The 115,343-nt window shown below is 57.4% G+C and carries 110 protein-coding genes, 3 tRNA genes and 1 pseudogene (2 of these 114 cut by a window edge); 58 read left to right on the top strand and 56 right to left on the bottom strand.

What is annotated here, in order from left to right; all coding sequences use genetic code 11:
- The 15 genes from Q8N00_12630 to Q8N00_12560 all read left to right on the top strand — a co-directional run.
- Positions 1 to 383: the 3' portion of an OmpA family protein gene (locus tag Q8N00_12630; protein ID MDP2383638.1), read on the top strand. The gene continues 256 nt to the left of window position 1, outside the view; only the last 383 of its 639 coding nucleotides appear in the window; the start codon falls outside the window, past its left edge; the stop codon is at positions 381 to 383.
- Between the two features lie 69 nt (positions 384 to 452).
- Positions 453 to 794: a hypothetical protein gene (locus Q8N00_12625; GenBank protein MDP2383637.1), complete on the top strand. Its 342-nt coding sequence runs from the start codon at positions 453 to 455 to the stop codon at positions 792 to 794.
- A 137-nt stretch (positions 795 to 931) separates the two neighbouring features.
- On the top strand, positions 932 to 1,261 hold the full coding sequence (locus tag Q8N00_12620) for a YajD family HNH nuclease (GenBank protein ID MDP2383636.1): 330 nt from the start codon (positions 932 to 934) through the stop codon (positions 1,259 to 1,261).
- Positions 1,262 to 1,806: 545 nt separating this feature from the next.
- Positions 1,807 to 3,006, top strand: a complete 1,200-nt coding sequence (locus Q8N00_12615; protein ID MDP2383635.1) for an MFS transporter — start codon at positions 1,807 to 1,809, stop codon at positions 3,004 to 3,006.
- A gap of 218 nt (positions 3,007 to 3,224) precedes the next feature.
- A complete protein-coding gene (locus Q8N00_12610; protein MDP2383634.1) occupies positions 3,225 to 3,530 on the top strand; it encodes a hypothetical protein in 306 nt (101 codons plus the stop codon).
- 558 nt (positions 3,531 to 4,088) lie between these two features.
- A complete protein-coding gene (locus Q8N00_12605) occupies positions 4,089 to 4,730 on the top strand; it encodes a class II aldolase/adducin family protein (GenBank protein MDP2383633.1) in 642 nt (213 codons plus the stop codon).
- A 649-nt stretch (positions 4,731 to 5,379) separates the two neighbouring features.
- Positions 5,380 to 5,877 (top strand): hypothetical protein, encoded by a 498-nt coding sequence (locus Q8N00_12600; GenBank protein ID MDP2383632.1) that lies wholly within the window; start codon positions 5,380 to 5,382, stop codon positions 5,875 to 5,877.
- Positions 5,878 to 6,374: 497 nt separating this feature from the next.
- Complete coding sequence (locus Q8N00_12595) at positions 6,375 to 7,598, top strand: hypothetical protein (GenBank protein MDP2383631.1); 1,224 nt, start codon at positions 6,375 to 6,377, stop codon at positions 7,596 to 7,598.
- Positions 7,599 to 7,810: 212 nt separating this feature from the next.
- Positions 7,811 to 8,902, top strand: a complete 1,092-nt coding sequence (gene ychF / locus Q8N00_12590) for a redox-regulated ATPase YchF (protein ID MDP2383630.1) — start codon at positions 7,811 to 7,813, stop codon at positions 8,900 to 8,902.
- A 10-nt stretch (positions 8,903 to 8,912) separates the two neighbouring features.
- Positions 8,913 to 9,146 (top strand): VF530 family protein, encoded by a 234-nt coding sequence (locus Q8N00_12585; protein ID MDP2383629.1) that lies wholly within the window; start codon positions 8,913 to 8,915, stop codon positions 9,144 to 9,146.
- A 59-nt stretch (positions 9,147 to 9,205) separates the two neighbouring features.
- A complete protein-coding gene (locus Q8N00_12580; GenBank protein MDP2383628.1) occupies positions 9,206 to 9,766 on the top strand; it encodes a YaeQ family protein in 561 nt (186 codons plus the stop codon).
- A 13-nt stretch (positions 9,767 to 9,779) separates the two neighbouring features.
- On the top strand, positions 9,780 to 10,175 hold the full coding sequence (locus tag Q8N00_12575; protein ID MDP2383627.1) for a translation initiation factor: 396 nt from the start codon (positions 9,780 to 9,782) through the stop codon (positions 10,173 to 10,175).
- Between the two features lie 122 nt (positions 10,176 to 10,297).
- A complete protein-coding gene (locus Q8N00_12570) occupies positions 10,298 to 10,474 on the top strand; it encodes a hypothetical protein (GenBank protein MDP2383626.1) in 177 nt (58 codons plus the stop codon).
- Positions 10,475 to 11,032: 558 nt separating this feature from the next.
- Complete coding sequence (locus Q8N00_12565) at positions 11,033 to 11,287, top strand: prevent-host-death family protein (protein ID MDP2383625.1); 255 nt, start codon at positions 11,033 to 11,035, stop codon at positions 11,285 to 11,287.
- 9 nt (positions 11,288 to 11,296) lie between these two features.
- A complete protein-coding gene (locus Q8N00_12560) occupies positions 11,297 to 11,557 on the top strand; it encodes a type II toxin-antitoxin system RelE/ParE family toxin (protein MDP2383624.1) in 261 nt (86 codons plus the stop codon).
- Positions 11,558 to 11,642: 85 nt separating this feature from the next.
- On the opposite strand, the gene Q8N00_12555 is transcribed toward Q8N00_12560, so the two are convergent.
- From Q8N00_12555 to Q8N00_12545, 3 genes are all read right to left on the bottom strand, one after another.
- On the bottom strand, positions 11,643 to 12,827 hold the full coding sequence (locus Q8N00_12555) for a methyltransferase domain-containing protein (GenBank protein ID MDP2383623.1): 1,185 nt from the start codon (positions 12,825 to 12,827) through the stop codon (positions 11,643 to 11,645).
- A gap of 138 nt (positions 12,828 to 12,965) precedes the next feature.
- Positions 12,966 to 14,330 (bottom strand): glutamate-5-semialdehyde dehydrogenase, encoded by a 1,365-nt coding sequence (locus Q8N00_12550; protein ID MDP2383622.1) that lies wholly within the window; start codon positions 14,328 to 14,330, stop codon positions 12,966 to 12,968.
- A 97-nt stretch (positions 14,331 to 14,427) separates the two neighbouring features.
- Complete coding sequence (locus Q8N00_12545) at positions 14,428 to 15,717, bottom strand: MFS transporter (protein MDP2383621.1); 1,290 nt, start codon at positions 15,715 to 15,717, stop codon at positions 14,428 to 14,430.
- A gap of 98 nt (positions 15,718 to 15,815) precedes the next feature.
- Between Q8N00_12545 and Q8N00_12540 the strand changes: the two genes are divergently transcribed.
- The 5 genes from Q8N00_12540 to zwf all read left to right on the top strand — a co-directional run bounded on the left by Q8N00_12540 (position 15,816) and on the right by zwf (position 20,516).
- Positions 15,816 to 16,847 (top strand): GntG family PLP-dependent aldolase, encoded by a 1,032-nt coding sequence (locus tag Q8N00_12540; GenBank protein MDP2383620.1) that lies wholly within the window; start codon positions 15,816 to 15,818, stop codon positions 16,845 to 16,847.
- A gap of 62 nt (positions 16,848 to 16,909) precedes the next feature.
- A complete protein-coding gene (locus tag Q8N00_12535; GenBank protein MDP2383619.1) occupies positions 16,910 to 17,137 on the top strand; it encodes a hypothetical protein in 228 nt (75 codons plus the stop codon).
- 2 nt (positions 17,138 to 17,139) lie between these two features.
- Positions 17,140 to 17,925 (top strand): hypothetical protein, encoded by a 786-nt coding sequence (locus tag Q8N00_12530; protein ID MDP2383618.1) that lies wholly within the window; start codon positions 17,140 to 17,142, stop codon positions 17,923 to 17,925.
- 144 nt (positions 17,926 to 18,069) lie between these two features.
- A complete protein-coding gene (gene gnd / locus Q8N00_12525) occupies positions 18,070 to 18,963 on the top strand; it encodes a decarboxylating 6-phosphogluconate dehydrogenase (protein ID MDP2383617.1) in 894 nt (297 codons plus the stop codon).
- An 11-nt stretch (positions 18,964 to 18,974) separates the two neighbouring features.
- On the top strand, positions 18,975 to 20,516 hold the full coding sequence (gene zwf, locus Q8N00_12520) for a glucose-6-phosphate dehydrogenase (GenBank protein ID MDP2383616.1): 1,542 nt from the start codon (positions 18,975 to 18,977) through the stop codon (positions 20,514 to 20,516).
- On the opposite strand, the gene Q8N00_12515 is transcribed toward zwf, so the two are convergent.
- Entirely contained in the window at positions 20,511 to 20,837 is a 327-nt protein-coding gene (locus Q8N00_12515; GenBank protein MDP2383615.1) for a thioredoxin domain-containing protein, read from the bottom strand. The genes zwf and Q8N00_12515 overlap by 6 nt on opposite strands.
- 15 nt (positions 20,838 to 20,852) lie before the next feature.
- Positions 20,853 to 21,488, bottom strand: coding sequence for a GDSL-type esterase/lipase family protein (locus Q8N00_12510; protein MDP2383614.1), 636 nt, complete (start codon positions 21,486 to 21,488; stop codon positions 20,853 to 20,855).
- A gap of 160 nt (positions 21,489 to 21,648) precedes the next feature.
- Here Q8N00_12510 and Q8N00_12505 point away from each other — a divergent pair, with 160 nt between their 5' ends.
- The 3 genes from Q8N00_12505 to Q8N00_12495 all read left to right on the top strand — a co-directional run bounded on the left by Q8N00_12505 (position 21,649) and on the right by Q8N00_12495 (position 25,897).
- Complete coding sequence (locus Q8N00_12505) at positions 21,649 to 23,469, top strand: HEAT repeat domain-containing protein (GenBank protein MDP2383613.1); 1,821 nt, start codon at positions 21,649 to 21,651, stop codon at positions 23,467 to 23,469.
- Positions 23,470 to 23,485: 16 nt separating this feature from the next.
- On the top strand, positions 23,486 to 25,084 hold the full coding sequence (locus Q8N00_12500) for an HD domain-containing protein (GenBank protein MDP2383612.1): 1,599 nt from the start codon (positions 23,486 to 23,488) through the stop codon (positions 25,082 to 25,084).
- 249 nt (positions 25,085 to 25,333) lie between these two features.
- Entirely contained in the window at positions 25,334 to 25,897 is a 564-nt protein-coding gene (locus tag Q8N00_12495; GenBank protein MDP2383611.1) for an OmpH family outer membrane protein, read from the top strand.
- A gap of 68 nt (positions 25,898 to 25,965) precedes the next feature.
- Here the strand turns inward: Q8N00_12495 and Q8N00_12490 are convergent, their stop codons facing one another.
- Both Q8N00_12490 and Q8N00_12485 read right to left on the bottom strand, forming a co-directional pair.
- The gene (locus tag Q8N00_12490) at positions 25,966 to 26,334 is read right to left on the bottom strand and encodes a rhodanese-like domain-containing protein (protein ID MDP2383610.1); all 369 of its coding nucleotides are present in this window, start codon (positions 26,332 to 26,334) and stop codon (positions 25,966 to 25,968) included.
- A gap of 23 nt (positions 26,335 to 26,357) precedes the next feature.
- A complete protein-coding gene (locus tag Q8N00_12485) occupies positions 26,358 to 27,371 on the bottom strand; it encodes a PA0069 family radical SAM protein (GenBank protein MDP2383609.1) in 1,014 nt (337 codons plus the stop codon).
- A gap of 134 nt (positions 27,372 to 27,505) precedes the next feature.
- On the opposite strand from Q8N00_12485, the gene serS reads away from it, so the two are divergent.
- The 6 genes from serS (at position 27,506) to Q8N00_12455 (ending at position 30,362) form a co-directional block, all read left to right on the top strand.
- Positions 27,506 to 28,792 carry a serine--tRNA ligase gene (gene serS, locus Q8N00_12480; GenBank protein ID MDP2383608.1) on the top strand — a complete coding sequence of 429 codons (1,287 nt, stop codon included), beginning with the start codon at positions 27,506 to 27,508 and terminating at the stop codon, positions 28,790 to 28,792.
- A gap of 63 nt (positions 28,793 to 28,855) precedes the next feature.
- Positions 28,856 to 28,945, top strand: a tRNA-Ser gene (locus Q8N00_12475).
- A 405-nt stretch (positions 28,946 to 29,350) separates the two neighbouring features.
- Positions 29,351 to 29,551 carry a hypothetical protein gene (locus Q8N00_12470; protein MDP2383607.1) on the top strand — a complete coding sequence of 67 codons (201 nt, stop codon included), beginning with the start codon at positions 29,351 to 29,353 and terminating at the stop codon, positions 29,549 to 29,551.
- A gap of 38 nt (positions 29,552 to 29,589) precedes the next feature.
- On the top strand, positions 29,590 to 29,931 hold the full coding sequence (locus Q8N00_12465; GenBank protein MDP2383606.1) for a hypothetical protein: 342 nt from the start codon (positions 29,590 to 29,592) through the stop codon (positions 29,929 to 29,931).
- A 160-nt stretch (positions 29,932 to 30,091) separates the two neighbouring features.
- Positions 30,092 to 30,184: transfer RNA gene (locus Q8N00_12460), tRNA-Ser, on the top strand.
- 102 nt (positions 30,185 to 30,286) lie between these two features.
- Positions 30,287 to 30,362 (top strand) — tRNA-Phe (locus tag Q8N00_12455).
- A 69-nt stretch (positions 30,363 to 30,431) separates the two neighbouring features.
- Here Q8N00_12455 and Q8N00_12450 read toward each other — a convergent pair.
- On the bottom strand, positions 30,432 to 31,238 hold the full coding sequence (locus Q8N00_12450) for an RNA methyltransferase (GenBank protein ID MDP2383605.1): 807 nt from the start codon (positions 31,236 to 31,238) through the stop codon (positions 30,432 to 30,434).
- A 29-nt stretch (positions 31,239 to 31,267) separates the two neighbouring features.
- Positions 31,268 to 31,609, bottom strand: a complete 342-nt coding sequence (locus Q8N00_12445) for a hypothetical protein (GenBank protein ID MDP2383604.1) — start codon at positions 31,607 to 31,609, stop codon at positions 31,268 to 31,270.
- Positions 31,610 to 31,782: 173 nt separating this feature from the next.
- Here Q8N00_12445 and Q8N00_12440 point away from each other — a divergent pair, with 173 nt between their 5' ends.
- Entirely contained in the window at positions 31,783 to 32,244 is a 462-nt protein-coding gene (locus tag Q8N00_12440) for a helix-turn-helix transcriptional regulator (protein MDP2383603.1), read from the top strand.
- Positions 32,245 to 32,310: 66 nt separating this feature from the next.
- Here the strand turns inward: Q8N00_12440 and Q8N00_12435 are convergent, their stop codons facing one another.
- Positions 32,311 to 33,555: a class I SAM-dependent rRNA methyltransferase gene (locus Q8N00_12435; GenBank protein ID MDP2383602.1), complete on the bottom strand. Its 1,245-nt coding sequence runs from the start codon at positions 33,553 to 33,555 to the stop codon at positions 32,311 to 32,313.
- 91 nt (positions 33,556 to 33,646) lie between these two features.
- Here Q8N00_12435 and Q8N00_12430 point away from each other — a divergent pair, with 91 nt between their 5' ends.
- Complete coding sequence (locus tag Q8N00_12430; GenBank protein MDP2383601.1) at positions 33,647 to 35,302, top strand: thiamine pyrophosphate-binding protein; 1,656 nt, start codon at positions 33,647 to 33,649, stop codon at positions 35,300 to 35,302.
- Between the two features lie 300 nt (positions 35,303 to 35,602).
- On the opposite strand, the gene Q8N00_12425 is transcribed toward Q8N00_12430, so the two are convergent.
- From Q8N00_12425 to Q8N00_12385, 9 genes are all read right to left on the bottom strand, one after another.
- Positions 35,603 to 35,797, bottom strand: coding sequence for a hypothetical protein (locus tag Q8N00_12425; GenBank protein ID MDP2383600.1), 195 nt, complete (start codon positions 35,795 to 35,797; stop codon positions 35,603 to 35,605).
- Between the two features lie 337 nt (positions 35,798 to 36,134).
- Positions 36,135 to 37,229, bottom strand: coding sequence for an ABC transporter ATP-binding protein (locus Q8N00_12420; GenBank protein MDP2383599.1), 1,095 nt, complete (start codon positions 37,227 to 37,229; stop codon positions 36,135 to 36,137).
- Positions 37,214 to 37,888, bottom strand: a complete 675-nt coding sequence (gene modB / locus Q8N00_12415; GenBank protein ID MDP2383598.1) for a molybdate ABC transporter permease subunit — start codon at positions 37,886 to 37,888, stop codon at positions 37,214 to 37,216. Before modB ends, Q8N00_12420 begins: the two co-directional genes overlap by 16 nt.
- A gap of 13 nt (positions 37,889 to 37,901) precedes the next feature.
- The gene (locus tag Q8N00_12410) at positions 37,902 to 38,231 is read right to left on the bottom strand and encodes a hypothetical protein (GenBank protein ID MDP2383597.1); all 330 of its coding nucleotides are present in this window, start codon (positions 38,229 to 38,231) and stop codon (positions 37,902 to 37,904) included.
- A complete protein-coding gene (modA, locus tag Q8N00_12405) occupies positions 38,209 to 39,006 on the bottom strand; it encodes a molybdate ABC transporter substrate-binding protein (GenBank protein ID MDP2383596.1) in 798 nt (265 codons plus the stop codon). The genes Q8N00_12410 and modA (Q8N00_12405) overlap by 23 nt, the downstream gene beginning before the upstream one ends.
- A gap of 36 nt (positions 39,007 to 39,042) precedes the next feature.
- The gene (locus tag Q8N00_12400) at positions 39,043 to 40,716 is read right to left on the bottom strand and encodes a hypothetical protein (GenBank protein MDP2383595.1); all 1,674 of its coding nucleotides are present in this window, start codon (positions 40,714 to 40,716) and stop codon (positions 39,043 to 39,045) included.
- Positions 40,717 to 40,868: 152 nt separating this feature from the next.
- On the bottom strand, positions 40,869 to 41,519 hold the full coding sequence (locus Q8N00_12395) for a hypothetical protein (GenBank protein MDP2383594.1): 651 nt from the start codon (positions 41,517 to 41,519) through the stop codon (positions 40,869 to 40,871).
- 49 nt (positions 41,520 to 41,568) lie between these two features.
- On the bottom strand, positions 41,569 to 42,411 hold the full coding sequence (gene modA, locus Q8N00_12390; GenBank protein ID MDP2383593.1) for a molybdate ABC transporter substrate-binding protein: 843 nt from the start codon (positions 42,409 to 42,411) through the stop codon (positions 41,569 to 41,571).
- Positions 42,408 to 43,583, bottom strand: coding sequence for a substrate-binding domain-containing protein (locus Q8N00_12385; protein ID MDP2383592.1), 1,176 nt, complete (start codon positions 43,581 to 43,583; stop codon positions 42,408 to 42,410). Before Q8N00_12385 ends, modA (Q8N00_12390) begins: the two co-directional genes overlap by 4 nt.
- Positions 43,584 to 43,802: 219 nt before the next feature.
- Here Q8N00_12385 and Q8N00_12380 point away from each other — a divergent pair, with 219 nt between their 5' ends.
- The 3 genes from Q8N00_12380 to Q8N00_12370 all read left to right on the top strand — a co-directional run bounded on the left by Q8N00_12380 (position 43,803) and on the right by Q8N00_12370 (position 47,894).
- Positions 43,803 to 44,852: a hypothetical protein gene (locus Q8N00_12380; protein MDP2383591.1), complete on the top strand. Its 1,050-nt coding sequence runs from the start codon at positions 43,803 to 43,805 to the stop codon at positions 44,850 to 44,852.
- Positions 44,853 to 44,918: 66 nt separating this feature from the next.
- Positions 44,919 to 46,532 carry an ATP-binding protein gene (locus Q8N00_12375; GenBank protein MDP2383590.1) on the top strand — a complete coding sequence of 538 codons (1,614 nt, stop codon included), beginning with the start codon at positions 44,919 to 44,921 and terminating at the stop codon, positions 46,530 to 46,532.
- 18 nt (positions 46,533 to 46,550) lie between these two features.
- Positions 46,551 to 47,894, top strand: coding sequence for a sigma-54 dependent transcriptional regulator (locus Q8N00_12370; protein ID MDP2383589.1), 1,344 nt, complete (start codon positions 46,551 to 46,553; stop codon positions 47,892 to 47,894).
- Positions 47,895 to 48,279: 385 nt separating this feature from the next.
- Here Q8N00_12370 and Q8N00_12365 read toward each other — a convergent pair whose 3' ends face one another.
- From Q8N00_12365 to Q8N00_12330, 8 genes are all read right to left on the bottom strand, one after another.
- Positions 48,280 to 48,978 carry a hypothetical protein gene (locus tag Q8N00_12365; protein MDP2383588.1) on the bottom strand — a complete coding sequence of 233 codons (699 nt, stop codon included), beginning with the start codon at positions 48,976 to 48,978 and terminating at the stop codon, positions 48,280 to 48,282.
- 43 nt (positions 48,979 to 49,021) lie between these two features.
- Entirely contained in the window at positions 49,022 to 49,789 is a 768-nt protein-coding gene (locus Q8N00_12360) for a hypothetical protein (GenBank protein ID MDP2383587.1), read from the bottom strand.
- 38 nt (positions 49,790 to 49,827) lie between these two features.
- Complete coding sequence (locus Q8N00_12355) at positions 49,828 to 50,772, bottom strand: hypothetical protein (protein MDP2383586.1); 945 nt, start codon at positions 50,770 to 50,772, stop codon at positions 49,828 to 49,830.
- A gap of 73 nt (positions 50,773 to 50,845) precedes the next feature.
- The gene (locus Q8N00_12350) at positions 50,846 to 51,346 is read right to left on the bottom strand and encodes a hypothetical protein (GenBank protein ID MDP2383585.1); all 501 of its coding nucleotides are present in this window, start codon (positions 51,344 to 51,346) and stop codon (positions 50,846 to 50,848) included.
- Positions 51,347 to 51,429: 83 nt separating this feature from the next.
- A complete protein-coding gene (locus tag Q8N00_12345) occupies positions 51,430 to 52,578 on the bottom strand; it encodes a hypothetical protein (GenBank protein ID MDP2383584.1) in 1,149 nt (382 codons plus the stop codon).
- 68 nt (positions 52,579 to 52,646) lie between these two features.
- Positions 52,647 to 53,792: a hypothetical protein gene (locus Q8N00_12340; protein MDP2383583.1), complete on the bottom strand. Its 1,146-nt coding sequence runs from the start codon at positions 53,790 to 53,792 to the stop codon at positions 52,647 to 52,649.
- Positions 53,793 to 53,834: 42 nt separating this feature from the next.
- Positions 53,835 to 55,292 carry a hypothetical protein gene (locus Q8N00_12335; GenBank protein ID MDP2383582.1) on the bottom strand — a complete coding sequence of 486 codons (1,458 nt, stop codon included), beginning with the start codon at positions 55,290 to 55,292 and terminating at the stop codon, positions 53,835 to 53,837.
- Between the two features lie 108 nt (positions 55,293 to 55,400).
- Complete coding sequence (locus tag Q8N00_12330; protein ID MDP2383581.1) at positions 55,401 to 56,321, bottom strand: hypothetical protein; 921 nt, start codon at positions 56,319 to 56,321, stop codon at positions 55,401 to 55,403.
- 570 nt (positions 56,322 to 56,891) lie between these two features.
- Between Q8N00_12330 and Q8N00_12325 the strand changes: the two genes are divergently transcribed.
- The gene (locus Q8N00_12325; protein ID MDP2383580.1) at positions 56,892 to 57,506 is read left to right on the top strand and encodes a pyridoxamine 5'-phosphate oxidase family protein; all 615 of its coding nucleotides are present in this window, start codon (positions 56,892 to 56,894) and stop codon (positions 57,504 to 57,506) included.
- A 108-nt stretch (positions 57,507 to 57,614) separates the two neighbouring features.
- Positions 57,615 to 58,217, top strand: coding sequence for a GPR1/FUN34/YaaH family transporter (locus tag Q8N00_12320; GenBank protein MDP2383579.1), 603 nt, complete (start codon positions 57,615 to 57,617; stop codon positions 58,215 to 58,217).
- A gap of 134 nt (positions 58,218 to 58,351) precedes the next feature.
- Here the strand turns inward: Q8N00_12320 and Q8N00_12315 are convergent, their stop codons facing one another.
- A complete protein-coding gene (locus Q8N00_12315; GenBank protein MDP2383578.1) occupies positions 58,352 to 59,167 on the bottom strand; it encodes an MOSC domain-containing protein in 816 nt (271 codons plus the stop codon).
- Between the two features lie 44 nt (positions 59,168 to 59,211).
- Positions 59,212 to 61,632: a Tex family protein gene (locus tag Q8N00_12310; protein MDP2383577.1), complete on the bottom strand. Its 2,421-nt coding sequence runs from the start codon at positions 61,630 to 61,632 to the stop codon at positions 59,212 to 59,214.
- A 388-nt stretch (positions 61,633 to 62,020) separates the two neighbouring features.
- Here Q8N00_12310 and Q8N00_12305 point away from each other — a divergent pair, with 388 nt between their 5' ends.
- Genes Q8N00_12305 through Q8N00_12295 form a run of 3 tightly spaced genes read left to right on the top strand, consistent with a single transcriptional unit; the run spans position 62,021 to position 65,602 of the window.
- On the top strand, positions 62,021 to 63,541 hold the full coding sequence (locus Q8N00_12305) for a CUAEP/CCAEP-tail radical SAM protein (protein ID MDP2383576.1): 1,521 nt from the start codon (positions 62,021 to 62,023) through the stop codon (positions 63,539 to 63,541).
- Positions 63,542 to 63,577: 36 nt separating this feature from the next.
- Entirely contained in the window at positions 63,578 to 64,300 is a 723-nt protein-coding gene (locus Q8N00_12300) for a DUF169 domain-containing protein (GenBank protein MDP2383575.1), read from the top strand.
- Positions 64,301 to 64,309: 9 nt separating this feature from the next.
- A complete protein-coding gene (locus Q8N00_12295) occupies positions 64,310 to 65,602 on the top strand; it encodes an ATP-grasp domain-containing protein (protein ID MDP2383574.1) in 1,293 nt (430 codons plus the stop codon).
- 41 nt (positions 65,603 to 65,643) lie between these two features.
- On the opposite strand, the gene Q8N00_12290 is transcribed toward Q8N00_12295, so the two are convergent.
- Together Q8N00_12290 and Q8N00_12285 are read right to left on the bottom strand one after the other, a co-directional pair.
- Positions 65,644 to 66,078: a hypothetical protein gene (locus Q8N00_12290; GenBank protein MDP2383573.1), complete on the bottom strand. Its 435-nt coding sequence runs from the start codon at positions 66,076 to 66,078 to the stop codon at positions 65,644 to 65,646.
- Positions 66,079 to 66,226: 148 nt separating this feature from the next.
- A complete protein-coding gene (locus tag Q8N00_12285) occupies positions 66,227 to 67,345 on the bottom strand; it encodes an acyltransferase (GenBank protein ID MDP2383572.1) in 1,119 nt (372 codons plus the stop codon).
- Positions 67,346 to 67,689: 344 nt separating this feature from the next.
- On the opposite strand from Q8N00_12285, the gene Q8N00_12280 reads away from it, so the two are divergent.
- A complete protein-coding gene (locus tag Q8N00_12280; GenBank protein ID MDP2383571.1) occupies positions 67,690 to 68,589 on the top strand; it encodes a DnaJ domain-containing protein in 900 nt (299 codons plus the stop codon).
- A 325-nt stretch (positions 68,590 to 68,914) separates the two neighbouring features.
- On the opposite strand, the gene Q8N00_12275 is transcribed toward Q8N00_12280, so the two are convergent.
- Entirely contained in the window at positions 68,915 to 69,139 is a 225-nt protein-coding gene (locus Q8N00_12275; protein ID MDP2383570.1) for a hypothetical protein, read from the bottom strand.
- 173 nt (positions 69,140 to 69,312) lie between these two features.
- Here Q8N00_12275 and Q8N00_12270 point away from each other — a divergent pair, with 173 nt between their 5' ends.
- Both Q8N00_12270 and Q8N00_12265 read left to right on the top strand, forming a co-directional pair.
- A complete protein-coding gene (locus Q8N00_12270) occupies positions 69,313 to 70,188 on the top strand; it encodes a hypothetical protein (GenBank protein MDP2383569.1) in 876 nt (291 codons plus the stop codon).
- 40 nt (positions 70,189 to 70,228) lie between these two features.
- Complete coding sequence (locus Q8N00_12265; protein MDP2383568.1) at positions 70,229 to 71,479, top strand: hypothetical protein; 1,251 nt, start codon at positions 70,229 to 70,231, stop codon at positions 71,477 to 71,479.
- A gap of 88 nt (positions 71,480 to 71,567) precedes the next feature.
- Here Q8N00_12265 and Q8N00_12260 read toward each other — a convergent pair.
- Positions 71,568 to 71,842 (bottom strand): annotated as a pseudogene (locus Q8N00_12260) (TrmH family RNA methyltransferase).
- A 76-nt stretch (positions 71,843 to 71,918) separates the two neighbouring features.
- Positions 71,919 to 73,205, bottom strand: coding sequence for a CotH kinase family protein (locus Q8N00_12255; GenBank protein MDP2383567.1), 1,287 nt, complete (start codon positions 73,203 to 73,205; stop codon positions 71,919 to 71,921).
- A 305-nt stretch (positions 73,206 to 73,510) separates the two neighbouring features.
- Here Q8N00_12255 and Q8N00_12250 point away from each other — a divergent pair, with 305 nt between their 5' ends.
- On the top strand, positions 73,511 to 73,705 hold the full coding sequence (locus Q8N00_12250; protein MDP2383566.1) for a hypothetical protein: 195 nt from the start codon (positions 73,511 to 73,513) through the stop codon (positions 73,703 to 73,705).
- Positions 73,706 to 73,758: 53 nt separating this feature from the next.
- Here Q8N00_12250 and trmL read toward each other — a convergent pair whose 3' ends face one another.
- Positions 73,759 to 74,220 carry a tRNA (uridine(34)/cytosine(34)/5-carboxymethylaminomethyluridine(34)-2'-O)-methyltransferase TrmL gene (gene trmL, locus Q8N00_12245; GenBank protein MDP2383565.1) on the bottom strand — a complete coding sequence of 154 codons (462 nt, stop codon included), beginning with the start codon at positions 74,218 to 74,220 and terminating at the stop codon, positions 73,759 to 73,761.
- 391 nt (positions 74,221 to 74,611) lie between these two features.
- On the opposite strand from trmL, the gene Q8N00_12240 reads away from it, so the two are divergent.
- The 6 genes from Q8N00_12240 to Q8N00_12215 all read left to right on the top strand — a co-directional run bounded on the left by Q8N00_12240 (position 74,612) and on the right by Q8N00_12215 (position 80,885).
- Positions 74,612 to 75,076: a GAF domain-containing protein gene (locus tag Q8N00_12240; protein ID MDP2383564.1), complete on the top strand. Its 465-nt coding sequence runs from the start codon at positions 74,612 to 74,614 to the stop codon at positions 75,074 to 75,076.
- Positions 75,073 to 77,493: a response regulator gene (locus Q8N00_12235; GenBank protein ID MDP2383563.1), complete on the top strand. Its 2,421-nt coding sequence runs from the start codon at positions 75,073 to 75,075 to the stop codon at positions 77,491 to 77,493. The genes Q8N00_12240 and Q8N00_12235 overlap by 4 nt, the downstream gene beginning before the upstream one ends.
- Positions 77,494 to 77,512: 19 nt before the next feature.
- On the top strand, positions 77,513 to 77,863 hold the full coding sequence (locus Q8N00_12230) for an Hpt domain-containing protein (protein ID MDP2383562.1): 351 nt from the start codon (positions 77,513 to 77,515) through the stop codon (positions 77,861 to 77,863).
- Between the two features lie 64 nt (positions 77,864 to 77,927).
- Positions 77,928 to 78,389, top strand: a complete 462-nt coding sequence (locus Q8N00_12225; GenBank protein ID MDP2383561.1) for a response regulator — start codon at positions 77,928 to 77,930, stop codon at positions 78,387 to 78,389.
- A complete protein-coding gene (locus Q8N00_12220) occupies positions 78,389 to 78,796 on the top strand; it encodes a response regulator (GenBank protein MDP2383560.1) in 408 nt (135 codons plus the stop codon). The genes Q8N00_12225 and Q8N00_12220 overlap by 1 nt, the downstream gene beginning before the upstream one ends.
- A 325-nt stretch (positions 78,797 to 79,121) precedes the next feature.
- The gene (locus Q8N00_12215) at positions 79,122 to 80,885 is read left to right on the top strand and encodes a tetratricopeptide repeat protein (protein MDP2383559.1); all 1,764 of its coding nucleotides are present in this window, start codon (positions 79,122 to 79,124) and stop codon (positions 80,883 to 80,885) included.
- 61 nt (positions 80,886 to 80,946) lie between these two features.
- Here Q8N00_12215 and Q8N00_12210 read toward each other — a convergent pair whose 3' ends face one another.
- The 4 genes from Q8N00_12210 to Q8N00_12195 form a co-directional block, all read right to left on the bottom strand.
- Positions 80,947 to 81,882 (bottom strand): tetratricopeptide repeat protein, encoded by a 936-nt coding sequence (locus Q8N00_12210; protein ID MDP2383558.1) that lies wholly within the window; start codon positions 81,880 to 81,882, stop codon positions 80,947 to 80,949.
- Positions 81,883 to 81,886: 4 nt separating this feature from the next.
- Positions 81,887 to 82,570: an OmpA family protein gene (locus Q8N00_12205; GenBank protein MDP2383557.1), complete on the bottom strand. Its 684-nt coding sequence runs from the start codon at positions 82,568 to 82,570 to the stop codon at positions 81,887 to 81,889.
- 71 nt (positions 82,571 to 82,641) lie between these two features.
- Positions 82,642 to 83,052, bottom strand: a complete 411-nt coding sequence (locus Q8N00_12200) for a hypothetical protein (protein MDP2383556.1) — start codon at positions 83,050 to 83,052, stop codon at positions 82,642 to 82,644.
- Between the two features lie 178 nt (positions 83,053 to 83,230).
- Entirely contained in the window at positions 83,231 to 84,175 is a 945-nt protein-coding gene (locus tag Q8N00_12195) for a hypothetical protein (protein ID MDP2383555.1), read from the bottom strand.
- A gap of 415 nt (positions 84,176 to 84,590) precedes the next feature.
- Here Q8N00_12195 and Q8N00_12190 point away from each other — a divergent pair, with 415 nt between their 5' ends.
- Complete coding sequence (locus Q8N00_12190) at positions 84,591 to 86,288, top strand: tetratricopeptide repeat protein (GenBank protein MDP2383554.1); 1,698 nt, start codon at positions 84,591 to 84,593, stop codon at positions 86,286 to 86,288.
- A 59-nt stretch (positions 86,289 to 86,347) separates the two neighbouring features.
- Here Q8N00_12190 and Q8N00_12185 read toward each other — a convergent pair whose 3' ends face one another.
- The 6 genes from Q8N00_12185 to Q8N00_12160 form a co-directional block, all read right to left on the bottom strand.
- Positions 86,348 to 86,701, bottom strand: coding sequence for a PilZ domain-containing protein (locus tag Q8N00_12185; GenBank protein ID MDP2383553.1), 354 nt, complete (start codon positions 86,699 to 86,701; stop codon positions 86,348 to 86,350).
- 18 nt (positions 86,702 to 86,719) lie between these two features.
- A complete protein-coding gene (locus Q8N00_12180) occupies positions 86,720 to 88,183 on the bottom strand; it encodes an RtcB family protein (protein ID MDP2383552.1) in 1,464 nt (487 codons plus the stop codon).
- Between the two features lie 21 nt (positions 88,184 to 88,204).
- The gene (locus Q8N00_12175) at positions 88,205 to 88,639 is read right to left on the bottom strand and encodes an archease (GenBank protein ID MDP2383551.1); all 435 of its coding nucleotides are present in this window, start codon (positions 88,637 to 88,639) and stop codon (positions 88,205 to 88,207) included.
- A 5-nt stretch (positions 88,640 to 88,644) separates the two neighbouring features.
- Positions 88,645 to 89,619, bottom strand: a complete 975-nt coding sequence (gene sdhB / locus Q8N00_12170) for a succinate dehydrogenase iron-sulfur subunit (GenBank protein MDP2383550.1) — start codon at positions 89,617 to 89,619, stop codon at positions 88,645 to 88,647.
- Positions 89,620 to 89,733: 114 nt separating this feature from the next.
- A complete protein-coding gene (locus tag Q8N00_12165) occupies positions 89,734 to 90,879 on the bottom strand; it encodes a Xaa-Pro peptidase family protein (GenBank protein ID MDP2383549.1) in 1,146 nt (381 codons plus the stop codon).
- 41 nt (positions 90,880 to 90,920) lie between these two features.
- Complete coding sequence (locus tag Q8N00_12160; protein ID MDP2383548.1) at positions 90,921 to 94,283, bottom strand: AsmA-like C-terminal domain-containing protein; 3,363 nt, start codon at positions 94,281 to 94,283, stop codon at positions 90,921 to 90,923.
- Positions 94,284 to 94,491: 208 nt separating this feature from the next.
- Here Q8N00_12160 and Q8N00_12155 point away from each other — a divergent pair, with 208 nt between their 5' ends.
- From Q8N00_12155 to Q8N00_12130, 6 genes are all read left to right on the top strand, one after another.
- Complete coding sequence (locus tag Q8N00_12155; GenBank protein ID MDP2383547.1) at positions 94,492 to 95,763, top strand: MFS transporter; 1,272 nt, start codon at positions 94,492 to 94,494, stop codon at positions 95,761 to 95,763.
- 140 nt (positions 95,764 to 95,903) lie between these two features.
- The gene (locus tag Q8N00_12150; GenBank protein ID MDP2383546.1) at positions 95,904 to 96,425 is read left to right on the top strand and encodes a peptidylprolyl isomerase; all 522 of its coding nucleotides are present in this window, start codon (positions 95,904 to 95,906) and stop codon (positions 96,423 to 96,425) included.
- Positions 96,426 to 96,757: 332 nt separating this feature from the next.
- Complete coding sequence (locus Q8N00_12145; GenBank protein MDP2383545.1) at positions 96,758 to 100,495, top strand: glycosyltransferase family 2 protein; 3,738 nt, start codon at positions 96,758 to 96,760, stop codon at positions 100,493 to 100,495.
- Between the two features lie 56 nt (positions 100,496 to 100,551).
- Entirely contained in the window at positions 100,552 to 101,565 is a 1,014-nt protein-coding gene (locus Q8N00_12140; GenBank protein MDP2383544.1) for an acyltransferase family protein, read from the top strand.
- Positions 101,566 to 101,787: 222 nt separating this feature from the next.
- The gene (locus tag Q8N00_12135; protein MDP2383543.1) at positions 101,788 to 102,075 is read left to right on the top strand and encodes a type II toxin-antitoxin system HigB family toxin; all 288 of its coding nucleotides are present in this window, start codon (positions 101,788 to 101,790) and stop codon (positions 102,073 to 102,075) included.
- A 2-nt stretch (positions 102,076 to 102,077) separates the two neighbouring features.
- On the top strand, positions 102,078 to 102,548 hold the full coding sequence (locus Q8N00_12130; protein MDP2383542.1) for a transcriptional regulator: 471 nt from the start codon (positions 102,078 to 102,080) through the stop codon (positions 102,546 to 102,548).
- A gap of 566 nt (positions 102,549 to 103,114) precedes the next feature.
- On the opposite strand, the gene Q8N00_12125 is transcribed toward Q8N00_12130, so the two are convergent.
- The 9 genes from Q8N00_12125 to Q8N00_12085 form a co-directional block, all read right to left on the bottom strand.
- Complete coding sequence (locus tag Q8N00_12125) at positions 103,115 to 103,594, bottom strand: hypothetical protein (GenBank protein ID MDP2383541.1); 480 nt, start codon at positions 103,592 to 103,594, stop codon at positions 103,115 to 103,117.
- Between the two features lie 555 nt (positions 103,595 to 104,149).
- On the bottom strand, positions 104,150 to 105,397 hold the full coding sequence (gene amrB, locus Q8N00_12120; GenBank protein ID MDP2383540.1) for an AmmeMemoRadiSam system protein B: 1,248 nt from the start codon (positions 105,395 to 105,397) through the stop codon (positions 104,150 to 104,152).
- Positions 105,398 to 105,538: 141 nt separating this feature from the next.
- The gene (locus tag Q8N00_12115; protein MDP2383539.1) at positions 105,539 to 106,288 is read right to left on the bottom strand and encodes a hypothetical protein; all 750 of its coding nucleotides are present in this window, start codon (positions 106,286 to 106,288) and stop codon (positions 105,539 to 105,541) included.
- Between the two features lie 6 nt (positions 106,289 to 106,294).
- Positions 106,295 to 107,122: a hypothetical protein gene (locus Q8N00_12110; protein MDP2383538.1), complete on the bottom strand. Its 828-nt coding sequence runs from the start codon at positions 107,120 to 107,122 to the stop codon at positions 106,295 to 106,297.
- 85 nt (positions 107,123 to 107,207) lie between these two features.
- The gene (locus tag Q8N00_12105; protein ID MDP2383537.1) at positions 107,208 to 107,858 is read right to left on the bottom strand and encodes a hypothetical protein; all 651 of its coding nucleotides are present in this window, start codon (positions 107,856 to 107,858) and stop codon (positions 107,208 to 107,210) included.
- Complete coding sequence (locus Q8N00_12100; GenBank protein MDP2383536.1) at positions 107,855 to 109,186, bottom strand: hypothetical protein; 1,332 nt, start codon at positions 109,184 to 109,186, stop codon at positions 107,855 to 107,857. The genes Q8N00_12105 and Q8N00_12100 overlap by 4 nt, the downstream gene beginning before the upstream one ends.
- Positions 109,187 to 109,190: 4 nt before the next feature.
- The gene (locus tag Q8N00_12095) at positions 109,191 to 110,321 is read right to left on the bottom strand and encodes a hypothetical protein (protein ID MDP2383535.1); all 1,131 of its coding nucleotides are present in this window, start codon (positions 110,319 to 110,321) and stop codon (positions 109,191 to 109,193) included.
- A 92-nt stretch (positions 110,322 to 110,413) separates the two neighbouring features.
- Positions 110,414 to 112,255: a glutamate mutase L gene (locus Q8N00_12090; protein ID MDP2383534.1), complete on the bottom strand. Its 1,842-nt coding sequence runs from the start codon at positions 112,253 to 112,255 to the stop codon at positions 110,414 to 110,416.
- A complete protein-coding gene (locus tag Q8N00_12085; GenBank protein ID MDP2383533.1) occupies positions 112,252 to 112,623 on the bottom strand; it encodes a hypothetical protein in 372 nt (123 codons plus the stop codon). Before Q8N00_12085 ends, Q8N00_12090 begins: the two co-directional genes overlap by 4 nt.
- 342 nt (positions 112,624 to 112,965) lie before the next feature.
- Here Q8N00_12085 and Q8N00_12080 point away from each other — a divergent pair, with 342 nt between their 5' ends.
- A complete protein-coding gene (locus Q8N00_12080) occupies positions 112,966 to 113,175 on the top strand; it encodes a hypothetical protein (protein ID MDP2383532.1) in 210 nt (69 codons plus the stop codon).
- 97 nt (positions 113,176 to 113,272) lie between these two features.
- On the opposite strand, the gene Q8N00_12075 is transcribed toward Q8N00_12080, so the two are convergent.
- On the bottom strand, positions 113,273 to 113,395 hold the full coding sequence (locus Q8N00_12075) for a hypothetical protein (GenBank protein ID MDP2383531.1): 123 nt from the start codon (positions 113,393 to 113,395) through the stop codon (positions 113,273 to 113,275).
- 191 nt (positions 113,396 to 113,586) lie between these two features.
- Between Q8N00_12075 and Q8N00_12070 the strand changes: the two genes are divergently transcribed.
- On the top strand, positions 113,587 to 114,615 hold the full coding sequence (locus tag Q8N00_12070; protein ID MDP2383530.1) for a TIM44-like domain-containing protein: 1,029 nt from the start codon (positions 113,587 to 113,589) through the stop codon (positions 114,613 to 114,615).
- 168 nt (positions 114,616 to 114,783) lie between these two features.
- On the opposite strand, the gene Q8N00_12065 is transcribed toward Q8N00_12070, so the two are convergent.
- Positions 114,784 to 115,343, bottom strand: partial view of an HNH endonuclease gene (locus tag Q8N00_12065; GenBank protein ID MDP2383529.1) — the 3' portion only. 349 nt of this gene lie beyond the right edge of the window; the window shows 560 of its 909 coding nt (coding positions 350-909); its start codon lies off the right edge, out of view; the stop codon is at positions 114,784 to 114,786.

Here is a 115,343-nt window from a genome sequence, read left to right as displayed (position 1 = left end):
CGGTGCTGTTCGGATTCGGAGAGGATGATCTGGACTCGACGAACCGTAGCGGGCTTCAGGATATCGTCGAGATCCTCGCGCAGCACCCTACCTATCGAATCAGAGTCGAAGGCCATACCGACGATCGTCCTATCGGTCCCCGCCTGAAAGATAAATTCGACACGAACTGGGAACTGTCGGCGGCGCGCGCCGCCACCGTGGCTCGATATATTATTGATGCGATGCTGGTGGACCCCGCTCGTGTCCAGGTCGTCGGATACGGAAAATTCAGGCCGGTCGCAGACAATGCCACGGAGGAGGGCCGTGCCAGAAACCGACGGGTCGAGGTCGTCATATTTGAGGAGCCACCCCCACGTGGCCCACTCCCGAACGTCATCCCCTAGCTCAGGAACAAGGCCGCCTTGCTCAACTGCATGGCAAACTGCAGCAAACTTCATCGTGAGGACTGACACATGCCAGCCTGGCTCTTTCCCCTAGTCAAAGCCGTCCTCCCTCACATCGGGACGATCGTGTCCGCCGCTGCGCCCGTTTTTACCAGGAAAAGCGCTGCGACTGCCACAAATCAGCCGGAGTTGCTTCAACAACAGATCACAGAGCTTCAGGCTGCCACATCGAAGAATGATGCCCACATCAAGGAGTTGGCGGAGCAGATCCAGCATGCCCTGCTGGCAATGGAGCAGGGAGCCTCGATTGCAGCGCGAAGGCATCAACAGATGTACTTCCTTTGTTTCGCCGCCACGATCTTGTCCGTGGTGGCCCTGTGCATTGCCTTGTTCATGCTCGCTACGCGATGAGCTCAACCTTCCGCAGCTGTAACATGCGGGCAAATCTAATCGTGCCATCACACAGGTTGCGGCATACGGGTAGACCTTCCCACCTCTCTCGTAATAGAATTTTGCTGTAACGGAGGGACGTCCTCCGGGAGGGTCGCATGGCTCCAGGCAACCAAAGTCCGCAGAAGCAGAACTATCGTGAGCAGGCTCTCAAACTGTTTCCGTGGATTTGCGGGCACTGCGGACGCGAGTTCGACGGCAAGAAGTTAAGCCAGCTCACGGTCCATCATAAGGATCATAACCACGACTACAATCCGCCTGACGGGAGCAACTGGGAATTACTCTGTCTCTACTGTCACGACAATGAACACCAGCGGAGTCAGGTGGCCGACCCATTTGCTGAAGCGCCGCCGGCCCGTAAGCCAGATCAGCCCTCGACCTTCACCCCCTTCGCCCATCTCGCAGACCTGTTCAAACCCAAAACATAGCCGGTCTTCCAGTTCATAAGACTTCCCTGGTTGCCCCGCTGTCGATCCTCACGAGACCAGCATAAAATACACAAATCAGCGACACTCGCCTACCCCCTCACACAAGGCTCCTGGATCATCGACAAAATGTTGGATCAGTCTCCGATGATGCAGTACACTGGCCCGCAAGAGACTCAGTCCGTAAGACTGTTTCAGTAACCAGCACTTGGAGTTGGCCTGCCTCATGCATTGATCATTCAAGGGGTCAAGGCCTATCCAGCATGAAAATCCATCTTTGATCAAGCGGTAGACATCAGAAAGCAAGCAGGGGAAATCTGCTATCAGCTTCTTCGACACGACAACGATGCAACACCGTCGTCCACTCCTCAGCATGGTTCTCACTGGACAATGCCCGTCGCTTCTTCTATTTCACGAACTTGTTGGAAACCAGGAAACATGGCGGCGTACTCTAGCCCACCCACGATGTCCATGATATGAAGCCAGGACAGAAACCCCTTCGTGATGTATCGTCGAGCCGCATATGGATCTCATAGAAGGTCTGAACGATGAAGGGTGAGTCACAGGTTGAGCATTCCCTGCGCCAGATCCCCTCGGGGATCTGGGTATTGGGCTTCGTCAGCTTGCTCATGGACATCTCGTCGGAAATGATCCATAGCCTGCTGCCATTGTTCATGGTCACGGTGCTGGGGACCAGCACGTTGGCGGTCGGCCTTGTTGAAGGGCTTGCCGAATCTCTGGCGCTGGTCGTCAAAGTCTTTTCCGGCACACTGAGCGACTATTGGGGCAAGCGAAAGGGGCTCGCCTTGTTCGGTTACACCCTGGGCGCATGTACCAAGCCTCTCTTTGCTGTCGCCTCGGGAGTTGGCCTGGTCTTGGCCGCTCGCCTGCTGGACAGAATCGGAAAAGGTGTGCGCGGCGCACCACGGGATGCATTGGTGGCCGACCTCGCGCCACCACATCTCCGGGGTGCCGCGTTCGGCTTGCGGCAGTCGCTCGATACGGTGGGGGCATTCCTCGGCCCCCTGCTTGCGGTCGCGTTGATGCTATTGTGGGCCAATGATTTCAGGGCCATTTTCTGGGTAGCAGTGTTGCCGGGATTCATGGCCGTAGCGCTCTTGTTATTTGGGATCCATGAACCTGAGCATCGACAGACCGCCACGCGAAAGAATCCCATCCGATGGGACAATCTGACCCGGCTGCGGCCAGCCTATTGGTGGGTGGTCGGCATCGGAGCCATCTTCACGCTGGCCCGGTTCAGTGAAGCCTTTCTGGTCCTCCGCGCGCAGCAAGGGGGAATTCCCATTGCCCTGGTTCCGTTGGTCATGGTGGCCATGAATCTGATTTACGCCCTATCGGCTTATCCTTTCGGCAAGCTCTCCGATCAGATGAGTCACATGAGGCTGCTCACACTCGGTCTTCTCGTGCTGATTGCGGCCGATGTGGTCTTGGCTACGAGCAATCACTGGAGCATGGTCCTATTGGGCGTCGGCTTGTGGGGCCTTCATATGGGTATGACGCAAGGCTTACTCGCCACGATGGTCACAGCCACGGCGCCAGCCGATCTTCGAGGGACGGCCTATGGCGCCTTCAGCCTCGCAAGCGGCCTGGCTATGCTGATTGCCAGCGTGCTGGCAGGACTCTTGTGGGACCAGTTTGGCGCACCCATCACATTCTATGCGGGGGCCTGGTTTTGCGCGGTCGCGCTCATAGGCCTCACCCTGTACCGACTCAAAAACAAAGATTGAGCCTCAGTTCTTCTGATCCTGTGTGTCGCGGCATGTGGCGGGGATCTGGGTCTGGTTCATGTCGTTTATCTGGTCGTTCTAGTTTTTTGGTTTTGCGCAACAAGAGATACCCGATACACCAAAAACCTAGAGACACCAGCCGCGCGACGTTCCCCTACGCCTTCCGAGATCGATCGAAATGCTGATATAGTCGCCCCTCACCTTTTGCGAGGTCACCCATGGACATGCTGATGATCGTGTTTCGTACGTCACTGAAAGATCGCGTGCAAGAATTATTGCGGACGTGCGAGGTCATGGCCTACACAGAAATTCCCGAAACCGTCGGGACGGGACAATCAGGGCCGGCGGAGGGGATCTCGTATTATCCTGGAATAAACAGTGTCATCCTGGTCTCGCTCGAACCAGCTCAACGTGACAAGGTCGCCGGCGCAGTCAAGGCCTGGTGCGCAGAAACCCTGCAACATTCAGGCTGGGTCAAACCAGCCATCCGGGTCTTCTCCTGGCCCTGCACTCAGCTCGCATAGTCTCGGCCAGCTCCCGCGAGACCTACCGGAAACTATTTGTCGGCAGATCTCTGCACATCAGCCCCGGCTATGCGATTGATCGATTCGGGAGAGACGTTTACGTACCTTCGACTGTTGAATGCACCATGCCTGTGGACACCAGCGGCTTCTCGTATGGGTGGGCGATGTCGAGACTGAGGCAGAACCGACTCCCGCATTAGGTGCGCCCCCATGACTACAGGCAACCCGGTTGAGCATGCCAGAACAGAAGAGGGCTTTGAAGTCACCCTTACCCTAATCCCGCCGGGAATACGCCTTGGGCTTCAACGCATCCAGCCCTCACAGGACGACCCTAGTGGACGCCTTCTCCTCGCCATGCTTCAGCGCTAAGGCGCACGCTGGGTCCTCGCTCCTATCCCTCGCCGCACACGAGGCACGTATGCCAGAGCGAACCTCAAGACAGACAAGCGGAAGCGAACATGACGCGCGCAGCCCATCGCCTCATGCCCTTCAGCACTCAAGTGCATGACGAAACATGCCGATACGTGCTCGTAGAAGTCACCTCTCTATGGAGCGAACATGCTGACAGCCATCGGCGATGTCATGAGGCGCGTGTACGAGCGCGGCTGGATTACGACGAGAGACGGGAATATTAGCCTGCGGAAACGAGAGGGAACGCATCTCTTCATTACCCCCTCCGGATGGCGGAAGACCATCGTACATCCGGAGCATGTCGTGCGGCTCGAGATTGTAAAAGACTCACTGACGGGCGAACTCGTTCCCATGGTGCAGGACGGGCAGCAACCATCCGGAGAGCTCTGGATGCATTGGAACTTGCAGCGCGATACGGCAAAAACCAGGACGGTCGTGCATGTCCATGCTACGCACATCGTGGCCGCCATCTATGCAGGCTTCGACCTGCAGGCCATCAGCGCAGAATTTCCTGAAATCTCTCGCTATACCAGGGTGGGACCGACGGTGCCCGCATTGCCGGCCTTATCGCGTGAATTGGCGGACACCACGGCTGCATGTTTCGGCCTCGAACATGACGGGGCTCTTGCCTTCGATATCGTGGGGCAGGCCAACCATGGCGTCTGTGCGGTTGCGAGAGATCCATGGTCCGCTTACGAACATATCGAGCGGCTCGATCACATTTGCGAAATTGTGCTCAAGAGCGGCGTGAGCAAGACGATGCAGAGAAATCGCTCTCGCGCCGCCTAAGAAGCCGACCTTGATTCCGTGGCCCGACACAAGACGATCCTCCCACCGGCTTCATCAGTCGTCTACTGACGCATGAGGGATGGAACTGCTGGCAGCGCCATTGAACAGATTTTCAATCGCCACGAACCTCCGGTACGACCGCATAGCATCCAGCCTCTGACTGATTTCCTCACACAGACTCAACTGGCCCCTGCTTCAAAGTCATCATCACGTCATGCTGCCATTCCCCTGGAGATCGAATAGACTCCAGTGTAGAATCCGTCACGAACCCGATAGATGGCGACAAAGTTGCGGCAAAAACACTCAGCCGTCCCACGCTCGACCGCTTGAAAGAGAACGTGCTGCATATTACGTGGGTCGACCGTTTACTTGGTCACTCTCGCTTGTGTCCTCGCTGATGCCCTCTGGCTGAACAGGCCATGGCAGAGACCACAGTAGCTGTCCATCAGGGTCACACGGAATGATTCACCATCCCTCTGCCGTCACGACGGCACATACCGTGGATATCCCCCTGGAAACCCCGCAGAGATTGAATGTCTCACGAGGCCTGTCGCTCACGAGTGAAGGCGGAGTCACTCCTCTGCACCTCAGATACTGATCGTGCAGCGTTGTTGCAGGTCTGCCTTTAAGAAAGTCCGGAGGAATTGTGATGGAACATATTACATGGACAATAGGCATCGGCGCCCTGACCGGCCTCATTGTGTCAGGCATCGTCCTGATCATCGGACAATTTACCGTGAAAGTCGTCTTGCCATGGTACGAGAATCTGGTCTACCACGACGTGAAAATCGAGGGTCGGTGGTATGGAACGGCGCAGGTGAGTGGAATAGAGGTGACGCGGGTCTGGATCATTTCTCGGCAGGGACATAACATCGCCGCAACGGTCACATCTACCTCAGGACCGGATGTCGGACAGGTCTTTCACGTGACGGGGAGCTTCAAGAACCTCCTACTAACCGCCACCTATGTTCACAGCGATCAGACCAATACAGCCCGCGGCACCTATACCTTTAAGCTGGTTGGGGATGGCCACAAGTTCGACGGTGTTATCGCCTACTACGCTACCGGTTCAGAAAAGGTGAGCTGCGGTCCCTATACGTTGACAAGATCGGAGTCCGGCCACACCGCACCGAAGGCCTCGGCTTGATGGCTGAGGCAGACAAGGCCACAGCTCAACTCTTTATGCGCATAACCCGACAACCGCATCATTCACTTCTCCGCATGAACCTCACTGGACCATGCCCGTCACTTCTTCGCATCCTCTGAGCTGGCATGGATCAGGAGACAGGCCGGCGTCAAAGCACCGACCTTTCGCCACTTGTACGAGATCGAGAAGGGGACACTACGGCCATCATCTGATGAGGAACCTCCTCTGGATGGAGGATGCCTTTTGCCCTCCTTCCCTGCGAGCGGTGACTCGGCCCATCCGGCTCTCTTCGATCGGGCAGTCCTTCGTCTCTCATTCTTCCTTGGAAACACGTGCACGTTGCCGATAGATTCCTCTTCCATTCCCCATAGTTCACCCTGACTTCATTCCATGGCCCCTTTATCCAACCCTGCCTGGCACTGTTTGATCAAAACCTTGCGCTCTAGTCATTGAGTGATAGAGTTCATAGTGATCCGGACCACCCGATCATGTGAACGATGCGCACTTTCGGCCATTTAGCCCTGCCGCTGTTACTGGTCCTGCTTGCTTCGCAGGCCCGGGCGGGCGACGAGCCCATCGCGGATTCCCTCTCTCAGCGCTGGGCCGATATCTTCAGTGACCATGTCGCACAAGCCCCTTCAAAGCAAGCCGTTCCTCCCCTCTACCAAAGCAGCCTCACCCCAACCTACTTTGCGCCGCCTGTCGCCTCTTCCCGCCTCCGCGACCTGGCTCCTGAGACGAACCAGCCCCGCACACACGGAATCCTGTCTTCAACCACCTGGCTAAACGGGGCCTTCGTAACGGAGACGGAGTTGGCCAGGAGTCAGGGAGGGGCCGGTTGGCTTCAAAGCAGAATTCCCGGCGACACACGCGACACCTCGCAACGCATGGTCCGGCTCGGTCTGACCGGCACGACCGGACCAGTCCGTTATGGCATGAGATACCGATCGGCCGGACAAGCCTTCCTGAACGGGCCGGACCAAGCCCAGCGTGAATTATGGGGGGAATGGAAGTTCGGACGGACGACACTGCGGAGCACGATCGGACAACAGTGGAACAATGTGGATGGAGACTCCACCCGCGCCAAACTGGAGCAGACCTATGGACGAGCCGGTCTCGCCTGGAAGCCTCCAGACCTACCGGAGTTCACCCTGACCTACGCCCGTAATTCCTTATCGAGTGCACTTGAGCCCCTCAACATCGCTCCTCAGCGATCACTGGCCCATACGCTGGAAAGTGCGCTCGCCTATAACAGCATGAGCTGGAATGCGCGGCTCGCCTCAAGTTACAGCCTCGGAAACGATCTTCTTCGCAGTGGGACCGACACCACTGTGAGAATGCACATGGTGACAGCAGCCTTCCGGCCGGTGAACACCCTGACGATTTCTCCAGGACTAGGGTATCGAGAAGAGATACAGGACTGGTCAGGCGTCCGGATCCTTTCACCTTCAGCATCGGTCGCGATGCAATACAGGCAAAGCCAGCGCCTCTTGATCAGTGCCATGGGCAACTACGCCGGGACGCGGTCGAGCGACGGGCTGATTGATACAGAACAAGTGGGCGGAAAAGGGATACTCGCCTGGAACTTCCAGGGTTCACCGGAGGGCACCACGTTGATCTCTCTTGAAGCAGGCTATCAACGCATCACGAACCATGTCACACCCTCCACCGACGGCAATGATATCTCAGGCTTAATACGCATTGTAGTCGCCACCCTCTAGGCTGCCGGCAAAACCCTGCGCCACCGGTTCCGCTCGCCTGATCACCCCGACCCCGCCAAACGGGCTGCTCCGCATACGGACAGAGAGGGGTGGACCGGACTCCCCTTGAAACAGTAGAATGCGCCACCCCCTTTCCTTCCCCTCTCCGCCTTACGGCACGTTGGAAATGGTCATAGAACAAACGGCATCGCCATGAATATGAAGGAACTACCATGAGTGTGAAATGCGGAATCGTCGGGCTGCCCAACGTGGGGAAGTCTACCCTCTTCAATGCCCTGACCAAGTCAGGGATCGCAGCAGAGAACTATCCCTTCTGCACCATCGAGCCGAACGTCGGTATTGTGGAAGTGCCGGATGCGCGGATGCAGGCGCTCGCCGATATCGTCACCCCTCAGAGAATGCAATATGCCACCACCGAGTTTGTCGACATCGCCGGTCTGGTCGCCGGAGCCTCGAAGGGTGAAGGCTTGGGCAACCAGTTCCTGGCCAACATTCGTGAAACCGACGGGATCGTGAATGTCGTGCGCTGTTTTGAAGACGATAACGTGGTGCACGTGGCCGGCAAGGTCGATCCGATTTCCGACATTGCGACCATCGTGACAGAACTCGCGCTGGCAGACCTGACCACCGTGGAAAAGGCGCAGGAGAAAAACGTAAAACTCGTGCGCGCCGGCAACAAAGATGCCGTGAAGCTGGGCGAAATCCTGGAACAAGTCGCGATCTGCTTGAACCAGGGCAAGCCGGCCCGCACGATGAAGCTGGATGCGGCACAGATGGCCTTGCTGAAACCGCTCTGTCTCCTCACCATCAAGCCCGTCATGTACGTGGCCAATGTAGCGGAAAAGGGATTCGCCAATAATCCCCTCCTCACCCGTATGGAAGAATTCGCCGTGCGCGAAGGGGCGCCGGTCGTCGCCATTTGCGCAGCGCTGGAGTCGGAAATCTCCGGGCTGTCGGACGAAGAGAAGCTGGAATTCCTGACCGATGCCGGTATGGCCGAGCCGGGGCTCAACCGACTAATTCGCGCGGCCTATCAATTATTGGGTCTGCAAACCTACTTTACCGCTGGCGTGAAAGAAGTCCGTGCCTGGACCATTCATATCGGCGATACGGCCCCACAAGCGGCCGGCGTCATCCACGGCGATTTCGAGAAAGGCTTCATCCGCGCAGAAGTGATCGGCTACGACGACTTCATCGCCTGCAAGGGCGAAGCGGGCGCGAAAGAAAAAGGGAAGATGCGGCTGGAAGGCAAGGAATACGTGGTTCAGAACGGCGACGTTATGCACTTCCGCTTCAACGTCTAACTTTCGCTCCATGAGCCAGCCACCTCCTATCACGCATCCCCGCGATCCCTTGCACGGGATCACGCTCGAAACCATCATTACGGAGTTAATCGAGAAGTATGGCTGGGCTGAAATGGGGAAACGCGTCCCGATCCGGTGTTTTCTCCACGACCCTAGCGTGAAATCCAGCCTCACCTTTCTTCGGAAAACGCCCTGGGCACGAGAGCGAGTTGAAGGCTGGTATATCGCGTATAAAGATATGTGAACGACTGCTGCCGGCTCCTTCGACTCGTATCGCTCGATAAACAGAGGATCCACCACTCCATGGCCTCGAACGCCACCATTTATAAAGCGACGCTGCAAATCTCCGACATGGACCGCCAGTACTATGAGGACCATGCGCTGACCCTGGCACGCCATCCATCCGAAACCGACGAACGCATGATGGTGCGCCTGCTCGCCTTTGCCCTCCATGGGCATGAGGCCTTGTCGTTTGGCCGTGGGGTGAGTACCGAGGAAGAGCCTGCACTCTGGCTCAAGGATTTGACGGGCGCCATCGACCTCTGGATCGAGGTGGGCCAGCCGGATGAAAAATCCATTCGCCAAGCTTGCGGCCGCGCAAAGCAGGTCTACCTCTATACCTATGGCGGACGTGGCGCCGATCAATGGTGGGAGAAAAATCTGGCCACCCTTGAACGGTTGACGAATCTGACCGTGATGAACCTTCCGCTCGACGGGAGCCGTGCCTTAGCTCAACTGGCCATGCCCAGCATGCAACTGCAATGCACCATTCAAGAAGGACAGATCTGGATGGCGGATGGAGAGCACAATGTGCAAATGGAATTGACGCTGCTGAAACAGCCTGCCACACCATCTGGACGATAATGCGGGTATCGCGATGAAAGACAGGAAACGCCTTCCTACCACTGGTGAACCCATCCCCTGGAAGAGTCCATTTGCAACCCTGAAGAGCATGGACCTCCCTCTGGCTCCAGAAGGCAAGACCTCAGTCACAACTGGCGAGGTAGCGCCGCCCTCACCGAAGAAAAGCCGTGGGCGGGTGGATATCATTCGCCAGACCGCACACCGAGGCGGGAAGACCGTAACGGTCGTCACGGGTTTCACCGGCATCAGTCTGGCCGAAAAAGAGGCCCTTGCGAAAGACATGCAGAAAGCTTGTGGCGCCGGAGGCACGGTGAAGGAGGGCCGGATCGAAGTGCAAGGGGATCAACGGGACATTGTCTCCCGCATCTTAACCAATGCCGGATTTCGCCCGGTGTGTGCGGGAGGATAAGCGTCTAGCAGAGACGGCCTGCGGCGCGTCACAATTGACTTCCTCCCCCGTCCGCGGTACAGGATGCACTATTATTCTGACAGCGCATTCTCTCGCTTGATCCATCACTGAAAGGCCACCGCATGAAAAACGTCGAGATGACCATTGCAGGAACCATATTGACCATCAAAGTCGACCTGTCCAAAGAGTTCGGACCATCGGCTTCAGGGAAGACGATCATCATCGCCTCAACAGAGGGGAATGTGACCATTCCTGACCGTGAAGAAAAAGTCGGACTGAACGTCTACCGGAAAAAGTGATCGGGGCATCATCTCGCGCTGCCCTTCAAGGAGATTAAACCCAATAGTCATCCCTCGGGCCCGACGTTCTCCTCCAGTCAACGGCGGCAATAATACTTCTGTCAGCTGAAGCCTTGCCTGGTGCGGTCTTGAAGACAGGATTCTACACTGAAGGAATGATGACTAGCGCGCAACCATCGACGTGCGCCGGCATGTTGCTAACGCACACCGATGGGCGCAGCGTGTGTGGCTTCGGCCAGGACGGACGAAACGCAGACGGTCTTACTTCCTCTTGGCAACCTTAGCGGCGCGTTTTTCCTTCACCGTCGTGGCAGGTTTCTTCTTGGTATTTTTCTTCTGCGTCATGCCCTTAGCCATGGAGTCTCTCCTCTAATATGTGGATGAGTCATGTGGGACCGCGATGCAATCGCCACCCCCTCTTCATACCCCAATTACAAAAAAATTGGAATAGGGCCGCGACCTGCTCTCGTCGGTTGACTTCGCTTCCTGCCCCCTGTACAGCTTGCATGACTCGAAGAATCTGTCCATCCGACAGCAGGATACATCCGGAGGAGCGTGATGGGAAATCCAGAAGGCAATAAAGAGCGTGAGGCGTTTGCCGATGCGATCAACCGTGCCGCTTTCAGCAGCGAACGTGTGCTGCTGCGCCGACGTGGCCGAGCGGTCGCCGCGGTCGTACCCATCGAGGACCTGCGACTCCTGGAGGCGCTCGAAAACCGTATCGATCTTGTCGATGCCCGAGCCGCGTTAGCCCAGGCCAACAAGAAGGGCGCTCAGTCGCTCGATGCGATTCTGAAAGAATTAGGACTCTGATAGTACCAGATGATCGCCACCATTCTCCTTGCCCCACCAGCCGAACAACAACTCAGAGCAGTTGAAAAGCCGCTTCGGAAGGCCCTCGTAAAATGGTTCAATGCCATTAAGAATCATCCGCGCGCCCCAGGCGTCACCACGCTCGAAGGCGAAGACCATCTCTATCGAGTCCGCGATGGCGACTATCGGATTATCTACGCAATCCGCGATAATAATCTCCTCGTGCTCGCCATCAAGCATAGCGTGCGGACAGCCGTCCCTCGGTCCTGAACGAATCTGGCTCACCTGCATGCGCACATTCCAGCGGATGCTCAAAAAACCTTCCAACAAGACCGCAGCCGATGAACGCATCCTGCTAAGGCTCGCCGCGGGCAATCTCTCGATAGTACGATTCCAACATGGCCTTGCTGGCTGGCTCAACAAGCACCAACTGGCGTTGATCCAAGGTGTTGGCGCAATAGAGATACACTCCCTCCAATGCCTGCCCAAGCTCGACATGCAGTTGACGTCCGTCCGGCTCCTGCCTCGTGGTCTCGCGAAGAACCTTCTTCTCGCGTAATTGCTCCCAGACCATCTGTGCAGAAGGCCAATGGTTCTCATAGAGCGGCGCGCCAGGATCGGCTAAGCCTGATTCCAGCTTCGCTCGATCGAACGGACAACCTTCGTCTGGTTCTGGGGATTCATCCCAATGAAGGGGATGCGATATTCCCCTCCCCAACAGGTACAGAGGGCCATCGTCGGCAACTTCCTCGACGAGTCGGTAACGAATCAATTCAGGCGGCTCGATCAGATCAAACCCTCGTGCAGCCACAGCCCGTTGCAACGGGATTCGCCTCGCCAGCTGTCTGGTTTTCTCAAATAGGATCATGCGCCCATTGATCGAAAGCCGTGCACTCAGACAATCAAGCCTCGCACCGATTCCTGTTCGCCCCTCAAAGGCTGCCTGCGGCTGACTCTCGCTGACACGTTCGAAGGTGTTCCAACTGCGACTGGGAAGACCAGGGTCCTGTTCGGCCTGCACCAGAGCATGCGTGGCAAGGATCAGATCATAGGAGGGATTAGAATCGGTGTGATCGAGATCGAGACAGTCGAACCGCACATTGGTCAGCCCCAGCGCCTGCGCTCGTTCTCGTGCGCGAGCAATCGAGACAGGCGAGCGATCGATTCCGACGAAGCTCTTGTCAGGGTACTGCTCCGCATAGAACGTCGTGAGAATGCCGACCCCACAGCCCACATCCAAGATGGAGCGGGCCTCGCCGAGGCGATCCGCGACCCGAAGGCCGATGGCGAGATAATAATCGTACCGTTGACTATACAGAACCGGCAGGATATTCGGATGGGCCGTGGCATCGTAGAATGCGATCTCGTCGGCAGCAGATCCACGACGCTTCTGCTCCACCAGCCGATGTAATGTTGTGAGGTCTTCGGAAGAGAGCGTCTCCCGCTGCCATTGGAAATAGGCCTCGTCCGACGTAAACTGCCGGAGACCCCACCAAGCCAGATGTGAGTGGAGCGATGGCAACCGTGAGTCGTTAGTCATTACTGCAGCCTCTGCCCGCCTGCGCAACGAGTATTCCAGCGAGGCCGCAGGTGAGTCGAAACCGGAGGCGTACCCTTGGGGTACGTTGAGGATTTCGATGAGCCGAGAACGAAGCTGGAGAGCCTGTTCAGCAGGCGCCTACGGTCTCTTCAGCATGATGGCGTCAAAATATGTTTCCGGCACCGGGTGCGGGAAACGCAACTGACCTGAGCCGAACGACACATACTTTTCACAGGTCAATTGCTCAAGCCCGATCGGCCCCTTGGCATGGAGGCGCGAGCCACTGAGCCCGATATCGGCGCCCATCCCGTAGCTGTCGCCGGCATTGAGACGGGACGACGCATTCACGAAGACGGCGCTGGCATCCACTTCGCGCGTGAACCGCATGGCCGACTCATAACTCGTCGTCGCGATTACGGCAGTGAGACAGGGGCCATGCGCCACGATATGCGCCAACGCCTCATCCAGGTTCGCCACCATTTTGACCGCCAGCACAGGCCCCTGGAATTGGGTCTGCCAATCTTCCTCCTTAGCCGGGATGATGGAGGCATGTCCGGTCATCGCCATTTGCCCCATCAAAGCCATCGTCTTGGGGCAGGCTCGGACCTCGACCTTGAACTCTTCGAGCATGCGGTTAATCAATGGGGGGAGAAACTGTCGCCCGATGACCTGCTGCACCAGCAGCGTGTCCATCGAGTTCGACGCAATCACCTTCTGCACTTTAGAACTAATCGCCACGTTTTGCGCCATCGGCATATCGGTGTCGGCATCCACATACATATACGTGAGTCCGCCATCGTTGCAGAGCACCGGCATCTTGGCCTGTTCGACCACAGCTTTACGGAGGCCGGCTCCGCCACGTGGGATAATCGCATCGAGACTCTTGCCGGATCGGATCAACTCGACCGCCACCTCTTTCTCCGGACGGTCGATGATGATCCATGCGCCGGCCGGCACCCCACTCGCTTCCGCAGCTTCGCGCAGTCCCGTCCCGATCGCCTGTTGCGTCAGACCCCATTCCGGCGCGCCACGAAACACACAGAGATTGCCCGATTTGAAACAGAGCGCAATCGATTCCACCGTAATGAGTGGACTCATCTCTGAGATGACACCGATCACCCCGATCGGAACGCGCACACGGCTGACTTGTAGCCCGTCCGGTCGTTCCCAGCGAGACGTCACGGCACCGACCGGGTCGGGCAAGTCTGCGATCATGCGAAGGCGCTCAACCATGTCCTTGATATCGTCTGGCGTCATACGCAAGCGCGCGACGGCCGCTTTCATCCGGTCTTTCATGACGTCGGCTTCAAAAGACTTCCCGACCGCATCCACATCTTTCTCGTTGGCCGCCAGAATGATGTCTTCGTCAGCCGCCAATCGATCTGCCATTGCGCGTAGCGCTTTTTCTTTTACAGGGCCTGAGATCAACGCAAGATGACGAACAGAATTACGACATTCTTTCAATATCTTATCGATGTAAAGCTTAACTGGAACTTCTGGCATTTTAAACCTCGTGAGACGTACAACGTGACCCAACACGATCCATGCGGCTGAACGAACGAGCGACTATACCATGCGTTTTTTCTGACAGTAAACAGGACTAGGCCGAACCGCCCGAGATCGCCAGAAGTCTTCGCCCCTCTTCCTCACGGGCAACGCGCCAGCCGACCCATCCCCAGAACAGAGCCAGCGGGACCAGAACCCATGCCATCTGCCCCGCCGTGACACCCAAGGCTTTCACCCCGCTCACCATCCACCCCGTCGTCGCATCGCCTCCGCGCGAAACCGCGGTATCGATAAAGTTCTTGGCCTTATACTTCTCCTCCCGACTCACCACGGTAAACAACACCTCGCGAGCAGGCTTGGCGATGGCATATTCCCCGACTCGCCGCACGATAGTAAAGAGCACAAAGGTGACGAGGAACGGCATGACGGCAATCAGGCTAAACCCCACGGCGCTTGCAACGGGAAGTACGACAAGCGCCGAGACCAACCCAAACCGACTGATCATACGGCTCGTGACGGTCATCTGAACGAGGAACGTCAACACGTTCACAACCAAATCGATAAGCGCAAACAAGCGGGTACGACCTTGCGGGGAGGGAATCTGCTCACTGACCAACCGCATTTGCTCCAGATACAAGAACGTCGCGGTCGTCGTCAGCAACAACAGATAGAGACAGATGCCCAGAAGATAGGGCGACGAGAGCGCCAACCTGACCCCCGCCCAGATACTCCCGCCAATCGGTTCACCCTGCCGACTGATCTGACCAGAAGGTCGCGCCATCGCCCATCGATCCAGCCGGTAAATACAGAACCCGCAGGCCACCAGAAATCCGACCGAGATAAGCAGCAATGCGGGAACCGGGACGACGAAGGTGAGTCCGGTCGTGAGTAGCGGACCGACCATCGCGCCGATGCTGCCGCCGGCGGCAATCACGCCGAACAGCCTGACGCCTTGCGTCGGCGTAAACAGATCGGCCATGAAACTCCAGAATACCGACACGACGAACAGATTGAACACGGATAGCCAGACGAAGAATGTGCGGGCGGCCCACTGGGGAGACAGGTGGCTCGTCATCGCCACAAAAAACAAGATCAAGTTGAGGCCGAAAAATGCGTACACCGTCAGCAACAACCGATATCGCGGGGCGCGGGCGGAGAGCCATCCGAACAGGGGCGTCACCAATAGAAGAGTGACGAAGGTGGCGGTCATCATCCAGGGCAGGTGCTGCACACCTCCCTGGATCGCCATCTCATCGCGTACAGGCCGCAGGATGTAGTACCCGCAGAGGAGGCAGAAAAAATAGAGGAAGGCCCAGCCCACCGGGACGGCTTCGTCCGGTTCTGCATCGGTCACCGAGGGAAGCACATCTCGAAGCCACGCCATAGGATGGGCATCCTGCCGTGAGAACCTCTCCCACGCAAGGAGAAAATTTGCTAGAATGCGCCAAACGAACGACCTCATACCATGTTCACGAACCTGTCATGATCGACCTACGCAGCGATACCGTCACTAAACCCACCGACGCCATGCGAAAAGCCATGGCCGCGGCTGAGGTAGGAGACGACGTGTACGGAGAAGATCCTACCGTCAATCGCCTCCAGGACATGGCGGCCGCCATGTTCGGGAAAAAGGCCGCGCTCTTCGTGCCGTCCGGCACCATGGGCAATCAACTCGCCATTCGCCTCCACACGCAACCGGGCCAAGAGGTCATCGTGGAGCAGACCGCACATATCGTCCGCTACGAGCAGGGCGCCGCCGGAGCACTGGCAGGCGTCCAACTCCATTGGGTCGCGGGAACTCGAGGGCTCATCTCAGCGGAGCAGGTTGAGGCAGCTATCCGCCCCTCAGACCCGCATACCATTCAAACAGGGCTGATCTGCCTGGAGAACACCCATAACAGTGGCGGTGGAACGATTTATCCGCTGGCGACGATTGAACGTATTCGCGCGGTGGCGGCCACCCATGGCATCCCGATGCATTTGGACGGTGCACGGTTATTCAACGCCATCGCGGCCACCACCTTGCCACCAGCCTCCTATGCCCAGCACTTCGACACCCTGTCGGTCTGTCTCTCGAAAGGCTTGGGTGCGCCGGCCGGTTCACTGCTCATGATGAACGATCTCGCCCTCTTCGAACGGGCGAAGCGGCTTCGCCGGATGTACGGCGGCGCCATGCGGCAATCCGGCATCCTGGCCGCCGCAGGGATCTATGCATTGGAACACCATGTCGCACGGTTGAAAACGGACCATGTTCACGCCAAACAATTGGCGCGGCGACTGCAACGGATTCCGACTGTCAAGGTCAACCCTCAGGATGTCGAGACGAATATCGTCATGTTTGAGGTCGTCGGCCACCGCCTCACGGCCCCTGCGATCGTCGCCGCTCTGAAAGAGGAAGAGCTCTTGATCAATGCGGTGGGTGGCACGAAGTTTCGGGCCGTCACCCATCTGGGTATCTCCACCGCCATGACCGAACAGGCCGGCGAAATCGTGGCCCGCCTGTTGGGAGACTGAATCGCTCGCTCATTGACTCCTCGCCCACCGAAATCTAGAATGCCGCAGATCATGGAGCACCAATGCCACTAGAGGTTGTGTCGTTCAAACAGATCGGCCGGATCCTTGAGATTACCGACTCGCTCGGCCTGAACCGCGAATGGGTTGAAATCCCCTTATCCCCGGAAAGCCCTGGTGTGGTCCGGCGATTGACCAATGGGAAATTAGAAATCATCGTCGATGCGGACGAACCGTTCGAGGACTGGCTGGGATCGCTCCCGAAACATATTCAGCTCGCACAGAAAGTCTAATCATGGATAGCCCCGTCACCCATCCCGCTCCGACGTCAGAAGAGTTGAACGCCGAACTGCTGGCCATGCCGGAACCGCCGGAACAACCTGACCCCATCACCGAACCGGGATTCGAAGAGCTCGTCACGGTAGCCTTGCGCCATGTCCGCGGTCGCCGCGGAGGCGATCTCGTCAGTGTGATCCTCGTGGGGTCCAGCGTACGGCGCGCCATCACGACTCACAGCGACATCGATCTCATCGCGCTCGTGAAAGGACAGGCCGACGGCCATGAGATCGTCCGTGTCGCCGATCGTCTGGCCGACATCCGCTATCGCGGGCATCAGGAGCTTGAAGAAGATCTCCACTATTCCCCGCGCCTCCCCTCTCTGCTACGAAAAGCCCGTATCCTCTTCGATCACGAGGGCATCGGTGCCAAACTCCTCGAACGGGCCAACCAACGATTCCGGCAAGGCCCTCCCGCCGTCAGCATCAATGAACAGATTCGCATGAAGGCAGAATGTTTCCATTGGCTGGGAAAAGCGCGAGACTTGGCCGATAAGCCGGCAACCTCGCAATATATTCTCTCGTTATTTTTCGAAGACATCATTAACGCGTTTTTCAGACTTCGGGGCTTCTGGTTGACTGCGCCGGTCGAGGCGCCGAAGTTCATCGCCTCCCGCGATGCCACATTGGGTGACCTGGCTGGACGGTTTCTCACAGCCGCGACGCTGCCCGAGCGGCTCAACTTAGGCCGCGATCTAGCCGATATCCTCTTTAAGGACGTCCCGAATCCTGCCAGAATCGACTGACAGGCTGCGGATCAATTATCAGACTGCCGCCTAACGAGGCTCGTCCGCTCTCCATCCTATACAAGCCTGAACAGAGAACAGGCTCTTTGTGGGATCGTGATCGCGTGATATCGTCCAGTCATGACCGCACCAGAAGGAGTCACTATGGAGATCGGATTCATCGGGCTTGGGAAGATGGGGATGAACATGGTCACCCGGTTGCAGCGCGACAGGCACCGGGTCATCGTCTACGATCGGTCGGCTGATCTGATCAAGCAAGCTGAAGGCGTTGGCTGCGTCGGTGCCTCCTCGTTAGCCGACCTGGTCGGCCAACTCAAGGCTCCGCGCGCGGTCTGGATCATGGTCCCCTCCGGCGCCCCGACAGAAGAGACCGTACAGGCCGTCGCGGCGCTGCTCCAGCCTGGCGACACGGTCATCGACGGTGGCAACACCAGATTTCACGACGATGTCCGACGGGCCGCGGACCTCAAGAAGAAACAGCTTCACTATGTCGATGCCGGGACCAGCGGAGGCGTCTGGGGATTAAAAATCGGCTACTGCCTGATGGTCGGTGGCGATGAGGCGCCGGTCACACGGCTCGCGCCCATCTTTACGACATTGGCACCCGAGCAGGGTTGGTCTCACGTCGGGGGGGTGGGCGCAGGGCATTATGTGAAAATGGTTCATAACGGCATCGAGTACAGCATGATGCAGGGATATGCGGAAGGCTTCGAGCTCATGGCGAAAAGTGACTACCAGCTCAACCTCGCCAATATCGCGGACCTCTGGATGCATGGGAGCGTCGTCCGTTCCTGGCTCTTGGAACTCGCAGCCGGCGCCTTGAAAGAGGATCCACGGCTGGAACAGTTGAAAGGGTATGTGCAGGATTCCGGCGAGGGCCGTTGGATGATCGCCGATGCGATTGAGAAGGATGTCCCGGTCCCGACCCTCGCGACAGCCCTGTTCACGCGATTCCGATCGCGACAGAGCGAATCCTTTGCGGAAAAGATGCTGGCTGCGTTACGGAATGCCTTCGGCGGCCATGCCGTTCGCCGATAACCAGGAGCCCTATGCCACCGACTAGTCCCCGTATCGACATCAGCCCCTCCGAGGAAACGATTCCTCCGGTCGAGCCCTGTACACTCGTCATCTTCGGCGGATCAGGCGATCTCGCACGTCGGCGGCTGATTCCCGCTCTCTATAACTTGCTCCTCGACGGGCTCTTACCATCGAACTATGCGGTTATCGGATTGGGCCGCAAATCCATGACCGATGAGGAATTCCGCACCACCGTCCGTGACGGCGTCGTGGCCCATTCACGGCAGGCCCTGGTAGAAGACACATGGAACAACTTCGCGCAACACCTCTACTACGTGTCGGGGGAAAATGAGGACCCGAATACCTACGCCAGGTTGAAGTCTCGCGCAGAAGACGTCGAACAAAAGCTCCAATTGCCCGGCAATCGGATCTTTTATCTGAGCATCCCCCCCAGTTCATTTTCGTCGGTCTGCGAGGGACTTGAGCAAGCCGGATTGGCCACGAAGCCGGAAGCACAGGCTCCCTACGCCCGCATCATCATCGAGAAACCGGTCGGCCGCGATTTGGCCTCAGCCCAGGCCATCAATCAGGTCACCGGACGTGTATTTGACGAATCCCAGATCTTCCGCATCGATCACTATCTGGGAAAAGAAACCGTTCAGAATTTGATGGTCGTCCGGTTTGCCAACAGCATCTTCGAGCCGATTTGGAACTGTAAATACATCGATCACGTGCAGATCACGGTGAGCGAAGCTGAAGGTGTCGGAACCAGGGCCAACTACTATGAAGAAGCCGGTGCCCTGCGCGATATGGTGCAGAACCATATGCTGCAGCTACTCTGCCTGGTCGCGATGGAGCCTCCCTACTCGCTCGATCCTGACGTGGTCCGCAACGCAAAGATGGAAGTCCTCCGCTGCCTCAGGCCGATTACCGATCAGGATGTCGAAGAGGTCACCGTCCGTGCCCAGTATAGTGAAGGCACGGCCCACGGCGCGCCCATTCCGGGATATCGACGCGAAACCGGCATTCATCCTGACTCCACGACTGAAACCTATGTCGCACTCAAATGCTTCGTCGAAAACTGGCGATGGGCCGGCGTCCCCTTCTATCTCCGCACCGGGAAGGCCCTCCCCCATCGTGCCAGCGAGATCGCGGTGCAATTCAAAGACATTCCACAAATCCTCTTCAATACCAATGCACAGCCCCAACCTCCGAACGTGTTGGCGCTGCGCATTCAGCCGGAGGAGGGACTCTCTCTCCGCATCGTCTCGCGCGTACCGGGCACCCGCGCACAGACACACCCCGTAGAAATGGACTTTCAATACAGCGATGTCTTCGGCCGCCCCTCGCCCGAAGCCTATGAACGATTGCTCCTCGACGTGATGGCCGGCGATGCCTCCCGCTTCATGCGGCGCGACGCCGTGGAAGCCTCCTGGGCCTGGATCACCAATATTCTGGAAGGATGGCAGAAACAAGGATTGCGATGGTTGCCGGCATACCAGGCGGGAACCTGTGGCCCGGTCGAAGCCGATCGCCTCATTGAAAAGGATGGACGGACCTGGCGCGCCCTATAGCGACTCCCCGCATATCAGTCGTAGCTGTTTCAGGATCTCTCCTTTGGTCCCCAGCCCGCCGATAAAACGCTCGAATAGGCCCAGACGATAGAACGCGAGCACCGGTAATGAGTGAACTTCCAGCTCCGCCGGGATCTGAAAATTCTCCTCCACGTTCATGGTCAGGATCAGCAGCTTGCCGGTCACATCGGACTCCAGCTTCTCCAATTCCCGCATCAGCGCGCGACAACCTCCGCAGCCTGGTTTCCAAAACTCCACCAGCACCGGCACCCCTGCCTGCTCCACGACCTGATCAAAGTCCCGGTCGGTCACCTCACGCATCGTGATCTCCGCTTGTCACGACAGGCTCCCCGGTGTTGCCGCAAATATCTCCTCGTACAAACGCTCAGCCAATAGCCGATAGCCGGCAGTGGTCAAATGCAGACCGTCATTGGAATACCGGGCCGCCAGTTGCTGTGTCTCAGGCTCCGCCGTGGCAGTAAAGAGATCGAAGGCCGCCAGCCGCTTCGATTCGGCATAGCGGAGAATCAACCCGTTCAGCCAGCGCCGCCGATCAAGATGTTCCGCACACCACCGACGCCCCTCTTCGCTATGCAGATCGTCACCCACCCTGATTGATGGCACGGTGACCGGCACCGGTGTGACCCCTGCCGCGGCAGCCAACTCATACATCTTCAGGAGATTGCGCATAATGTCGCCCGGCGCGGCATTCCACCCAAGGTCGTTCGTCCCGCCGAGGATCACCACATGTGTCGGTTGATGGCTCAGCACAGCCGTGCGAAATCGCATCGCCATTTCACCGGTCAGCTCACCACAGATGCCGCTGACTGAGACGCGCACGGAAGGTCCAGTCAATTCTTGCAGGAATCGCCCATAGGGCGTCTCAGCCCCTTGAGGATTGTCCGCCGTGGGCGACTGAAACCCTGCCGTAAGGCTGTCACCAAAACAGATAATGTGGCTGGATAGACTCATCACAATGAACCGGATTCTACCGACCGCACCGCGAGGTTCACAATGCCCTAGTGCAGGCACTGACAGAAGGAGGAATCCCTCAGTAATTCCTGGTGGAACAGTCGGTGAAGAGCGGCTATTTTCTTGACGATTCAGCACCTCCAGGATACGACTATTCACTATGGACGAACTCACGACAAAGGGCATCGTATTATCCATCGCGCCCATAAAAGAGCCACCAAACCCCGAGTTATCCTCCGTCAAACGACTCCTGACGCTCTTGGACAAAACCGCCAAGTCCAGCCGGACCTATGGGGCCGCAAACCCTGTGGCACAGAAGTTCTTCCAGCAATTATTCGAAGGACTCACGGCCCACCTCGCCACCTACACAAAATTAGCGTTTCTTGTGCAGCGCTCTGAGCTGTACTTCAACGGGGAAGTCGTCTATCGCGCCGAGGAGGGCTCGAGTACAGAAAGCGTCGCCTTCAAGCTCTACTCGGATGGCATCAGAGAACTGACATTTCTCGAAGGACTTCCCGCTGAAGACCTCTCGTTCTTGCTCGACTCCCTGTGGGGGAGCCTTAATCCGAACGAAGAACACGATGACGATATCGTGACTCGCTTATGGGAAAAGAACCTCTCGACCATCACAGTCGTCACCGCCGAAGAGATCGCTAAAGCTTCGACCGGTGGCGATGTCTTTGCACTCCCTACGGCTGGAACCATGGAGGCGCCTGAGTCGAGCCTCAGAGACCTTCTTGACCGGGAACGGGCCAAAGCCAGAAAAGAGAAGGGGCCTGGAGGCGATGGCGGCAATGCCTCGGAGGATAAACCGGTCGGAGGGGCAGCCGGCGGAGGGACGGGCCGATTCCAGTCCGGTCACGTGGGTTATGACGTGACCGAAACGGAACTAGCTGAACTGGCAAAGGAGATCGAGGCCGAGAGCACCAGGGATAACACCACCTATCTCTTGGACATGCTCACCGCGATCCTGGCATCGGAAAAATCTGCGGCGATTCTGACCAAGCTCCTCGATCTTTGGGGAAACGTCCTCGACTCATTGGCAGCCCAAGGGAAATGGATCGTGCTGGATAGCGTGCTCGGACTCTTGCATGTCACCGCTGAGGTCAGACCGGATCTCGGTGAAGATCAGAAAACACAACTGGCGGCATTGCTCGACAGCCTTGCCCGCCCCGAACGCATGAAGATGATCGAGGCCTATCTGAATAGGACCCCAGCCGCCACCACGGAAGGATTACCGGCAGTGCTGCTGTCGATGACGTCGGCAGCCGTCCCTGCCTTATGCACCCTCTTGGCCAATCTGGAGACACCAGCCCATCAAGCGATCGCAGCGGAAGCCCTCGAGGCACTCGCGAAGGATCAACCGGATCACCTGCTTCGCGGGTTGACAGACCGCCGCCCCCGCTATGTGAAGAACCTGCTCACGATCCTGCTCAAATGGAACGATCCACGATTTGCAGACGCGATTGAAAAACTAGTGCGCTACCCAGATATCCAGGTACGGAAAGAAGTCATACGCGCGATCGGGATCTTCCGTCCCAACGGGAACGGCATGAAACTAATTTCGTTCATGAACGATACCGAGGAGTCGGTGCGGTTCGCAGCGCTCAAGCTGCTGATGACCGGTCAATATAAGGCATCCTACTCCGCCTGGTCACCCCTCATCTCGACGGACACCTTCATGGATCGAACCCTGAGTGAAAAGCGCGCGGTATTCCTCGCCATGCGTGCCACCAGTGGCGATGAGGTCATCCCCCACTTTGAAAGTTTGTTCACAGAATGGTCCTGGACCAACCGGAAGAAGAAGGAAGAGCTCGCCGCCCTCGCCGCCGAAGCATTGGGGAAACTAGCCAGTCCAGCCGCGGTCATTGCGCTTGAGTTGGGACAGAAAAAAGGCGGTGCCGCTGTGCGGCAAGCCTGCACCGCGGCGCTCGCCCAAGCCCAGCGCCAGCAGCAGCAGCTCAAACAGACTGCATCATAAGCAAGGAGCCGTTGCCGTGAGTGACTTCAAGATCAAAGAGACCCCAGCCGCGGACGGACAGGCCCAACCGATCCTCACCCACGAAAAATCCCTGTCTCAGAAAATCGCCCGTGGCTCGGAGGCCGGGGACATTCTGGACCAGCAGATGGTCATGCTGGGCATTCAGCTGGTCACGCAGCTGAACGTCTTGCTCAAGAGCTCCCGCATCTATGACCGCACCAACGCAGCGTTGGACAAACCCGTCGATACCATGCTGACCTTGATTAAAACCATGGCACACGATCAGCCGGTCACTCTCCGTCTGCAAAACGACTTCTTGTTTCTCGGAGACAGCCACTTAAAGGTGAACGCCCAACAAATGGCCGTGGCCACCAGTATCATCGACGTCTTGAACCTGTGGAAGATCGGCGGAATCACCTTCTCGATGACCGCGGAGTCGAAAGATCTTCGTGAATTTGCGGCGCTGTTTGTCAGCCTTGATCCGCACACCTCAACGATCGACGACCTTCAAAAAGAATTTACCGCACGGGGCATCACCGGCATCGAATTAGAAGAGCAACGGCAACTGAAAGTCCGAGAAGGAACCGAAGCGAATGGAAACAACGGAACCGGAACGGCGGAAAGCACGGGGTCGGACGGCACAGAAAACGCCGACCCCAAAATGCAGCGGAAGGCACAGGCCAAGAACGGCTATGCCAAAGTCGCAGGATCGGTCGGCACATTAACACAATCAGTCCGTGAGGGGGGAACGGTCAGCTTCAAACAAGCGAAGCGCGCAATCCAAAACATCGTCGATCTCATGCTGGACGACGAAGCAACGGTTCTCGGTCTGACGACCCTTCGCTGCCACGATGAGTACACCCATAATCACTCGGTCAATGTCTCCCTGCTCTCCATTGCGCTGGCCAACCGCGCCGGCTATCCCAAAGGGGAGCTGGCCGACCTCGGCCTTGCAGCGTTGTTCCACGACATGGGCAAATCCACCATTCCCATGGAGGTCCTGAACAAACCGGGCGAGTTTACCGATGCGGACTGGGTGGCCATGCGCAATCATCCCACGGAGGGAGTCCTGAGTCTGTCGAAACTGAGAGGCATCACTAATCTCCCGGGCCGCATGGCTGCGGCCTCCTTCGAGCACCACATGAACCTGGACTTCTCCGGTTATCCAAAGCTGACCGTGCCCTGGACCGTCTCCCTGACCGGCCGCATCCTCACGATCGCAGACTGTTATGACGCCATGACCTCTTCCCGCGTCTATCGCCGGGAGCCCATGTCCCCCTCAAAAGTCTTGAACATGATGTTCTCAAAGTCCGGCAAAGCCTTTGACTCGGTACTGCTCAAGTTGTTCGTCAACTGTGTCGGTATCATCCCCATCGGCAGCCTGGTGATGTTGGACACGAGCGAGCTGGCCGTCGTGCTCAAACCAGCCGTCGATAAGGCGAACGCCGAACGGCCGTTCGTCAAGGTCATCACCGACCTGCAGGGGGACCCCGTCGAGCACGGGCGGGAAATCGACCTCACCGAGAAAGATGAAATGGGAGGTTTCCGCCACAACATTATTCGTTTGATCGACAACACGGAGCATAAGTTCGATACCAGCCGCTACTTCGTATAGCAGGATGTTGAAGCAGTCCGCCGGCCAGTCGATGCTCAATGGTGAGCGCTGAACGGTGAACGAGGAAAGACTCTCGACATCAGCATTCCTCGCGCATTGTTCTGCGTTCGGCTCCGCACTCGCTGCGGCCTTACTGGGCGAACTATTTGAACATCCTGCCTCCGCCGATCCCTTGACAGCGCCTCCCCCCCCAGTTATTCTCGCAACCGTTCTATTGATCGCAGATTTCACCAACAAGGAGCGCGTGTTATGCATACAACGGGAATTCTCTTGGGACGGATCACCCTCCCCCTGGTCGCCGCGGGCATGTTACTACTCGGATCTCTCCCTACAGCACAGGCCGCCGAGGCCTTTAAAATGGGCGTCGTCGACCCTCAGTCCGTGCTAGAAAAATCAAAAGCGGGCAGAAAGGCCTTGGACGGGCTCAAGGAATATGTGTCTACCAGGCAGAAGTTGCTGTCACGGGATGAAGAAGAGTTGCGCAATACCGAGAAGACGCTCAAGGAACAAATCGCAAAACTGAGCGACGCCGAAAAGAAAGAAAAAGAGACTCAGTTCCGCGCAAAGATCCAGGACTACCAGAAACGTGCGCAAGAATTTAACCAGGAATTACAGGGCAAGCAGAAAGAGTTGGTCGATGACTATATGAAGAAAATTGCCTCGGCCACACAGACCGTGGCGGAAAAAGGCGGATTCTCCATCGTCGTCGATAAGGGCAGCGAACAAACGGTCAAGATTGTGATCTACAACAAAGACACCATCGACTTAACCGACCAGGTGATCAAAGAGTTCGACCGCACCAACAGCAAGTAGTCCTGCTGCCCGCTAAGCCTAAATTCACGATCCAGCGATGATGGAACCTCGGCCTCTCCGAGGTTCCATCATCGCTCCATCGGATAGCCTGCATCCCGCCAGGCTTTGATACCCCCATCCATCGACACCACATTCGTGTAGCCCATCTGCTGAAGCGCATCCGCGGCTAAGACCGACCGGTAGCCCCCTCCGCAATACAGCACGATATCCTCATGTTTATTAGGAATGAGCGATTCGACGTCGCGTTCGATAATTCCCTTACCAAGATGCCGGGCGCCCTTCGCATGATCCTTCGCAAATTCGAGATCCTCACGCACATCGAGAAAATGCAGCGCCTCACCCCGGTCGAGCCTGACCTTCGCCTGTTCGATCGTGCATTCCTTCACCCGCCCTCGTGCCTCATCCACTAGCTTGAGAAAGCCTGGATTATGTTGCATCCTCGCTCCATTCTCTGTCCCAATTAAAATAAGGTTGTTTGTTCGATCCCTGGCCTGCGAAAGGTCGTGGGGACCGTCTCGTCACGCAATGCCGGAAAGCCCGTTTTACGTTTGGCCACAGTAAACAATTGTTCGATCATCTCCCAATAGGGACCTGCGCCACGGTGGCGTTCAAGGAAGGCTCCCTCACTCATTGCGCCACCGCGCACCTCACGAATTCGATTCATAATCTTGGTGATCCGATCGGGAAATGCCGCCGTCATACGCTCGAGGAACACTGGCTCGACAGGACCAGACAAACGCAACAACGTCGCCATCGCCTCCACTGCCCCAGCCTGCTTCGCTCGAGCCAAGAGATCTGGCACATCCTCATCGTTGAGACCAGGAATGAGTGGAGAGAGCGAGATGCCGGTGGAAATGCCGGCGTTCGCCAAAGTTGCCATGGCCTCAAAACGTTTCCGGCTCGAGGGTGCATGAGGTTCGACCTTACGCGCGACCTCATCGTCGGAAAACGGGATGCTGAAATACACGCGAACCGATGCGACATCATGCAATAGGCGCAGCAGGTCCAGATCACGCAGCACCAACACCCCTTTCGTAATGATCGCGACCGGATTCCGATACTCGGCACAGACCTCCAGACAGGCTCGCGTCACCTCCAGCGCCGCCTCCAGGGGCTGATAACAATCGGTGTTCCCCGAGAACAGGATCAATTCGCCCTTCCAGGAAGGCTTCTCGAACGTCCGACGGAGCAAGGCCGCGGCCTCACGTTTGACAATAATCTTGGACTCGAAGTCCGTCCCGGCACCGAATCCCCAATACTCATGTGTCGGCCTTGCATAACAATAGGCGCACGCATGAAAACAACCACGATAGGGATTGAGACTCCATCGGAACGGCAAGTCAGGGCTGTCGTTCCGACTGAGAATGTTACGGGTCGCATCCTCAAACATCTGCAGCGCGACATGGGGCGCAGGCTCCAGGAGATCCCGGTGTTGTGAGTCAAATGGATTAGGGGGGTTCATCACCCTGCGCATCGGGATATGGTCCTCGATCTGCCGGCCCCTGTCAACGGGACGAACCCTGCCAGCCGGGACAGCCATCACGCTCCGATTGATTGACTACGCCCTACCCCGATGTTAGATTCCAGCGCTTTCAGGAACAAACGCCCATGTACGATCTACGCTATTTACGCGACAACTTAGACCGCACCAGGGAACAGCTCGGCCCCCGCGGAGCCGACGTTCCATGGGATACTCTGCGCACGCTGATCGAACAACGCCGCGCCTTGACCACCCAAGTCGAGCAGCTTCGCGCTGAACTGAAAAAAGGATCAGAGGACGTCGCCAAGCTGAAGCGGGAGAAACAACCGGCAGATGCTGCCATGGCCGCCATGAAAGCGGTCGGCGAGCGGATCAAGACGATTGAGGACGAACTCCGTGGCACCGAAGAGGCTCTGACCGATCTGAATCTCCGTATCCCGAATCTCCCCCATGCCTCGGTGCCGGCAGGCAAAAACGAGAGTAACAACGTGGAGGCCAGACGGTGGGGAACCCCGCCCGCCCTGACCGCACCGGCCAAGAGCCACTGGGATCTCGGCGAAGCCCTCGGCATTCTGGACTTCGACCGGGCTGCAAAAATCGCCGGTGCACGGTTTGCGGTCCTCACGGGAGCCGGTGCACGACTCGAACGGGCCCTCATCAACTATATGTTGGACCGCCACACGACCGAGCATGGCTATCGGGAAGTCCTGCCGCCGCTCCTCGTCAATCGAACGAGCATGACCGCGACCGGACAGCTGCCCAAGTTCGAAGATGACCTGTTTCGCTTGAGCGACGAAGACTATTTCTTGATCCCAACGGCAGAAGTTCCGGTGACGAACCTCCACCGTGACGAGATACTTCCTGAGACCAGCCTACCGGTCCGGTATACGGCCTATACCCCCTGCTTTCGTCGCGAAGCAGGCTCCTATGGAAAAGATACCAGAGGGCTCATTCGCCTCCACCAATTCAACAAAGTCGAGTTGGTCGTGTTTGCAAAACCGGAACAGTCCTATGAGGAATTGGAACGCTTGACCGGCCATGCCGAAGCGATCTTGCAAGGACTGGGACTTCACTACCGGGTGATCACGCTCTGTACCGGCGATATGGGATTCTCTGCGGCAAAGACCTACGACATCGAAGTCTGGCTGCCGTCGCAAAACCATTTTCGAGAAATCTCATCCTGCAGCAACTTCGAAGGGTTTCAAGCCAGGCGCGGCGGCATTCGATATAAAGGCCCCGCCGGGAAAAAAGATGCGAAGACAGAGTTCGTCCATACCCTCAACGGGTCTGGACTTGCCGTCGGACGCACACTCGTAGCTATCCTCGAAAACTACCAGCAACCTGATGGAAGCATCACGATTCCAGACGTCCTGCGCCCCTACATGGGAGGGCTTGAGCAGATCCACAACGAATAGGATAGAATCCACACACCCTAAGCGCGCATCATGATGAACGCTCACGGGTACAGAGGTTGAGTTGGAGGGGTGACGGAGCGGCCGAACGTGCCAGTCTTGAAAACTGGAGACCTCGCAAGGGGTCCGCGAGTTCAAATCTCGCCCCCTCCGCCAACACCGCAAAGATATTTATACTTTCAGGCAGGCCTCCTCTCGATTTCCCGATCTCCATTCAAGCACAGAACGAAGTGCTCACTTCCCCATCTGGGATAGCAACTTTCACCCATGTTTCCAATCACCCACTACGTATCACGCATATTCGACAGCACGTTCAACGAGGCATCCAGCCAGAGCCTAAATCATGCCACGAAAATATATAATGCTAGCAGGCATAGTATTGCCGTAAGCACTTAATAGTTAACATCAATTATAGATCTATAAAAGCCTGGTGGTTTTTAGAAATCCCCCCCCATTAGTCCTACCCCACCTACCTCTACGGTATTTTCAAAGGTCCGTCATTACTCCAATATCGCACTCGATAGCGCGGCTCATGGGCATCATTTCTTGGAGGAGAGACCGATGCACAAACAGATCGGGAAAATCGGGGCCATTCGTCGAGAGCTAGACGGAGCCGCCTGCCCCTGCTGCGGTGGACATAAGTATCAACTCGTGCTTCGGGGAAACATGCAACCGCAATCCGGCGGGCTCTTTGCCCGCTGCGCGCAATGTCAGCGCCCTCGCGGACTCAATGAAGGCCTCGGTCGAATTCTCTGGATGTAAAGAGTCACCTCATCACCTCAATACAGAAGGAAGACACCATGCACGTCCTCTCTTCACCGATTCAATACTTACAGCGGCACAGAGCGCGCACAAAACAGAAACGAACCGCATTGCATATGTTGACGCTCAGTGGCGCCATCAGGCCCAGCCACGTTGAGATCCGATACGCGACCCCCATGGCAGGCAGAACCGCCTCCCGCACGCAACCGACTGCGAGCGGGCATCCATTGACCCACCCGATCCCTCTACAGTCATGGGACCATACCGTCACACTTAATACGAATCAGACATGGCAATGGGCGCGCAGCCTCTCTTCCACACTCGTCCAACTTGCCAAAAAACCCATCGTCCTTCAATGGACCAAACAGATAGACATGTAACCCGCGCCGTCCTCATCGATAATTTTCCTGGATCCATCTCGCGAATTACTTGTACCTCCCATAGGGCCTGAGGTAAGATCACGGCTCGCTTGCTGGTTACCCTACGGTCATCAATCTTCATCGTCGATGATTGGGAACCCCGCAAAGAGCTGAGACGAGTGGAGAGGTGGCCGAGTGGCCGAAGGCAACGGTTTGCTAAACCGTCGTAGGGGCAAAACCCTTACCGAGGGTTCAAATCCCTCCCTCTCCGCCACAGCCCACGCAACAGTGCGCGCGCAGAGAATGGACAGCCAGACAACTTGATTTTTCTCAGCCGATCCTGTAACAGTGCCCTGCTTGTCTTGCCATGCTCCGTGCCGAGGTAGCTCAGTTGGTAGAGCACAGCCCTGAAAAGGCTGGTGTCGACAGTTCAATTCTGTCCCTCGGCACCACTTCCCCTTTCCATTTTAGATACACGACGAGCAGGCTTGGTAGGTTCGTTCAGACGAATGTCTTCAGGGCTATTGGGATTGGGGAAGTCGCGAGAAGTGGAACGTGGCGATGGCCACGGTTGCCGCAACATTGAGCGATTCCACGTCGCGGCTGAGGGGGATGGTAAATCGAGTGGTCGCCTGCGTGCGAATCTGAGCCGACAACCCGCGGCTTTCATTGCCAACCGCAAAGATCAGCTTCCTTGGAGCCTGCCTAATTTCATCGATGGGAACGGTCCCCTCACCCGGCACTTCTGCCGTGAAGATCCGACAACCTTCCCGAATCAACCCGGACACATCCCTGGTAAAAAAGATGGGCAGCATGTGCAGAACACCACTCGTGGCACGAACCACTTTGGGTTGATAGACGTCTGCAGATTCCGGCGTCAGCCAGAGGGCACTCACGTTGAGACCGGCAGCCGTTCGAATAATCGCCCCGACATTGGCCGGATCCTGCAACTGCTCTCCGAAGATTCCCAGGATGGACGGCTGCTGAAGAATTTCTTCTTCGTCCCAGATTGGTTGCCGCACCACGGCAAGGATACCCTGCGGCTCATCCACATCGGATAGTTTAGAGAATTGCACGTCAGAGCAGGAGTACTGCCGCATCGAGACCGCTTCACGAATCAGTCGGTCGCACTGGACCTCTTTGAGTAGATAACTGGACGCTGTGACAATCGTCAGAATCTGGTCGGGAGACCGAGCCAGAAGATCTCGCACGGCGTGGGCGCCTTCGACGACGAAGGCGCCTTCCTGTGCTCGCACACGCCTATCGAGGAGAAGTTCACGGATGTGCGCCCCTTGCGAGCGCGTCAGGAGGGGAAGTGAGTCAGCCACGCTTATACGTCACGCTGGACACAATCGGTTCAGCGACGTTTCCGCCCGGATGCGGCCTCGGCAGCCCGAATCCGTTGAGCCCGTACTTTCGCCCGCTTGAGCGCAGTCAACTTTCCGCTGGTTCGATCCTGCTCATGCTGAAGCTTGTCGAACTGAGACTGGAGGTGGAGCTTCTCGCGCTTGTGCAGCGTGGCACATTCTTCTTGCGAAAGATGGATCCAGTCGCCACAGGTCTTGGCCCGCTTGATCCGTTGTTCCAACGACTCACGCAACTGCTTGGAACGCATGCTTAAGAGCGATTTTAACGCTTCCTTACGCCGCTGGACTTCTTCTTCCTCTGCAATAATTCCGCGAATATCTGTTCCTAACATGACACGCCTCCTCGCTGGATCTTGAATAAACTTGGAGGCGCATTATACCTGATTTCATCACACATCTTCCACTGAGAGAAAATGCTCATAAGTCTTTGTTATTGAGGGGGTATCGAGCTATCAGCCCCAAGAGCGAGGTTGCAGCGAGCGGCGCAATTCAGTATCATCGCACCATGGCACTCGGACAACAAATTCAAGCGTGGCGAGCCTCAGGAGGCCTCTCAGTGGAGGCCTTAGCCGCAGCATCCCATATTCGGACTCATCAATTAGAGCAAATTGAAGCAGAGGAGATTGACCCTTCCGCTTCAACCCTCGAAGCACTCGCGGCTGCCTTGAAAATTCCTCCGGCTTGGCTCTTTAGCCATCCGACTTCATTTCGCACCTTGTTCGAGGATCCGGAAGAGCACGAAAATCCCATCCCCACAGGCCCGGATCCTGTCACAGAACGAATACTCGCGGGATCGCGTATGGATCGCTCCCTCTATGTCCTGTTGACGGCGATCATGCAAAGCGGCGAACCGAAATTGCTCCGTGCGGCGGAAGTGAATTTACGAAGCCTCGTCAAGCAAGCCAAACAGGCAACAGTTCCATGGCAGAACCGACCGTCCGGCCACTTCGAACCCCCAAGCGATTAGCGGGATGCTAAAAAAATCCGCCAACAGCGTTCCTGAGTGTCCTGCATACGGACGGCGATCCTCAAGTCACAGCACTTGCAGGATAAAACATTTCAGATAACGTGTTTCCGGCATCGTAGCGAAAATGGGATGGTCGCTCGCCTGTCCACGCTGTTCAAGCAGACGGACCTGCCTCTTCGCGTCTCGTGCAGCCAGACGAATGCCCGTCCACAATTCCTGTTCAGTGACATGGTGTGAGCAGGAACTCGTGACCAGAAATCCCTCCGGCTTCGTGAGCCGCATCCCAAGCAAATTGACATCCTTGTATCCTGCCAAAGCACGAGGCACGGCCTGTTTACTACGAGCAAAGGCCGGTGGATCGAGCAACACGAGGTCATAGCGGCGTCCAGCCCGTTCGAGCTGTCGCATCTCCACAAACGCATCCGCCGGTCGATAGACACAATGATTGTCCACACTGTTCAAGACCGCATGGTTGCGCGCAAGTGCCAGAGCCTCCTCGCTGACATCCAATCCTTCGACCGACTTCGCTCCTGCGAGCGCTGCATGAATGCCAAAGGCTCCCGTATGGGCAAAGACCTCGAGTACCTCTGCACCCGACGCGAATTGCGCCGCCACCAATCGATTCTCCCGTTGATCGCAGAACCAACCGGTTTTCTGCCCTCGTTCAATGTCGACAAGAAATCGAGCCAGCCCCTCATGGATATCGACAATCGTGGCGCCGCCTCCTCGAAGGAAGCCTCGCTCCACCGGCAATCCCTCCAACGTCCGGCTTTTGGCATCGTTGCGCAGATACACCCGAGTCGCTCCGGACTCCTGGCACAAGAGGTCGCCGAGTAGATCTTTCCGACGGTCCATGCCGGATGAGAGGGTCTGCATGACTAAGACATCGTCATAGCGATCGACGATCAAACCAGGCAACCGATCCGCCTCTCCATAGATGAGGCGATAGGCATTGGTGCCGGTGACGATCTTCTGGCGCAGCCTGACCGCCTGCGCAATCCGCGCCTTCCAAAACTGTTCGGTGATGGGTTCGTCTTCGAATGTCAGGATCCGAACGCGGATCTTGGACTCGGGATTGTAGAGGCCTCTGGCATAGAATCGTCCATTCGGGGAGATGACATCGACCACATCGCCTGAAACCGGCTCACCGCTGACCGCCTCGATATAACCGGCATAGATCCAAAGATGCCCAGGCTCCTCGACCGCACGTGTGCGAGAGAGCCGAACCTGACCGCGTGGATTCTCATCATGTGTCGTCATGCCGTACTTATCCAATGGCGCGGACCGCACGTCAAGTCCTTCCTCACGCATCAGCTTGCTTGACGGCTGCCGCGCGCTGTGTTTTGCTGCAGATGTGCGTTACACACAGCTTTTCCCCCTGTATGAACCGGGAAGCCCCACGATGACACGAATACCGACCATCGGCTCCGCCGTGATTGACCGGCTCCATCAGCTGGGTGTCCAGCATATCTTTGGAATCCCCGGCGATTATGTCCTGAGCCTCTACCAATTAATCGAAGCCTCACCGATCCGCCACATCGGCACGACCCGCGAAGATTGCGCAGGGTTTGCCGCCGACGCCTATGCCCGCATCAACGGCATCGGAGCCGTCTGCGTCACCTATTGCGTCGGAGGGCTGAATTGCGTGAACGCGATCGCCTGCGCCTATGCGGAACGGTCGCCGGTCGTGCTGCTCACCGGATCGCCGGGACTGTCAGAGCGGGTTCGCACCCCCTACATGCACCACATGGTGCGGGATTTCTCGACTCAACGAGAGGTCTTCGAGAAAATCACGGTGGCTGCCGTCTCCCTGGACGACCCGGCAACCGCCGAACGAGAGATGGACCGGGCCTTCGCGGCCCTACTACGCTATCGCCGCCCCATCTATATCGAAATCCCTCGCGACCTCGTCCATGCAAGGCTGCCGGCTCCGCTACGCCCTCTCTGCCTCGACGACGAACCAAGCAACGCCGCCGCACTGGACGAAGCCCTCGCCGAAGTCCGTGCCATGTTGGCCTTGGCTAAGCGCCCTGCGATCTTGGCTGGCGCGGAAATCGGACGCTTCGGCCTGCAGGACGAACTGACCCGGCTGGTCGAGCGGCTCAATGTCCCCATCGCCTCGACTCTGTTGGGAAAATCCGTTATTCGTGAAGACCACCCACTCTACGTCGGCGTGTACGGGGGTCTGATTGCGCGTGACGAAGTCCAGCAGTACATCAATGGATCAGACTGTCTCCTGATCCTGGGATCGATCTTATCCGACGTTGAGGATCTCAATGCCGATTCACCCTTGCTGACAGAAGGCCGCACCATTCATGCGACCGCCGATCGGGTGGCCATCAAACACCATCGCTACGATGCAATCCGGTTTCAAGATTTTGTGCGAGCCCTGGTGAGCAATCCCCTTCCTTCATTTCCGGCTCGTTCCCTACCTATGCCGCCCGCTGTGACACAAGGCGCCATTGCGCCGGATGCCCCCGTGTCGTTACATGGACTCTTCCGTTACCTGGATAGTGTACTGGATGAAAAAACCCTCGTGATCGCCGATGTCGGAGAATCGCTCTTTGCTGCGGCCGATCTCCATGTCCACCGGCGATTCGAGTTTCTCTCGCCCGCCTATTACACCTCCATGGGATTTGCTGTTCCGGCAGCCGTAGGCGCGTCATTTGCCGATCCCACGCTTCGACCAATCGTGTTAGTCGGAGACGGCGCCTTTCAAATGACGGGAACGGAGCTGTCCACTGCCGTGCGATATGGTCACACGCCAATCGTCATTGTATTGAACAATCGTGGATACTCCACTGAACGGGAGATTCTCGAAGGCCCCTTTAACGATGTCCACGAATGGCACTACGAACGAATCTGCGACATGGTCGGAGGCGGAGTCGGTACGAGGATCACAACCCAAGGTGAATTCGAGCGAGGGCTCACCACTGCCTTAGCAGACTCCCGCCAGCTGTATGTCCTGAATGTACTCCTCAGTCCAGCCGATCGCTCAGCAGGCATGATCAGACTGGCCCATCGCCTCGCCAAACGACTCTCCACCGACTGCCCATAACAACAGGGCATTCCAGATAACTTTGCGTGATCGGCAGACGCCACGCACATCGGAGAACCGAATGTCAGGTTTCTACCAAAACGATGTCGTCACGGCACTGCCTAGAACAGTCCAACGTCGATCGGCTGGAGCGAGAAGTGGCGCGTTATGGCCGAGTCATCCCATCGGGCGGTGCTTCACTCTCTCTATGTAGAGCTGGGGTGCCCGGCATTGGCTGGGAGAGTGGAATGAAGCGGTCCGCGATATCTTGGGTCAGGTACGTGAGGGATCGCCTAACCCTACAGCGGAGAATACGACTTTTCAGCCGGGCTTCTTCGTCGCAAACACCGTGGCGTCACAGGCAAGATACTTGATCTGCTTCATGGGAATGATGAGCACTTCCTTCGCTGAATCGACCTCTAACACTTCCATATCGTCACTGATGGTATGACGAATCGCATCCTTCACCAGTAACTCCTGATTGTCGACAAACACAATTTTTACCCAATATTGCACAAGGCCACTCCTTCGTTACGAGGTCACTTCAATTTTTCAGAACGTATCGCTACCGGCTCCACCGAGATGATCGATGTTCTTCGAATAACCCCCGCTCCCACACAGGCAACCCTGCGATTGTCGTGAGCCCTATATAAGAGTGAGGTCCGTGCGGCACAACCTGCACTGATCAACGCGACCACCGGGCGATTATACTGATCGCCTTGCCGGCGTGGCAACTGACACGCACCGACAGTCATCGCGTGAAGGGCAGAACTGACACTCACGCTGAGGCTACCCACGCTGTGAGAGCGGGAAGATCGTCCAAACCATCCCACCCATTTCTTCACCATCCTGCTCAGGCAAGCGATCGTGGAACAAGATGCACGGCACCAGCCTTGATCGCCGCAATGACGGAGGCGCCAGGCGCCAGGCACAAATCTTCTACCGCCCCGCGCGTGATGGTTGCCATGAGGGAAAATCCACAGTCGATCGTGACCTGTACCATCACGCCTTGCGGAACAATGTCGGTCACCCGCCCCAGGAGATGGTTCCTGGCACTGGTCATCCCGCTCCCCGCCGGCTCGACCACCACATCTTCGGCCCGAATACAGACATAGACGGATGCTCCGATGGCATCACGGCTCAGACCTTTCAGCCTCGTTCCGTTGACCGCCACCGCGGCTAACCCGTCCGCCTGTTCGATCACCACACCTTGCACCACCGTCTCCACACCGACGATGCGCGCCACCTCTGCATTGGCCGGACGACTGAATACCTCATGTGGCTTCCCGACTTGATGGATCAGCCCCTGACCCATGACCGCCATCACATCGCCCAACGTGAGCGCCTCCGACCAGTCGTGGGTCACAATGATCGAGGGCAGCGCCAATTGTTTCAACAGGCTTCTGAGTTCCCCTCTCAGTTGCAGTCGGGTCGGCGCATCCAAAGCCGACAAGGGCTCGTCGAGCAAAAGTAGTTGCGGCCTCGGCGCGACGGCTCTAGCCAGCGCCACCCGTTGCTGTTGGCCACCGGACAATTCTCGCGGCTTTGCGGCTTCAAGCCCCTGCAATTGGAACAGTTCCACCACCTCCGCCACTCGCTTGTTCCGGTCCTGGGACGCTAATGCTCCCAATCCATAGGCAATGTTTCCCGCCACAGAGTAGGTGGGAAAGAGCGCATAATCTTGCGGCATGTACCCGATCTGTCTATCTTGAGGCGAGACCCTGATACCCGACTTCGTATCTAACCAAGTCCGCGAGAGGAACTGGATTCTTCCGTCTTCCGGCCATTCAAGTCCCGCAACGGACCGGAGGATGGTCGTCTTGCCTGACCCGGATGGACCAAACAGGATCAAGACGGTGGACGCCTCGACCTCATAGCGGAGACGGGCCTGAATAGGCGCGCGACCAGAAAATGTTTTGGTCATGTCGATGGTCATTTCTGAGGCCATGCTGCCCATACCTTTCGATTCATCGCATAGACCAGCAGCAATACCCCATAAGAAACCACGAGCAACAACAACGCCGTTTTGGCAGCCCCGGCATAATTGAGCGCTTGCACTTCATCGTAAATATCGATCGAGACCGTTCGCGTTTCACCCTCAATGTTGCCTCCCACCATCAGCACAACGCCGAACTCTCCCAATGTGTGAGCGAAACTCAACACCGCACCGGTCACGAGACCCGCCATGGACAGGGGTACGATGAGCTTAAAAAAGGTTTCGACTTTGGACACACCCAACGTCCAGGAAGCTTCGATCAGCCGAAGATCGACTTGCTCAAAGGCTGCAGCGAACGGCTGTACGGCAAAGGGCAAACTGTAGAGAATCGACGCGAGGAGTAGACCTTCGAAGGTAAAAGGAAGCGGGTGCCCGACCAGGTCGCTATAGAATCGACCGACCGGGCTCTGTGGACCGATCGCGACCAGAATATAAAAACCCAGCACCGTCGGAGGGAGCACGAGCGGCAGCGCGACCACCGACTCAACAATGAACTTCCAGCGCCATTTTGAAAAGGTCAGCCAATAGGCGATGGGTAATCCGACCACCAGCAAGATGCCGGACGTCAGACTCGCCAATTTAAACGTGACCCAGATCGCCGTCCAGTTCATCGAACCTCACCCCTTACTTGCATCGAAACTGAATTCCCCAACGCCGACCTCTGACGTCCCCTTCTGCGCCTTCGACACTAGATATGCTGCCGTATCCCTGCACTTCCCCATCTTTGAGAGCGGCGTATCCCAAGGGACATTTCTTCTCGATGAGCTTCACCGCGTCCCTGCGATGCGGTGATCCCATCGGGCCGCCTCGATCTTCCTTAAACAGGTAGGTCACCACGCCGCCCTGCTCCGTTTCGTGGGTCAGCAGGACCGCTTGAGAACAGCCGACGCTGGCCATGAGCAGGGCCAACCAGATGACCTTCGTCCATGGCTTAACCAGGTACCGTAAACCCATAACGCTTCATGATCTCCTGTCCCTGAGGGCCCTTCATGAATTCAAGAAATTGTCGCGCGGTTTCTGGATGTTTGGACTGCTTCAAAATCACGGCGCCTTGTTCCAGCGGTGGATGCACCACTGCCGGAACCTCCCAGTAGGTCCCTCGCGTTTGCATCGTCGGCGCAAGTGCCAGGGACAGCGCGATAATCCCAATGTCGCAAGCGCCGGATTCAATGAATTGTGCCGCTTGCGAAATATTCTCTCCCAAAATCAGTTTGTCTTTAACCTGATCATAAACCTTGTACTGCTCCATCGCCGCCACTGCCGCTCTGCCATAGGGAGCATGTTTGGGATTAGCGATGGCGATCTTCTTGATCGTCGGGTCGCGCAAAACATCCAGCCCCTTGGAGAGATCGAGCGGCGATCCCTTGCCGGCCCATAAGACAATCCGCCCGACCGCATAGGGATAGAGCGATCCCGGCACAACAAGGCCTGCCTCTTCCAGCTTCTTGGGATAGCCGATGTCGGCGGAAAAATACAGATCGAACGGCGCGCCGTGTTGAATCTGCGCGTAGAAATTGCCCGAGGATCCGAGCGTCAGCTTCACATGGCTGCCGGTCGTCTTTTCGAATTCAGCCACGATTTCTTTGAAGGCAAAATTCAAGTCTGAGGCAGCCGCAATTCTCACCTCTTCACTGAAGCCCGCAGTGGGAAATCCCAGAGACAACGCGAGCACTCCGAGTAATACACCAGAAATCAGGCTATACGCGATGAACGATCTTTTAGGACTCACTGTCATCATCCCTCCCGCAGCAAGGCTGCGCCTTATTCAGAAATACAACTGATACTGGATCCGGATCAGGTTTTCGATCAAAGTCCCTCCTCGCAAATCGAGCGGGACCGTCCCGGACCCCGGCGGCAACGGCGCACTCCGGCCGATCGCATAGCCGCCCGTCCCCATCTGGATATTGCTGTAGGTGACCACAATCTGATTATCGTAGGTCCCGTTCAAGAACCAGTTGAGCGAGATATCCACCTGCTTCACCAGATCGTCCGCCGAGTGGGTGTCAGGATCCCAGTAGGCAAACCGCCCGGCCAATTCCAACTTCCTCGGAATCAGGTAATAGCCGGATTGCACATACCAGCCGAGGGTATTGCCGAACTGCCCAGGCGCCGTGACCGTGCAGGTCCCATTCATGCAGGGCAACCCCTTATCATGGCGGATCACATTCTTGAAATAAAACTCCCCCTGCAACGAGAAGCCCCGGTACTTGAAGACCGCGTCCGTCGCCCAGGTCGAATAGTCCACGAGGCCTAATCCGAGCTGCCGAGCATTGCCAAAAGCCGCTAACTGTCGACGAAAATTCAGGTTCGCCAGATCGATTCCCACATATCCGCTATTCGAACTGGTATTGATGGCGGGATTGAACGCATACCCTCCGCCGACGGCGAGCTGTGGCGATTCGGAATAGGCCAAATCCCCCTCGCCATAACCTGGCCGACCCATGATATTCCACATGAGACGACCGACATACATCAATTTATCCACATTCAAACGGACGTTGGCGTTTAAGTTTCGCTGGCTGGCCGGACATCCGGCCGGCGAAGGAAACGGATTTCCGCTGGTGGCCCCGCCCGGACAGTCCTCCGTCGGTTGCTCGCTCTGAAACGATCCCAACCGGTTGAAGCTCGGTCCGGCCCCGTTGAAGACACCGAAATAATAGTTCACGGGAAACAATTCTTCATCGTTCATGATCGTCAGTCCGATATCGCGGCGATCCAGTCCACTGGCCGTAAAGGCATCCTGCACTAAGGCCCGCTCCGCGAATTGCATCGAGGCGGTCGAGTTGATCTGAGAGCGGTTGAAATACATCTTGTACTGACCGAACTGCGCGTTGAGCCAGGGAATATGGGTTGAGGTAAAGTTCATATCCAGTAACGCGAGCGACCCGGGCGCCTGCGCATTTTCTGCGGTCTCCGCGCGTAGCTGAACAAAGTATTTGAAGTCCGGATTGAACAGATGCCCCATGAAGTACATCCGGACGCGCCGCAGATTAAAGCTTGACGCACTGTCCTCTGACCGGTTCGCCCGGTAGTCTCCGAACACACCCAGCAATTCAGGAAAATTCTTGGCATCTCCGGGATTCCGATAGGCCTCATTGCGCGCACGCTGGGTAAAACGAACCTGTGTGCGAAACCGCATTTTCAAGAGAAACGCATTGTCGTTCATGGAAAAGTTAAAGCCGCGATCGTACCAGGCCCTAAAACTCGGCTGGAGCAGATAGGCACGCTCCTGAGACTCTCTTGCGACCGCATCGTATTCTTCCCTGGTAATCGTGCCCTGTTTCACAGCACGCTCTAACAGCAGTTTGGTCGCCGGATCCATGCTCTCGACAAAAACATATTTCCCGTCCTTCTCCACCAATGTTCCCGCATCAGCAGCTGACACAGATTGTGGAGCAACCCAGGCGACGCAGACCAGGCACAGTGCAAATCCGATCATCCTTTCCCGTTCCGACTCAAGAATTGTCTGAACGGATGATCTCCACATGCATATAGCCGCCTGCCACAGACCACGACCCTTCATATCTCTCTCCACGAATACATCATGATGTCAAAATGCGCGACGCGAACGAATACCGTGCAACTGAGCGATTACGGCGATGCGGAGGTCTTCAGAAATTCTCGAAACTCCACTCCGCGCCGGTCGCTATGGAGATCCATACGATAGAAACGTCCCGGCTCAAAGTAGAGGAGGTAGCGCTTCTCCGGGGTCCAGGGCGTCGGATAGTTGGCATCGTAGGGATCCGATTTGGAGACCGGCTGCTGAACATGAAAGTAATCGACAGTCAACTGCAGCAGTGGCCCTCGAACGGCAACCCATCCGCCGGTCACATCACGTTGGTACCGCTGGTTCATGCCCGGCGCAAAGAGCTTAAAGTAGACCCGCTCTTCCGGCCCGACTTTCCGCAACGCATCGGCCAACTGCGGCGCCAATACCGACAACTCATCTTCCCTGAACAGCTTCTTCGGCGGCGCCTCTTCAGCAAACCACCGGAGCGGCAGTCGCTGTTCCTCACGAAGGGAAAACCCACGAAGGAGGGCTTCGACCTGCTGAGGAATGAGCTGAATTGGATGCGTATATCCTGCCCCCTCGACTTCCCGTTGCAGCGCGACGGATACCCGTTGATCCTCATAGACCATCGTCGTGACGTAAGGAATCCGCGCACAGCCCGGACCAAGCTCCAGCAGCAGAGCGGCAAACATCACTGTGGCCGACAGCCTCCTCACCTTCACGTCCAACATCACCAACCTCCCGCCTGTCCGATGACTCCTGAAGACAAATATCGCCCCGTTATTGTCCCGGTCCCGGCAATCCATACCCCAATCCTATAAGAATATTTTGCGCTTCCTGGGATTGGGAAAATGCAAGAAATTCCTCACACAGCGGACGATTGGGACAGTACCGTTCCATCGCCAGAGAATGGACAACCGGACGGACGGCCTGCTCAGGCGCGATGGCCACCACGCGGACTCGCTCGCGCTGTACATAAGCATCCGGGCCGAACATAATCCCCACGTCGGCCTGCCCCTGTAACACATGATCAAACACGGCACGGGCATCCGTGGCGATATCCAACCGATCCTTGAGGGCCTCTGCCATACCCAATGCCTTGAACAGTTCCTGCGTCTTTTCCCCGACTACGGTCAGCTTCGGATCTGCGACGGCCACTCGAATCAAAGAATCCTGAGCCAGGGCCTCAAACGAGTTAGGCGCGTCGACGAGTGATTCCGGCACCACCAATACCAAGGACACGGTCGCGTAGGGACGGCGTGATTCGGGCAGCACGTAATACTTTTGCGCCAATCGGGTGATCACCTCATCCCCGCCTGGCGCGACGATATGAATGGGGCCCGTGCCGATGAAATATTGTCCAGTGGGGTGATTCTCCATCGCGGCGATCGTGCGCCGCAGGTCCAGGCCCGATGCGAAATAGAGCCGCACCTTCACATTTGTGTGGGAGGCTTCAAACGCGCGCCCCAAGGCTTCCAGGGGAGCGGCCAGACCGGGCGAGGCAGCAATGACCAGCGATTCCATCGACCAGGCCGCGGTTGGCAAGCCGATGGTGAACAGCATCCAAGACAACAAGAGCCGGCACAGGCGCATCACCATCTCCGTGAAGTGAGGCTCACTCATGATCGAAGTGCACGTAGTTTCCCGGTTTCGCGCGTGTCGTATCCACCCAGCGCTTCAATTTCGTTCCTGAATGGCCGGCTCGTGATGGTCTCAAACAGATGGGCCAGCGTGGGATGAGACGTGAGGTATGCCTTCGGAACGACGAGGTCGTAGCGAGCCGCTTGCAGAGGCACAAAATCGAGACCGAAGAGTTGCGCCGCGGACCGGATCCCGACCCCGACGTCCGCCTGATGACTGGCGATGGCCCTGGCGACTTCGAAGTGAGACGACACCGTCTTGTCGTACCCGCGTACTTGAGTTGGATCGATCCCCGCTACACGTAGCCGTTGATCGAGCAAGAGCCTGGCCCCGGCCCCCTCTTCGCGATTCACGAGGAGAATCTGAGCGTCCGCCAAGTCCGATGCGGCGCGGATGGACTTGGGATTTCCAGAGCGAACGAGGAAGCCTTCCTCCCAGGTGGCAAACGTAACGACATCGTAGTGCGAGCCTTTCAGCACACGCCGGAGGTAGGGCAGATTTGATTCGCCGGTCTTCGGATCTAAGATGTGTAGCCCCGCGACATGCACCTCGCCCTGTTGCAAGGCCCGCAGCGCCGCCATGCTCCCCATGGTCCAGCCTACGACGGAGGTGAGGTCCTTCCCCTGCCGCAAATGCGCGCCAGCGAGAGAAATCGCGGGATCGCACCCGGCGACAGAAATCTCCTGTTCGATTGCCTGACGATCGCGCGACAAATTCACCCGCACCATGGCGCCCGACATCTGACCCTTTACATCGACCGCATACCCGTCAGCCGGCACACTATACGACAGCACTTCCCCCACTCCCGTGACCGGTCGTACGATGATGCGAGTTCCCACCCTGGCCACCTTCACACGAGTCGACGGGGTCTTCTCATCACGCTGGGGAAGATGGCCGATCAGTTTCCCTTCAATGACCTCCTGCGCCTCCGCAAGACTGAAGAGATCTTCCACGCGGCAGCCCAACGCAGCTGCCAGTCGAAGCGCAACCGCCGTAGTGGGCAGATAGAGATTCGATTCAATTGCGGACACAGCCTGCCTGGTGATCCCAGATTTTCCGGCAAGTTCACCCTGCGAAAAGCCATTGGAGACACGAATAGCTCTCAGATGATTCTGGAAATGTTCGATCGATTCCGCGCGATGTGCCTGGGTCATAGTATGCGACTGATAGCATGTATACTTACTGATAGCAAGTATACATGACATCATTTTAATCTATAGTAATACCTTGCCAAATGCATATGCGCTGATCAGTCCTCCGCATGTACGACCATGCCATCAATGGAGGCAATGAAACACCTTAATTGTTGACAATTTAGATTCACTTAGTTTATACATTTCATTTCAATCACGACCGGAATAATAGGAATTAAAATGCGGCTCACATCTACCCAGCGACATCATTGCCGGAAAACTCTCCTGCGCCTCCTCGCGCTCTTCGTCCTGACGTCGGCGGCTACTCCCTTTCAGTCGTTCGCGCTGGATTGGGTCCCGACAGATGAGGAGATCAAAAAATACCGCCAGAGCTGGAATCCCCTCTCTCACGGACCAGTTCTCCTCCAGGCTGTCGATACGCAACCGAAGGGGCAACTCTCTATCCGCGAATTCCTATTCTCACAAATCGGAGAGAGCAGCTTCGGGAATCGCCTGAGTGGTCCGACCGACAGCAACAACGGGCCAGTGCATCTCTATCAAGTATCACCTTCCATCAATACGGCCTATGGACTGACCAATCACATCGAACTAGGCGCCGCCATTTCCATGAATTCATTCTGGGCAAACCAGAATGGGCAGAAGACGAATTCAACTGGCTTCGGGGACACCTCTCTCATCGTGAAATACCGACCCATCATTCAAGATCCTGGAGGCTGGCGCCCTTCCGTGACCCATTACACGCAAGTCGTACTCCCCACCAGCCGTTGGACCGATGCAGAGAAGCCACCAGGGGGGTTCTCGCCGCTCGGACGACTGCCTAGTACGCGATTCGGGGAATATGGACTCACGCAAGGCCTGATGACGCGAAAAAACTTCGAACCGATTCGCATCAGCGCCGCCCTGTTCTACACCTATGCTGCGCCAGGAGAGAGCGGTGGCCGAAACACCTATACGGGCGACATCGTCAATACACGACTGATCTTCGAACACATCCTGGATGACAAGAACGGATTCGGCTACAACATCGAAGTCAGCACCCTACACGGACTTACCTGGCGCGCAGATGGACATGCGGTCAACGCAGGGCAGAAAAATGGCTTTACGATTGTCGGCGTGGAACCGGCGCTGCAATGGAACTTTTCGCAAAACTGGCTGGTTGCCGTCGGTTGCCAGTTTACGGTGGCAGGCCAGAACGCCATCAACGCCATCTATCCGAATCTGTCCGTCTTCTGGTTCTGGGATAAGAGCGGAAAAATCGTCATGCGATAAGATCAAGAACGGGGGCACCAACGGCCGTTACTTGGAGTGGCTACTCGCGCTGTGCTAGGCTGCGTCATGCCTGCCAGTTGGCTCAGTCGCCTGTCCATCAGCCAAAAACTTGCCCTTTCCTTTGGCCTGATCGTGATCGTATTGATCGGCAGCTTCTCCGCGACCCTCGTCTATCTCTCCCGCGTGAACAGTTACGTCGACCGGCATCAGCGGATCACGATCCCGGGCGTCGTCACGGCATCGGAAATGCGCCGCAACCTCTTCGACATGCAGACCCGCATGCACCATCTCCTTGAACATCAAGAGGCTGCGGACCGAATCGGCAGCCTCGCGGCTATCGCCACCATCGAACACCGAATACTCACGGCATTGGATACCTACCAAGCCACCCATGCCGCCCGCACCCATCCCGTCTTATATGGCATGTTGCAACAACATGGGCGCGGAGACCTGGCCGACGAAGAAAGCCGCACGATCGTCGCCATCGCCGACGGTATGAGCGCCCTCCGTGCTCAACGGGAAGACATCGAGACCGCCAGCCGCCAGAGCACAAAGAGCCTGTCGGTCTCAGAGCCCCTCTATACGCAGACCGCGGCTAAGGCCGAAGATGCGATCGCCTCGCTCATTGGAATTCACCGCAAAATCGATGCGGAGATGAAAGTCGAGGGGGATCGTCTCGTCGAGCAGGCACGGCTCATTCTCATCAGTGTCGTCGGCCTGCTCGGGCTTCTCGTCCTGACGATCTACCTCATGATGAAGCAGCTCGTGGCCAACCCTCTCAAACGCTTAGCCGCCACGGCAGATCGCGTCGCCCACCACGACCTCACGGCGCAATTCGAGTCCTGGCCCACGCGGGATGAGGTCGGCATCCTGGCAAACTCCCTAACAGCCATGTTGGCGAATCTTCGCGAGCGAGGCACAGCCCTGACACGCAAGACCAAGGAACTTGAAGCCTTCACTTATTCTATTGCCCACGATCTCAAAGGGCCTCTCCGCGAAATCGAAGGTTTCTCCTCGCTCTTGGAGAAGCGTTTTCAAGACACACCCGACCCACAAGTCCAACACCACATCGACGTGATCCGTCGATCCGCCCTCCGCCTCACACACATGATCGATGCCCTGCTCAAATATTCACGTTTGGAGCAGCAAGACCTCCCGCGCACTCGCTTCAACGTACGGGAGATGATCAACAGCCTACTCATCGACCGACAAAACCAACTCGCCGGCATATCACCTCAGATCACCGTCAATCTTTCCTTCACCGACTTGTATGGCGAGCCGGTCAGCATCCGGCAGGCCCTGGTCAATCTCCTCGACAATGCCATCAAGTTCTCTCGCCATGCTCCAGCTCCGACTATCCGCATCGGGGGAGAACAGACGACGACCGAGCATAGGCTCTGGATACAGGACAATGGCATCGGCTTCGACATCGACCAGACAGAGAAACTCTTCGGTCTCTTCGAACGGTCACACCATGCCCAGGAGTATGAAGGCACCGGCGTCGGTCTGGCCATTGTGAAAATGGTCATGGAGAAACATGGGGGCCGTGCCTGGGCCGAATCATCACCCGGCACAGGCAGTACATTTTTTCTCGCATTTCCGAATGGCCAAGAAGCTGTCAGCCTTCAGCGCTCGGCTTTGCCACTGGAAAAAGTCCATACACTGACGGCTGACAGCTGATGGCTGAGAGTTAAACCCATGCACATACTCATCATCGACGACGAAGAATACGTTCGGTTGGTACTGGAGAAGGCACTCCGAGAGGAAGGCTGTGAGGTGACCGCCGTCACCCATGGGACAGCCGGTATCGAGGCGCTCCAGAACAATACCTTCGACTGCGTCATCACCGACCTCCGTATGCCGGGCCTCGACGGTCGAGCGGTCTTGACGTGGGTCCGCGAGCATCAGTCCGACGTGGATGTCCTCATGCTGACCGGCCATGGCGACGTCAAAGACGCAGTTGAGGCGATCAAACAGGGGGCCTGGGATTTCTTAGTCAAGGACACGCCCTTCGACGCCGCAGCAGTCAACGCCGCATTGGCCAGGCTGAAGACCGTACGCACTCTACGCAAAGAGAACCTGGCTGCCCGCCATGGAGGCTTCACACGCGATGTCATCATCGAAGGGCCGAGCCAGGCCTGGCAGAAGCTCAAGTCCCAGATCGCGCAGGTGGCTCCATCCAACGCAACCGTGCTCATTCAGGGAGAAACCGGGTCGGGCAAAGAAATCGCGGCGCGGCTACTCCACGACTTGAGTCGGCGCGCCAGCGGACCCTTCATCGCCATCAACTGCGGCGCCGTCAGCCGTGACCTGTTGGAGAGCGAACTCTTCGGCCATGAAAAAGGCTCGTTTACCGGCGCGAACGCGGCAAAGCCAGGGCTCATTGCCGCCGCCGAAGGAGGCACACTCTTTTTGGATGAACTGGGCGAGATGCCCGGCCCGATGCAAGTGAGCCTGTTACGCTTCCTAGATCGTGGCGAATACCGCCCCGTCGGCAGTACTCGTACGCTCCAGGCCAATGTCCGTGTGGTCGGAGCCACGAACCAGGACATCCAGGAACTCGTGCACCAAGGCCGATTCCGGGACGACCTGCTCTACCGCATCAACACCGTCACGCTCCGCGTCCCTCCACTCCGCGAACGGAAGGAGGATCTACCACAACTTGCCGAGCACATCCTCTCGACACTGCGCATCCCGGGAACTACGACACGGACACTCTCGCCAGAGGCCATACAGACGCTGACTACCTACAGTTGGCCCGGCAACATACGTGAGCTCCGCAATGTGATTGAGGGTATCGTGCTGATGAGCCAGGGAACGGGCCCAATCGGTCAAGAAGACGTGCTCGCGCTGTTGCCGAAAACCAGAAACAGGCTGCAGTCGGGAGATCAATTGCACTTATCCCTGGACGAGATCGAACGCCTCCATATCCAACGCGTCCTCGAAGCCAGCGCCGGCAACAAGACCCAGGCGGCCAAGACCCTTCACATCGATTACAAGACCCTCCTCGCCAAGCTAAAAAAGTACGACATGGGCACCTAAGATGCATCCGGCTTGGACGCATCGGCGGATGCCGGCCTGAATCTCCGAAGGATTGAAAATATGTCTCGATCATGAAGCGCGGAGGCTGACCAACTGCCTTCATCGAGCAGGTCTTGTCTTCGAGCCTGCGAACCAACCGAGTCGGCACGGCCTCGCTGGTCCACAATTTACAAGCATGCACCATGTGTTTGCCGGCATGTGCTGCAGCGCTGGGGCAGTCTGAGCGAGCAATGAAGTAATCGCGCGGACCACAGCGGTTTCACTTCTGTGCCCCTGCTCCGGATGTCCAGAGCAGGGCTACGCAAAGCATCGCGGCAAATATCCTGGTGACAGTCATGACCGCCTCCTTTATAAGGAAGCACGGGTGAGCAACCCAATCGTCGGCTTAGAACTTTGGCACAGCGCGTGGTTCTGGTATGGTTACCGAGGGGGGTGCCATAGCTGGGGTAGCCCAGGACTGGCCCGGATAGGTTTCCTTCAGAGCCTGCGCGACGGCATCCGGCACCGGAATGTCCTTACGACTGTGCTCGGTAATCTCGTCGTAGCGAGCCTGGGTCGTCTCGATTGGCATTTGACGGTTGTATTCGTTGGTAATTTCCTCTGAGATCTTTCCCACCGCGGCACTCAAGGCCCGGCGCAAGTCCCTGCCGCTGATATCGAAGGTTTTGCCGAGGTATGACTCCGCGACGCGGCGGGCGATCGGTTCGGCGTGTTGATAGTAATATTCCGAAATCTGGCGGTGCCCCTCTTCGTGTTCCACGGTCCACTTCTGCGGATTGTTCGGCAGCCAGATCGTCATATTGAGCTGCAGCGTCACTTTGATCCGGTTGACCGTCCCCTTCGCATGCGTCGCATCCGTCTGCATCGCCTGCGCACCGACCGAAGCATCAGAGAGAAAATCGCCCGCGCAAACTGCTTCCTCAGGCCCCTCCAGCGGCGGCCTTTCGCGTGGCGGCCGCTTCGGGTCAAAGTACCGCGTCCCGACTTGGGCTGGCATCTTCACAATATCGACCTGCGGCTGATCCGCCTGAACAGACGGAGGCATGGGAATCAGCAGGAACATGAACACGATCCACCAGCGCATAAACAGGCCCTCCCCAATGGTCGAACAGCAGCACGTCTCACTATCACAAAGCGGGCTTCACCCCCTGCTGCTTCGCCTTTTCCACTTCCCGGTTAGCCGCCTTGGCTTGCTGTTCTTGAATCCAGGCTTCTGTCGCGGGGAAGAACGTCCTAGCGAGAGGCCCATGCATCAGCTTGATCTCCAGCGTATCCGCGACTCCAGGCTTGGACAACGCGTTGATCTTCGCTTCGAGATGCACGATCCCGTAGCAGGGATCACGCTGTCCCGCTGGTGTATTGAACGTCCCGTTGTTCGGACTGTAGGAGTTACAGCCCCGGGCGAGCATCGCATTGGCTTCTCCAGTCAACGCGCGGCCCTGTTCGTCGAACAGCCAGCGGACCACCCGTGGGTGACCGGCTCCATCCAGTTCCTTCCAGATTTCTGGGCCATACTTTTCCCGTAACGATGTCAGGATGGTGGCGCTGGCAGGGCGCGCCTGTTCAGGAAATTGCGAGGTCCGGAAGACCTGCCACACCACCTGCGAATGAGGCGGCGTCGCGATACTGACCCTCAACGATTCTCCCGACATGCTTCCCATCATGGCCTTGCTGCCAGCGAGTTCATGCAACAGCGGCTTCTCCAGAATATTCGAAGGGTTCGTCTCAGCCGCGTGGATCGCCAGGCCGAGCTCCTTCATCCGTTGCACCGCATCTTTGACCGGCATACCGAGGGCGATGCCCAAGGTATCGGGCAGTTTCGGTTCTGCCGCATTCCCAACGCCGCCACCCAGAAAGAGCAACCACGCGAGCGCTAGAATCACAATATTCACCATCACCTCCTTGTCCATGAAATCGATCGAGGACGCCTCGCTTAGAGTTTGGGCTTATTTTTCTGTGCACCTTCTTTTTCTTTCGCATCCTTCGCCTTGACGGCATTGACCAACAACTGATGCGTCGCCCCGGTGGCTTGTTCGTCCAGCGGGCCATCGCCCATGAGCACGACGAGCGCCCCGACGAGATCCGGCCCCGCCAAGATGTTCTGGCGCTGGCAGCATCGCTGGAGCCTGGCCTGGACCATCCGGCGTGTCTCACAGACATCTCCCTGGCCGATGGAAAAACGCGACTCGAGGAGCATCGCCACTCCAGACGGTTGTATTTGCGCAGCGTCGGCCGAACGATACGGTATGCCCGTAAACGAGTTACTTGTCGTGCATAGCTGACCGGTCTCATCTTTCATCCGGCTGCCATCGGCATCGTCCAGCCAGTTGATGATACGGAGATTGGTATCGTTAAATTGATTGGGACCATTGTCATAACTGGGCTGGCCGTATTTCTTGATCAAACCTTCGACGAGCGCCTGCTGGGTCGGCGCCGTCTCCTTTGTGAAGGTCAGGGTGCGGGCGAGTTTGGAGACGACAATGGGATTGGGCGGCATGGTCAATTGGAAGATAAACCGTTCCTCCGGGCTCGTGAACGTGAGGCCGTAGAGCAGTTCGCCACCCAGCACATCATATTTAATCGTGTCCTTTTTCATCTGCAGCTTGGGATTGTGCGCCTTGAGCGTCTGCATGGCTTCCTTGAGCGGCATGCCGAGCTTCATTCCGGCGATGTCATACTTACCGGCTGCGGTGGCGAGCTTCGCCGTCTCCTCCGGCGTGCCGGTGTTCGGCGGAGGCCCGGACGGCTGAGGCGGCGGCGTGCCCAGCAAATCGGCGCCCGATTGGAATTGATCGGCAGCCGAAGCCGGCTGCATCCATCCAAGAACCAACGCAACACCGACAATTGCCGCACCCACTACTGAAATCCTCAGAGGCATAATAGTCTCCCGGTAAAAGGTGAACCGCGCTGAAATGTCAGTCACTTGTCCTTCCCTACTCGTACGGCGAGCTTCAACGTGCGGGTGGGACCACTCGCACATTCGCCGGCTGTTGCATTCTATCGGCATGGCCGGAATTGGCGAGCGTGATCCAATCCTTGATGCATCGGTTTGTGTACTCGTATTGTTCCGCGCGCGTGTAGACCGTGACGGTGCCCGCCGATAAGATGGCAGCCTCCACCATACTGGTGCCTGGCACGACGCACATGATCGCTTCTTCCTCGGTGCCCTGGTGCGGCGCGTTGCCGCTGACTGTCAGGGTCCAGCCGATCAGCTCCACCGAGCCTCTCACGTTCAGGTTGTGCAGGAGATGTTTCAACTCCGGACCAAGGAGCTTCTGCAGTTCCGCACGCACCGCAGGCTGACGTAGAAACGCATCGGTGTCGTCACTCCCGGCCCACTTGGCGATCTCGGCACGCGCGGTACCTTCATCACTCTGCGCAACCCCAGCACTCGGGAAGACACCCACCATGCCAATCGCTACAATCAATGCGAGAGATCGGAAAGCCATCATATTAAGATCCCAGTCCTACCTTTCAACTCACCTGTACCGTGGTACCTACGGCTCCCCCAAAACTGCATGCCTTAATTTCGTCGTCATCCGCGGATGCCGATGAAGCCACAATCGTTTATCCCCGTGCAGAAAACTTTGGGCGCGAGAATCAAGGCCTGAGCGGGGCGCCCTTCTGGATACCCGATCAGTCCGCTGATATATTTCATCAAATCCTCGAAAGTCCACGATCTCTCCGGTGACATTTGAGCCATCAGTGCCACAGGCAAGATGGCGAACGTGTTTCTGGGATGATGGGACACCGGGGTGATGCGGTCCTGTGGCGCGACCCGGAGATCCAGCACATTTCGACCGAGGTTTCCCCGTATGATCGTCAGCCGGGCGAATACACCGGGCGCGATTTCGGACCAGGACGAAGGGGGATCATTCGGTCCGCCGGTGAGCGTTCGCGGCAATCCATCTCTTGGGCGACCGTAGAGGAGTTCAGGCATCCGCTCTGCAGCCAGCGTCTTATTGGCGAGGATCTTTCGAGCTCGTTGCAGCTCGATCACAGTCTCCCCAACGGGGCCCATCCGGCTCAGCATGGTTTCATAGCGGGGCAGTTTCCCCAACGTAGCCGCCTTGCTGTATATCTCTCGGATTTGCTCCAGATAATCCCCTTGCAATGAACTCTCGTATTCCGGAATAAGCTGATGGACCAGCTCTTGCTCACGAGACCTCCAATGTTTGAGCGGCACGCCGCCTTGGATACGCCAAGCCATCGCGTGGAGCCCAAAAGGCGGTATACCCTGCTGCGTTCCGCGATGGTACAGCTCGCTGATCACCTCGGCCTGCCGTCCCTGCAGGCGGGCCAACTTGTATGCCAGACCACGGCCAGGGTAGTGCAACGACCACCTCGTACAATGTCCGATTACATCGAGCGTGTAGTCGCCGGGCTCGAGCGGCTGGTTCATGGTTTCTGGAGTGAACTCCAGCTTCTTGGGATGGAAGTTGTCGATGGGGACGGTCGTCGGCGGAAAGGCGGTGCGGTGATCGAGCCGCAACGGCGCCCCGACCTCGATGGCCTGACCGAGTTGACGCACGACTTCATTTTCCACTTCCTTAAGCCCGGCCTGCTTGAGTGCCTGGCTGAGTTGATCGGTGGGGCTCTGTTTTCTGGCGGCCATCGCATCCGTCGAGAACGCGGCCGTCAAGATCGACGCAAATACGAGCGTCACTTTGAAGATTTGCTTCATGTCACACTTCCCTTCGCGGTTTCGCCGCCTATCATCGGACAGCCTTGCCTCTGGATAGTGGCGTTGCCTCAGAACTTCATCCCGCCGCGCTTTCCTTCTTCCTCTCCTCGTTTCTCATTCAATTTATCCACCGCAGCCATCAAGTGAGTATGCGCTGCCGTGATGCCGCTCCCCTCTAATTGTCGATTGAAGGCGCCCATGGTCATGCTACTCATCAAATCCGCCGTCGAACCTGCCGGAGTGGCATGTGTATAGTAGACGTCCAACACCGAATGCGCGTGACAAACCCCGCCCGGGGAGCCATAGCCACCCGTTCCATAGTAGTACGTGCCTTTCAATTGTTGATCGAAGTACGAGTTGGAGAACTGACTGTTGTGGTCGGGACGATTGCCGCCGGCGGCATCTCCTCCGAGTTTCACGGACCAGGTCTGAGAGCACAGGTTGTAGATATCCATGGCCTTGGCGCCCATCACCTGTTGCCCTTGGACATCGTAGATCCAAATGAGCCGATTGGCACCCACTTGCTTAGCACTTTCGGGACCATACTTTTTTCTCAATCCGGCCAATGTATTGTCGACAGTCGGCCGGCTGTCTTCCCTGCCAAACCCGAGATTGCGTGAGAGGCCCCAAAGAAACGCTTCGTTCGGCGCATAGGTGATGAAGAGGGTGAAATCATCTCCGCTCACGGCGCTAGGACCACCAGGGTTCGGTGCGAGGAGAATCGGGGTCATGACCAGGCCGGGCAGCGCCTCATACTCACGCAAAGTAATAGGCTGCACCTTGAAATTCGCGTCGTGCGCCTTCAACGCTTCCACAGCTTCCTTAACCGGTATGCCGAGCTTGATGCCCACGACATCCAGGAACCCGGCTTTAGCGGCAATTTTCGCCGTGCCTTCCGGAGTGCCGAAGTCCGGAGAAGGTAGTGGTTTTTCGTTGGGATACGAGCTGACACTTCTTCCTGGTTGCTCCCGCGGTTGCTGCTTATTCTGTGAGGACTGTTGAGCCTGAGGCTGCTGTTGTGGGGCTTGCGATTGGCGCGGTTGACCAGTTTGTTGCTGCTGTTGCTGGCGTTGCCGTTGTTGTGCCGCCTGCTCAGCGGCCTTCTTCAGCTTCTCGAGAAAGTCTTCTCCTGTCGAGACGCTTGGAGCTCCCCAGGTAGACACCAGCATGATCAGTGCCCATGCTGCGGCCTTCAGGACGGTCCTCTTCTTCATGATGGGTCTCCTTCGTTGAAAGTCCGGCTTCATGTGCGTGCATCAGAACTTTGGCACCTCGCGTTTCTCGGCGTCTCCCTTCCGCTTGTCCGCGAGCTTGGTCGCCTCACGCATCAACAGCGTATGCGAGGCTGTCACACCGCTCACCTCTAACTGACGATTGGAGGCACTGACCATCACGGATCGGCCCGTATACTCAGCCTGCACAAGCGAGTATGACTGGCAGAGTCCGTTGAAAGAGTCTTTCCCGTAACTCGAATTGAAGTACCCTCCCACGATCTGCCGATTGAAATAGCCCGCATGCAGTTGCGCCTGTTGGCCCAGGCCCACCATCCAGACAGACACGCATTTCGTGAGGATCTCGTCGGCCTTGGCTTTCATCACTTGCTGCCCCTGGGCATCGTACATCCAAATGAGTCTGTTGCTGACATCCTTCACGCTCTCCTGACCATACTTCTTTCTGAGTCCAGCCTGAACGGTTTCGATGGTCGGCCGGCTCTCTTCCTTCTCGTACGATACTTCACGCCACATGCCCCAGACGAAGGGCTCGCTCGGCGCCATCGTAACGAGTAAGCCGACATACTCCTTCTCCTGACTCGAAGGCGTGTTCGTGTTTTTCTTGGAGGTGAGTAACGGATTCATGGCCACGCCGGGTAGCGCCTCGTACGGTGGTATGGTCACGGGTTCCATGACAAAGTTTGAGTTATGAGCTCTTAGCGCATCTAGCGCGGCTTTGAGCGGCATGCCGAGCTTGACCCCGACGACATCCACGAATCCGGCCTTCGCCGCGATCTTCGCCGTCGCTTCCGGCGTCCCGAAGTCGGCCGTCTGGAGCTGCGTTTCGGTAGGAAATTGCTGGAGTTCGTTAGGCCGCATCTGTACGCCCGGCTGCGCCTGAGCCGCCGGCTGAGGCGTGCTCGCAGCGGCCGTCGCAGGCGCGGGAGCGCCGGCGCACAGCACTTCCCACTGCGCCGCAAGATTGGGGCTCCCGCCACCCCATCCTGTAATTTCTCCTGACGGATGGATCGCCACCCCCGTCTCATCCCATTTCGTGTGGGGGAATTGGCGATTCGTCGTGGTAAATTTCGGTCGTCCCTTTCCTGGCCCGTCTTCCCACACACCTATATAGATGTAGGTGTTGCCATCGATCGGAGTCATGCGTCCAGCCACACAGTCCGCGCTGGCACGATAGAGCCCCCTAAAGCCGACCCAGCCGGATCGGACTTGTTCTTTCACGCACAGTTTGTCCATCGGTTTGTACGTGGCGCACCATTTGGCGGCGTCTTCGGGGGAGACCTTGGCTTCTGCAGTGGCATTGGCGGTACCGATACCGGATTTGGTGGTGACGCGAGGATTGAGACACTTGGGCATCGTACAGATGGGCATGATATCGCCACCGGCATTGTCCGCCGCGATGACGGGGGCTGTAACGGGAGTCCCGAACTCGGCAAGGAAAATGGACGCCACACCGATACATGCCGTGAGCCAACGAGGTCGCATAGCAAGTCTCCTTGTGAACGGTGAATGTGCTGTCCGATGAAGAGTCGTAGAAATCTCCGTCTACTTGATCACTCTCCTTGGTTCGAGCTCTTACTCCTTGCCCATGCGTCAGAACTTCGGACCGGCACGCTTTCCGGCCTCCTCTTTCCGCTTCTCCGCTAACTTGTTGGCCTCGCGCGTCAAGAGGACATTCGTGGCCGTGACGCCGCTCGCCTCCAATTGACGATTATAGGCGCTGACCTTCACGTTCATGATGAGCGGCTGCGACGCTCCTCGCGGGGTGTCGGCCGCATATCTTGCCTGTACGAGCGAGTGCGAATGGCAGATCCCGCCGTGCTCGTCCCTCCCGTCGCTGACGCTGTAATACCCTTTCGTCACCTGCTGCGAGATATTGCCTCGGGGGTAGTCCGCTCCCGCCATCCACTGGTTCCCGCATTTCTGCCAGATTTCCTTAGCCTTCGCTCCCATCACTTGCTGCTTTTGGGCATCGAAGACCCAGAGCAGAAGCGTGCTCTCGTCCCTCACGCTCTCCGGACCGTACTTCTTTCTCATGCCGGCCAAAATGGTGTCGACCGGCGGCTGACTCCCCGGCTTATCGAACCAGAAATCGCGCCATACGCCATAGACAAACACCTCATTTGGCGCATAGGTGAGGTGGAGGCCGAAATACTCAATCCCTGGATCGGAGGCCGTGCTCACATTTTTTGTAGAGGCCATCACCGGCGTCATGACGACTCCGGGCAGCGCTTCAAACTCAAACTTGAACTGGGGTTCCAGTTTGAGTTTCGCGTTGTGCGCCTTCACCGCCTCCACCGCATCTTTGAGCGGCATGCCGACCTTGACGCCGACGACGTCCAAAAACTCGGCCTTCGCCGCGATCTTCGCCGTGGCCTCCGGCGTCCCGAACTCTGCCGAGGGTTGCGGCGGATCATAGTTAGGTTGAGCCGCGTGAGTAAGCGCTGACGCGACGAACAGCATGAAGATAACCAAGAAGGGGCCGGGATTGCAGCGAAGAGGGGTTCGCGTCATAACGTTGCTCCTTTCCTGTAACCCAGGTTCGAGGCACGCTACGCTAGAGGCAAGAAGAGCCGATAGTATCCAAGAGCTGGAGCTCCGCGTCAATATGAGATGCTAGGCCTAGCGGCCGACGCAATTTCACGTAAGCAAACAAGATGCCACCCCCGAGCCAGCCAAACTCACAGGGTTTGATTGTGAATCCGCTGATTATCTGGCGGAGGAAATGATGTCGCGACCGGTGACACTGTGACCTGATTGGCCCCATGCGATGCAATGGCAGAGGCCTCTGGCCTTACGTTGGTAGCCTTGGCGAGGCAGAGAGCCCTGTACAATTTTAGGTGATTTCCGCTCCCGTCACAAAAATGCTTCATAACTCTTAGGTCACACCGGAGTTCTTCAGGAGACAGCTATGAAAGTTACTGGTAGCCGTTCGTGCAAGCTGAGATTGGCACACCGACAAGGCATCCTGAGCCCCTTCGCAGTTCGGCATCCTCTGTAACGCATTCGACAAACGGGTCTTTCGTGATGGACAATGGGTCCAGACGCCATGGCAATCGGCAATCTGTGACCAGGAGTGTGCCCATGAAACGCCCAGCCTCGCCAGCAGAACAGCAGGCGCAACAACGATTCGGTAGCAATGCCCGCGCCGCATCGTTTTATGCCAATCAGATGCTGGACTATCTGAATCCCCTGATGCAGCAGTTCATCGCCCGGCAGGAAATGGTCTTCATCGCCACTGCCGATGCGGCGGGCCATTGCGATTGCTCCTTCCGCGCCGGCACACCGGGATTCGTCCAGGTGCTCGATGAAAAGACCGTCGCCTATCCGGAATATCGGGGAAACGGCGTCCTGGCGAGCGTGGGTAATATTCTAGAAAACCCGCAGATCGGGATGATCTTTCTCGACTATTATCAGAGCACGGTGGGATTACATGTGAATGGAGCTGCTCGGGTCTTCAGCCCCGATGACCTCACCACCTTCCCCCATCTTCCAGCCGGCATGGTCGAAGCCTCTCGAATGAAGGGAGGACGCCGCCCTGAAGCCTGGATCATCATCGACGTCGAAGAAGCCTATATCCACTGTTCCAAACATGTGCCACTCATGAAACGACAGGATAAACAGATCGCCTGGGGCACGGACGACGAATCCGTGAAAGGCGGAGATTTCTTCAAAACGAAACCGGCTCCCCGGCTATAACGCCAGCGCACATCCCTCCTGTATGGGCCTTGTTTTTTTGCCCCTGCTCTTGCATGCTCCCACGTCTTGACAGTCACAGCACTACAAGAACATGAACAAGGAGTCCTCATGCCCGACGAATTACACCCGCGACGAATCGATGTCTTAGCCATTGGCCTGTTCGGGCTGGCGGTCGGTGCTCTCACCCTGGGAGTCGCGCAGTTGGGTGGAATTCCTGACCAAGATCGAGTTGGCACGCTGGTTATTGCCTTAATCTTCGGCGGCATCGTGCAAATCCTGGCTGGCATGACCGACATCCGTTATCACGAGCAACTCGGCGGCACTGCCCTGACCATGTACGGATTCTTCTGGACCACCGTCTGCATGGCGAAACTCGTCAGTGCGAGCACCACCTTTCATCTCAGCATGGTGCTGTATGCACCGATCACCCTGGTCTATTTCTTTTTCTCTGCCATCATGGTGTACCTCACCGCCTATCGGAATACGACGCTCTGCGCCCTGCATGCCGTCATTACAATTACCTTCTTCACCACCTTCCTCGCACACGTGGATCTACTATCTGAAATGCTCCCGGGCATCTTCCACATCCTCGTAGGACTCATGGCGTTTTATCACGCGGTCTCCAGCCTCACGACCGCCTTCACCGGCCACCCACTGCTCCCGCTGGGGCCGGCGCTCTTGCATCATCGGCCTGCGCCATCGCACCGCTAGCAGACGCTGTATCCAATCCGCCAGGGGCCATGGCTCCTCATGCCTGAAGTGCGAGACCGGCCACGTAGTGCTGCGATGTTGGTTGGTCTCGCCCATTGCGAGGACTGGTCTAACCCGACCCGACCGAGGAAACCTTAGCCCTCAAGGCGAACCATATCCCCGGCATGCACAGAGCCCGGCGTGACGACTGTGGCCAACACCCCTACCATACCCTGATTATGCTGGACTACCGCACGAAGTATCCCTCGGTCTTGAGGTAGGTCATGTTGCGGTAACGTCGTCATCACACAGCGCGCGCAGAGACTCGTGACTGACAACCGAACATGGGAACCTATTGCAAGAACATGCCCCTTCCAGTCGTTCTCCAAAAAAACGGGGTCCGAAGTTCCAGGATCGATGACTACATTGGGCCGGAACCGCCGCGCATCAAAGAGCCCGTCCGGATAGCGCGATTGCAAGGCTTCAAGCGTCGCAGTCGTCAATAGATGGACGGGCGCTTCATCGAAGAAGGTAGTGGGAGGCATCTTCACCGTGGTCTCGCTGTCCCGCTCAACCAGGCCATCCAGATTGGGAACATATTGTTCCAACAGAGGCTGAGCCGGAGGCACGGTCGTAAGCGTGACCGTTCGGCCAAGTTGCTGAGACAGGACAGCATCCACCTCTCGCAAAGACTCCGTGACAATCCGTCCATCCGGAAGCGTAATCTCCACGCCCATCGAAGCTCCTGGAAGGAGGCGCGCCTGAAACGTAAACAGACTAGGCCAACGCTTGGGATTCTTTGCACTCACCACATGTCCGGTCTCACGGTCGAGCAATGCAAACCGGCGATCACCCTGGAGTCCTCGCTCAGTCACAGCTACCATGGCCAACTGCTCCCCCAGCATCGACTTCACGGGGTACCGCCATAGTTCACGTACGGACCCAATCCCTGGGTTCTCCTCAATTTTCACGATCGTCTTCTCCAATAATTTAATAGCCCTCGCCTCTCGATGCGCTAAGTCTTCTGCTTGGCACGGGCAAGCGCCAGGGCCATCGCCATCGTCCCGGCCGGCTGTGCCTGACGCTCCGGGGCATGCTGAGGTGCTGACGGACGCCGGTCTCGTTGATCGCGTGCGGCTCCCGTAGAGGCCTCAGCTGGTGCGCGATTAGAAACCGAACCACTCCCGGGCACATCGTCAAGCCGCATAGTCAGACTGATGCGCTGGCGCTTCACATCGACTTCCAGCACCTTCACCTTCACGATCTGACCAGGCTTGACGACCTCATGGGGGTCCTTGATGAACTTATTAGCCAGCGCCGATACGTGCACGAGCCCGTCCTGATGTACGCCGACGTCGACGAAGGCACCGAAGGCCGCGACGTTTGTCACCACGCCTTCGAGGACCATACCGGGATGCAGGTCGGTCAGCGACTCGATGCCTTCTTGGAAGGTGGCTGTTTTAAATTCCGGACGCGGGTCGCGGCCAGGTTTTTCTAACTCGGTCAGGATGTCCCGCACCGTCGGCACACCGAACTTCTCATCGGTGAAATCCGCGGGCGACAATCCCTTCAAGACTGCAGGCTGACCCATCACGTCCATCATACCTTTACCAATGCGCGCCAGAATGCGCTCGACCACCGGATAGGCTTCCGGATGGACCGAGGAGCGATCCAGCGGATTGTCGCCATCATTGATACGCAGAAATCCAGCGGCCTGTTCGAACGTTTTATCGCCAAGGCGCGGCACCTTTCGGATCGTGGTCCGGTTCGCAAACGGACCATTGGCATCGCGGTACTCGACGATATTCTTCGCCAGCACCTTATTCAGACCCGACACCCGTTCAAGCAACGGAGCCGACGCCGTATTGACGTCCACACCGACAGCGTTCACGCAATCTTCGACGGTGGCATCCAGCGATCGTGCCAACGCCTTCTGGTTCACATCGTGCTGATATTGGCCGACGCCGATGGCCTTGGGATCGATCTTCACCAACTCTGCCAGCGGGTCTTGCAAACGACGGGCAATGGAAACGGCCCCGCGCAGACTCACATCCAATTCAGGAAACTCTGCCGCAGCAAAGGCCGACGCTGAATAGACCGATGCCCCGGCTTCACTGACCACGATCTTGGCCACTTTCTGTTCCGGCTTATGCCCCACGACTAATTTAATGACCTCGATAGCCAGCTTGTCGGTCTCCCGGCTTCCCGTCCCATTGCCGATCGAGATCAATTCAACGCCATGTTGCACGACCAGCCGTGCGAGCGTCGCCAGCGATCCTTGCCAGTCATTGCGCGGCTGGAGCGGATACACGGTCGTGGTCTCCAGCAACTTGCCGGTCGCATCCACCACCGCCACCTTGCAACCGGTACGGATACCGGGATCGAGGCCGAGCACGGCCTTCGGACCGGCCGGCGCCGCCAGCAACAGCTCATGCAGATTGCGACCGAAAATCTTGATCGCCTCGGCTTCCGCCGCTTCGCGCAATTGCACCAGCAACTCCACCGTGAGATGCAAAAGTACTTTGACCCGCCACGTCCAATCGCAGACACTCATCAGCCACTTATCCGCGCGACGGCCCCGGTCTTCGATGCCGACATGCGCCGCAATGGTGGCGATGCAGGGATGCGGCACGACCGCTTCCAATGCCTCGCCCAGGCCCAAGTCGATCTTCAAGACGCCCAACGCGCGGCCCCTGAATAGTGCGAGGGCGCGATGAGAGGGAATGGTGCGGATGGTTTCGGAGTAGGCGTAATAATCACGGAACTTTTCTTCCTCGGCCATTTCCTGGCCCTTCATCACGGTCGATGTGACGACGCCCTGGTCCCAGAGGCGGGTCCGCAACTTGGCGAGCAGCTCGGCGGTCTCGGCAAACCGCTCGACCAGAATATCCCGCGCACCCTCAAGCGCAGATTTGGCGTCCGGCACGTTGATGGCGTCGACGCCCTCAGACGCAGGCTTCACATTCACATACTTCACGGCCTCCAGCTCAGGGTCGAGCGTCGGATCGGCAAACAGGCCATCGGCCAATGGTTCCAACCCCGCTTCGCGCGCAATCTGCGCGCGCGTGCGGCGCTTGGGCTTGTAGGGCAAATAGAGGTCTTCCAACGTTTGTTTGGTCGCGGCGGCTTCAATGGTGCCGCGCAGCAGATCGGTGAGTTTGCCTTGCTCCTCGATCGAGGCCAAAATCGCCGTGCGGCGCAATTCCAATTCACGCAGATACAGGAGCCGTTCCTCCAACGTACGCAAATGGGTATCGTCCAGGTTGCCCGTCACCTCCTTGCGATACCGTGCGATAAACGGCACGGTCGAACCCTCGTCGAGCAGGGCGACTGCGGCTGCGACCTGATGGGCTCCTACGCCGAGCTCCTTGGCGATGAGCGGGATAATCTTGAGCTGAGCGGCATCTGAAACTGGCTGAGTCGTTGGAGAAACCATCTAGGTCTGTGACCGATCTTTCCGAAAGCGCCATCCCGCCAAGTGTTGGCCACTCGGAGACAGTGCTCTCTGGTTATACATGTGTGTGCGTTGACGGTCTTGATTGGCGGAGCTTGATCGTGCGCTCCTGGCACCGAGACGCTGACCATGATAGAGGCACCATGGCCGCGGACCACCCGATAGTCACAACCAAACCTGCACGGGCGTCAGTCTAGCAGGAGGCACAGCCACTGTAAAACCCATGCGCGAGTGACGCCTCAACCTTCTAGAATCATGCGCATGGCGCATGGCGTAATCACACCGCTTCGAGGGAATCCTGTCGCATTGCGCCAACTCTTCCCGGTATGTTACCTGTGAGAGGCTATCGGATTGCACGCAGGAACCCGCCATGGAACAGCTGACAGAATCTACAGACCGACGATCAGCCCTGCGACAGCCCGGCGCAATCCTCCTCATCTCCTGTTATGAACTCGGACACCAACCCATCGGCATTGCTCAACCGATGGGATTTCTCGAACAGGCAGGATTTGCGCCGACCGGGCTCGACATCGCAATTGATGACCTGGATGAAGCAGCCCTCAGGCTCGCACATTTTGTCGGCATCTCAGTGCCCATGCATACGGCGCTCCGGCTGGGCGTGCGAGTCGCCGAATTGATCCGGACGATGAATCCAGCCTGCCACATCTGCTTCTACGGGCTGTATGCCTCGATCAATACGGACTATTTACTTCAGACACTCGCCGACTCTGTCGTAGGGGGAGAGTATGAGGTTCCCCTGCGGTCACTCCTCGAAACACTCGATCGGAATCAGGCCATCAACCTCCTCGAAGGAGTCAGCTCACGACACCGAATGGTCAGCCCCTCGCTGCAGCGTGGGTATGCCTCAACAGCGTCAGCGGTCCCGCATCCCATCCCAAGTCGCAGAGGGCTCCCGATGCTGGACCGGTATGCCCGGCTCGAAGAGCAGGGCGCCGAACGGCTGGTCGGATACGTCGAAGCCAGCCGCGGATGTCTCCATCACTGTCTCCATTGCCCGATCGTGCCGGTCTATGACGGACGCTTCGTGCTCGTGCCTGAGTCCGTCGTCCTGGAAGACATCAGGCGCCAGGTGCAAGCAGGCGCCACCCATATCACGTTTGGCGATCCTGATTTCTTAAACGGCCCAGGACATTCCCTGAACATCGTTCGCGCCATGCATGAAGAGTTCCCACGCCTGACGTTCGATTTCACCGCAAAAATCGAGCATCTCTTGAAGCGCCGTGCCCTGATGCCGGACTTGCGCGCGCAGGGATGCCTGTTCGTGATCTCCGCCGTAGAGTCGTTCAGCGACCCTGTTCTGGAGGTGCTCCAGAAGGGCCATACGGGGGCCGACATCATCTCCGCGCTCAACATTCTACGCGAGGCCGGTATCGCCCTTCGCCCGTCGCTCGTCGCGTTTACACCCTGGACCAGCCTGGACGATTACCTCTACATGTTAGACATGGTGGACATGCATGACCTGATCGATGCAACCGATCCGGTCCAACTGAGCATTCGCCTCCTGGTTCCTCCAGGATCGGCGCTGCTCGACCAATCTGATATTCGACAGTTTCTCGGTGCGCTCGATCAGGCCGGATTTCAATATCCCTGGACACATCCGGACGAGCGGATGGACCGGCTGCATCAGGCAGTAAGTGGGATCGTGGAGGCCAGTGCAAAGGACGAGACAGACGCGATGCTGACCTTTGATCGCATTCGTACTGTGGCCCATGAGATGGCCGGACGTCTAACGAGTCCCTCGACTCGCCCAACGCCCGCCAGGCTCAATCGTCAAAAACCACCTCGTCTCACGGAGTCCTGGTTCTGCTGCGCTGAACCAACGACCCGACAGTTTAAGCCGCTCCTGACAAAGGGGCATGGAGAGATCTAGAATGTTGGTGACAACACATCAAGAGGGGGACGAATCGTGCAAGCTGAACTGATGACACAGGGCACCAAGATCCAGGAACTATTGGGATTGAAGCGATCTCCAGTGGCAATTGCGTTTCGAGACACAGCCCCGGCGGATATTCCACGGGTCACCGCCACGGCACCGGCAGGATGCGGCTATTGGAAACTTGCCGCGGAAGGCCAGACCTTCTATACCGAAGCCTCGGACCACTATACCTGTCCGGTCGGTGCCCATACCCATGGTGTGGATCTACCACCACAGGTCGCGACTGAGCTCAACGGGCTCGTCGAGACCATGGTGGGACTGGAGTACCTTACGATGGCCGATATTCCGACGATCCCGCGTCGGCAAGAACCCTTTCGCGTGGCACTCTATGCGCCGATGACACAGGCAACCTTCACCCCAGACCTGGTCCTGATCCGGGGAACCGTCAGGCAACTGATGCTGCTGGCAGAGGCTGCACAGTCCGCCGGCATCGCAGGCGGGAGCGCCACCATGGGGCGGCCGACCTGCGCCATCATTCCGGAAACACTGCAATCGGAACAGACGGCCAGCAGTTTTGGCTGCATCGGCAACCGCGTCTACACCGGGCTCGGGGATGACGAAGGCTATTACACGATCCCAGGCGCAAAACTGGTCGACGTGGTAGATAAACTGTCGATCATCGCCGAGGCGAATCGGCAGTTAGAAGCCTTTCACCGAAGACGCGCAGGAACAGCCACCCCTATCGCCGGCTAAACAGATATCATGCCGAGACTGCTCTTGCTTCTGCCGGCCACGACCTACCGAGCAGAGGCATTCCTCGAAGCGGCCCGCCTGGTGCCCGTCTCAGTAACCGTGGGCATGGAGCGGGTTGCCGAAGGCGTTCCGATCTCCTCGGACGATGTCTTGCTGCTTGACCTGCACCATCCAGAGGCGGCCGCACGCACCGCCGCCGAATTCGCCAGACAACACCCGATCGATGCGGTGATCGGCGTCGACGACCGAACCGCCGTCGCGGCAGCAGTGATCGCAGAAGCTCTGAGGCTCCCCCACAATTCTGTTGCCTCCGTCACAGCCACCGGTAATAAACGCGAGATGCGGGAGCGCCTATCCAGGCAGGGTATTCCCGTGCCTCACCATCGCGTCTACCCCCTCGACGGCGATCCACGAACGTTCGCAAAGCAGGTGGACTATCCCTGCGTCCTGAAACCGCTGATCCTCTCCGCCAGTTGTGGGGTCATTCGTGCGAACGATGAGGAAGAGTTTTGTACGGCATTCCACCGTGTCGGCGCGCTCCTCACCGACTTGGGTTGGGCTGCGCGCGATGAGCAGGCCCGTTGGATCCTCGCGGAGGATTTTGTGCCAGGATGCGAAGTGGCGCTGGAAGGGTTACTCACGAACGGCACATTGCAGATGTTGGCGCTCTTCGACAAACCCGATCCACTGGATGGCCCTTTTTTCGAAGAGACGATCTATGTGACCCCTTCGCGCCTTCCGGCTGAGGTCCAGCAACAGATTCTCGACTGTGCTGAGCGAACGGCGCTGGCCCTGGGACTACAGGAAGGGCCGGTGCATGGAGAGTTTCGTGTGAATACCGATGGCCTGTGGGTCATTGAGATGGCAGCGCGGGCGATCGGTGGCCGCTGTTCCAGTATGCTTGATTTCGCCTCCGGCATGTCGCTCGAAGAGCTGATCATCCGCCATGCGCTGCGGATGCCGATCCCGACCCTGACCAGACAGGAGCATGCGGCGGGAGTGATGATGCTCCCTATCCCATATGCTGGCAGGCTGAGTGACGTACGGGGACAAGCTGACGCGAGAGCCGTACCAGGGATTGTCGAACTGACGATCACCGCACAGCCTGGCGATGAACTCGTCCCGCTCCCGGAAGGGACGCGTTACCTGGGGTTCCTCCTGGCACGGGGAACGACACCGGAGGAGGTGGAGCAGTCGCTACGGGACGCGCACCGCCGATTGACGGTCGTCATCTCGGCCTCACCGTCGGCGCAGAACGAGTCGCCGCCACTCACGCCACAATCACGATCCATGCGTTTTTAGCGACGGCCCCGCCACCCACAGAGGCAACCGGTGATTGATCGCTAGCTCGGCTTCTTCTTGGCCTCTGCGGTCGTGTTCCGCGACCATTCTTCCAAGCTCTTGCCCTGTGCCGCCACATCTGCCATGCCGGTCATATCATGCAGCCATGCGCCTTGCACGGTCTCGCCATCGTCTGCGATACCCTTCTTGATGGCCTCCAGCTCTTTGTCGAACCGTTCGGGTGCTTGCTCAAGGATGCGCCGGATCTTCCACTTCGTCACAGGTTTACCGTCCGCATCCAAATCACACCCGTAATGGACGAGGTCTACCTTGCCGGTTTCAAGCACCTTGGCCAACATCCGATAGGTCACGCCTGAACTGGATTGAATCAGCGCGGCCTTATAGAGACGCTCGCACTTGGTCGGATCCACTTCTAACGATGTCAGATCCTCAATCACCTTGGCGGCAACATCAGGGGCTGTCTCGACTTCTCCCATTGTAGTTCTCCTCTGTACAGGGGTTGAGCCTCGTGGCCAATCACAGACGTGACCCTACCAGACTGCTCTTGCACAGAGCAAGACGACCGCAGACGACTACCCGCGGCCGGTCAGCAGGCTGAAACACCTACGGCTGTTGAGCCGCTATTCATTCCCGGAAGATTGGACGAAGGCTCGGAGACGTCCCGGCCCACCAGGAGACACTTCCCTTGAACGCAAGCGCCCGCCACTCAATGAGGTGCCAGGACAGGACCGCGAGTGAGAGGGTAATACAGGCAGACATGAGGAACAGGAGGAGGACTGATACGCCAGGAAGCAAGGCGGCAACCGACTGCTGAACAGGAAACGCATAGATATAAACGCCATAGGAATAGTCGCCGACACGATTGTAGATCCTGACAGGTCCGGAAGGAATGTAGGCCAGATACAACACCGAATAGGCGATGGTCAGCAGATAGGCGATAAAGAATGTGCGGGGGCCGACCAGGGCCGATGACAGCAGCGCCACCGCACAGAAGCAGAAACGCCCATGAGACATCGCGATCTGTTCTTTGAGAAGACAACAGGAGGCACCAGAAAAAAACATAAAGAACAATGTACTGAATTGATCGGCGGGGAGACCTTCGATGTGGCGCGTGATGACAATCAGACCGGTCACAAGGGTCGCTGACACAATCGCTATTGAAAAGGCTCTGCCGCCGATGCGCTGGATTCGCCGAAATACCAGCCAGACCATCACGACGATGACATACATCCGAATCTCATAGGGCAAAGACCATAGAGACCCGTTCACGGCGTGCCTGTACGGGTTGTCATCAAACACCCCGGGCAGGTTATACCAAACCCCGCTGATGAGGGTTGCGCATTTCACCAAATACCCATACGTCAGAACATCCGTGAAATAGGACGAGAGGGGCCGCGAGGTCAGGAACGGGCCAAGTCCGAACACGGTCAGGAGCAACATGACCAGCAGAGCGGGGAAAATTCTCAAGAATCTGGCCCAGAGAAATTCACAGGCATTCTGCCGCATCACGAGGCTGCCCGTGACAAGAAAGCCGCTCGTCACAAAGAAGAAATCGACAGCAATCGTGCCCATGGTCATGCCAAGACTGTCTCGAAACGGCTCAGCAGCCCCCGTCCCGGTCGCCAGGGCAAAGCTATGCGTGACCAGTACGGCAAGCGCCGCCATGATGCGAATCAAGTTGAAATTATTGTCACGGCCTTGCGTATAGTTGGACAATGTCACAGGGAAAAGCCTCTTCGCCACATACCTGTAGGCTATCCTGCCAGCATCCCGACATTCGTCCAAGCGATTTCGCCGCCGGCTCACTTCGATGAGGCATGAATGGTTCAGGCTAGCAGGCTGCGGAAAACTCGGTGTATGAGAGAGAACATAGCCAACTTGCTCCGAGTGGCACCGTGGTTGGAACAACCACAGGATGCTCAAAAAGGCCGCCCAGCAAGGCCGCAGCGAGCGAAGAGGCGAGGCGTACGGGTTGGTACGTTGAGCCTCTTCGTGAAGCGAGAACGCCGCTGGTGGACTTTTTCAGCATCCTGCTAGATCTCAGACTATGACTCCGTTACACTCCGTGACCTTGAACAGGAGCGATCATGCCGGTAGAGCGAATCGTCAACTACTACACCTTGCTGGAGCTGCTCTCCACCGCAACGGATGCGGAGATCAAGAAGGCATGGCTTGAACAGATCCAGGTCTGGCATCCGGATCGATTTGGCCATGCGCCGGCCTTACATCGGAAAGCGGAAGCCAGGACCCAACTGATTAACCAGGCCTATCAAACGCTCAGCGATCAGGCCGCACGCGCCAGCTACGATGCCAAGACGCAAGGCTCGGCCTCCCAGAAGCCGGCAACCAGCCCAGCCCCAACGGCAAGCCCCACTTCCGGATCGTACGCCTCTACCCCGCCACGTGCGCAACAGCCCTCACGATTCGACCAAGGTCCACGCGGACCTCAATCACTGATCATGCTATTGTCTCAGCAGGGCCAACCGAAAGTCATGGTGCCGGCCATTCATCTCTACGTCGACCCTCGCGAGTTCCAGCCCTACGACTTTCATGGCTTCGTGCGTATCGCCGGAACCATGCGAGAGACCTTACCCGTCAGCGGCTACGCCATTGCTGAAGTCCCCGAATTACTCTGCATCAAACGCATCGGCGTCGAAGAACTCTATACGGTCTTCTCCAACCCTTCGCACAACCGCACACCGTTTCTCCGTGAGCTCGAACAGGTCCTCGCCTTTCCTGCCCGCTTCCTCGTCATCGAAGGCATGCTCCAGCACCGGAAAGCCGGAGGACGGCTTAACCAATATCACAAGATCGGGTTGATGGATTTTCTGGACGCCCTCACCGCCCGATATGGCATCCAGGTGATCTACACGGACACCCGTGACGAGGCGGAAGAACGCATCGCTAATCTCGCCGCCACGCACTATGCCTATTATTTTGCCGAACAACAGGGATTCGGACGGTGCCTGAAAGAGGATGACTTGTAAGTGCCTCTGTCCGTTACTTCGCTGATGCAGCGGGTTGCGAACTAGGTATACCGGGACTGTTGCCTGACAGGTTCCATAGCTATTCCGCTCAGGTCGAAGATGCTGGACCAGCAAGCCACCGTCACTCAGGGAAGACGGTCATGACTGCGGAGCTGGACGGGCAGGAAGGACGGCTGGTACTAGCCATGAACCATCATGGTTGGGTAAGATTACGGTATTCAGGAAACCAATTTCTCCCGGCAGATGAGTTGATTGCCACCATGACGAAGCACGGTCACAGCGAGAGAGTGGGGCGCGGCGATCAGCCGCGCCCCTATGCACCGGCTTACTTGCCGGCCGAATCCTTCTTCTCATCCTTCTTGTCGTCGCTGAACACCACGTGGCCATCCTTGTCCTTCTTCTCTTCCTTCTTATCGTCGCTCAACATCACCACGTGGCCGCCTTTATCCTTCTGCTCTTCCTTCTTATCCCCATCAGCAAACGCCACGGTGGACATCGTGCCGAAGCTGAGGAATGCCATCAACGCCAGAAACCCGCTTGCCTTTTTCATAAGAACCTCCAAATATAAGTATGATGATAAGAAAAACACGAGTCGACCCTGCCCTATGCAAGGCTTACTTTTACATCTACCAAGCATGACACGACCGGCACAACGGACAAATCGGCTGACCATGGACAGGATTTATCCAATGCGCGGGTAACCAATTCAGAGGGACAATACACATGGCTGCTATAGGGCATATCCTCACGAGAGAGCAGGCAATGCCAGACCGTCCATCGGTAACAGGAAGGCTCGACGAGGTCGTGACCACGCCGGAGGACTTCGACCGGGTCGTATCTCAGGCATTGCCGATCCTATTGGATCGGGCGTCTACCTATACGAAAAGATTCCTGCGCGAAACCGGCCAGTGGAACGACGACGTCGCGCATGAAAAATTCGTCCTCCGCTGGGGGGCTGAATATCTCGAGCAGTTTCTCGTCTGCGGACGGAGCGAACTCCCCTGCCGGCCGCTGTTCCTTTTGGACTCGCTGGTCGCCAAGCAACACAGCCGACCCGAGCCGTTTTGCTACCATCCGGACCTGCTTACACCCCTCGGCCGGTTTCTCGACGGGCTTGTGGCACGGGCCTCCATCAGCCGTGATGCGTTGATTGCCCTCTACTATCACTGCTACGGATTAGGGCCTCGAGAGGTCATCGCGATGATGGGCCTGAATGGATCGGAGAGCCAGCGGATCTATAAGAACTTTCATCGGTGGCGGGAATCCGGCTGGCAGCGGACAGTCGATGAGATGGGGATCAGCAGCGAGGAATTACACGAACTCATCAGCCAACAGCAACATCATCCTCACCGATTCAACAGCGAGGCTGATCGGATGGTCCGGTTCGCGCAGGCGCACTACCGGAAAAGCGAACCGAACCATTATCCCTGCCTCTCCCGCAGCCAATGGGAGGACATGTTCGTCCAGGGCTACGGGTGTGAGTACCGGATCTGGCATCTTGCACTGTGTCTGGACTGTATTCAAACGGCCTGGGATCTCGGTTGCAACGCAACAACGACCGTAGAAAAGCCGCGAGTGGAACTGCGCGTCCGGCCCTGAGGCGACATCCACGAGGGACCGAACGGCACAAGGAGAGAGTATGGAACAAGATCGGGAGCTCACCAATTATCGAACACAACTCCTCCTGGCGTTGAAGCAGGGTCGGCGCCGATCTGCCTGCGACTCATCGGATACGGTCCAGGTGTTTGTCAATCAGCGGCGCGTCGGATTTCTCACCGGAGCCGACGCCACCTTGCACATGCAGAACCATACCCGTATCAACACCGTCCAACTCCGGACGGAAGACGGCATACTACTCGGCGGTCTCTGCGCTCCCGAAGACGGCTTCAGAACCAGCCGCATTCCGCTCGCCGGCGATTCGATTGAGCTTCGAGTCCATAACAACGAGCAGGGCGGATCGGTCAGCGCCGTAGTCATCCCGACGCTGAGCTTCTGGCATCGAGTCCAGCAGACGTGGGCCGGCCTCACCGCCAACCCCACCACGGGTCCCTCTACTGCGGCCGTTCCCGGCATGAGAGCCTTCGCCTTCACTCATGCGCTGTTGGCTATCATGGTGGTGGGCTTGGCGGCGGAACGTTTCGTCTCCAGGACGGCGCCGGCACTCGTGACACAGACGGACGCTCCCTTGGCGGCCCCGCTGGCTGAACTCACGACGCTCAAACAGCAATTGGCCGATCTCGCACAGCTGCAGGCGAAAGCCGTGGACACGATTCAGACGCAACAACAGGGCATGACACAGCTGCAGCGATCCATGGCCAAGCTATCCTCGACGCAGGAAACGGTGGCATCCAGTGTACTCACCGTCAAGCAGGAGATAGAAAAACGACATAGCGGATCAGACCGTGAGGTGCAGCGCATGGCGCACCTGCTCATGAGCAAGTCCCAGACCGAGCAACAACAGCTCGAGGCTGAAATCCATAGCCTCATGACGGCAAACGACACGCTCTCCAAAGGAATGGTCGACCTGGAGCAACACAATCTGGACCTGAAGAAACGACTGAAGTCAGCCGGAATTGAGGTATCGAAAAACACTGTGTCGGACCGCGACAACCCAGTCGTCGCCCGCCAGGGCGACGCAACCCAAGCGCCGCAGGTTGCCGAGGTCCGCCCGAATGGCCAGCCACAACCCTTCTTGTTTTGGGTGACGTTCAGCGAGGGGACCAGTCAGGAAAGCATCGATCAATGGGTCAACGAGATGCAGGGACACAAAGGCGCGTTGACCGGAGGCTGGCAAGCGGTCGAAATCGTCCCACCGTCCCTACCGCCGGACCGCTTCCTGGAACAGGTCAGGCGGGCGAAAATCGTGAAAGCCGTGCGAACCAGCCGATGATGGCGAGTCCGGTCATCGCCACAAAGGGTGACGAAAAGGGATAACGGCCGGCGGCGTCAGGCATGCGTTCCGAAACCAGCCTGCCGCAGGCTTCGTAGACCACCACCGCCACAGCGGCAGAAAGATTGCGGCTCCGGTTCCCTGGGACCATGGGGATGCGGGTACGCTGTTGCTCGCCACCCCCCAAATCTCACCCGGTAACCCACGGCTTTCCAGACCGAACACAAAGGCATCGCCGGCGGCATAGTCAACCAGCGTAACGCCCAGAGGCTTCACGAGATGTAATCTTGTGCCCGTATTCGCGCACAGCCATATGATGTTGCCGGTGTTTAGAGGGGTCTGGTGGAGAATGACCGCAAGAATAGCGGGCACTCGGGTATGAGGGACCCAAACCTCAAGACGAATAGACGAAACACTCACCTGCGAATAACTCTGACCGCTAAAGGCTTAGCTGCGCATCCATCCAGGCGATCCTCTCACGCAGCCAGTCCTTCATCGCAACCACCTCGCGGTCATAGGCACCCGTCACCACGCGATTCGGCCAGACATAGATGCCCAATATATCCCACGTTTGGAAGTTTCTCACTTGGACCTTGCTCAGCCATTGAGCCCTACGGTCGGCAAAGGTGAACAGACTGTCGAGATCGCCGTTTGCCTTCAACTGAGCCCAACGGACTTTGACCTTCCCTTCGAACACAGGATCCTCAAACATCCTCCTGAACCAGGGCGCAGAGCGGATATGCCAGCCATCTGTCAAATCGGCGTGACCATAGTTCACATTGCCGATGGCGAGATCGAAATCCCACACAGGGCCAAAGGTCAACTTCCCGTCGCGCTTCTTATACAGGAACGTACTCAGTCGAAGATTGCCGTCGACGTTCTTAAAAACCTCATTGATGAGATAGTACGTAATGGCTGAGTCCACATCGAGATAGGCTGCATAGCCTGCACCCGGATCGGCGAATTGACCGGAGAAAATCGCCTGCTCGGTTTGAGCAATGTACCCCTCGATATAGGCACGCTGCGCTCCCCATCCAGGCTCCAGTAATTTGTCTGGATTGCTCAGGCAAAACGTCATTGCCGAACTCGCCGACTCGATACAAAAGTCCTCGCCTCGGCGAGAGTCAATCTCTATCAGGTACCCACCAGAAATCACATCTGGCCCCGTATCTCCAACGTTAAGTTCTGGGATGTTGACCCTATTCGGCCCAACCCGCACATGCTCAACTAATTGATAGATACCACGGTAGGCCCCGTTCAACTGCAATTCGACATACGTGCTCCTAGGCGTGTACTCCATCCCCATCCGACGACTAAGCTCGAAGGCAATGTCGTTGCGCATCAAGGTCTTGTCCGAGTAATTCGCGAGCAATACCCAATGTCTGTTCGCCGGCATACTCAATAACGATGTGCTGCTTGTCAGTTTGAGGCGATACGGCTTTTTCGGCATCAAATCCCAGGTGGAATGCCCACGCCCACGAATTTCCAGTGTGCTGTCCATGAGGAGCTGCCCATTCTCGCTGGTGAGGGTGTAGCGCCCGGCTTCGTAGACCTCTCTGCTTGTTATCTCAACCCCTCTGTTGGTTGAGATGCTCAACATGGGCAGCGCCTCGGCTACGGCCGCCTGCACTGATGGCGAACTGGTGGAGGGCGCCTCGTTGCTCGCGCCACATCCGATCACCGCAACAAGACACCACACGACAATCGACACATAGAATCGAGTCATACATCCACCTTGGTTGCTGCAGGGAAAATGTCATCTCTCATGAATGATAATGGCGTCGCGCACTCTACAAACAAACTACCCATCCTGACTATCGAATCAGGCTACCTCTAGTACATTTTCACTGATTGTGATGACGACCAGCAATACCACAAATGTGGAAGGAACGAGTGCCTATCGCCATCGACGCGGAAATCAAGAGAGCCTGACATGAACAGCAGCATCTGCATGCCTCGATAGATTCCCCCCTGCACCTGCGATCCATCAGAAAGCCGGAGGTCGCCTCAATCAATATCATAAGATTTGAATTGATCGATTTCCTTGATGCCCTCACCGCGCGATATGACATCCAGATCATCTATGCTGATACGCGCGACGAGGCAGAAGAACGGATTGCCAACCTCGCAGCCCTGCACTATGCCTACTACATTGCCGAGCAACAGGGCTTCGGGCACTGTCTCAAAGAGGGGGACCTAGAGGAACCAATGGCTCATAGCGAATAGCCGGAACAACGAGAGTCCAGATTCTCCTGCAGCGACTATCGGCGATCAGCTCCTCACCCCTTTCCAAATCCCAGCTGCCGCCAGGCTTCGTAGACCACGACCGCCACAGCGTTGGAGAGATTGAGGCTCCGGTTACCCGGCACCATCGGCACGCGAATACATTGTTGCACGGGAACCGAACCTAGAATCTCGGCCGGTAGCCCGCGGCTTTCCGGACCGAACACAAAGGCATCGCCGGCGCGAAAGGCAACCAAGTCATACTGCTGCGTCCCCTTGGTCGAAACCGCAAAGAGACGACCATCCTTGAAGCATGCGGCACAGTCTTCCCAACTCTCATGAACCGTGAGCGTGGCAAATTCGTGATAGTCCAGTCCCGCTCGCAGTAATTGCTTATCCTCCAGCGTAAACCCAAGAGGTTTTACCAAATGCAATCTTGCGCCAGTATTGGCACAGAGCCGAATGATGTTGCCGGTGTTTGGAGGAATTTCCGGTTGGTAGAGAATGACGTCAAACATGAAGCTCGTGACTGAGATGAGAACCCATTATTGTAAGGCGATCCGCTCCGGGGCAAGTCTACTGGAAAGACTCGCTGGGATCCATCGGTTCCCGCCCGGTGGAACAGAGGTGCAACAACATAGAATACCCCAGTTTTGGCTCTCCGCAGCGTGGATTGCTGGACATCCTGCCTCGCTCACCGCTCACACGGCCGTCTTCCTCCAGTGGGTACTCAAGTAAACCAGGCTCTCAACCGAAAGAAGGATGTAAGGGGTACTATCATCTGGCATCCCTCCCCCCCTCAAGGCGCTAGAAACTACCCCTAGCATTCTGCCCCATTGAGACCGGCAAATAGAGGATACCGTGCTGGGCTAACGGTGACCGCACAAAAGAAGTATGGTGAGGTCCCTCATGGAAGTTGCTCCCCTCCCGCAAAACGAATCGGCCCGCCTCAAGGCGCTGCATACTGATAAGATCCTCGACACGGTTCCCGAAGAAGCCCTCGAAGAGCTGATCCGTCTTACCTCGCAAATCTGTGGCATATCCATCGCATCAGTGCGTCTCATCGACCTCACTCGGCAATGGTTCAAGGCGAAGGTCGAAGCGACAATGTACGAGGCCTCACGCGGGCTCACCTGTTGCGCCCATGCCATGCTCCCGCGCACGATCCTTGACCTACCTAATACGCTGGCAGACTCTCGCATGGCTATCAACCCATTGGTCACCGAGAATCCCTTCATCCGCTTGTACGCTGGAACTCTGCCGAACACCCCCGAAAAGCATGCCCTGAGGACATTCAGCGTCATTGACTGCAGCCCACGGCAATTCACCGACGAACAAGGACAGGCACTGACCGATCTGAGGGGCAGGCCGTGAAACTACTGGAACGGTATCTGTACCAAACGTTGCTGAAACCCCGCGCGGCTGCTCCTCAATGGCTCTCGTGGACTATCGGCGGCCTCTGCTTCACGATCCTCATGATCGAAACTATCACCCCCTTGGGCGTAGCTATTCCGGTGCTGTATCTCCTCCCGGTGGCCCTCGCCGTGGGGACTCGCGATCATAGAACCGCAAGGCTCATCGGGATAGTCACGATAGGTCTGGTCATTGCGGGCTATATCCTCTCCCCTCCTGGAGAAGACAGCAGATATGCTTTCATCAATCGATGCCTCACGATCTTCTTACTCGTCATCGCCATGATGATGGTTGAGCTGTTCAAAAACCACCTTGCCAAGGTCCGTCAAATCGAAGAAGACAAGATCCTCCTGGCCAACAGTCAGAACCAGATCGTGGAGTCGGCACCCAACGGCATGTTGATCGTAAACCAGAGTGGCACGCTCCTCCTAGTCAATGCCCAGATCGAACAGCTCTTCGGCTATCGCCGTGAAGAGCTCTTGGGCCAACCTGTGGAACAGCTTATTCCGAACCGGTTCCGGTCCCAGCATCCACACCTGCGCACCACGTTCTTCCAGAATCCAACCACTCGCGTCATGGGCGCCGGTCGTGACCTCTTCGGCCTCCACAAGGACGGGACCGAGTTCCCGGTCGAACTGGGTCTCAATCCGATCGAAACGTCGAACGGCACACAGGTGCTCGCCTCCATCGTCAATATCACCGAGCGAAAAAGAACGGAGGCCACGCTGCAGCAGGCGGCCATAGAAATGGAGCACCGAAATCTTGAGTTGGCGAAGGCTCACACGCGTGCCATTGAGGCTACACAGGCCAAAAGCGAATTCCTGGCTTCAATGAGCCATGAGATTCGAACCCCGATGAATGCCATCATCGGCATGGCCGATCTACTTCAAGAAACCACCCTCACCACCGAACAGCAGGAATATGTGCGGCGATTCAGCCGAGCAGCCACAAGCCTCACCGACTTGATCAACGATATTCTTGACCTGACAAAAATAGAAACCGGCCATCTAGAAATGGAATCGGTGCCATTCAATCTCGCTGACCTTGTGGACAAGACCGCAGAGCTGATGTCCGTGCGGGCCAACGCCAAGGCGCTCGAACTCGTGGCCTTTGTGCATCCTGATGTGCCGCCCTATGTCATGGGTGATCCGACACGCCTGCGCCAGGTGCTCGTGAATCTCGTGGGAAACGCCATCAAGTTTACGGAGCGTGGCGAAATCATCATGCGTATCGACCCCATCGGGAACGAGGCCGGCTTCACCACACTCCGCGTCTCGGTCTCCGACACGGGGATCGGCATCCCCGCTGACAAAATCCAAACCATCTTCGACAGCTTTACTCAAGTCGATTCCTCCACCACACGAAAGTATGGCGGCACCGGGCTCGGGCTGAACATTTCCAAACGGATTGTAGAACTGATGGGCAGTCACATCGAGGTCATCAGTATGGAAGGGCATGGCAGCACACTGTCATTCGTCCTACGTATGGCCACAGTACCCGGGCTCGCAACGATGTCCGAGCAACCCGTCCTCGTCCTGCAGGGATGCCGAATGCTCATTGTGGATGACAATGAGACTAATCGGATGATCGTCCGCGAGTTCCTCACGCGCATGGGGGTCATCCTGAGCGAAGCCCAGGATGGGCTGACTGCACTGGCCGTATTGGACGACGCCCGGCGTCGAGGCGAGCCGTTTCAGCTCGCGGTCCTGGACTTTCATATGCCGGGCATGAATGGACTCGAGCTTGCCCAGGCCATTCGCTCTAGGCCTGAATTCACAACACTTCCCTTGGTCATGCATGCCTCGGATATGCGTGGCAACTCTGCCCTCCGCGCCCGCGCAGTGGGAATCGCCAGCTATGTCCACAAGCCCATCAGCCGAGCACGGCTATTGACCTCGCTTGCGGAAGCGCTGAATCCCGCAGCGAAGGTGGGGGCACCTCCCGCGCCGGAGCCGACGGCTCAGCCAAGCCCCACCGACCTTCGCCCGCTCCGCATCCTGCTCGCCGAGGACTTGGAGGACAATCGCGATGTAGTGGCGCTGTTCTTAAAAGAGACTCCCTACCAGTTGGACATGGCGGAAAACGGCGCGGTCGCGCTGAAAAAGTTTCGCACCGGCACCTATGACCTGGTCTTCATGGACATCCAGATGCCGGTCATGGACGGCTATCAAGCCACGGAAGCCATTCGTCAATGGGAATGTGAACAACAACGGGTCCCGACCCCGATCGTGGCATTCACTGCAAATGCCTTCAAAGAGGATCTCGAGAAAAGTCTGGCGGTTGGATGCATGGCTCATCTCACGAAACCTCTGAAAAAGCAGGCCTTACTCACGTCAATTCTGGAACATACCGGGCAGCCATCGGGCCACAAAGCCTAAAACCGTGAGACCCCGACTTATGAACGAACATACATCAAGAGGCCCCGCTCCATCGGGACCGGTCATCGTGCCTGTCGACGCCTCGTTCGCGCCCCTCATTCCACGATTCATGGCGAACCGGAAAAACGAGGTGATCACGATGCAAAAAGCCCTTGCGGCACAGGACTTCGAGAGCCTGCGCACGATCGCACATGGCATGAAAGGAGCAGGAGGAAGTTATGGATTCACCGCCATCACCACGATGGGGGCAACCATTGAAGCCGCAGCAAAGCAGCGCCTCATTCATCAGATTGAGGAAGAGCTACGCCACCTTGGCTCGTATCTCGATCGAGTCGACGTAATCTTTATTGAAGAGACGTCTGATGACTAGGAGATCGACACACATGGAGTCGTCCATGCAGCCGACCAAGAACGCAGTAGGAGGAACGCACATCATGAAGAAACAGAAGAAAACGAAACAAGGCGTGGTCCTCCTCATTGAGGACGAAGAGGATACGGCAGACCTCATCACGCTCCACCTTGAACAGTCAGGGATGTCCGTCGTCCAGGCGAGAGATGGCCGTCAGGCCGTATCCATGATGGAGGATATCGCACCGCCTCGAGCTATCCTGCTCGACCTCGTCATTCCCTACATCAATGGATTTGAATTACTGAAGATCATTCGCACCAAGCCTGGCTGGGAACAGGTTCCGGTGATGGTGGTGTCCGGCGACTCGTTCGCGGGAGACATCGAGCGCATGCTGCACGAGGGTGCGAACGATTACATCATCAAGTCATGGGGCGTGGGAGTGATTCATCATCGCTTGCAACAGATGCTGGAGCAGACATCTGTCGGGCGAATGGCCTCACCCACCAGACTGAAAGAACCACATTCCAAGATGAGAGGGATACATTGATGCAACCAGTCGGTGGAAACGGCACAGTCCTCGTCGTGGAAGATCATGAAGATACCGCATGTCTCTTGCGGTTTATTCTTGAACGAGAAGGTTATGGCGTCACACATCTCCGCGACGGGCAGTTGGCTCAGCAGTTCATCTCGACGACGCCTCCACCGGACTTGCTGTTGCTCGACATCATGCTCCCATCACTGACAGGACTGGAACTCTTGCGGATCGTCAGAACAACGCCGGAATGGCAATGGATTCCGGTCATTCTTCTGACCGCCAACACACAAACAGAGACGATGACCCTGGCCGCAAATCTTGGCGCGACTGAATATGTGCAAAAACCATTTGCCGCGGAGCGATTATTAAAATCCATCCACCAGTTCTTGCCAAGGCCAACCGATCCTCAAGTGCGGTAGCCTGAACGGGCCTGATACGTCTGACGCTACGCAGAAACCACTGCGGCGATCCGGCCCATTTCGTCCATCAGGTGAATCCGATCTCACAGGCGAAACAATGCCGAGACCGCTATAAACCTATCTGATCGCACCTCAGCTAGCGATCCTGGCATTCACGCGATTGGTTATCGGCAGCCTCGCAAACGTACACCGTAACCCGCACGAATCCTACGCACCGCCCCTGTCTCTCACCAAGTACCCGCGCGTTCTCTTGTGCGGCAGGACGTATTTCACCGTCACATCGGTTCTTGGTATAGTACATCCTGAAGAAAGAATCTCACTGCGTATGAATCGAAGGTTGCCCTCTCCCATGCACAAGATGCCCGGTCAAAGACAATCGTATGCGTACCCCCTCCTCCTCCTGATACCGCTCATGCTGGTATTCACGATGACGCTCCGGGCATTCGCACAGGATCCACCAACTCCGTCGGAAAAAGGCATCGTCGAACGGGCCAAAGCGGTCTGGGAAGGCGGCACGACGAGCGCGGCGCTCGAGATCCTCGACCAGGGCATTCAAGAATATCCTTCCGCGCTCACGCTCAGAAAATTACGCGGTGATATCCTCGCCGCATCTCGGGGCCCCCAGGAAGCGGTCGAGGCCTATGAGACCGTCCTCACCAAAACCCCGACCGCATTGGATGTCCGATGGGCCAAGTGGAGCGTCTTGACGCGGTCCGGGCAGAGTGAGGAGTCCATCGCCGAATTAATACGCATTGCAGAAGTCGATGCGAAAAATCCTTTGGTCCACCTGAGGCTGGCACAAGAGCTCAGGAAGCAGGATCGCCTTGAGCAATCGCTCGAATCGTACAAGAAAGCCGTGGCACTCGTTCCGGATATGCTCGGCTGGCGATTGACGTTGGCCCGCGCGCGATTTGACGTATTGGACTATGACGGCGCCGAGGCGGACGTGCAGTATGTGCTGCACAAGGTCCCCCCCGGTGCTCCGCTGGAGCTCCCAGCCAGAAATCTGCTCTCACAAATCCATGGCACCTCTATTGATCGAGGCCGCCGTTTCGACCCGGTGCTTACCAAGGACATGACCGGCGCCCAGCGCAAGGAATGGGCGTCCATACGCGCAGAGGCCTGGAGACACTTCTCGATGGGCCGGTATCAGGAGGCCGAGCCGATTTATCAACGATTGCTGACCCTCAATCCCAATGACCCCCTGGCCAACCATCAACTCGGGCTGACGCTCATGCAGCTTGGCCGATGCAAGGATGCGCTGACGGTATTTGGGAAGGTCTCCAACCTCGACCCCAGCGAAGAAGACTATGCCGATACGGTCTATCGGATGGGCCAATGTCTCGTGGACCTGGAACAATGGGAAGACGCATTCGTCCATTTTAAAACGCTCTATGACGCGGCCGTCGAATTTGAACGGAACAACAAAAATGTGCAGTTCCCACCGGACACACGGCTGTTAGATAAAAAGAAGATCGCACGGTGGCTCGAGAAGGTGCGGCCTCATGTTCCGGAGTTAGCCAAACTGGCGGACCACGAAGCGGCAGACCGCACCGCCCCGGTAGAACCTGCAGCTTCCACCGTCTCTCCGGAAGAAGAGCTCTATGCGCGAGCCGCCGCACGATTTCAACCGCAACAACCGCTGGACACCGGAGCGTCGCTCATGGGGAGAGATGCAGACTTCAGTTGGTTTCGCTTCGTCATCCCGGCCAGCAAAATCGTGCGGGACGATTTTCCCACCGGCGCTCATGAGTTTATTCCGCTGAGCCCTGGCGATAGCTTTCCCACGTCACAACAAGACATCTACCTGGTATTTGGGTTGGTCTCGGCTTCATTTGATGCCATGCCTCTCACCGCACGTTGTGTGGCGGAAACATCCGAGATGACGGAAGCTCAACAAGCCATCGCACAAGACCGTGTCATGACAACCATGAACGACCAATCCGGCTATTTCATGTTGCCCCCGCCCAAAAAAGGATGGACCGCAGGCCTCTACCACTGTGGACTATTCACGGGAGAACGGACGACCGCCGATACCCTGGTAGATGAAGTGCGGTTCCGTATCGTGGCCTCAGCCCCACCATTGTAAGACCCGCGGCTACGCCGGAAGCCCCCCTACGGCCGGCCTGCAGGAGCCCCACGTCATCGCATTACGGTGTGAGTTGCTGGAGTTGACGCGTGATCCGGCGGCGGAGGTCTGACTGATCCCGGGTCTGGGGTAAAAGGACAAGAGCCTGCTGGTAGGCGACCGCGGCCGCGGTTGTCTCCCCTCCCGCCAAAAGGGTATCGGCATACTCGATCTGCAACGCCGGATCCATGGTCTGCAAACCGATCGCGGCTCGATATTCGGCAATGGCTCCAGGCAGGTCGCCTTGTTGTTTGAGCGCCACAGCCAGGTTTCGGCGGGCCCGTACATAGCCGGGTTCGCTGGCCAATGCGGTGCGATACTCCGCGATGGCCTGCGCGATGTCTCCACCGGCGTAATAAATATTGCCCAGACTCGTGTGCGCGCCGCTATGGCGCGGGTTCTGGTTCAGGACGAGCTCCAGGTGCCGCTTCGCCCACAGGTCATCGCCGGTCTTGCGAAACGCTAATGCGATATTGAAACGGGCGAGTAGATGTTCAGGATTGGATCGTAACACCGCACTGAACGCACGAATGGCGCCGTCATGCTCGCCGCGTTGCCCATACAGGACACCCAACCGAAATTGACCGTTGAGATGGTTCGAGGCTAGCTGGACGACCGTTTCGAATTCTGCGAGTGCCCCGTCCACATCGTACGCCTCTTCGAGAGCCACCCCCAAGAGGTAATGGGCCTCGGCATCACGGGGCTGAAGTGCGATGGCCCGGCGAAACGCGTCGATCCCGGCGCGGAGATCGCCGCTGGCCCTCAACGCCTGTCCCCTGCGAAGCCACGACCACGCCATGTCTTGTGGCGTCTGGTTATTCAGCGGAGCGGGTGGTTGAGCGACAAGGAACCGTTTATCATGCGCATCAGCGAGGGAGGAGCAGGAGAGTCCTACCATCACAGAGGCACCAAGCACACATACTCCGGCAAAATACTGCAGCACAAGTCTCTGCCCCATACCGTTACTTCGGGGTAATCATGATTTCGACACGCCGGTTTCGACGTCGCCCCTCCTCGGAGTCGTTGCTGCTGATGGGACGGCTCTCCCCAAACCACTCCAACCGCAGGCTCTCATCGGCCACACCGTTGCTCCGGAGTATCTGCGCGGCATTCTCCGCTCTAGCCTGGGACAGCGCCATGTTGTCAGAAAATTTTGAGCGGAGACGCTCGCGGATAGAGGCATTGTCCGTATAGCCCTGAATGACGATTTCAAGCCCATTTTCCCCTGCTAAAATACGGCCAAGCCTGCTCAGCACATTGACCCCATCAGCTTTGACCTGATCGTCTCCCGAGTCGAAGAGTACGCGATCGGTCAATCGAATGCGGATAAACTCACGCGATGCCGCTCCTGGCACAGACGTACCTAGGGCTGCGGCAGACGAAGACAGCCCTGCGTTATCGGAGTTGGTGCTCGCCTGGTCATTCGTGACAGAAGGACTCTCCAGAGTGACCTCACCACGCTCGACGGAAATATTGCCGCTATCGATTTCCGGTTTGAGCCGTCCGTAAATCTCCTCCCACATCGTCGTGAACTGCTTACCATGACTGCCGGACGGCGCGGGTGAAGGGGCGGCACAGCCGACAACAAAGAATACGGAACCCATGAGGAGCGCCATACGACCGATGGAAACATATCGTGTCATCATTGAATTCATCCTCGCTCATTAAAGCCTCCCTGGAGAGTACCGCAGTTCCGGGAAGAAGAAAAGTGGATCGATCACGTTTTGAGCTTCGATCGGAATAACTCGTCCTCCGAACGTGCCAACCATTTCAATAAATCGTCAAACCCCTGGTCGGTAATCCCCTCAACCCGCCAGCCGGTGGATGCTCTATGCGAATAGGTATCCGCCGCGCTGACGACAGTTTCAAGAAAACACAGATCCTCCCAGGACACCTTCATGGCGAACCCGAGATGTTCAAGAGACCCCTCAGGCTCACACTCGACCCCTTCGACGCACCATTCAAGTTCCTCCAACTTTTCGAGTGAAATGCGGTACATGTCCGGATCGATATAATGATGAAGGGCCTTGACGTACAGCACGATATCATGGAGCCGTTGATGCCGTTCAGCACTCACAACTAATTCAGCCGGCTGAGGAGGGTTCTGATTGTTCTTGCCCTCGGTCATCGATTCACCTCCAGCCCCCCTCAAGGCGGCAGCTGCTCAGCTGCAGTTACTGCCCACGCAATACTACCCGTTCGGCATACAGGCACAACGTCGACAAGCAAGAGTTCACCTTGAAATGATGCACCGTGAGATTCTAGTGCGGGAGACAGGTGCGGTCTAGAGGAAAGAGCCCCGCATGCTACCGGTATCGGACCCTGTACTGCCCTGAGAAGGTTTCGTCCTGGGCCAGCCGCTTCAAACCCCATTCGGGGTGATTGAAGGCATCGCTCGCGCAGGTCATCGGCTCGATGGCAAACGCACGCCGCGGAGCCTCGACAATGGCATCGCCGGTGTAGACCACGACAGCAGAAAACGAGCGATCCATCACGATGTCGATGGCCCGACCGCTTCCGTCATGGCGCAAGGAAGCCGTGGCCATTCCCTCCGCATCTCGTTCAAGTTGTACATAGCAGTGATTGAAGCGCCGACTGCCGATCCGTCGATAGTCACGATAATCCCAGTCGGTGCCGGCCGCAGCAATGATGGTGCCGGTCGGCGCGAGCCGTTCATTGAACTCCAGATACCCCGAGCCAGGGATCTTGACTTCAGCCTCATCGATACGCGACGTGCCTACGGTAAAATAGGGATGAAACCCCACCCCGACCGGCGCGGCTTGATCCCCCACGTTCCGTACGGCAAATGCACAAGACAAGCCCTGACGATCTAGACTGTAGGTGACGCGAATGTCGAGAGAAAATGGATAGCCTCGAGGGCCATAGGACTCGGCATCCAGGCGAACCTCGAACGAGGCGCAACGCGAATCGGCCGACACGATCGCCCAGGGCAAGGTCCGGACAAACCCGTGGATCGCATTCGGCCCTTCTTTATCGTTCCTATCGAGTTGCAATGCCTGCCCATCGAAGGAATAGCGGCCCTCAGCGACGCGTCCAGGAAACGGGATTAAGACGTCTCCCTGTCCGCCCTTCTTATTGCTGCCGCCCGAATAGCCCCAGAGGATATCGGTTTCGCCGCCATCGGCTTCCACCGTGAAGTACCGGCGTAAGGACGCGCCCCAAGGCGAGAGCACGGCTCGCTGGTTGGCGAAAGACAGGAAGATCTCACTGTCTGGCGTGGGGGTGATCATCAATATGACACTCTACTCCAAATACCCATGAAACATGGATCGTAACGCATATCTCCTTGAGAAAAAGCACGCGCGGCTGATGATGGAGACAGCGGCTGCGCACTACATAGCCTATCGCTGGGACAAAGACAATCCTGGGCTGACGCCCTCACACACCGTCGGTCATCCGCCCTCTGTTCTGGCATCGGGATAGAACAGCTGGAACCGATGATAGATCCGAGAGTGCTGACATGACGCGATCACACTGATCTCTCTGGTTGATCTGGTTGTTGTTCAAACCAAAGGAACCAGATTGAGCAATAGTACGAGACGACCTTTCCCCGCATTCTGCTGGGGACCCGCCCTTTGACCATTGCGTCGATATTCGTATACCCTCACGGCATCAGATCCTGAGGAGTACAAGACCAACCTCATCATGAAACCAGTCAAAGGTCGCTCCCACGATACGCAACAGGCCAAGCTTGACCGAGCGCCAGATTCCGCGGCCCTCCGTGCCTTGATGAATGAAGGCACCGCACATCTGCAAGGAGGCCGACTTCAGGAGGCAGAAGGCGCCTATCGGCGGGCCCTCGACTTGGCCCCGAACCATCCGGACGCATTACATCATCTCGGCCTCTTGCTCTACCGACTCAATCGATTCGACGAGGCCATCACCACTATCGCTCGCGCCATCGAACAGGCTCCGGCCTCGCCGCTCTTTTCGTTTAACCTTGGCGTCGTGGCCCAGAAAGCGGCTCGTCCTGACGAAGCCATCCGCGCCTACCGGCAGGCCGTCACAGTGAACCCACGGCATCTTGAGGCCTGGATCAACCTGGGCAATGTGCTCAAAGACCGCGGTGCGCTCGCTGAATCCATTGAGGCGTACCAACAGGCCCTGACCGTCAATCCATCCCATGCCGACACCCATAACAACCTCGGCGCCGCCCTCAAGGAACAGGGCGAGATGGAACGTGCGCTCGCCTCCTATCGTCAGGCCATTCACTTGAAGCCGACCCATGTCGAAGCGCTCAACAATCTGGGCCTGGCCTTGATGGAGACTGGATCGCTGGACGAGGCGATTGCGTCATTCGCAGGGGCGCTCACAATCATGCCCGGCTATCTGAAGGCCCTCTACAATCTCGGCGTCGCCTGGTCCTGGGCAGGAGAATATGAGAAGGCCGTCGATTGCCTCCAACGAGCGGCGACAGCCAAACATGATCATGCCAAGCCCGTGACCGAGTCCTTCGTCTACCGTTCACGTATCACCCATGATCTTGAGCAAATTCAGTATTTGTTCGAGCGACAACTCCTACATGACGAGCATCGTCCCTACTTCCAGGCACTCCAACAACTCGATGGCGAATTGCGAACGCGCCCAGATCCAGGCAATCGAATTCCCATCGCTCCACACACGCTCGCGCCGGTTGCGGCCTCGTTCAATCGGCTCCTGTATCGCGCGCCGAATCCGCATCTCCCGGATGGCGCACTCCATCCTGACTTGAATGTCGAAGCCGTGGAATCCCGCTATCTGGCTCAGCAACCGGAGGTCACCTATATCGACGGGCTGCTGAATCCCGACGCATTGGACGCCCTGCGCCATTTTTGTTGGGAGTCCACCGTCTGGAAGAAGGATTACGAAAATGGCTATATCGGAGCGTTTCTGGGCGATGGATTCGCCTCGCCCCTGCTCCTCCAAATTGCCGAAGAACTGCGGTTGAAGTTTCCCCGCATCTTCAAGCAACATCGGCTCACCCAGGCCTGGGCCTTCAAACATGACAGCACCAGACGCGGGCTCAACATCCATGCCGACGCGGCGGCGGTCAATGTGAATTTCTGGGTGACGCCAGATGAGGCGAACCTCAATCAGGAAACGGGCGGGTTGCTCGTGTACGACAAGGAAGCGCCGAGAGACTGGAACTTTCAGGAATATAACAGCGACAAGAACAAGCCGAAGATTCTCGCCTGGCTCAAGCAGGTGGGCGCGCAGACGGTGAAGATCCCCTATCGCACCAATCGCGCAATCGTCTTCAACTCGGACCTGTTCCACGAAACGGACGAGATCGCCTTCAAGGACGAGTACCTCTGCCGGCGAATCAACATCACGTTGCTCTATGGGTTTCGACGAAACGGCTGATCCCCTGCATCGTGAATCGGGAAGAATCTGACGACCGGGCAGCGCATGGAGGAGGGCCCTTACGCCACTTCGGATGTCTCGTCAGTCGGTCGCTGGTAGGGGTGTAGTTCCAACTGCGTCACGGCATGTTGCAAGCGAGCCCATTCTCCAGGGATGAAGGACACGAATTCGACTCCGAATCGACCCTCGCGCGTCCACCGCACGACCGCTTCCTGAATGGTGATCGACGGCTCATCCGGCAGGACATGGACACGGAGCGTGATCATGCCTCCCGGATGCACGGCGGTCTTGCAGACCACGCAGCAGCCTCGCTGCGAAAGATCGATCACTTCACCCTCTCCACTGACCACCGCAACAGAGGTAAAGGAACTGTGAAACCTGGCGGGGAACCGGGGATGCTGCCGCTTATCCATGCACATCTCCTTCTGTAGTTACCCCTTTATATTGCCAATCGGTCTTAATTCCGCCACCTTTTTTGTGATTCCCGCCCGACCGACCGACTCCACCACTTCAGAAATGTCTTTGTAGGCCAAGCCTGCCTCTTCCGCGAGGCCTGACATCGACACGGCCTTAACCAGGATACCGCGCTGCTGCATCTGTTCCAGCAATTCCCTGCCACGAACCGTTCGCTTCGCTTGCGCGCGGGACATCGTTCTTCCGGCTCCATGCATCGTCGAGCCGAACGTGTCGCGCACCGCGTGATCCGTCCCCACGAGCAGATAGGAACCGGTCTCCATCGATCCCCCACAGATGACCGGCTGGCCGGTCTGCCGAAATAGAGCCGGGAGCTCCGGACTCCCCGGCCCGAATGCTCTGGTCGCGCCTTTGCGATGCACCACGAGCTCCCCTTCCGGATACCGTTCGACTTTGGCGATGTTGTGCGCCACGTCATAGACCAGCTCCATTCCTAAGGCCTCCGCAGACTGACCGAACACCGTCGCGAAGGCTTCGCGAATCTGATGGGTGATGACCTGGCGGTTGGCAAACGCCGTGTTCGCGGCGCAGTTCATGGCGGAAAAATACTCCTGCCCCTCGGGAGACCGAAACGGCGCGCAGGCCAATTGTTGATCCTTCACCGTGATGCCATACCGGCGCATGGACTTTTCAAATACCTTGAGATAGTCGCTCGCGACCTGATGTCCGAACCCGCGTGACCCACAATGCACCATCACCACGATCTGCTCGTGGCCGGTAATCCCAAGCGCCGCAGCCGTGACCGGATCGAATATCCGATCGTTCGAGACCACCTGAACTTCGAGGTAATGATTGCCCGACCCCAAGGTTCCCAGCTGATTGATGCCTCGTTGAATGGCATGGTCGGTCACGACCGACGCATCGACCCCCTCGATGCAGCCGCCTTCTTCCATGCGAATGAGATCCCGATGCCACCCATATCCACGATCCACACACCACTTGGCCCCATGAGTCATCACACGACCAAATTCCTCCCGCGAAAGCCGAACGAACCCGCTCGCCCCGACGCCGGCCGGCACTTTCCTGAAGAGTTCGGTCATGAGCCTCTCGAGATGCGGCTGCACATCCGCCAGCGTTAAGTCTGTTCGAATCAGCCGCATACCGCAGTTGATATCGTAGCCGACGCCGCCGGGAGAGATGATGCCCTCCTGCGCATCGAACGCCGCGACACCCCCGATCGGGAATCCATAACCCCAATGCCCATCAGGCATACAGAGCGCATACCGTCTGATGCCTGGCAGACAGGCGACATTGGTCACCTGATCGAAGACCCCGGAATCCATGGCCTGAAGAATGCCCCTCGTCGCATAAATCCTGGCTGGCACCAACATGCCGGACTTTTCAGACGTGGGGATTTCCCAAATCTCATCGGAGATCCGATTCACTTTCATGTCCGTATTCACTCTCAACTCATCACTCATCACCGCTCACCCATCACTTCTTCATACATCCAACACCACCAATGCCTTCCAGCGCCCAGCTTCCTCAGTCACATGGTACAGATGTTTCGTCACCCCCTTCACATCGGCATGAAGCTCTTGAGTCCGGTAGTCCACTGGCGCGCCGATCAACCGTGCTTGTAACAACCAGACGTCTCCCGCCTGAGCCAACGTGAGCGGTGCTTCCCGGAAGACCACCCCTGCGGCATCTTTCCAATAGACAATCTCCGACAACCAATCGAACAGCAGGGCCGAGAGGTCCATGTCGGTCCGTTCAATCGACCGCTCCCATCCGCCAGATACGGTAACGGGGTTTGCCAGGCTTTGAAGGAGGGCCTCTGTTGCACCCAGAAAGACCTCCTCGACCGACGACGCGTCGACTTCGAAAGCGGCATCGGCCATGGCAATGTCTTCAAGCCAGCGAAGGGTCCAGGCCATCGAGGTTAGACTGGAGAGGTCGAACGTCGCACTCGTTGAATGAGCGCCTGGAGGTGGCTGAGTCCGGGGATCGCATGTCCGAAAGGATTGGGCACTTTCCCTTTGAATAACATCTTGAGGCCCAGAGGCACGATCCGCCAGACCGCACGCGGTGCAAACCCGACCACTTTGAGTGGCATGATCGCTTCGTTCAAACGCCCCTGCTGTTCGACCAGATCGGCAAATCCGAGGATATGACGGGCACCGCCGGTCGTGGTCATACCTCGTTCAAGCGAAGCCCGCCGCAACCGGATGATCGCCTCCATCGGTTTGACATCTTTCGGGCAGACTTCGACGCAGAAGTTACAGCGTGTACAGTCCCAGATCCCATCTTCACTCTGGAGAGCCGACAGCCTGGCGCGCGTCGCCGACGGGGCCTCGCGTGGGTCGGAGAGAAAGCGATCGGCCTTCGCCAAGGCTGCGGGACCGGCAAAGCCCTTCGATACTTCATGCACCGTGCAGGCCGCGACGCAGGCACCACACATGATGCAGGCATCGACATTATGGAACTCAGGGTTGCCATGATCCCACGCCGTCGTCTGAGCACCTAAGACTCCGTACGATGGCCGGGCCGACGGCACCAGCCAGGGATGCACGTTGCGGATCTTCTCCCAGAACGGAGCCATATCCACGACCAGGTCCTTGATCACCGGCATGTTGCGGAGCGGCGCCACGATGATGCGCCCATGCCGGTCGAGTTCTTTGCGAAGAGACGTCCGGCAGGCGAGCTTCTCGCTCCCGTTGATCGTCATCGAGCAGGAACCACAAATCGCAGAGCGGCAGGAATATCGAAGGGCCAGGCTCCCATCGCACTCGTTTTTGATACGAATGAGCGCGTCGAGCACCGTCATTCCACGACCGACATCGAGACGGAACTCTTGAGGATGGGGCGTGGAATCAACTTCGGGGTTGAATCGTTGGATTGTGAAGGTGAGGCGCATAGGAGACGTGACCAGTAATGGGTGATAAGTGATCGGTAGCAGTTATCTCGCGACAGGCACAGGGCTCATTGCGCCAGAACCCATCACCTATCACTGATCACTTGTCACTGCTTCTCAGCCTAATTCGAAAATCTTCGGAGAGTTCGTCAGATTACGGCAACCGTCTTTTGTGACGAGCACCATATCCTCGATGCGGACGGCGCCGAGGCCTGGATAATAGAGGCCGGGCTCGACGGTCACGACGTGACCTTCTTGAAGCAACGATCCGGTCCGGCTAATGCGAGGCGCTTCATGGATATCGAGACCGACTCCATGTCCCGTGCCGTGGAAGTAGCCCTGCATCCGGCCATTCACCAGGCCGGTTTGGTAGCCGGCTTTTTCAAACCTGGCACAGATACCCTGATGAATTCTTTTCCCATCCGCCCCATCTTTGATTTTCGTGATGGCCTCTTCCTGCGCATCCAGGACCGTCTGGTAAAGCTTCTTCAGTTCGGGGCTCGGGGTCCCTCGTACGACCGTCCTGGACATGTCGGCAAAATATCGGTTGGAAGCCGAACGGGGAAACACGTCGAAGATAATGCTGCGGTGAGCGGGCAACGGACCACTGCCTTCGTTGTGCGGGTCGCAGGCCTGCTCTCCTCCGGCAACGATGGTATGCTGGGCCACACAGTCGCACTCCATCAAGGCAACATTGATTAGTTTTTTGACGCGCTCCGACGTCAGCGGCACACCCTCGTGCCAGAGCTGATCGTTGTTGATCGACGCCTGGCGCAACAGTTCATGGGCTGCCGCAACCGCCTGCTCGGTCGCACGCTGAGCCGCTTCGATGTAGCGCACTTCTTCGGCAGTCTTCACCACGCGTTGTTCGTAAAACGGATCCCGCTTTGGATGCAGCTGGTACCCCAACGACTGGAACTTCACGGCATGGCCGAAGGGAAAGTTCGCCGGGACCGTGATCTGCGTGATGCCGGCTTCTCGCAAGAGGATATGAATCACTTCGACGGTACCAGGCTCGGCAATGCCTTGCGTCTTCGCTCGCCCCTCGACCTCCGAATACGAGAGCACCCGATCGACGGACGATTGGCTTTTTGCCCGATCCATTTCGAGATCGCTCATCACCAGAATCCGTTCCCCCTTAATCTCTAGATAGATAAAGGGGTCCGGCGCGATAAACTTCGTCGCGTAATAGAGATTGGAGTCGCTCTCACTGGCAGCGATAAAGACGGTGGCTCGTTGAGATGATGTAGTTGATGGCGCCATAGTAAATATTCCTCGGAATCTAGCATGGGGGGGGAGGTCGGTCAAGGCGCGGATGGAACCGGTTCAGGCATGGAGAGGGCCTCCTTACCCACGCCTGCATCCTCATCAGGCGTCATGAGATCGATCGGCAGCATCACCGTATTCCGCAACACATCAAACGCCAGCTGTGCCAAGCCCGTTACGCCGCTGGCAAACGACTTCATCGGCAGGTAGGTCACCTCCGGATCCGCGATGGATCCTTTGACGGAGAACAATGCCGTGGCCAACCCTTTGCGTTCTCCGGCAAAGAGCCGCCCGAAGAGTGGAATCGTTTTCAAGAATTGCGAGTACGACCCGAACGGACTGACGGCCCACACCATATCGACTTGATCGGTCGGTAAATCGAAGTTTCCCGCCGCAGTAATCTTCACAATCGGGCTGTCGATGATCAGATTCTCGGTCTCGAACAGTCCGTTCCGCGCAAGAATCGTCGCCGTGATCTTGTTGTAGGACAGGCCCTCTTTCTCCAGATTGACTTTCCCTTGCAGCACGGCGGGAAGATTCAAAATACTGATGATCTTCCAAATAGCCCGTTCCTGCGATTTGAGGATGCGTCCGTTCTCAAGTAAGACATCAACCTTGCCGTTCAATGTGGGATAGAGCCCGTGAGGATTCTTTCCATGTCCACGGATCGTCCCCGTCACCCGAGCTTCCCCTGTCATCACGCCCCCCTTGGAGTCGAAAAATTTCAGCACATCTTCCACCAGCAACCCCGTCGCCCGAACCGAGACCTCGGCATCGGCCGGCTCCCTCCGGGGCAATTGCACCACGATACGTCCAGCCACGTCTCCACTGGTCGATCGGCCGGACAAACGGTCCACATCCAGCACGCCGTCCTGAATGGTGATACGGGCGGAGAGGCTTCCAAATTTGAGATGTTTGTAATGGCCGCGCACCATCGACGCCATCACCTGGACCTTGCTGGTCTCTGCCAGGATTTCCAGAAATTCTCGAATGGGCGACCGCTCACCTTTGGGGATGAGCAGGTCCAGATCCATTTGATTGGACTCGATCTTCGCCGTAATCAGCGGTTTCGACGCCCAATTCCGGATCGTCCCTTCCAGCGCAAGATCGCTGTCGAGCAGATGGAACGACAGCCGTTTAATCTCCGCGCCGTTCTTCACAAAATGGACTCGCAGATACAAATCCTCGATGGGCCCCTCGGCCCCCTTGGCATTCATCAACCCATTGGTTAAGGCCAGCCACCCGGTGGTCCGCCATGTTTTCCAATTGAGGTCCTTTCCCTTCATGTCGAGCGACAACTCGATATTCCCTGCCTCAAACCCGCCCTTGGCAATCCATTCCGGCACACGGGACAACGACAGGGTACCGGTTGACAGTGCGGCATCGATCGAAAAATGTTCGCCCAACTGAATCTTGCCCTTGATCGGCAATCGAATCGGCGGCACGATCAGCTCAATCCTGTCGAGGACGACCCCGGAAGCCTGCGGAATCGTCCCCTCGAACTCCACCGTCGCCGGAGCGCCGATCGGCTTTTCAACCAGATCGGACAGCGTCACTTTCGATTCGGTCAAGACGACCTCACCCCGGATGTGTGGCGACAGGGTTGGACCGGTCAAGACGAGCGCGCCGTTGACCAGCCCATCGATCGTTCCGGCTGGAATGGCTTTCGAAGGAAGCAACTTGGCCATATGGCCCGCATCGCCGTTGACTCGAATCAAGAAGTCCTGAAAGGCGCTGCCACTACCTCCTGTGATGCCACCATGGATCCGCACGGCCAGATCCCCCACATGCCCCGTCACCTCATCGAACTGCGTCCCGCCATCCGTCAGCACGAACCGACCCTGCAACCCGGTCAATCGCTCGGGCAGCGAGGGATTCGTCAGACCGACATGCGTGACAGTAATGTCGCCCCCGGCAAAGGTCACGCCACCGGTCTGATTGAGCGGACCAACCAAACGAAACGTGGGACTGGCCATGCCTTCGACATCACGCGACGCCGCTAACACCCGCGATAGTTGCTCCGACTTGACGGTCTTCGAAAGAAGCTGCAACAGGTCTGCCGCGGCCATCGTTCCAGCAATGTCCATCTCAAGCCAGGGCCCCGCCTCTAAAAACGAAATGAGCGCCTTACTCTCACTCATATGAATCGCGCCATAGAGTCCGCTGAGATTCGACACCCTGAGGCGACCTGGTTCGACCGAGACGACGGCAGCTAAATCTTTGGCCGGGACACGGCTATCTCCGATCAGTGCTTGCCCCTGGCTCAGGCGAAATTCCCCGGTCAACGAGAGCTGCGGTCCTGATGCCGCCGACCCTGTGACGGTGGCGGTGACAATCTCCACCGTCCCGTCGATCTCCCGGTCTTGCATGATCGCCGGCAACTGCGGATGCACCCACTGCGCCGGCAACTGCGCGAGTAACTGGCGGAGCTGGATCGGGGATGCCGAAAAGGTCAGCGCAAACGTGGGCTGAACCGTCAATAGACCGGAGAGGCTCGCTTGGCCTGTGAGCGTCAGTTGTTCGAGGTTCGCAGACAGATCGGACAACAGCACATCATAACCCGCCACGCCAGGCGCGGCTCGAACAAGGCTATGCACATTCACGACACCCTGCACCTGTTCAGGAACCGGACGTGGCCCAAAGAAATCTACAACCTCTCGGAGATTGAGACTCGCGGCTTCAACATTGCCATCGAACTGGAGTCTCAGCTGTGAGGCCGAGGGATCGTCGGGTGCCAATGTTTGCCGCTGGGCGGAACTAATCATGCCTGCCAGAGATATGGCGGATAGGCCCTTCTCACCCGCATGACCGGCAGAGACGTGCAGATCCGCCTGCCCCCGCTCCGCTCTGATCACCAGCGAGGCCTCGACCGACTCCAAGGCCAGGGTGCGCGTCCCATCCGGACGTCCGTCGTCGATGATGATCAGCTTCCCGTTCACCAACGTCGCCTCGCGAATGCGGAAGATGCGGCTCATCGTCTGCACCGCATCCTGATCGGCCTCGCCTCCTTGCGCGACCTGATCGAAGAGGTTCCAGTGCCCGCTACGATCGCGCCGAAGCGTCAACGTCGGTTCTTCAATCAGCAACCGTTTCCCCACCACCTGCTTGCGCAATAACGGAAGCAGCCGCAAGACTAGATCCAACTTCTTGGCCGACAAGACAATATCTTCGGAATTCCGGTCATGAATCGCAACCTGCGTCAGCTCCAATCTGATACGTGGGAAGAGGACCAGCTTAATGCGATGGACGTCGATCTTGCGGCCGATACTCTGCTCGAGCTGTTGGAGGAAAAACTCTTTGAGGTAATCGTCACCCGTCAGATAGGGCGAATAGGCGAGGAAGAGCCCCCCGGCGATCAATAGGATCGCGATGAGTACGGCAATAAACCGAAATCGAACCACTCCTGCTCCCTCAATCGATTGTACGCTGTGGGTGAACCGCCTCGCTGCGGTGAGGAGATCATCTTACCGAATCACCTGCATGAAATCTACGAAGTCTGCGTCGCGACAGGGGTTTTCACACGCCATCGAGACCGGATGCTGGTGATCCTCAGCAAGACTCGGTATACTTGCTGGCGCTCACCTTGGCACTCCAACACGATCATCTCTTGTGACAACGCCACTATCTCAACCGACCAGAATCCGCTGGCTGATTCTCGCCCTCCTGTTCTCGATCAGCGTCGTGACCTATATCGACCGCGTCAACATTTCTGTCACCGCGCGGCAGATGATGCCGGCCTACGGGATCACCGATCAACAGATGGGCTGGATCTTCTCGGCCTTCGTCGTCGGCTACGCCCTCTTTCAGATTCCCGGCGGCTGGCTGGCCGATCGCTGGGGCGCCAGAGCCGTGCTCACCATCGCACTTGTCTGGTGGTCGATCTGCACGGCATTGACCGCCATGGTCGCGGCCTCCTCCCTCGCGAGCCTCGTCGGCATTGTCGGCGCACTGATGCTCGTCCGGTTCTGCCTGGGGATGGGGGAAGCCGTGGCCCTGCCTGCTTTCAACCGCGCCGTCACCAATTGGTTCCCGACTGAGGCGCGAGGCTTCGGCATCGGCATCGCGATCGGCGGCATCGGATTGGGCTCTGCCCTGACGCCGCCCATTGCCGCCTGGGTGATGGTGAACTGGGGCTGGCAAACCGTGTTCTATCTTGCGAGTCTGCTCGGCATCGGGATGGGACTCCTCTGGTGGCTTCTGTCGCGTAACCATCCCCACGAACATCCCTGGGTACAGGCCGGCACAGAGGCCCAGATCGAGCGAACGTCGGACACCGCTGTGCCCTGGCGTACATTCAGGCAGACGCCCACCATCTGGTGGCTTGTGATCAGCTACAGTTGCCTCGGCTATGTCGCCTACGTCTATCTGTCCTGGTTTTACTTGTATCTGGTGAATGTTCGCGGATTCGATGTGCTTCGCGGTGGCTTCTATGCCTCGGCTCCTTTTGTGGCCATGCTGGTGTTTTGCCCCCTAGGCGGATGGGTCACAGATCGACTCGCGGTCCGGTACGGACTCACCACCGGACGAGCCGTCACCGGCATGACCGGCATGGTCCTGGCCGGATCAGCCATTGCCCTGGGAGCCCTCATCGAATCTCCCACCCTCGCGATCACCAGTCTGTCGTTCGGCGCGGGCTGGCTCTACTTTTCCGTCGGCGCCTACTGGGCCTCGACGACCGATCTGTCAAAATCCCATGCAGGCACATTGTCCGGACTCATGAACACCGGCGCCAACATCGGCGGCGCGATCTCCCCAACCCTGACGCCCTGGCTGGCTCACCATTGGGGATGGCCGGTCTCGTTAGGGTTTGCCGCAGCCGTCGCCATTCTAGGCGGGCTCTTATGGTTCAAGATTGATCCGGGCAAGGGATTAAAGAAGTGATGGGTGATGAGTGATCAGTACGTATCAGAATCCCCCTCACCTCTTCGCTTTCCCCACCCACCGATGACTCATCTCGCATCACCCATCACGTCTTCAGGCCACTTGCCCCACTGCCTCTCGCCTTGTTACATTCATCCCCTATGACTATGCAATTTCAGAAAATCGATCCGCGCGTCACCATTACGACGCCCTTCGGTGAGATCAAAATTCGCTTCTACCCGGATGATGCGCCACGGCACGTCGAAAACTTTATCAAACTCGTGAAAATGGGGTTCTACAATGGAACCACCTTCCATCGCGTGGTTCCTGGATTCATCATTCAGGGCGGCGATCCGCTGAGCAAGAACCCAGACCGCTCCCTACATGGGTCGGGTAGCCCCGGATACTGGCTCAACCCTGAAACCAGCGATCGGCCACATAAACGGGGCGCCATCGCCATGGCCAAGGTGCCACGGGAAAGTAATAGCACCAGGGATTTTAACGACAGTGGATCACAGTTCTACATCAGTGTTGCAGACAACAGCGGACTCGACCGCACCTATACGGTCTTCGGCGAAGTCTTTCGAGGGATGGATGTGGTAGATAAGATCGTCGCGGCGGTTCGAGACGACTGCGACAATCCCCTCGAACCGATCCCCATGACCATGACCGTGAAGGAGTAAGGAGCGAACAGGCGAGTTTGTTGGAAGTGAATAGGACTCCGCGAGGTGAGGTGGACGGTGATCCGATTGAAATGCGATAAGAATCTCTAGGTTCTTGCCCGCTCTTCACGTCTTTCTGTTCCGTCAAAACACGACATAGTCCGTTCGGCTACTGGTTCCCGGAACCGGAACATGTCTCCTCAGACATGTTTGGTAGAGGAATTCATACGAGCTAACATAACCGCCTCAGCTCATTCGAGCGATCTGGTGTTTCCCCGCAAAACATCAATGATTTCGACATCGACGATTGGCACACCGATTGCGTAAGGGACTGGACCATCCAGAGGAGTTTCATGACTGCTACACAAGTCCGCTTTGAAATCAGTCTGACCAAAACCACGATCGTGGCGACAGCTATCGCCGTCACATTGTTTTTCTGGTCCATTGCCACGGTGTTCAGCGAAGAGCTCGAACAAGGGAATCTCTTCCATGTCGTCGAAGCCATGGTCTTCCTCTTGTTGGTGGGATTTCTGATCTCCGGGAACTTCGGCTATCAATTGGCCAGGCTGGCCTACCTGAAACGCTGGCTCGGCCATGTCCCAGCCACCAGAGATGAGTTGATACAATCGTTCGTCGCGCCAACACCGCTCCTGACGATTCTCGTGCCTTCGTACAAAGAAGAAACGAACGTCATCCGTCAAACCCTACTCTCCGCCGCGTTGCAGGAATATCCGCACAAGCGGGTCGTGCTGTTGTTGGACAATCCGCCGAATCCACGCACGGCAGAAGATCGTGAAGCCCTGCTGGCTGCCCGGTCCATGCCGGCCGAACTCCATGCCCTGCTCGACGACCAGGCTCGCTACTTTGAGAGCCTGCTGGTGCAATTCATGTTGCGCCAGCAGACCGGCGTGCGCGAACGTCCACAAGAATATGTCGCGTTAGCCCAGGCCTACGAACATGCGGCACAGTGGTTTCAGGAGCAGGCCGATCGCTTGCCCGACAGTACGCATTCTGACGCCTGGTTTGCCGAGCATATTCTCCGTGGGCCGGCACGTCGATATGACGAGCGGGCTGCGCATTGGCATCGCCAGGCCCAGGCTGTTTCCGAGGAGCACGCGCCACAGGAGCGCCTCCTGCTCGCCGAGTACCGTTCTCTGGCCGCCGTATTTCAGGCAGACATCGCGGTCTTCGAACGAAAACGCTATCAGAACCTCTCGCATGAACTGAACAAGGCGATGAACCTGAACAGCTATCTCGGCGTGATGGGCCGGCGGCTGCATGAAGTGCCGCACGCGACCGGACTCATGCTAGAGGAAACGACGGACCTCCAGGGCTCCTATGAAATCCCGGACTCGCCCTATGTCATTACCTTAGATGCGGATAGTCTCATTCTGTCGGACTATGCCGTCCGTCTCGTTCAGATCATGGAGCAGCCTGGCAATGAACGACTCGCCGTGGCACAGACTCCCTACAGCGCCATTCCGAACGCACCAGGCCTGCTCGAACGAACCGCTGGAGCGACCACCGACATTCAATATCTCCTGCATCAAGGCTTCACCTACTTCGGCGCCACCTTTTGGGTTGGCGCAAACGCGCTCCTCCGAAAAACGGCGCTGGAAGACATCTGCGTCGAAGAGGCGACCCAGCACGGGATCATCCGGCGCTACATCCAGGATCGCACGGTGATTGAAGACACGGAATCGACGGTCGATTTGATGGCACGAGGATGGCGGCTCTTTAACTACCCGGAGCGGCTGGCCTATAGCGCCACGCCAGGCGATTTCGGCTCGCTCATTATCCAACGAGGCCGCTGGGCCAACGGAGGGCTCCTCATTCTGCCCAAACTCCTCCGGTATCTCAGGAACGTGCCGAAAACCCCGGCACTCGCCCCGCAGAGTTTCTACCAACTGCATTATCTGACCTCGATGGCGCTGTCCCCCATCTGTGTCCTGCTGCTATTGGTGGTCCCCTTCTCCTCCAAGCTCATGACCGTCTGGTTGTCGATGACCGCCATGCCCTATTTCTTTCTATATGCTCGCGATCTGTCGATCCTGCGCTATCGAGGCCTCATGGACTTCATGCGAGTCTATGCGCTCAATCTCCTGTTGCTGCCCGTACATCTCGGCGGTGCCATGAAATCCATCCAGCAACTCGTCACGGGCGAAAAAATTCCCTTCCGGCGCACACCCAAAGTACTCGGGCGAACCGGTGCACCCGCGCTCTACGTGGCCCTTGAATACGGACTCCTGCTGCTCTGCTGTGTCACGGGCCTCTTCTACGCCTCGCAGGGCCGATGGATCTCGGCGGCCTTTGCCCTGGTGAACGGCGCGCTCTTTGGCTATGCCATTTCCTCATTCATCGGGTTCGCTGAGAGCCTGGAGGATCTGCAGCCTGCCTGGAAGAGCCTGCGGCCTCAACGCCTTGTCCCATCCCTGGAAGCCATCGGACAACGGATGGTTGGCAGCACAGCCTATCTCTGGCGAATCCCGGCCATGCTCAAGAATCTCCGTGAGCAAAGCTCCCTCTACTTCGCCCTCTCCAGTTGCTGCGCATTACTGGAAGTCTTTGCGCCGGCGGCTCTCTTGGGTGCAGTGGACGGAACCCTCTCCCCTATTCAATTGGAGAATCGGAAGCCCGGCACGACCGACTGGGTCTTGACGCGCCCGGCGCTGCATCGGGAGATTGAAGGCTTTGCCTCGCTGACCAGTGTGAATCGAGGAGACAAGCTGGCATTCTTCGTCAATACGAAGGCGGACTTCTATACCCTGCAGATTTACCGGATGGGCTGGTATCAGGGAACCGGTGCACGAGAAATCGCCGGGCCCGTTCGGCTGAAGGGGCAGGTGCAATCACAACCCACGACGAATCCTGACACCGGCCTGATCGAGTGCCGATGGGACAATCCCCTCATCCTGAGCATCCCGCTTAATCGATCGGACGCGACGGACTGGGCCAGCGGGATCTATTTGGCGAAGCTGACGGCTGAACCGACGAGCGCTCAAAGCTATATTATTTTTGTCGTCCGTGACGATGCACGCCCCTCGACCTATCTCGTCCAATCAAGCGTCACGACCTTCCAGGCGTACAATAATTGGGGCGGCAAATCGCTCTATGCCTTTAACAGTGCAGGAGGGCAAGCCGCAAAGGTCTCCTTCAATCGTCCCTATGCCATCAGCCCTCTCCCGCTTGCAGCACAGGGCGTTGGCGCAGGAGATTTCCTCACGTCCAACTCCTTCCCTATCGGCTACCAGGACTCGGCCGCAGGCTGGGAATATAATATGGTGCGCTGGTTGGAGCGGGAAGGCTATGACGTGACCTATGCCACGAATATCGATGTCCATGCCACCCCAGCGCTCCTGGCATCCCACCAGGCGTTCCTCTCTGTCGGACATGATGAATATTGGAGCTGGGACATGCGCCGCCATGTCGAGCAGGCGCGTGACCATGGCACCCATCTGGGATTCTTCTCCGCCAATACCTGCTACTGGCAAATTCGCCTGGAACCGAGCCGGCTCACTGGTGAATCGAACAGGACCCTCGTCTCGTATAAAGAGAACGCCCCCTGGCACGATCCTTTGCAGATCGATCAAGATCCCACGAACGACTACCTCGTGACGACGAAATGGCGCAATCCTCCCGTGAGCCGGCCTGAAGCCGCCTTGATCGGGAGCATGTTTCTTGAAACCGACGCGCCAGTCGATGGAGATTTCGTGGTTGAGGATGCCTCCCATTGGATCCTCAATGGAACGGGATTACAGCAAGGCGACCGCTTGCCGGGGCTCTTGGGTTATGAAGTGGACGGAGGGCGTGAGGCGATCCCATCGACCACTCATGTGATCGCGCGTGCACCGTTAGCCCAACATGAGGGAACCGTTACGGTCTACAACGCGGCGCATGGCGCAATCGTCTTTTCGACCGGCACCATCCAGTGGAGTTGGGGCCTGGACGATTACGCTGTTCCAACCCTCCGCACATCGCGGCTCAGTCCGGCAGCGCAACAGATGACCCGCAATGTGCTGGCTCGTTTTAGTGAAAAGAACATGGCGGCAGACTCCGTCAACCAGGCGAGCCAACCGACACTAGTACGGTAGAATCGACCGCTGTGCACCCTCCATTCGATACCGCACCGTCACCCCAGGCCACAGCCGTGGCTCAGCGATCAGGCTCATTCGACGTCATACGAGTCTGTGCCTGTCTGGCGGTCGTGTTGCTACACCTCGCCGCCACCACCGTCATGCAACCGGAGCAACTGGGAACGATCAGTTGGCATATGGCCAACTTCATCGACAGTGCCATGCGATGGGCTGTGCCGGTGTTTGTCATGTTGAGCGGCGCGTTGCTGCTCGATGGAAAGAAACAGACCAGCCCTCGTGAGTTCTGGACCAGACGCATGAACCGGCTCTTACCAGCGCTGCTGTTCTGGTCAGTCGTCTATCTGGCCTGGCGTGCGTTCTTCTGGCACCAGCCGCTCACCCTCAATACGATCGCGCTAGACCTGATTGCTGGACGGCCCTACATCCATCTCTACTTTCTCTTCCTCATCGCGGGGCTCTACCTCGTGACGCCTTTTCTGGCAACGGCAGCGTCCAGTCTCGACTCGAAACAACTGGGTCAGGCGATCGTCGTCATGGCGGCCCTGGCGCTGGGGGCCAACATGGTCGATTTTCTGGCCACCAGCGCCTTCACCCTATTCGTTCCCTACATCGCCTATTACTTTGCCGGACTCTATTGTGTCCGGGTCCTCGCAAACCGCCCAGCGCCATATGGCATGGTCTTGGTTGGAGCGATTCTCGTCACGACCCTGTTCACGGCCCTGTCCGTTTCAGTAAATGGTCTGGAAAGCCGCTGGTCTTTCTATTTCTATGAGGACCTGAGTCCCACCATCATGGTGATGGCGGTCACCGTCTTCATGGTCCTCCTCCAAGCGTCGCTCTCGCCAACCGTTCAGTCGATCGCGCAGCGCTTGGCTCCCTGGACGTTGGGAGTCTATGTCGCCCATCCAATCGTCGTCGAGCTGTTACGAAACCTCTACCACACCACAATGCCAGCCATGTTCCGCCCCCTCTACTACATCCCCATCACCTTCGTCGCAACGATTGTCATCGCATTTACAGCTGTCGCACTGATGCAGCGAATCCCCATCCTGCGACGGGTCGTCTAACTCAGTAGGATGCTGAAAAAGCCCGCCAGCATCGTTCTCGCATCGTTCAGAGCCTCAACGTACCCTACGGGTACGCCTCGGCCCTTCACTCGCTACGGCCTTGCTGGACGGCCTTGCTGGACGGCCTTTTTGAGCATCCTGCATGGTGGGCACTCACCATCGCCATGAACATCTACCCCTCGCACGCTTGACGCACATCTCACATTGAGATATCATCATCACGTGCATATAATCACGCGAAAACGACTGGCGGAGTTCGCGCGAGCGCATCCGGATGCACGGGCTCCGCTGAACGCCTGGTACGCCATTGTTCGGAAGACCGACTATGCCTCATTCACCGGTCTACGGAAGACATTCCCCTCCGCCGATCAAGTGGGCGGGATGACCGTCTTTAACATCGGGGGCAACAAGTTCCGACTGATAGCGGCCATTCATTACAACCGGAAAAAAGTCTATCTCCGGCACGTGCTCACACATGCCGAGTACGACCGAGACGCCTGGAGGACCTGATTATGCTCGCCAAATACATCCATGACGTGAACGCCGACTACCGCCGCATTCGGCAACAGATTCCCTTGGGCCCGTTGCATACCAAGACGGAATACGACCGAGCCGTAGACGTCCTTGATGACATTCTCGACGAAATCGGCCAACAGGACACCCATGCCCTCGCCGACTTGGCTGAAACCTTGGCCCTCTCTATTGAGGCATACGAGGACGCCCATGTCGCCACACCCGACGCCTCCGGGCCTGAAATTCTGCGCAGCCTGATGGAGGATCATGAGCTCGCGCAATCCGATCTGCCCGAGATCGGCAGCCAGGGCGTGCTGTCAGAAATCTTGTCGGGCAAACGCGACCTGAACGTCCGCCAAATCGCCCACCTCGCCGCACGGTTCGGCGTCTCGCCCTCGGTATTTATGCCCCTCGCCACCAGCACAACCAAATCCCTCACGACCAAGAGGCGGAAAGTGCGAGTACCCTAGTCCAGCACCTGCTTCACACTGCGACGCCACCATTGCCTTAACGCTTCCTGCTGTCGCGCTGGTGCAGCAAATCCCTATCCTGCGACGGATCGTCTAACTCAGCAGGCTGCTGAAAAAGCCCGCCAGCGTCGTTCTCGCATCATTCAGATCCTCAACGTACCCTACGGGTACGCCTCGGCCCTTCACTCGCTGCGGCCTTGCTGGACGGCCTTTTTGAGCATCCTGAGGCGATTAAGGCCTCCATGCCACATGAAATATTTCAACCGTAATTTTCGCATGCCCAAGTTTTGTCACGCCTGCTAGCCCGCTCAAAACACAGGCAGCGCTACTGAAATCAGCGACATCGATGGGGGGGATGAAGATATATTTGAGCTGATAGGACCTGACCTGCGGTTTGCGAATTACCCCTCGTCCTACCTGAGACAATCTAAGCCCCCAAAAAACCACAACTGAGAAGACAAACACGGTTGGTGCTGATGGGGCAGGCTTGTCCTGTCCTGATAGCAGCGTGGTAGCAAAATAAGGCAGCGAGGATGAGAAGTGACTGAGGACGGCCACGCCTGGCTTTAAACGTATGCGCGTTCAGCCTCATTTTGTCTATCACTATCGAAGGAGCAATGGTGACACTTGATTATCCACTGAGTCCTACGGTCGTGCTTTTGAGAATTATGCAAGATCGATTTTCTGCCATCCTCGTAACACTGGGGACATATCCAATGCGGAGGCTCGGTTCCCTTTTGGGATTCCTTCAACGCATAGACATGACATCCAGCCCAAGGGGTTATCAGTTGGTAGTGCTGTTTTGTCTCATCCCATGCCTTAACGCGGCTAACTTCTTCTTCAAGCTCACGAGTCTTTTGCATCAAGGTGAATTGGTCAGACTGCGCCGTAAGTGCACTGGTTTGGGCATCAAGAATGGCACTCTGAAGATCAATGACCTTGGTTTGGATATCCGCCAAGTCGTGAAGGCCCTTCATGGCCTTCGCAATCTCTGCCGCTGTCCTGAGTCCACTAATGGCAGCTGTAATGCTTGGGATATCAACCATGTTTTCTCTCCTTGGGCTGCCGGTGAGTTCCACGCATATATAGCAATCTTGTTCCGAAGGGGTCAAATGAACAGCCCTGGCTATCCGTCTGTCAGCTTGTTTGACCTGCGGGTTGTTAATTCGCAGCAGCGCAGGAAATGGTCCACTAGCAGTGGTACGAAGCCGAAAGGGAAGGCAGCAACGGGTTATTACTCACTAAGGGGTGGCTGGGATGATCTCAACTGCGCGCGGCTTCCCAATCCCCATTTCATTTTCAGGGGTGGCCTGGTCGATCCTCGATTGCGCGCGTCGAACGAGCACATTCTTATCGTGCGCATTCCGCGAGCAGGAGAACGACCAGGCTACCCTTCCCATACTTCGGAGGCCGCGCGTTGCGCGAGTACAGGGATCGTCCCAGCTACCCCGCTCCCCTCTCAGGAGTTTCCACGACAGGCTGCTCAAAAAGGTCATCCAACGAGGCCTCAGGCGAGTCACAACCGGAGGCGTACCCTCAGGGGTACGTTGAGGATTGTGACGAACCGAGAACGAAGTTGGTGGCCTTTTTCAGCAGCCTGATTAGAAGAAGGCCATCGATGCGTATGTGACCGTCGAATTGTACTGATCCGTGATCCCGCGATCATACCGCAACACCTGCCCGCTCTCCGCATCGATCAGCCGGAGCAACGAATAGATGGGGGAGAAACCGGAGATCCGGCGCTGGTCCTGCTCTTTCCTGATGTAGTTGGCGAACTCTTCCGGCTGGCGCTCCTCGACCGGTTTCAACATCTCCAGGTCGAACTGCATACAACGATGGAAGGAGAAGTCCGTCGGGGGCGCCTTGTCTCCGTAGCGCATGCCCAAATGAGCCAACTCCCCCGCTGCAATCACGCAGTAGGTCCTGCCCGATTGCGTAAGGACCTCGCGCAGCCCGGTCAAGAATTGATCGACCGATTGGCGAACGGTTGGATCTCCCAGACTCGCCGCAGAGAAGGCACTCAGGATCGGTACGATCGTGAAGGGCTTCTTGCTCCCCACGATGTCCTGAAGAAAGGGGAGCTGAAACTCGATGGCCTGTTCCGCTTGATGGCAAAGATCGTCTTCAAAGAAGGCCGGGAGCTTGGCCTTGAGCTGACTTAGAATCGGCTGGTCGGCAGTGACAACCCCGAGCGGTGTCTCGAAATCCTTATCCGTCACGGCAAAGACATGGTCCAATCCGGCAGAGGCCGTGCCGATGATGACGAACAGATCCGGCTGCTCCGCATCTTGCAGCTCTTTGTAAGCCCAGGCATAGATCGGCCCTGCTTGTTTCAGGTCGTAGGTCGGAGCGACGAGGCCTTTGATCTTCTTCCCCGCATTCTCTGAGGGTTTGAAATCCGGTCCTTCTTTCGACGTAAAGAATCCATCGATCTGCTTTTTCAGCTTCGCGCCATCGGCTTCGTATCCCCGCCCGGCAAACGCGGCTCCACGCAACGGACTCTGCCGATAGGTTTCACGCGCCAATCGCCGGGCGTCCTCGGCACGCTGACCTTCCAGGAACAGCTTCTCGTTCAGATCGACGACCAGCTGATCGATCTTGCTGGGCACGAGGAATTCACCGAATCGTTTGAGATAGAGCGCCCCGATTTCCGCCAGCGAATGTTCGCCGTCGAAATGCTGAATGATGAAAAAATAGTTGAGCGGCAGTACGAGCTTTTCTTTGCTCAGCCCCGTGGGGTCCCAGAGGACCATGAACTGTTCCTCACCCTCTTTGATCGGTGAGAACTGAAGGTTACGCAGAGCGGGGCATTGCTTGGGGTCGTGGGGGGTCGTGATTGTAGTAGTCATGGCGCTCCTTGTTGGAGCGCCATTGTAACCAAGCGATTACGGAAGCTGCAACCATCGGTCTGGTCTATCTGGTTCATTCGGTCTATCTCGTCTATCCGGTTGATCTCGCTAGACCAGATAGACCGAATAGACCAGACAGACCTACTCTTCTTCTGGCTTACTGCCAGACCGTCGAGCCATCACCGCCAAGGTGAGGATGGTCACACCCAGGAGCCAGAGGCTCGGCCGGCCATAGGAGGGATCGGTGAACTCGATGAGGTCGGTCAAACGACCGATCAAGAGGGACATGCGGGCCATCACGGTATACCCGAAGGCCGCGCCGAAGGCGATCATCAGGAAGAGGATTCCGGTCCGCGCGACAACCTTGCCGGGCCCCGTATGCTCAACGGAGAAGAAAAAGTAAAACAGGACGGAGCTGACCCCGATCAGGATGATGATGGTATTGATGCTGCTGGCCGGGTTGAGGAGATTCCAGGTAAACGTCAGTCCCTCGCCAGGTACCATCACGAGAAGAGGGCGGACCGTGTCCTCAATCTGTTTGAGAATGTACGAAGAAATCACTCGCGGAATCGCGAGCCCGGACCCGACGCCCACAATGAAGGCGAAGGCATACCGCGACAGCCAGGCGGCTTTGGGCACATACCGCGTGAGCATGAGCGCCCCGATGGCAACCGGGACCAGCAAGGCCCATTCCCCGTTCTCGACAATCGGCTTCCAGACGAGATGCACGACGACGGTGTCGTAGGTCTTGACGATGGTATAGCCGACCGACACGCCAACGTAGAGGTTCTCCGCCAACTTGAACAGCGGATTGTCCTTATAGAGGAACGAGAAGATGAAGAGGGTCAACCCCGTCGCCACCCAGGCCCCGATGATGGTTTCAATCGGCATTGGTCCTCATACTCCCGAATGGCCCGCCAGCTTGGCCTGCCTGCGCAGGGAGAAATAGAACAGGTTACAGAGAATGACGAGCACAATGATGGCGAGATGGGTGGCGGATTGCGCATCCATGCCGGCAATGGCTTTCCCTTTTTGCCCCATCAAGGTCTCGTACTCTGCCGCGCCACGCAAGCCGCCGATGAGACCGTTGATCTGGCCGCTCCGCAACAGCGGATAGAGCCCCGGCGCCATCACGCCGGTGCAGCCCCCTCCGAGTTCGAACTTGTACTTGTCCTTGCCGAACACATACCAGGCTTCTACGCCGGGATTCCCCGCGCCCAGGCTGATCGCATAGTTCACATCCCGCAGATTGGCAATACCTTGAAGCACCGGCATGCCCTTCGTGGGCTTGCCGTTATAGTCGGCAGGAAAGGCCCCGTAGAGATCCTGCCCCATATTGATGATCACGGCGGTCCCGCCTGGACTCCAGCCAAGGAACACATAGTCCTTCCCGCTTTCCTTGCCCATCTCGCGGGCCACCTGCGTGACGACCTGATCGGCCATGCCGGTGCCGGAGACCCAGAGCGTCATCGCGATCACGCGCAGGTTCTTCCTGAAGGCATGCCGTAACAGCGAGATCGATTGCGGATGCAGCTCCGGCTTCGAGGCAGGATCGAAGTCCAGTGAGAGGAGAAACACGGAGCCCTCAGGGAGCGACTCGATGTAGTCGTAGACCCCGCGCACCTCCGGCGAAATCTTGATCGGCAACCCGACCGGATAGAGCAGCGGCAACAACGTGCAGAGGCCGATCACCAGAAAGATGATCCGCCGGTCGATTTTCAGCATGCGTTCAGCGAAACTCATACGCGCGACCAGTGAACGGTGATCAGTGATAGGCAGGGAAAAGACACCTTCATTTTCTCATCACCCATCACTCTTTCCCCCCGCCGAGATACGACCGTTCCATGCCGAAGATAATCTTGATAGAGAGCGCGACGGTGCCGAGACTGACGCCGATCAGGATCGCGCGTCGCACCGACGCGTTGAGCACGTTCAAGATCCACTGAGAGAGATCGCCGCTGAGCGGGATGAGATATTCTCCGAGCGGGACGCGGCCCATCATGACGATGACCGCCGCAATGAGCAGCACCGCCGCCTCACGGCTCCGCGCACGGAAGGACCGATAGGCGGCAGAAGCAATAAACAACGCAAGAATCGCAAACATCGTCCCCTGCAGCGGGACCATCATGTAGTTATAGACCCAGCCAAAGGATGTCATCGCGCCGTCGACGGCTTCCTTGCCGTTGGACCAGAGACCGACCGCGATCGTCCCCAACATACTGAGGTACAGCACAAAACTATAACCCCACCCCGCTTCCTTGCGGCGGATCTTCACGGCATGGACCTGGAACAAACTGCTGACTCCCAGCACCAGCGCAAATCCGCCGATGATCTGGAGCCATTTGGTGACGGAGGTCAACATCAGCTCCGAGGCCGGGTGCGGCACATAATATTGTCCCGCGAACACGAGTCCGGTGATGAGCGTGATCAGGAGCGGCACCTGTCGGCGAAGAAAAATCATTTCACGTCCTTGAAGACATCCAGAAACAGTTGCGGCCATTGCGCATCGAGCAGCACCCCGAGGGTGGCCAGGATGGTCCCGACGCCGAGCACCCCGAGGATGAGCGCCTTACCGATGTCCTGACCGCGTAACGTGCCGACCTGCACAGGTTCCCTGGAGAGATAGGCACTGGCCGCGTAAAGCTCCTCTCCGATCAAGGTGTAGTCGCAGGTGGTCACGAAGAACGGCAACTGGTGATCGGAGTCCGTCCCGGCGATTTGAATAGCACCGGTACTCGCGCCTGTTTCCGTCAACAGCAAGGCTTCCGCGAAGTAGGACCCCATAAAGAAGTTGGCAGCCGGCTTCTTCCGCAGCATGATGCCGTCCACTGCCGCGGTATAGCTGAATTGATCGGATGTAATGAAAAAGTTCGAATCGTCCTTGTAGAGATCCGGCTTGCCTGCTTCCAGGTAGGCCTGTTTCGTAATTTCCTGGCAGACGGCCATGGTGATGGGATCGCGGTGCGGCACGAGCAACTCTGTCTCGTAGGCCGCCGTACGTTTGGCCACACGCCCGAGGATGACCGCCGCGGCAATGGTGGAGGGATCGCTCATGTCATGGGCGCCGGTCAAGTAGAGGATCGGCTTGCCCAACTCGGTCGCACGACCGATGGCCTCATCTACGGCATCGAGGCCGGGAATGCGCCTGAGAAAGATCTCCCGCTTTCTGGCCGTACTGATCGCATAGAACACGATCCCACCGAACAATAGCGCCAGAAGCAAATTATTGATCTGATTCCAGTTCATCCAGTTCGGTTGCGACATCGCTTGCACCGGCTGGGAGATGCCACGGTCGTCACTCAGGACCGCAGCCACGGCAACGCTATAGACGACTCCGTCCTTCAGTTCGACGCCTCGTCCATTCCTCAGCGTGAACTGGTGCTGGTCTCTAGTCGCCGGCCTTGTCCACCAGGGCCACTTGGATTCACGAACATAATGCTGATTCGCAGGGAACTCCGCCACGACCTTCATCGCAGCCGGGTCCGGCAACGCAATCCCCTCGCTCAGTAAAATCTGATACTTGGTCGCGGCACTATCGTAGGGCGCGGGAGCCCAGACCAGGGTCAAGCTGCCGCCACCATCGCTGGGGGTATCGAAGACACGAACGTCTTGCGGAGGAGAGAGGGTTTTCTTCGTCTCGGCTGTTTGGGCAAACACCGGCAACCATGACTGACTCAGAATAGCCACGAGCAGGAGCACCGATACCTTCCATAAGGCGGGATGCTCAAACCGGCTGTTCAGCAAGGCCGCAGGCGAGTCGAGAGCGAAGCTGGCAGACGTTTTCAGCATCCTGCTAGGCCCCCTCGATCAATTCAATGTTCGTCCTGGGAATCATCACCCTGCTGCCGTCGGCAAAGCGGACTTCCATCACGCGCACTTCGCTCTCAGTCGGAATCTTCTGAAGATCCGGCGGCAGACTCGCGACTTCGCCGATCTTCCCGAACAGGGGATCGCGAATGATGCGCACCTGGTCGCCGATCCGGATGCCTTCCCGCTCCGGCATGGTGACAGCGCCCCGCCTGCCCGCAGAACCGCTTTTAGGGATGATGATCTCCGGCCTGATGACTCCGGCACGAATTTGCGTCGCGCCGGAAATGGATGCCTCTTGGCCCGCATGGGCAGAGAGCAGATTGAAAGTCTTATCGGCCATAGGAATGGTGCCGAACCCTTCAGTGAGGATGAGCGTAAAGCCGACCTGTTCCGTGCCTGTGATAGCCACGCCAAGATCGTAGCCCAGGAGTGCGCGCAAATCCTTATCATGGATGCCGCCAATAACCAACCCTGCCACCCCCACCTCTTTCGCGCGCGTCAACGCCTCCGACGAGATGAAGGAACCTCCCACAACAACCTTGCCCTTCATGGCCGGCGTCAGGTGACGCGGCGTGAGCACGTCGTCCGGCGACGTCACGGCAATCACGATCTCGCCTCTGGTTTCGCCACCGATGCCGAAGATGCCCTGCACCAGGCTACAATCCGTCTCGACGAAGACGCCCTGCTGCGGAATCACCTCGACAATGAGCCCGTCCACATAACCCAGCAACTCCAGGACGCGCGGCGGCTCCCGCAACAGCACCTGGCCCGTGACCGTGGATAGGGATTCCACGACACCGGTGATCGGCGAGAGCACTTCCGTCTTGAACCACTTGATGAGGGGCTTGTTCTCGGCCAGGATCTCGCCTTTGTTGACCGGATCGCCGGCCTTTTTGATCAAATATTCATTGATCTCGTCCGGCGCCACACCCAACTGATTGGCGAGGTTCAGGGGATAGACCTTCCCTGGCAATTCTGCACGAGCGACCGGCTGATTCGCGCGCACCGTCTCCCCCGCTGCCACCAGCACGGTGCCAGGCAGCGACAACAGCCGTCGGCGACGGATGGTTGCCTGCTCGGTAACGGTGAGGCCTGGAGTGTAGGAATGGGCCATAGTTTTAATGCCGTGATAGGTGATCAGTGATGCGTGATGGGTACAGATCGCACATTCTCTTATAGCCTTTCCCGCCCATCACCCTTCACTCATCACACATCACTTCCTGGGTACAATCCGACGGCCTGATACCATTTCTTCAACGATGCCATTCTGGCATCGCGATCGGTCGGCAACTGCAAGGGACGTCCGCGCCCATCAAGGAGCAGTCCCACCACACCGCCTTGCACCTCGCGCGTGACGGCAACTCCTACCCCTGCCCCGAGATTTACCTGTTTCTCCGGTTGAATCGTGATCGAGGCCTTCTGATCGCTGGCCAGGGGCACCAGCCGCAGATCGCCAAATGAAAGTTGCCCCTTGTCGATCCGGCCATCAGAGAACGTGATGGCATAGTCCGCACACCGTTCTCCCTCTTTCCCCTGCCCGATCGGCGCGACACAAGTCCCCAGGTAGACCATGCAATCACGCACGAAGACATCGGTTGCCGCCTTCTCATCGATCGCCGAGAGCATGCCCAGATGCGGCATCATAAAGATACTGTCGACCGAGAGCCTCGTCACTCCGAGCGGTTCATAGGCATCCACCATCATGAGCATCGACTGGATGCGGCGCGGCGCATGGGACAGAATCCCCCCGCTTCCGACGATCAAATCGAGCTTGAGCATGTCAATCAGCGTCTTGCCGGACTGTTGCTGTTCGAACACATCCGAGATGGTGCGCTCTTGTTGTATTCCCTTGAGGGCCGTCGCGAGGGATTTGTGATGGATCAAGGCGAGCCGGAGCGCTTCGCGGGCGATCGCATGTTCGATCTGCAACTCGTCCAGCGTCTGCGGAATCGTCGTCGGACGGACCATCTTGTTCTTAATCCGGTTGCGGAGCGTCTGTTCGTCGATCGTGAAGGGCACCCACCGCATGATGTTAGCGAGCCCTGCTTCGGCCAGCACATTGGAAATGCTATAGGACATGCCGAGGTTCGCGCTGACGGTCCGGTTGAAAAGTCCTTCGAACACCGAGAATACGTCCGTCGTCGCGCCGCCGATGTCCACCCCGATCAAGTTTAAATGCTCCCGCTTGGCGATCGTTTCCATGATCACACCGACCGCCGCCGGCGTCGGCATGATCGGCGCACCGGCCATCTCGATCAGCTTCTTATAGCCAGGCGCCTGTTGCATGACATGTTCGAGAAACAGGTCGTGGATCTTGTTGCGCGCCGGCGCAAGGTTCTCCCGCTCCAATACCGGACGGATGTTGTCGGTCAAGACCAACGCGGTTTTCTCTTCCAGGATTTTCTTCACTTGCGGCTGCGCGTCTTTGTTCCCCGCGTAGACCAACGGGAGCTTATAGGTGGCTCCGAACCGGGGGCGTGGGTCCGCCGCCGCGATGTACTCCGCCATCTCCACCACATGGGTGACCGCGCCGCCGTCCGTCCCGCCGGACATCAAGATCATGTCCGGTCGCATCGTCCGGATACGCTCGATCTTCTCATGTGGCAGACGGCCATCGTTCGACGCGAGTACATCAATGACGATGGCGCCGGCTCCGAGCGCGGCCCGTTGCGCACTTTCCCCCGTCATGTTCTGCACCACCCCGGTCACCATCATCTGCAATCCTCCACCTGCGCTGCTGGTGGAGATGTAGATGTCGACACCGGTCTTCGCATCGCGGCAGGGCGTAATGATGGTGTCGCCGTCCAGAATTTTCCGGCCGGAGAGTTCTTCAATCTCCGCAATCGCGTTGAGTACCCCGCGCGTCACATCTTCGAACGGCGCTTCCACCGTCGTCGGGGCCTCCCCGCGATAGGTCTGCCGGTATTCGTCTCCGACTTTCTCGATCAGAATGGCTTTGGTCGTCGTGCTGCCACAGTCGGTCGCCACGATGACGTTGAGAGGATGGGCGATCACCGGCTTGTTGGGTGCTGCATTCGGCACAGTCATTGAGCAGAGGCTCCTTGAGGAGCCTGGGGAGCAGACTTCGTTTCAATCAGAGAGATGAGACGAGAGATCGTATCGCGTCGCTCAAGCAACCGGGCCACTTGCTCGACTTCCTTGGCATGAAACGCCCATTCAATGATCGGGGTCAGAAAATACAGGGCCTGGCTCCCGAGGAAATTCATGGGCCCAAGCGATTCCAGAAATACGGTGGCGGGAGCAGTCATGCCCCGCTTCACCACCGCGTCGGCCACCCGCTCAAGCAACGAGAGGTCTTCAATGGTGAATGGCTCGGCCTCGGATGTGGTCGAAAAGGCATGGGAGAATTCCGCACGGACCTTATCCCACGTTTCCGCCAGAGAATTCTTGAGCAAGGAAGCCATAAGTATTTGGAAAGGCAGTCAAAATCCAATGATGCCGGTCATTATATGAATGGGATTGAGGAGAGTCAATGAAGAGGGGGGATGGGAAGGCTACTTGCCCACATTCCTCCCCCTCACCCTACGCAACGTGAACAGTCAGCACGATTTGTTGCTCTACCCCTGGCACCATATTGGGTGTCATCCCATCCTTGCATGCTCATATTTCCTGAACCCTGTCCGTTAGAAGCGGTTCACGCTCAGATCCTGAGGAATAGCTCCTGCATAGGTACCAGCCGACAGGTTGTCGCATGCCTATAGCGCAACCAGAAACCACACACACGAAGGAGAGAGCTGATGGAGAAGAGAGTCCCCCATATGACAATGGATAGAGAACGCCCGAGCCTGAAAGAAAGCAGGCAAGGCCTGTTCATTGGCAACGGAATTCGTGGTGCGGTGAGCGAACCGACCTACGGCCATACCTCTGACATGCTCAGGCGCCAACAAGAAGAGAACCGAAAACATCGGGAAGAACTCGCTCAAATCGGCCGGAACGTCATTGGCTAAAAACCTGACGATCCTCTTCATCCAAATCGCCTAACCCTAACCATAGCCTTCACCTCCCCTGGCAACAGCATCAGGCTGAGCCTGCCACGGGAGGCCCCTAGGGGCTCTTGAGTCGATCGCTCCCTCTCCGATCGGATTTCACCACCTGATAATCCTTGATGAACTCGTCAACTTTGCGGCGCACCTGGTCTTCGACATGTCTGACATCGTCGTCCGTCACGATGCCGGTCCCACCAAACTTCGTTCATGTTGCTGCGGACCGTTCAAACGCATCATGCCCTTCCGACCTGACCCGTTGTGCAATTCTCGCAACGGCACGTTTCCGAATCTTCGGCTTTCTTGGAACCAATACTGTTAGGATCACGATCTCTGACCGATTGATTCCTGACATCGATTGAAAGGACGCTAGCCTTGAACAAAACGCAACTCATTGCTGCCACCATCGTATTGTCTCTGATCGGAGCCCCGACCCTCTCCTTCGCAAAGGCGCGAGGCGGATCCGGTGGAGGGTACTCCAGCGGGTCTCGGAGTGGAAGCACCGGGAGCAGCATAGGGAGCCGTGGCTCCCGCACCCACGACCAGAATGGCGCGAGCCCGATTCAGCAATCGGCCACCCCCAAGCCGGCAACTGCACCACCAGCCACGCCAGCCGGCCAGACCCCCGCAGCCCAACCGGCCAGCCGGCCTTCGTTTCTACAGCGTAATCCTCTCATGGCCGGAATCGCAGGCGGCCTCGCCGGATCGTGGCTCGGCCATATGCTCTTCGGCGCGACCGAGAGCAGCGCAAAAACGAGCGAAGCAGGTGAACCGGCCAGCGAAGCCACCCAGGCAGCCGGCGCCTCTAGCTCAACCGGCATTCTTCTCTTCCTCATGCTTCTGGTCACAGGAACGCTATTTTATTTCCTGAAAGTCCGGCGGCCGGCGATCCCTGATTTTTCCGGGATCACGAGGAGCAGCGCAGTCGGCGGATCCCTGCTGACAGAGCCATCCGCCACGACAGGACTGGTCTCAACCGTGGTCAGCGACGTGACCGCTGCAGACAAGGCGGCCTTCCAGCAACTGCTGACCGACATTCAGACAGCCTGGAGCAAGCAAGACCTGACGGGATTGCGGCGATTCGTCACACCGGAGATGCTGACCTATTTCAGCACCGCGCTGGCAGAGAACACCAGCCGGGATATCGAAAATCACGTGGAAGATGTGGTCCTGGGACGGGCGGAAGTCCGGGAAGCCTGGACAGAAAATGCCACGCAGTACGCAACGGTGAGCCTACATTGGAGCGCCCGCGACTATACGATTTCCTTGAAGAAGCAGCGCGGAGAAGCAGGTTATCTCGTCGAGGGCAACGAAGAGAAGCCGTCCGAATCGAGCGAAGTCTGGACCTTCATGCGATTCCAAGACGGAAAGTGGTTACTCTCAGCTATCCAACAAGTCGATTAGGCGCCAGCTCGGCAAGAGGTATTGCCGGAGCCGATACGATTAGGACAACGGGGGCCGCAACGATCGTTGCGGCCCCCGTTGTTGCGTTCCATCCTAAGATCATCTTCTGGCAGGATACCCTCAGCGACAAGTGTCATCACCCCACGACCTAACGAGAGATGCCTGTCCTTACCGACGGTGGAGCATTCTCCTCAACTTCGCCAGATCCTCTTCTCCTCCATCAAGCTTATGCAGCATCCGGTGACAATTGGCACAAACGGTAACTAGATCGCTGAGAGACGCCTCCACAGCGTTCGCAAGGCGATTCAGCGGAACGATGTGGTGCGCTTCAGCGAAGGCTTTACCAATGTCTCCGTACAGCTCGCGAAAGGTCATCTCACATACCTGACAGCGATAATTGTCCCGCCGCTTACATTGTTCCGCTAACGGACGGCTCTGTTCACGAGCCAGATGCTGGCGCACCACCTGACGGTTTTCATAATGCGCATAGGCCTCCTCCTGATCCTGATCTTTCTCGTGCACCTGTACCTTGGCCGGCGGGCTCTTGATCACAGCTTCAAAAAAACTCGTTGCGCGGGCCACGATGCCAAAAACCGTATCGTCGCTCTCTGGAAGGGCCGAATCAAACAATCCATAATAGGCATATGGGCCCTCACTCTCATCAAACTCCTCATAGATGGGACGGTCATAGTCACCAACGTCCAACGGTTTTCTGAGCACATCGTCTG

This window comes from Nitrospirota bacterium (assembly GCA_030684575.1).
Lineage (GTDB): Bacteria > Nitrospirota > Nitrospiria > Nitrospirales > Nitrospiraceae > Palsa-1315.
This window is presented reverse-complemented; position numbering and strand designations above follow the sequence as displayed.

Excerpts from the sequence above, each read along its gene's own strand:
- Q8N00_12625 (MDP2383637.1), top strand. The coding sequence starts at position 453 with ATGCCAGCCTGGCTCTTTCCCCTAGTCAAAGCCGTCCTCCCTCACATC.
- Q8N00_12620 (MDP2383636.1), top strand. The coding sequence starts at position 932 with ATGGCTCCAGGCAACCAAAGTCCGCAGAAGCAGAACTATCGTGAGCAG.
- Q8N00_12615 (MDP2383635.1), top strand. The coding sequence starts at position 1,807 with ATGAAGGGTGAGTCACAGGTTGAGCATTCCCTGCGCCAGATCCCCTCG.
- Q8N00_12610 (MDP2383634.1), top strand. The coding sequence starts at position 3,225 with ATGGACATGCTGATGATCGTGTTTCGTACGTCACTGAAAGATCGCGTG.
- Q8N00_12605 (MDP2383633.1), top strand. The coding sequence starts at position 4,089 with ATGCTGACAGCCATCGGCGATGTCATGAGGCGCGTGTACGAGCGCGGC.
- Q8N00_12600 (MDP2383632.1), top strand. The coding sequence starts at position 5,380 with ATGGAACATATTACATGGACAATAGGCATCGGCGCCCTGACCGGCCTC.
- Q8N00_12595 (MDP2383631.1), top strand. The coding sequence starts at position 6,375 with ATGCGCACTTTCGGCCATTTAGCCCTGCCGCTGTTACTGGTCCTGCTT.
- ychF (MDP2383630.1), top strand. The coding sequence starts at position 7,811 with ATGAGTGTGAAATGCGGAATCGTCGGGCTGCCCAACGTGGGGAAGTCT.
- Q8N00_12585 (MDP2383629.1), top strand. The coding sequence starts at position 8,913 with ATGAGCCAGCCACCTCCTATCACGCATCCCCGCGATCCCTTGCACGGG.
- Q8N00_12580 (MDP2383628.1), top strand. The coding sequence starts at position 9,206 with ATGGCCTCGAACGCCACCATTTATAAAGCGACGCTGCAAATCTCCGAC.
- Q8N00_12575 (MDP2383627.1), top strand. The coding sequence starts at position 9,780 with ATGAAAGACAGGAAACGCCTTCCTACCACTGGTGAACCCATCCCCTGG.
- Q8N00_12570 (MDP2383626.1), top strand. The coding sequence starts at position 10,298 with ATGAAAAACGTCGAGATGACCATTGCAGGAACCATATTGACCATCAAA.
- Q8N00_12565 (MDP2383625.1), top strand. The coding sequence starts at position 11,033 with ATGGGAAATCCAGAAGGCAATAAAGAGCGTGAGGCGTTTGCCGATGCG.
- Q8N00_12560 (MDP2383624.1), top strand. The coding sequence starts at position 11,297 with ATGATCGCCACCATTCTCCTTGCCCCACCAGCCGAACAACAACTCAGA.
- Q8N00_12555 (MDP2383623.1), bottom strand. The coding sequence starts at position 12,827 with ATGACTAACGACTCACGGTTGCCATCGCTCCACTCACATCTGGCTTGG.
- Q8N00_12550 (MDP2383622.1), bottom strand. The coding sequence starts at position 14,330 with ATGCCAGAAGTTCCAGTTAAGCTTTACATCGATAAGATATTGAAAGAA.
- Q8N00_12545 (MDP2383621.1), bottom strand. The coding sequence starts at position 15,717 with ATGGCGTGGCTTCGAGATGTGCTTCCCTCGGTGACCGATGCAGAACCG.
- Q8N00_12540 (MDP2383620.1), top strand. The coding sequence starts at position 15,816 with ATGATCGACCTACGCAGCGATACCGTCACTAAACCCACCGACGCCATG.
- Q8N00_12535 (MDP2383619.1), top strand. The coding sequence starts at position 16,910 with ATGCCACTAGAGGTTGTGTCGTTCAAACAGATCGGCCGGATCCTTGAG.
- Q8N00_12530 (MDP2383618.1), top strand. The coding sequence starts at position 17,140 with ATGGATAGCCCCGTCACCCATCCCGCTCCGACGTCAGAAGAGTTGAAC.
- gnd (MDP2383617.1), top strand. The coding sequence starts at position 18,070 with ATGGAGATCGGATTCATCGGGCTTGGGAAGATGGGGATGAACATGGTC.
- zwf (MDP2383616.1), top strand. The coding sequence starts at position 18,975 with ATGCCACCGACTAGTCCCCGTATCGACATCAGCCCCTCCGAGGAAACG.
- Q8N00_12515 (MDP2383615.1), bottom strand. The coding sequence starts at position 20,837 with ATGCGTGAGGTGACCGACCGGGACTTTGATCAGGTCGTGGAGCAGGCA.
- Q8N00_12510 (MDP2383614.1), bottom strand. The coding sequence starts at position 21,488 with ATGAGTCTATCCAGCCACATTATCTGTTTTGGTGACAGCCTTACGGCA.
- Q8N00_12505 (MDP2383613.1), top strand. The coding sequence starts at position 21,649 with ATGGACGAACTCACGACAAAGGGCATCGTATTATCCATCGCGCCCATA.
- Q8N00_12495 (MDP2383611.1), top strand. The coding sequence starts at position 25,334 with ATGCATACAACGGGAATTCTCTTGGGACGGATCACCCTCCCCCTGGTC.
- Q8N00_12490 (MDP2383610.1), bottom strand. The coding sequence starts at position 26,334 with ATGCAACATAATCCAGGCTTTCTCAAGCTAGTGGATGAGGCACGAGGG.
- Q8N00_12485 (MDP2383609.1), bottom strand. The coding sequence starts at position 27,371 with ATGCGCAGGGTGATGAACCCCCCTAATCCATTTGACTCACAACACCGG.
- serS (MDP2383608.1), top strand. The coding sequence starts at position 27,506 with ATGTACGATCTACGCTATTTACGCGACAACTTAGACCGCACCAGGGAA.
- Q8N00_12470 (MDP2383607.1), top strand. The coding sequence starts at position 29,351 with ATGCACAAACAGATCGGGAAAATCGGGGCCATTCGTCGAGAGCTAGAC.
- Q8N00_12465 (MDP2383606.1), top strand. The coding sequence starts at position 29,590 with ATGCACGTCCTCTCTTCACCGATTCAATACTTACAGCGGCACAGAGCG.
- Q8N00_12445 (MDP2383604.1), bottom strand. The coding sequence starts at position 31,609 with ATGTTAGGAACAGATATTCGCGGAATTATTGCAGAGGAAGAAGAAGTC.
- Q8N00_12440 (MDP2383603.1), top strand. The coding sequence starts at position 31,783 with ATGGCACTCGGACAACAAATTCAAGCGTGGCGAGCCTCAGGAGGCCTC.
- Q8N00_12435 (MDP2383602.1), bottom strand. The coding sequence starts at position 33,555 with ATGCGTGAGGAAGGACTTGACGTGCGGTCCGCGCCATTGGATAAGTAC.
- Q8N00_12430 (MDP2383601.1), top strand. The coding sequence starts at position 33,647 with ATGACACGAATACCGACCATCGGCTCCGCCGTGATTGACCGGCTCCAT.
- Q8N00_12420 (MDP2383599.1), bottom strand. The coding sequence starts at position 37,229 with ATGGCCTCAGAAATGACCATCGACATGACCAAAACATTTTCTGGTCGC.
- modB (MDP2383598.1), bottom strand. The coding sequence starts at position 37,888 with ATGAACTGGACGGCGATCTGGGTCACGTTTAAATTGGCGAGTCTGACG.
- Q8N00_12410 (MDP2383597.1), bottom strand. The coding sequence starts at position 38,231 with ATGGGTTTACGGTACCTGGTTAAGCCATGGACGAAGGTCATCTGGTTG.
- Q8N00_12400 (MDP2383595.1), bottom strand. The coding sequence starts at position 40,716 with ATGATCGGATTTGCACTGTGCCTGGTCTGCGTCGCCTGGGTTGCTCCA.
- Q8N00_12395 (MDP2383594.1), bottom strand. The coding sequence starts at position 41,519 with ATGTTGGACGTGAAGGTGAGGAGGCTGTCGGCCACAGTGATGTTTGCC.
- modA (MDP2383593.1), bottom strand. The coding sequence starts at position 42,411 with ATGAGTGAGCCTCACTTCACGGAGATGGTGATGCGCCTGTGCCGGCTC.
- Q8N00_12385 (MDP2383592.1), bottom strand. The coding sequence starts at position 43,583 with ATGACCCAGGCACATCGCGCGGAATCGATCGAACATTTCCAGAATCAT.
- Q8N00_12380 (MDP2383591.1), top strand. The coding sequence starts at position 43,803 with ATGCGGCTCACATCTACCCAGCGACATCATTGCCGGAAAACTCTCCTG.
- Q8N00_12375 (MDP2383590.1), top strand. The coding sequence starts at position 44,919 with ATGCCTGCCAGTTGGCTCAGTCGCCTGTCCATCAGCCAAAAACTTGCC.
- Q8N00_12370 (MDP2383589.1), top strand. The coding sequence starts at position 46,551 with ATGCACATACTCATCATCGACGACGAAGAATACGTTCGGTTGGTACTG.
- Q8N00_12365 (MDP2383588.1), bottom strand. The coding sequence starts at position 48,978 with ATGCGCTGGTGGATCGTGTTCATGTTCCTGCTGATTCCCATGCCTCCG.
- Q8N00_12360 (MDP2383587.1), bottom strand. The coding sequence starts at position 49,789 with ATGGTGAATATTGTGATTCTAGCGCTCGCGTGGTTGCTCTTTCTGGGT.
- Q8N00_12355 (MDP2383586.1), bottom strand. The coding sequence starts at position 50,772 with ATGCCTCTGAGGATTTCAGTAGTGGGTGCGGCAATTGTCGGTGTTGCG.
- Q8N00_12350 (MDP2383585.1), bottom strand. The coding sequence starts at position 51,346 with ATGATGGCTTTCCGATCTCTCGCATTGATTGTAGCGATTGGCATGGTG.
- Q8N00_12345 (MDP2383584.1), bottom strand. The coding sequence starts at position 52,578 with ATGAAGCAAATCTTCAAAGTGACGCTCGTATTTGCGTCGATCTTGACG.
- Q8N00_12340 (MDP2383583.1), bottom strand. The coding sequence starts at position 53,792 with ATGAAGAAGAGGACCGTCCTGAAGGCCGCAGCATGGGCACTGATCATG.
- Q8N00_12335 (MDP2383582.1), bottom strand. The coding sequence starts at position 55,292 with ATGCGACCTCGTTGGCTCACGGCATGTATCGGTGTGGCGTCCATTTTC.
- Q8N00_12330 (MDP2383581.1), bottom strand. The coding sequence starts at position 56,321 with ATGACGCGAACCCCTCTTCGCTGCAATCCCGGCCCCTTCTTGGTTATC.
- Q8N00_12325 (MDP2383580.1), top strand. The coding sequence starts at position 56,892 with ATGAAACGCCCAGCCTCGCCAGCAGAACAGCAGGCGCAACAACGATTC.
- Q8N00_12320 (MDP2383579.1), top strand. The coding sequence starts at position 57,615 with ATGCCCGACGAATTACACCCGCGACGAATCGATGTCTTAGCCATTGGC.
- Q8N00_12310 (MDP2383577.1), bottom strand. The coding sequence starts at position 61,632 with ATGGTTTCTCCAACGACTCAGCCAGTTTCAGATGCCGCTCAGCTCAAG.
- Q8N00_12305 (MDP2383576.1), top strand. The coding sequence starts at position 62,021 with ATGGAACAGCTGACAGAATCTACAGACCGACGATCAGCCCTGCGACAG.
- Q8N00_12295 (MDP2383574.1), top strand. The coding sequence starts at position 64,310 with ATGCCGAGACTGCTCTTGCTTCTGCCGGCCACGACCTACCGAGCAGAG.
- Q8N00_12290 (MDP2383573.1), bottom strand. The coding sequence starts at position 66,078 with ATGGGAGAAGTCGAGACAGCCCCTGATGTTGCCGCCAAGGTGATTGAG.
- Q8N00_12280 (MDP2383571.1), top strand. The coding sequence starts at position 67,690 with ATGCCGGTAGAGCGAATCGTCAACTACTACACCTTGCTGGAGCTGCTC.
- Q8N00_12275 (MDP2383570.1), bottom strand. The coding sequence starts at position 69,139 with ATGAAAAAGGCAAGCGGGTTTCTGGCGTTGATGGCATTCCTCAGCTTC.
- Q8N00_12270 (MDP2383569.1), top strand. The coding sequence starts at position 69,313 with ATGGCTGCTATAGGGCATATCCTCACGAGAGAGCAGGCAATGCCAGAC.
- Q8N00_12265 (MDP2383568.1), top strand. The coding sequence starts at position 70,229 with ATGGAACAAGATCGGGAGCTCACCAATTATCGAACACAACTCCTCCTG.
- Q8N00_12255 (MDP2383567.1), bottom strand. The coding sequence starts at position 73,205 with ATGACTCGATTCTATGTGTCGATTGTCGTGTGGTGTCTTGTTGCGGTG.
- trmL (MDP2383565.1), bottom strand. The coding sequence starts at position 74,220 with ATGTTTGACGTCATTCTCTACCAACCGGAAATTCCTCCAAACACCGGC.
- Q8N00_12240 (MDP2383564.1), top strand. The coding sequence starts at position 74,612 with ATGGAAGTTGCTCCCCTCCCGCAAAACGAATCGGCCCGCCTCAAGGCG.
- Q8N00_12230 (MDP2383562.1), top strand. The coding sequence starts at position 77,513 with ATGAACGAACATACATCAAGAGGCCCCGCTCCATCGGGACCGGTCATC.
- Q8N00_12225 (MDP2383561.1), top strand. The coding sequence starts at position 77,928 with ATGAAGAAACAGAAGAAAACGAAACAAGGCGTGGTCCTCCTCATTGAG.
- Q8N00_12220 (MDP2383560.1), top strand. The coding sequence starts at position 78,389 with ATGCAACCAGTCGGTGGAAACGGCACAGTCCTCGTCGTGGAAGATCAT.
- Q8N00_12215 (MDP2383559.1), top strand. The coding sequence starts at position 79,122 with ATGAATCGAAGGTTGCCCTCTCCCATGCACAAGATGCCCGGTCAAAGA.
- Q8N00_12210 (MDP2383558.1), bottom strand. The coding sequence starts at position 81,882 with ATGGGGCAGAGACTTGTGCTGCAGTATTTTGCCGGAGTATGTGTGCTT.
- Q8N00_12205 (MDP2383557.1), bottom strand. The coding sequence starts at position 82,570 with ATGATGACACGATATGTTTCCATCGGTCGTATGGCGCTCCTCATGGGT.
- Q8N00_12200 (MDP2383556.1), bottom strand. The coding sequence starts at position 83,052 with ATGACCGAGGGCAAGAACAATCAGAACCCTCCTCAGCCGGCTGAATTA.
- Q8N00_12195 (MDP2383555.1), bottom strand. The coding sequence starts at position 84,175 with ATGATCACCCCCACGCCAGACAGTGAGATCTTCCTGTCTTTCGCCAAC.
- Q8N00_12190 (MDP2383554.1), top strand. The coding sequence starts at position 84,591 with ATGAAACCAGTCAAAGGTCGCTCCCACGATACGCAACAGGCCAAGCTT.
- Q8N00_12185 (MDP2383553.1), bottom strand. The coding sequence starts at position 86,701 with ATGGATAAGCGGCAGCATCCCCGGTTCCCCGCCAGGTTTCACAGTTCC.
- Q8N00_12180 (MDP2383552.1), bottom strand. The coding sequence starts at position 88,183 with ATGAGTGATGAGTTGAGAGTGAATACGGACATGAAAGTGAATCGGATC.
- Q8N00_12175 (MDP2383551.1), bottom strand. The coding sequence starts at position 88,639 with ATGGCCTGGACCCTTCGCTGGCTTGAAGACATTGCCATGGCCGATGCC.
- sdhB (MDP2383550.1), bottom strand. The coding sequence starts at position 89,619 with ATGCGCCTCACCTTCACAATCCAACGATTCAACCCCGAAGTTGATTCC.
- Q8N00_12165 (MDP2383549.1), bottom strand. The coding sequence starts at position 90,879 with ATGGCGCCATCAACTACATCATCTCAACGAGCCACCGTCTTTATCGCT.
- Q8N00_12150 (MDP2383546.1), top strand. The coding sequence starts at position 95,904 with ATGACTATGCAATTTCAGAAAATCGATCCGCGCGTCACCATTACGACG.
- Q8N00_12145 (MDP2383545.1), top strand. The coding sequence starts at position 96,758 with ATGACTGCTACACAAGTCCGCTTTGAAATCAGTCTGACCAAAACCACG.
- Q8N00_12130 (MDP2383542.1), top strand. The coding sequence starts at position 102,078 with ATGCTCGCCAAATACATCCATGACGTGAACGCCGACTACCGCCGCATT.
- Q8N00_12125 (MDP2383541.1), bottom strand. The coding sequence starts at position 103,594 with ATGGTTGATATCCCAAGCATTACAGCTGCCATTAGTGGACTCAGGACA.
- amrB (MDP2383540.1), bottom strand. The coding sequence starts at position 105,397 with ATGACTACTACAATCACGACCCCCCACGACCCCAAGCAATGCCCCGCT.
- Q8N00_12115 (MDP2383539.1), bottom strand. The coding sequence starts at position 106,288 with ATGCCGATTGAAACCATCATCGGGGCCTGGGTGGCGACGGGGTTGACC.
- Q8N00_12110 (MDP2383538.1), bottom strand. The coding sequence starts at position 107,122 with ATGCTGAAAATCGACCGGCGGATCATCTTTCTGGTGATCGGCCTCTGC.
- Q8N00_12105 (MDP2383537.1), bottom strand. The coding sequence starts at position 107,858 with ATGATTTTTCTTCGCCGACAGGTGCCGCTCCTGATCACGCTCATCACC.
- Q8N00_12100 (MDP2383536.1), bottom strand. The coding sequence starts at position 109,186 with ATGCTGAAAACGTCTGCCAGCTTCGCTCTCGACTCGCCTGCGGCCTTG.
- Q8N00_12095 (MDP2383535.1), bottom strand. The coding sequence starts at position 110,321 with ATGGCCCATTCCTACACTCCAGGCCTCACCGTTACCGAGCAGGCAACC.
- Q8N00_12090 (MDP2383534.1), bottom strand. The coding sequence starts at position 112,255 with ATGACTGTGCCGAATGCAGCACCCAACAAGCCGGTGATCGCCCATCCT.
- Q8N00_12080 (MDP2383532.1), top strand. The coding sequence starts at position 112,966 with ATGGAGAAGAGAGTCCCCCATATGACAATGGATAGAGAACGCCCGAGC.